Source organism: Enterobacter nematophilus (assembly GCF_026344075.1).
GTDB lineage: Bacteria > Pseudomonadota > Gammaproteobacteria > Enterobacterales > Enterobacteriaceae > Enterobacter > Enterobacter nematophilus.
Window position 1 is genome coordinate 1 of the sequence record NZ_JAPKNE010000010.1, and the last position, 112609, is coordinate 112609.

The following is a 112609-nucleotide window of genomic DNA, read 5'->3' on the forward strand; positions in this document are numbered from 1 at the left end:
CTTATACCTTTTTACGCACAGACTTATCCACAATCTCATCGGGATCCCGGTGCGATCCTGCGAACTGAAACGGAAGATCATCTATACTAGCGGCAAATATTCTTCTCCGCAGAGCCCCCTCATGAATACACAACGCCTGCGCCGCGACTGGCATCTCCCTGGAGCCGGGTTAATGTTGCTGGCAATCCTCTTCGCAGGATTTACCCTGCATACGCACTGGAACACCTTTATCCAGTGGTGTCTTGCTACGCAAATTACCCTGCACCGTTATCTGGTGATGTATCTGCTGCAGCTTAATAACCACCAGTACAGCGGCGGATTATGGCTCTTAACAGGCGCTTTCCTCTATGGCGTCCTTCACGCCATCGGGCCGGGTCATGGGAAATTCATAATGACGACCTATCTGACCACCAATAAGGAGAGCGAGCTGGCCGCCCGTGTGGTCCCCTTCATTGGCAGCCTGATGCAGGGCGTCAGCGCCATTCTGTTCGTCTTTATACTGGCGGTGGGGTTTAACCTCGCCTCTGGGGATATCAGTACCAGCCGCTGGTACGTTGAGAAGATAAGCGCCGTGCTGATTGGCGCGTTTGGTGCTTTCATCATTTACCAGGCGCTGAAGAGCCTGCGTTCGCAGCGAATGTCGATCTCAGCTATTAAGCCGCTTCATCAGCATGATGAACGCTGCGGCTGTGGTCATCACGGCGTGGGCGCAGATCTGACACAAGGAGACTGGAAAACGCGTCTGGGCGTCATTCTGGCAATTGGCGCACGCCCGTGCAGCGGTGCGATCATGATTCTGATGTTTTCGAACGCGCTGGGCATTGTCACCTGGGGAATGGCGGCCGTTATGACCATGTCTTTAGGAACGGCACTCTCTATTATGGGGCTATCACTGGCGGTTCGTTATGCCCGTGAACGCACGGTGGCATGGTTCGGGGGAAATAGCTCGTTCAGGTGGCTGGTGCCGGCCGTTAAAATTGCCGGAGGGATCGTCCTGATCCTGTTCGCGACCGTCCTGTTCCTGACGGTCATCCCCATTAGCGCCAACGGCGACTACATCGCCGCCGGATGCTAATAAAAGAAAACCCGCCGTTGGCGGGTTTTTTATTACTCGTTAATCCGTGGATGTTGATCAACAAGACGGGAGCGTTTCTTCTGCAGCTCTTCAATCTCTGCGTCGATATCCTCAATCTTCTGCTCAACGTTATCGTAGTGCTCGCGCAGGATCTCTTTCGCTTCCTGAATATCGGATGCCGCAGGCGTCGCCCCTTTCAGAGGACGGTTCGCCGTCTCCTTCATGGTCAGGCCGGTCGCCAGACCGACTACCGCGATAACCATCAGATAGTAGGCTGGCATCATCAGGTTCTGCGTGCTTTCCACCAGAGAGGCGGCAAGCGTAGGCGTCAGGCCGGCAATCAGAACGGAGATATTGAACGCCGCCGCCAGCGCACTATAACGAATGTGCGTCGGGAACATCGCAGGTAATGTAGACGCCATCACCCCGATAAAGCAGTTCAGGATCACCGCCAGCATCAGCAGACCCGCGAAAATCAGACCCAGCACGTTACTGTTGATCAGAATAAAGGCCGGGATCGCCAGCGCAAACAGCGCCACGCTCCCAAGGATGATAAACGGTCGACGGCCAAAGCGGTCGCTAAGCAGCCCCATCATTGGCTGCACAAACAGCATACCCACCATGATGGCGATAATAATCAGCACGCCGTGATCTTCCGAGTAGTGCAGGTTATGCGACAGATAGCTCGGCATGTAGGTCAGCAGCATGTAATAAGTGACGTTAGTGGAAATCACCAGACCAATACAGGTCAGCAGGCTGCGCCAGTGCTTCGTCGCGATCTCTTTAAAGGAGACTTTTGGACCATCCTGCAGCCCTTCGCGGTCGCCCTGCTCCAGTTTCTCAACGTGCTGCTGGAACGCAGGCGTCTCTTCCAGCGCGTGACGCAGGTAAAGACCGATGATACCCAGCGGAAGCGCGATAAAGAACGGGATACGCCAGCCCCAGTCGAGGAAGTTCTCCTCACCGACCACGGTTGAAATCAGGACCACGACGCCTGCGCCCATCACAAACCCGGCAATCGAACCGAAGTCCAGCCAGCTGCCCATGAAGCCGCGCTTACGGTCAGGGGAATACTCCGCGACGAAGATCGACGCCCCGGTATACTCACCCCCGACGGAGAAGCCCTGCGCCATCTTACAGAGCAACAGCAGAATAGGTGCCCAGATGCCGATCGTGGCATAGGACGGGATTAGGCCGATACAGAACGTACTGATCGACATAATGACAATGGTGATAGCGAGTATTTTCTGGCGACCGTATTTGTCACCGAGCATACCGAAGAACAGACCACCCAGCGGGCGAATGAGGAAGGGAACGGAGAACGTACCCAGTGCGGCAATCATCTGCAGGCTGGGGTCAGCCCCGGGGAAGAACACTTTACCTAACGCGTAGGCGACAAAGCCATAGACACCAAAATCGAACCATTCCATCGCATTACCAAGCGAGGCTGCGGTAATGGCTTTACGCAGTTTTGCGTCATCAATAATGGTGACGTCGCGCAGCGTGATGGGTTTAACTTTTTTCCTTCTCAGCATAGCTATCCTCGTTGACTCGGCCCTGTCTGTTTCACAGTCCTGTTTACGTGCTGTGAACCATGGGATCCGCTCCATGCGAATCGCCTTATTCAAGCGTAGCAGGTTTACTTACATTGACGTTTTCCGTCGATACAACCGAACCTGTTGACGCCTGTCTGGGCAGTTAATGACCTTTTTACCCTACCAGCGTTTATATTTGTGATCAACTTCACATATATATTTATGCTGCGTAAAGTGAAGACAGTATTTGTCAACTTCCGCAAATAAGACCTTCCTCAAGCCGTCCCCGGATGAAGATTTCAGTCAAAAGCTTTTTCTTTTTAATCACGGAATAAAAAGCCATTTTTTTACAAGGGATTTACATAAATCTAAGCCTGCCAGAACGCGTCGTAAAGTTTACATTCAATATGTGATGCAGATAACTAAAACACCGTTTTATTTTCATTGAATCATTATTCCAGTGATCGCATGATAATTCCCGAAACACAGCGCCGAGTGCTTTCTGACAAGAGAAAACGAGAGCGCTTGCTGAAAATGAGTTGCGGGGTTATCAAATACAAACCATCAAAAAACCCTTCATCAAATTGAATTTATTGATTTTTTATTTACACCTGCCGCTCGCCACGAGTGGTAAAAATTGTGAGGGTTGTATATGAAGATTAAAGCCACGATAGAACGCATACCGGGTGGTATGATGCTGGTGCCGCTGGTACTCGGTGCCATTCTGAATACATTAGCGCCTGATACCGGGGCTTATTTTGGTGGTTTCACAAAGGGGATGATTACGGGTACCGTTCCCATCCTGGCGGTCTGGTTCTTTTGTATCGGCGCATCGATAAATTTACGCGCTACGGGTACCGTATTACGCAAATCCGGAACGCTGGTGATAACCAAAATAGCGGTTGCCTGGGTTGTCGCAATGATATGCGCGATGTTCATTCCGGAAAATGGAATTCAGACCGGTTTCTTCGCCGGGCTATCCGTCCTGGCGATTGTCTCGGCGATGGATATGACCAACGGCGGGCTGTATGCCAGCCTGATGAACCAGTACGGAACGAAAGAGGAGTCAGGCGCATTTGTTTTGATGTCTCTGGAGTCCGGCCCGCTCATGACGATGCTGATCCTGGGCTCCGCTGGCCTTGCCTCTTTTGAACCGCATCACTTTGTCGGGGCGATCCTGCCGTTCCTGATCGGTTTTGCCCTGGGGAATCTGGATCACGATCTGCGTGATTTCTTCAGCAAAGCCACGCCGGTGCTGATCCCGTTCTTTGGCTTTGCGCTGGGCAACACCATCAACCTGAACGTGATCCTTGATACGGGACTGCTGGGGATTGTGCTGGGTGTCGCGGTTATCATCATCACCGGTATTCCGCTGATTATTGCCGACCGCGTGATCGGCGGAGGAAACGGCACGGCGGGCGTCGCCGCCTCTTCAGCCGCAGGCGCTGCCGTCGCAAACCCGGTCATTATCGCCCAGATCAACCCGGCCTTCGAACCGGTGGCCGCTTCCGCGACGGCACTGGTTGCCGCCAGCGTGATTGTCACCGCGATTCTGGTGCCCATCATCACGGCGCTGTACGCAAAACGCTACGGAAATGCACCCAAGCAGGAATTAGAACGGGAAGCGGTAGAACTTCATCATTAACACACCGCACCAGTCTATCCCCTCTCCCCTATGGGGAGAGGGTCAGGGTGAGGGGTATTCAACCAAAAATCTCTTCCACCATCGCATCCACCAGCCGTTTTGCCGAACACAGCCTCGGCATACCCAGCGCGACGGTCTGCCAGTTTTGCGTCACTGACCAGCTCACCGGGTGTAGATCCGCCTGACACCAGTCGCCCAGCCAGCCCAGCATGTCTTTATGATCGATTAAACCCGCCGAAGCGGGTGTGGTCAGCCATTGATGATAAAAATGGCGCGTCGTGGGGGACGCATTGATGCCCTGCGCCAGGTAGTTGGCGGCCATGCTGCGTAAATTATCCTTGAGCATTGCCGACACATCGTTGTTCGCCAGACGACATGCATCGCCGAATGCTCCCCAGCGCAGCTCTTCCAGAACAATGAAGCAGCGACCGGCCAACGACCAGCCATCATAGTGACCGGCTCGCCAGCGGGTGAAAATTTGTTCACTGTGCTCGCCTGCCTGTACCGTCAGCCCACGCTGGGTCAGCGCCTTTTCTTTATAGGCGGCACGTTGGGTAAAATGAGAAGAGAGCTCCGCATACTGTTCAAGCAGGCCGGGAGATGGCTGAGCGCGCAGGTGAGCCGGCTGGCGCAGTGCAATCAGCTTATCGGCCATCAGCGTCAGCGCGAGATGGCCCGGATCCAGCATGCCTGCAAGCTTTTCCGCCAGCCCCAGGCGCAGGGCCGCGTTCTCATTAAGCATTCCCGCCATCGCCCAGGGCCGCAGCCGGGTATGCGTCATGATCTCCTGAGTCAAACGTTCACGAAACTGCAGCTGCTGCGGCCCCAGACGGGGATGGCGCGCCGCATCCACGCCCTGCACAAGATCGACCATAAACTTGGGATGAATACACTCCAGCGTCCGCCCGGGACCGTCCAGTAGCTGTGTTGTCATGGTTGCTCTGCTGCGAATAGAGTTTGAATGTCATCGCGTAACAGTCGGGTATCTTCCTGAATCCACGTCGCAGTCGTAATGCTTTGCTTCAACAGCTGGCTGAGCGCTCGGGTTGAATGCTCATTTTGTTGACGCACTGCGAGGCTATCACGCAAGCTTTCCTGTAACCCGGTCAGGCATAACGAAAATTCTGCAAAGAACGTCGCCATTCCGGCCGTAACAGAGACATCGACCTGCGCGGACAAAGCTTTACGTATTTGTTCACAAAACTGATCAATATGTTGCTTAAATTTGTCATGCAGCTGCGCAATGTCGATTACATAGCGCGTGCGCGTGACCACATAATCATCCCAGCCCCAGCCCGGATTATTGAGCCAACGCGAAACGGTTTCACGCATACTGCTCCCGGAGGAAGGCTGACCTGCCGGCCGGTTATCCTGCGCAATGGCATCGTTAAACAGTGCCCGCGTATTGAAGTTAAGCTGGTTAGCCTGAAAAGCCGGGAAGCTGATCCGCGCCCGGAAGCCGGCATGGCTCAGGTGCTCTTTAATACGCGTTTCAATAGGGCGCATAGCTTCATTCAGCGAGCGCGCCAGCGTAGATTCCAGCTGATCGAAGCGTAACGCCAGCTCCCGGGCGATTTTTGCCTGCGCATCCAGCATGATAAGTTCACAGGAGGAGCGAATTTTACTCAGGACGATCTGCGCCTGACCTTCATCATCCAGAACCAGCGGTTCCCGCTCTTGCGGTTCATCACTGCGGCGATTCAGCCGCTCAATGCCTGCCAGATCAAGAATATTTTGAGTGCTGAACACCTGGCCCACTGCCTGATGAAGCGCCGTTTTTTCGGCCTCCATAAAGTCCGCGGTCGCGTTCAGCGCCTGCTCAACTTCATGTTTCACCTCATCGCTCACCGCGCTCTGGCGCGTCTGCAGCAGCGCCATATCTTCTTCAAGACGCGCGATGTTCAGCTTCAGCGCCTCAAAGGCCACCGTCAGCCCCTGATAGCGGAAGTCGAGATACTCCCGGGCATTTTGCGCGTAGTTGAGCAGCTTATGCGAGGCCGAGCGCAGCGCGAATAGCGAGGCATTGGCATAGGCGGCGTAAATCAGCTTGCGTATCGGCTGTTCAAACAGCGAATCCTCCCAGAGCAAATCGGCTGCGTGACGGATATGGTCTATATCGTCCAGGTCCGCCGTACGCCAGCGGCGTCCGAGGGCGGCTTCGGCAAAATCCTGCACCCAGGGTTGCTCCTGATGATCCGGCAGGCGTCCGCGGACATTCATCTCGTAGCGGGCGCGGTTTGCCAGATACGCCCACATAGAGGAAACAGGGTAGATCTGGCCAGGCGAAATATTGCCTTTCATTAAGGTACCGGAGATCATCGCCCTGACCTGCTCTTCATCGTCGCTATTGCGATCCTTCTGGTCGAATTTATTCACCAGCGCATACAGAGGCACTGATTTCCCCGCAACCGAAATAGCCTGGCGGACCTCTTCATCAGAAATAGATTTAAGCTGGGTATAATCCATCACCGCCAGCACCGCCGACGCGCGGGCTAATTGTTCGCTAAGCATTTTTTGCAGATGCGGTTGTCCGGCCTCATTGGGGCCGGGGGTATCGAGCAGCGTCAGCTGGCCGAGGTGGGCATCGAGACCCGCAAGATGCACGAACTCCACTTCAATCACCGGAATATGTTCGATGGCCGCGTATTCCGAGAACGGAAACGCCACGCCCAGCGCCTGGGAGAGCCTCACAAGGTCATTGAGACTTTTCAGGCAATGAAATATTGGCTGCGCACCCAGATAATGCTTTTCAAAGGCCTCGCCTTTCTCAATGCGTTCAAGCAGCGTATTCATGTCCTTATCAATTTCCAGATGCAGAGCCAGCTTGCCGCGATCGTAATCGCCAAGCTTTTTCTGCAGCAGGTGAATCAAATCATCAATAGGAGAGACGTGCGAGAAGTGGAGCACCGGCTCTTTCTGGCCTGGCGTATGACGGATAAGCGTAGGAAGCGCCGTCATTGGGCGGTTGCGGTTCGGCAAGACTTCGGTACCCACAATGGCATTAATGGTGGTCGATTTCCCCGCTTTCATCGTGCCAACGATAGCCAGAACCATTTCCAGACGTGTTATTTTGCGTAATTCATTATTCAGCGTTGCCTGCTGTGCTTCGACGCCTCGCGCACTAAAATGCAAAGGCAGAACGTTGTTCTTTTCACCCGTAATAGCGGCCGTCGTGTTCTCCAGCATCGCTGTCGGCATTGATTTCAGGGTATCAAGATTTTGCAGGGCGAGCTGTAACAAACGTTCAGCTTCCTGACTTAATTCAAAAATGGTCTGTGTGTGCATGATAAAAGCCTTTCCTTAACGCAAATTTATTACTTTTATTAAGCCACTTGTATTAATTATGATGTTCAGGCTTATATGATCACGTGTGGAAAACATGTTCACCGAAATATAACTGATTGAAGATAATCAGAAATAAATGGCTATCCCTGCATGGCGTGTAAAGCTCTCCTCAAGGCCTGAAAGCCAAAAGATAAAAAGCCTGGCCCATTTTAAGAAGCTTCAGGATATATCATCATTATTTACCCACCTAAAAAGAGAGGGATAGGCCGCCGCCATAAGAAATGTATGGCAGTAAAGATCGAAGATAAATAACAATGTGTTGCTTCACCTTATCCGAAATGAAGGTGCGTAGCAATTTGCCGCAATAAAATATTCGATATATTTAGCGACTTCTCTTTCCACCGTGTTAATGACGTTAGCATCGCTTAGTTGACTGACAGTAAGTGTCACTCACAACACATTTTCTGCGTTTTTTAAATTCACAATAGCACCGACAAAAGTGTGGATTTGCGTTATACTTGCCGCCTTTTTCGGCACCCTGCCGTCATTTAGCTGGCACTTTCCAGCGCGTTAACACTTTTTGAGGATACCGATATGCAACTCCCACACTGCCCAAAATGCAATTCTGAATACACCTACGAAGATAATGGCATGTTCATCTGCCCGGAATGTGCACACGAATGGAATGATGCCGAGCCGGCGCAGGACGCTGATGCGCTGGTCGTCAAAGATGCGAACGGTAATCTGCTGGCGGATGGCGACAGCGTCACCGTGGTGAAAGATCTGAAGGTGAAAGGCAGCTCTTCTATGCTGAAGATCGGCACCAAAGTGAAGAATATCCGTCTGGTGGAAGGCGATCATAATATCGACTGCAAAATTGACGGCTTCGGTCCGATGAAGCTGAAATCCGAGTTCGTGAAAAAGAACTGATTTACCCGCCCGGTGGCGCTTCGCTTACCGGGCGTTCGGGAACTACACTTAACGGGCTTTTCTTACGTGAGGTAAAGATTATGCCGTTAAGTCCCTACATCTCTTTCGCCGGCAACTGTGCAGAGGCTACGGCCTTCTATCAGCAGGCCGTTGGCGCAGAACTCCTCTATAAAATCACCTTCGGCGAAATGCCAAAAAGCGATAACAGCGAAGAAGGCTGTCCGTCCGGCATGCAGTTTCCGGATTCGGCTATCGCTCACTCCAACGTTCGCATTGCGGGCAGCGATATCATGATGAGCGACGGGCTGCCGCCGGGCAGCAGCGCGCAGTACGCGGGCTTCACGCTGGTGCTCGACACGCAGGATGTGTCGGAAGGCAAACGCTGGTTCGACAACCTTGCCGACGGCGGCAATATCGAAATGGCCTGGCAGGAAACCTTCTGGGCGCACGGCTTCGGTAAGGTCACCGACAAATACGGCGTGCCGTGGATGATAAACGTCGTTAAGCAGCAGCACTAGTTTTCGGGCGGTGGGCGGTCTGCCTCCGCCTGTCATCAAACTCCCCTTAACTCTTCAAACTCCCGCAACCTGCACTTAACCCAAATGTCATATTGATGCGCCAGCATGAGGCCACATTTATCGTGAGGCCCAGCACATGCAAACCGTCATCCGCGTCGAGAAACTGAGCAAGACCTTCAATCACAACAAGGCGCTGCATGCCGTTGATCTGACCGTCCAGCAGGGCGAAATGGTGGCGCTTCTCGGGCCGTCTGGCTCGGGGAAATCCACCCTTTTACGTCACTTAAGCGGCCTCATTACCTGCGATAAAACGCCGGAAAGCCACGTCGAGCTGCTGGGCAACACCGTGCAGCGCGCGGGGCGTCTGGCGAGCGATATCCGAAAAAGCCGCGCCCGGACGGGCTACATCTTCCAGCAGTTCAACCTGGTGAACCGCCTGACGGTGCTGGAGAACGTGCTGATTGGCGCGCTTGGCAGCACCCCGTTCTGGCGCACCTGCCTGCGCTGGTTCTCCCCATCCCAGAAGCAGGAAGCCTTGCAGGCGCTAACCCGCGTCGGCATGGCGCACTTCGCCCACCAGCGCGTCTCCACCCTGTCCGGTGGACAACAGCAGCGCGTCGCCATCGCCCGCGCGCTGATGCAGAAAGCGCAAATCATTCTGGCCGACGAGCCCATCGCCTCACTGGACCCGGAATCGGCGCGCATCGTGATGGAAACCCTGCGCGACATCAACCAGAACGACGGCATTACCGTGGTGGTCACGCTGCATCAGGTGGATTACGCCCTGCGCTACTGCGAGCGCATCGTCGCCCTGCGTCAGGGGCATGTGTTCTTTGATGGCGCAAGCCACCAGTTTGATAACGAACGTTTTGATCATCTCTACCGCAGCGTAAACCGCGTCGAAGAACGCGCGCAGGCTGCATAACGTCCCCATAACGAGGAATGGAAATGAACTACAAAGCCGTTGCCGCGCTGGCCTTTACCAGCATGTTCAGCATCAGCACCCTGTTAAGCCCGGCGTATGCGGAAGAGCAGGAAAAAGCGCTGAATTTCGGCATTATTTCGACGGAATCACAGCAAAACCTGAAGCCGCAGTGGGAACCGTTCCTGAAAGATATGGAAACCAAACTGGGGATCAAAGTGAACGCCTTCTTCGCCCCGGACTACGCGGGCATCATTCAGGGGATGCGCTTCAACAAAGTGGACATCGCCTGGTACGGTAACCTTTCCGCTATGGAAGCGGTGGACCGCGCCAACGGCCAGGTCTTTGCCCAGACCGTTGCGGCAGATGGCTCCCCGGGCTACTGGAGCGTGCTGATCGTCAACAAAGACAGCCCGATCAACACCCTCAACGACATGATCGCCAAACGCAAAGAGCTGACCTTTGGTAACGGCGATCCAAACTCCACCTCCGGCTTCCTCGTCCCTGGCTACTACGTCTTCGCGAAAAACAACATCTCCGCCAGCGACTTCAAGCGCACGGTGAACGCCGGGCACGAAACCAATGCGCTGGCCGTGGCGAACAAGCAGGTGGACGTTGCCACCAACAACACCGAAAACCTCGACAAGCTGAAGACCTCCGCGCCGGACAAGCTGAAAGAGCTGAAGGTCATCTGGAAATCGCCGCTGATCCCCGGCGACCCAATCGTCTGGCGCAAAAACCTCTCCGAAAGCACCAAGGACAAGGTCTACGACTTCTTTATGAACTACGGCAAAACGCCGGAAGAGAAAGCGGTTCTGGAACGTCTGGGCTGGGCACCGTTCCGCGCGTCCAGCGACCTGCAGCTGGTCCCGATTCGCCAGCTGGCGCTGTTCAAGCAGATGCAGGCCGTGAAGGACAACAAAGGGCTCAAGGAAGAGGAGAAGACCAGCAAAGTGTCTGAAATCCAGGCGCAGCTGGAAGACCTCGACCGCCTGACCGCCGCGCTCGGCGCGATGACCAGCGTGAATAAAGCGGTGCAGTAACACTTTTCTCCCTCTCCCTGTGGGAGAGGGTCGGGGTGAGGGCATCAGCGCGCACATTTCCCCCTCACCCTAACCCTCTCCCTCAAGGGAGAGGGGACTAAACCCAAAGGAGTCAACATGCAAACCATCACACTCCCGCCGCCAAAGCGCAGCTGGTTCTCGCTCATAAGCTGGGCCATCCTGCTCGCGGTGCTGGTTATCTCCTGGAAAGGCGCAGAGATGGATCCGCTGCTGCTCTTTAAAGATTCCGGCAACATGGCCACCTTCGCCGCCGACTTCTTCCCGCCGGATTTCAGCCAGTGGTCGGATTATCTCAGCGAGATGGCCATTACCCTGCAAATCGCCGTCTGGGGCACCGCCCTTGCCGTCGTTCTCTCCATTCCGTTTGGCCTGATGAGCGCCGAAAACATCGTGCCGTGGTGGGTTTACCAGCCGATGCGTCGCCTGATGGACGCCTGCCGCGCCATCAACGAAATGGTGTTCGCCATGCTGTTCGTGGTGGCCGTCGGCCTGGGTCCGTTCGCGGGTGTGATGGCGCTGTTCATCCACACCACCGGCGTGCTCTCCAAGCTGCTCTCGGAGGCGGTCGAAGCCATCGAGCCCGGCCCGGTGGAAGGCATCCGCGCAACGGGCGCCAACAAAATCGAAGAGATCCTCTACGGCGTACTGCCGCAGGTGATGCCGCTGCTCATCTCCTACTCCCTGTACCGCTTTGAGTCCAACGTCCGCTCCGCCACCGTGGTCGGCATGGTGGGCGCAGGCGGGATTGGCGTCACCCTGTGGGAAGCGATTCGCGGTTTCCAGTTCCAGCAAACCTGCGCCCTGATGGTGCTCATCATCGTCACCGTCAGCCTGCTGGATTTCCTCTCTCAACGTTTGCGTAAGCACTTCATCTGAGAAGCGAGGCTTTGATTTGTATGCACTTATCCAGACATCCGACCAGTTACCCCACCCGCTGGCAAGAGATTGCGGCGAAGCTCGAAGTGGAGCTGCGCACGCACTACCGCTGCGGTGACTACCTGCCCGCCGAGCAGCAGCTTGCCGACCGCTACGAGGTGAACCGCCATACGCTACGCCGCGCCATTGACCAGTTGGTCGAGCGCGGCTGGGTCCAGCGCCGTCAGGGCGTCGGCGTGCTGGTGCTGATGCGCCCGTTCGACTACCCGCTTAACGCCCAGGCGCGCTTTAGCCAGAACCTGCTGGATCAGGGCAGCCACCCGACCAGCGAAAAGCTGCTCTCGGTCCTGCGCCCGGCCTCCAGCCACGTGGCGGACGCGCTGGGGATTCAGGAGGGCGATAACGTCATTCACCTGCGCACGTTACGCCGGGTCAACGGCGTTGCGGTGTGCCAGATTGACCACTACTTCGCGGACCTGGCCCTCTGGCCAGTGCTGCAAAACTTTGCCAGCGGTTCCCTGCACGACTTTCTTCAGGACGCCACGGGCATCGCCCTCAAGCGCACCCAGACGCGCATCAGCGCCCGCCGCGCGCAGGCGAAAGAGAGCAAAGTGCTCGAAATTCCCAACATGGCCCCGCTGCTCTGCGTGCGTACCCTTAACCACCGTGACGGTGAGATCAACGCGACGGAATACTCCGTCAGCCTGACCCGCGCCGACATGATTGAATTCACCATGGAGCACTGAATGCACGTCGACACCTCCACCCGACAGCGCTGGATGCGCGTGCTGGCCCACAGCCAGCCTGCCGCCCTGCGTGAGCGCATGAACGCACTGGGCCTGACGCCTGACTACGACACTATCCGCGCACCGGAAATCGGTCTGGTACAAATTCAGGCCCGGATGGGCGGCACCGGCGAGCGCTTTTTCGCGGGCGACGCCACCCTCACCCGCGCGGCTATCCGCCTGAACAGCGGCACGCTGGGCTACAGCTACGTGCTGGGTCGCGATAAAGCGCACGCCGAGCGCTGCGCGGTAATCGACGCCCTTTTGCAGGAACCACCGCATTTCCAGACGTTAATGGAAACCCTTATTGCCCCGCTGGAAGCCGACCGCGCCGCACGCATTGCCGCACGTCAGGCCGAAGTGAACACCAGCCGGGTCGACTTCTTTACGCTCGTTCGCGGAGATAACGCATGACGCTTCAACCTGCTTTTACCCTGGCCGTCCAGGATGCCCAACAAAGTTTTCGTCGCCTGCTGAAGGCCATGAGCGAGCCGGGCGTGATTGTCTCCCTGCACCAGCTCTCGCAGGGCTGGCTGCCGCTGAACCTCGCCTCCACCAGCGTGCTGCTGACGCTGGCCGACAACGACACCCCGGTATGGCTGTCAGGCGCCCTGTCGAACGATATTGCCAGCCAGAACCTGCGTTTCCACACCAGCGCTCCGCTGGTCGAACAGCCGCAGCAGGCGGTGTTTGCCGTGGCCGACGAACAGATTAGCCACGAGCAGCTTAACGCCCTGAGCGAAGGCACTGCCGTCGCCCCGGAGACCAGCGCCACGCTAATTTTGCAGGTCTCCAGCCTGAGCGGCGGCCGCATGCTGCGCCTGACGGGCGCAGGCATCGCCGACGAGCGCATGGTCGCGCCGCAGCTGCCGGAGTGCATCATTCACGAGCTGACCGAACGCCCGCACCCGTTCCCGCTGGGCATTGACCTGATCCTGACCTGCGGCGAGCGCCTGCTGGCGATCCCGCGAACCACCCACGTGGAGGTGTGCTGATGTACGTTGCCGTCAAAGGGGGCGAAAAGGCCATCGCCGCCGCCCATGCCTTGCAGGAGCACAGACGCCGGGGCGATGAACAGCTTCCCGAGCTGAGCGTCGCCCAGATTGAGCAGCAGCTTAACCTCGCGGTTGACCGCGTGATGACCGAGGGCGGCGTTGCCGACCGCGAGCTTGCAGCGCTGGCGCTGAAGCAGGCCAGCGGCGACAACGTGGAAGCCATCTTTCTGCTGCGCGCCTGGCGCACTACCGTTCCCCGTCTGGCGGTCAGCGAGCCGGTGAACACGGCGGAGATGCGCCTGGAGCGCCGCATTTCTGCCGTTTATAAAGATATTCCCGGCGGCCAGCTGCTTGGCCCTACCTACGATTACACCCATCGCCTGCTGGACTTCACCCTGCTGGCGAACGGCGAAGCCCCAGCGCTCGGCACTTCAGACGCCGAACAAGAACCGTCTCCGCACGTCTTTAGCCTGCTGGCAAACCAGGGGCTGGCGAAGGCGGAAGAGGACACGGGAGCCACGCCGGACGACGTCACCCGCACGCCGCCGGTTTACCCGTGCTCGCGCTCGTCCCGCCTGCAGCAGCTGATGCGCGGCGACGAAGGCTATCTGCTGGCGCTGGCCTACTCCACCCAGCGCGGCTACGGGCGCAACCACCCGTTCGCGGCAGAGATCCGCAGCGGCTATATCGACGTTGAAATCGTGCCGGAAGAGCTGGGTTTTGCGGTGAACGTCGGCGAACTGCTGATGACCGAGTGCGAAATGGTCAACGGCTTCGTCGCGCCGGAGAATGAAGACCCGCATTTTACCCGCGGCTACGGGCTGGTGTTTGGCCTCGGCGAGCGCAAGGCGATGGCGATGGCGCTGGTTGACCGCGCACTGCAGGCGCCGGAGTACGGCGAGCACATTGCCGGCCCGGCGCAGGACGAAGAGTTCGTGCTGGCCCACGCGGATAACGTCGAGGCCGCAGGCTTTGTCTCGCACCTCAAGCTGCCGCACTACGTCGATTTCCAGGCCGAACTGGAACTGCTGAAACGCCTGCAACGGGAGCGCGCCAATGGCTAACTTAAGCGGCTACAACTTTGCCTATCTGGACGAGCAAACCAAACGCATGATCCGCCGCGCTATCTTAAAAGCGGTGGCTATTCCGGGCTATCAGGTGCCGTTCGGCGGGCGCGAAATGCCGATGCCCTACGGCTGGGGCACGGGCGGCATCCAGCTGACCGCCAGCGTGATCGGCGAAGCGGACGTGCTGAAGGTCATCGACCAGGGCGCGGACGACACCACCAACGCCGTGTCGATCCGCAACTTCTTTAAGCGCGTAACGGGCGTCAATACCACCGAAAAAACGGAAGACGCGACGCTGATCCAGACCCGCCACCGCATCCCGGAAACCCCGCTGACGGAAGATCAGATTCTGATTTTCCAGGTGCCGATCCCGGAGCCGCTGCGCTTTATCGAGCCGCGCGAAACCGAGACCCGCACCATGCACGCGCTGGAAGAGTACGGGATCATGCAGGTCAAACTGTATGAAGATATCGCCCGCTTCGGCCATATCGCCACCACCTACGCCTATCCGGTGAAGGTCAACGGGCGCTACGTGATGGACCCGTCGCCAATCCCTAAATTCGACAACCCGAAGATGGACATGATGCCTGCCCTGCAGCTCTTTGGTGCCGGACGTGAAAAACGCATCTACGCCGTGCCACCCTACACCCGCGTCGAAAGCCTGGATTTCGACGATCACCCGTTTACGGTGCAGGAGTGGGACGAGCCGTGCGCCATCTGCGGCTCCAGACACAGCTATCTGGATGAAGTGGTGCTGGACGACACGGGCAAACGGATGTTTGTCTGCTCCGACACCGATTACTGCCGCCAACAGAGCGAGGCGAACGAACAATGAAACCGCTGCTTTCGGTTAATAACCTGACCCATCTTTATGCACCGGGAAAAGGCTTCAGCGACGTGTCGTTCGAGCTGTGGCCGGGCGAAGTGCTGGGAATTGTCGGCGAGTCCGGCTCCGGCAAAACTACCCTGCTGAAGTCCATCTCCGCGCGCCTGACGCCGCAACACGGCGAGATCCTGTATCAGGGACGCTCCCTCTACGGCATAAGCGAGGCCGAGCGTCGCCGCCTGCTGCGCACCGAGTGGGGCGTGGTGCATCAGCATCCAATGGACGGCCTGCGCCGCCAGGTGTCGGCGGGAGGCAATATCGGCGAACGGCTGATGGCCACCGGCGCGCGGCACTACGGCAACATTCGCGCCACGGCGCAGCACTGGCTGGAGGAGGTGGAAATCCCCGCCTCGCGCATCGACGACCTGCCGACCACCTTTTCCGGCGGCATGCAGCAGCGTCTGCAGATTGCCCGCAACCTGGTCACCCATCCGAAGCTGGTCTTTATGGATGAACCCACCGGCGGGCTGGACGTCTCCGTGCAGGCCCGCCTGCTCGACCTGCTGCGCGGCCTGGTGGTAGAGCTGAACCTCGCCGTGGTAATTGTCACCCACGATTTAGGCGTCGCGCGCCTGCTGGCGGACCGCCTGCTGGTGATGAAGCAGGGTCAGGTGGTGGAAAGTGGGTTAACCGACCGCGTGCTCGACGACCCGCATCATCCGTACACCCAACTGCTGGTGTCCTCGGTATTACAGAATTAAGAGGCCAACATGATCCGCGTAGAAAACGTCAGTAAGACCTTTGTGCTCCATCAGCAAAACGGCGTGCGCCTGCCGGTGCTGCAAAACGCCTCGTTAGAGGTGAATCAGGGCGAATGCGTGGTGCTGCACGGCCACTCCGGCAGCGGTAAATCGACCCTGCTGCGCTCCCTGTACGCCAACTATTTACCGGACGAAGGGCACATCCGCATCCGCCACAATGATGAATGGGTCGATCTGGTTCAGGCCCCGGCGCGCAAGGTGCTGGAAGTGCGCCGCTCGACGATCGGCTGGGTCAGCCAGTTCCTGCGGGTGATCCCGCGGATCTCCGCCCTGGACGTGGTGATGCAGCCCCTGCTGGATCTCGGCGTGCCGCGCGAAACCTGCGCCGCCAGGGCCGCCAGCCTGCTGACGCGCCTCAACGTGCCGGAGCGCCTGTGGCACCTCGCCCCGTCGACCTTTTCCGGCGGCGAGCAGCAGCGCGTGAACATCGCGCGCGGGTTTATCGTCGACTATCCGATTTTACTGCTGGATGAACCCACCGCCTCGCTCGACGCTAAAAACAGCGCAGCGGTGATAGCGCTGATCGAACAGGCCAAAGCACGGGGCGCGGCGATCGTCGGGATCTTCCACGACGACGCCGTACGCAGCCGCGTGGCGGACAGGCTGCACCCGATGGGGGCAAACGCATGATTATCAATAACGTCAGGCTGGTGCTGGAAAATGAGGTCGTGAAGGGTTCGGTTGAAATCCAGGACGGCATCATCCGCGCCTTTGCCGAAACCCAAAGCCGTTCCCCTGAAGCAATGGACGGCGACGGCGGCTGGCTGCTGCCGGGGTTAATTGAGCTGCATACCGATAATCTGGACAAATTCTTCACCCCGCGACCGAAGGTGGACTGGCCCGCCCATTCGGCGATGAGCAGCCACGACGCGCTGATGGTCGCCAGCGGCATTACTACGGTGCTGGACGCGGTAGCGATCGGCGACGTGCGCGACGGAGGCGATCGCCTGGAGAATCTGGAGAAGATGATCAACGCCGTGGAGGAGACGCAAAAGCGCGGCCTCAACCGCGCCGAACACCGTCTGCACCTGCGCTGCGAGCTGCCGCACCACACCACGCTGCCGCTGTTTGAAAAGCTGGTCGGGCGCGAGCCGGTCTCGCTGGTCTCCCTGATGGACCACTCGCCGGGGCAGCGCCAGTTCGCCAACATTGAAAAGTATCGTGAATACTATCAGGGCAAATACTCGCTCAACGACGCGGAGATGGCGCGCTACGAAGAAGAGCAGCTGGCCCTGGCGGCCCAGTGGTCGCAGCCCAACCGCCTTAAGATTGCCGCAATGTGCCGGGACAGGAATATCGCGCTGGCCAGCCATGACGACGCCACCCACGATCACGTGCGCGAATCCCACCAGCTTGGCAGCGTAATAGCCGAATTTCCCACCACGTTTGAAGCGGCGGAAGCGTCACGCAAACACGGCATGAACGTGCTGATGGGCGCGCCGAACATCGTGCGCGGCGGATCGCACTCCGGCAACGTGGCGGCAAGCAGACTCGCTTCCCTCGGCCTGCTGGATATCCTCTCGTCTGACTACTACCCCGCCAGCCTGCTGGATGCGGCGTTCCGGGTAGCGGACGACGAGGACAACCGCTTTACGCTGCCGCAGGCGATTCGACTGGTGACCAAAAACCCGGCCAGCGCGCTCAATCTTCACGACCGCGGTGAGATTGCCGAAGGGAAACGGGCAGATCTGGTGCTCGCCCACCACAAGGGCGAGCACGTTCATATCGACCACGTCTGGCGTCAGGGAAAAAGGGTGTTCTGATGGGAAGACTCATCTGGTTAATGGGACCGTCCGGCTCCGGTAAGGACAGCCTGCTCTCGGCGTTACGGCAGCGGGAACATTCACAGCTGCTGGTGGCGCACCGCTACATTACCCGCGCGGCGAACGCCGGAAGTGAAAACCATATCGCCCTGAGCGAGCAGGAATTTTTTACCCGCGCCGGGCAAAACCTGCTGGCGCTGAGCTGGCACGCCAACGGCTTTTATTATGGCGTGGGCATTGAGATTGACCTCTGGCTGCACGCGGGCTTCGACGTGCTCGTCAACGGCTCGCGCGCGCATCTGCCGCAGGCAAAAGCCCGGTACGAAGCGGCGCTGCTGCCGGTCTGCCTGCAGGTTTCTCAGGACGTTCTGCGCAGCCGACTACAAAGCCGGGGGCGGGAAAATGCGCGTGAGATAGACCAGCGCCTCGAGCGCGCGGCGCGCTACACGCCGTCGGGCTGCCACGTCCTCAATAACGACGGAAGTTTGCTACAGTCAGTCGAGACCTTTTTATCGCTGATACGCCAGAAGGAGAAACAGCATGCCTGACTGCCCGCTTCGCCCCGCCACCGCCGACGATGCGCCGATCGTTTACGCTCTGATCTGCGAGCTTAAGCAGTGTGAATTTGACCATCAGGCGTTTCACGCCGGCTATCTTGCCAATCTGCAGGATCACAACATGCGCTACCAGCTTGCCGAGCTGGACGGACAGGTCGTCGGCATGATCGGCCTGCACATGCAGTTTCACCTGCATCACGCCCGCTGGATCGGCGAGATCCAGGAGCTGGTGGTGATGCCGCAGGCGCGCGGGCTAAAGGTGGGCAGCCAGCTACTGGCCTGGGCGGAAGAGGTAGCACGAGAGGCGGGCGCGGAGTTGACCGAGCTCTCCACCAGCGTGAAGCGCACGGACGCGCACCGTTTTTACGTTCGTGAGGGATATACGCAGAGCCATTTTCGATTCACCAAACCGCTGTAGAGGTGCACGATGAGTCTGACCATCACGTTAACGGGAACCGGAAGCGCACAGCTCGTGCCGGTCTTTGGCTGCGACTGCGCGGCCTGCCGCCGGGCGCGCCTGCAGGACAACTATCGCCGTCGCCCCTGCAGCGCGGTGGTCAAATTCAACGACGCGGTCACCCTTCTGGATGCGGGCATTCCGCACCTGATGGACGACTGGCCGGCGGGCAGCTTCCAGCAGTTTTTGCTCACGCACTACCATATGGATCACGTCCAGGGGCTCTTCCCCCTGCGCTGGGGCGTGGGCGCAACGATTCCGGTGTACGGTCCGCCGGACGACGCAGGGTGTGACGACCTGTTTAAACATCCGGGAATTTTGGATTTCAGCCACACGGTCGAGCCGTTCGTGATGTTTGAACTGCAGGGGCTGCGGGTCACGCCGCTGCCGCTCAACCACTCGAAGCTCACGTTTGGCTATCTGCTGGAATCCGCCCACAGCCGCGTGGCGTGGCTCTCTGATACCGCCGGGCTGCCGGATAAAACGGTGACGTTTCTGCTCAACAATCAGCCACAGGCGATAATCATCGACTGCAGCCATGAACCGCGCGACGAGACCCCGCGCAACCATTGTGATTTAAATACCGTGGTTGCGCTGAACGAGGTGATTGGCTGCCCGCATGTGATCCTGACCCACATCAGCCATCAGTTTGACGTGTGGATGATGGATAACCCGCTGCCGGACGGCATTGAGGCAGGGTATGACGGGATGGTGCTGGTGCTGGATTAGGTTTTCTCCCTCTCCCGTGGGAGAGGGTTGGGGTGAAGGCAACAGGCCGCACTTAGCCTCGATCGTAATCATCCTCTAACCGGCGCTCATCCTCTTCTAACCGACGCCTGTCGTCATCCAGCTGGCGCTGACGCTCGTCTAAGCGGCGGCGTCTGTCTTCAAGCTGCCGACGACGGTCGTCGTACTGTCGGCTGTCGATTTGACGGCTGCGGTCGTAACGATCGTCGTCATCATCATTACGGCTGCTGCTTGGGTTATAGGCATCGTTGATCGCCTGCTGAATGTTGCCAATGGCGTCATCAATCACATCGGCATGCGCCAGTTGGCTGGTTAAAGTCAGCAGACCAAATAACAGGACGGTAGAGTAACGTTTCATAAGGCCAGACTCGCAGGGGAACTGGCCTTACGGTAATGAATGGCTGGGAACCGGGGTAGCGGAGGAATCTCAAATTCTGTTGCGAGCGGACTCTTCCATTAGCTGATTCGCTCGGCGTTTATTTTCTGCAACCAGAACGATGCCATAACATTTTTGATCCGGTGAATGGCTCCAGATACGATCTTCAGGAATACAGCCTCCATCATAAATAACTTTGCTACCGTCATACGGCCAAAATGCCCCCTGCTCGGTATCAAGTACAAATACCGCAATTTGGTCTGATTCGCGGGCTATTTTCTGCCAAAGCATCTTGCCGCCTTCATATTGCTCAAAATCGCTGACAAGCGTCACGCCACATTGTAATACCAGGGCTTCATACAGGCGGGTTGCCAGTCCCTTATCACGCTCGGCAGGATCAACGCATATCCCTTCTACCTGAATAACGTTGGCATCTTCCCAGCAGCGCTCTACGGCAATAATGTCTTCACCCAAATGCGTTTTACGTTGCAAATCCAGGGCAGCAACTACCCGATGTCTGGGCACACCATCAAAAGTTTCGACATCTGCTTCAATAATCGCAGCCCTTGGCGTCAGGCTATCAAAAATGACATGTAACACCCGCCCGGAGAGTTCAAATTCATCAACGAGCTTAAATGACCTTGCAACCGTCCTGGGGCTGTATGTTGTAGGCATCACGATCATATGTGAGTCCCCTCTTGTGAGTACCGGCATAGTTCCCTTTATATCCCAATCTGCTAAATTTTGCGCAGATTAGCATCACCCGGTTCACGCAGGCTCTTGATGAATTCCTAAATATTACCGCTTATCAACAGACCTTCCGCAGCGCCTGCGCCAGCTGCTGGCGGGTAAACGGCTTACGCAACAACTGAACGTCCGGCAGCTGCGGGTTATGCGCCGGGCGCAAATCCTGCCCGCTAATCAGCAGCACCGGAAGCTGCGGATAATGACTGCGCACATGGTTAATCACCTCAGCCCCGCTCAGGCTTCCGGGCAACATCAGGTCGCTGATAAACATGCCAATATCCGGCGACGCCGCCAGCATGCTCAGGGCCTGTTCGCCGCTGTCCGCTTCGAGCGTCAGGTAGCCAAGCTGATGCAGCTGTTCGCACAGGGTCTGACGAACGTCCGCCTCATCTTCCAGCACCAGTACGAGCCGCTCGTTATCCACGGACGTTGTGGCAGCCAGCGCTACATCCTCCGAAACGGCGGGCAGCGTCGAGCGCGGGAGGTGCAGCCGCACGGTCGTTCCCTGTCCCGGCGCGCTTTCGATCTCTACCCGCCCCCCGGACTGACGCACAAAACCGTACACCATCGACAGGCCCAGCCCGCTGCCGCTTCCGGTCTGCTTGGTGGTGAAAAACGGTTCAAAAACCCGGGACTTCACCTCCTGCGACATCCCGCTGCCGCGGTCGATGACCTCCAGCGCCACCATATCTTGCCTGCGTCCGTCGCTGCGGGTCACGCGCTGGTTCCAGGTGCGAATTTTGATCGCCCCGCTCTGGCCTTCCATCGCATCCCGGGCGTTCATCACCAGGTTGATAATGGCATTTTCCAGCTGGCTGACGTCAATCCACGCGGGCCACGCCGGGGTTTGCGCTTTAATCTCCAGGGTAAGCGTGGCGGGCAGCGAGTGGCGCATCAGTTCACGGAGGTTTTCCAGCAGGGGCAGCATCTCTACCGCATGCGGCGTCAGGGACTGTTTGCGGGAAAACGCCAGCAGTCGCTGGGTCAGCAGCGCGCCGCGTTCGGCCGCCTTCAGCGCACGGGTAATGCGCGGCGCGTCGTTTGATTCTGGGTCGGTAAGCTCGAGGCTGCCGATAATCACCGCCAGCAGGTTGTTAAAATCATGCGCCAGTCCGCCGGTCAGCTGTCCGACGGCCTTCATCTTCTGGCTGTGCAGCAGCGCCTCTTCCAGCCCCTGACGCTCGATGCGGTCGATCTCCATCTGCGTGGTTTTCTCTTTCAGCAGACGCGTGGTGTGTTCAAGCGAGGCGGTGTTGCGGGCAAAAACGTTAAACGCGCGCGCCAGCTCGCCCAGCTCGTCGCGCCGCTGAAGGGCGGGCACCGACACATCCTGTTCACCGTGGGCAAGTCGCGACATCGCCCGGGAGATGGCCGTCAGGTTGGAGCCCAGATTGCGGTATATATACCAGCAGGCGCAGCCGGTGATAACCAGCGCCAGCACGGCGAAGATGCTGATAAACACGCTGATGGATTGCAGCTCGTGATGGCTCTGGGCCGTGCGAAGCCGGGAGGCCTGCGCCACCTGCTCAACGTACTGATTAATATCGCTATTAAGGATCGCCACCAGCGCCTTGATGTGGAACATATACCAGCTGATGGACAGATCGCTCTCCTCCAGCTGCTTCGACAGCGGGGCAAGCTTGCGCAGCTCGGCGTTAAAATCGGGCAGAACGCCCTCCACGACCGGCTGTATGGCGCTCCGTGGCAGCGCGGCGGTCACAGCGTCCAGCTGCTGAATGGTCGCGCGCGGCGAAGGCGTATCAATGGCGGCCACGATCAGCCGATCCATCTCCATCAGCTGCCGCGCGTCAGGCACGTTGCTGCCGAAGCGGCGGTTGATGTCCTGCAGATGGCGTAAATAGCTCTGGCTTTGATAGAGCGAGCTCAGCAGCGCGTTACGCTCAAGATGCCGCTTTTGCCCGCGCTCCAGCATCTCCGTTACGCTTTGCTGTAATTCATTGCTTCTGCGAATAATCCGCGCCACCAGCGCCGGCTCCTGCTGCGCCAGCGGGGCATCGGCAAGCTGTTCCAGCGAGCGGCGCAGCGCCGTTTGCATCTGCTTCAGCCGCTCGGCCTCGCCTTTGTACTCCAGTGCCCCCACCACCTGCGAAAGCCGCACCGCCGCCGTTGCGACGTTGGCCGTGTCGCGCGCGAGGTTCATGCTGCCGGTCATGTCGTCCAGCGTTTGCTGCTGCACCTGCTCCTGAATCTGGCTGGCGTGACGAAAGCCGAGCACCGCCACGCCGCTCACCATCAGCGTAACGGCGACCACCAGCAGATTGAAAATCAGCAGGCGGCCGCGGGCACTGGCGAAGAACGGGGGGCGTGAAGACATGTTGACTCCGTAACTGTGATCCACATTCGCTATTCATAACTATGACAAATATGAACAGCTTCTGACATTTTGCATTTACGCACCTGTGATGAAGTGCAGATATCGACGTTCACAGGAGATCCGCCATGAGCAGAACCCCGGTTTTAGAGATGCGCCACATTGCCAAAACCTTTGGCAATTTCCACGCGCTCAAGGGCGTGGATTTGACGGTCTTCCCCGGTGAGATCCACGCGCTGATGGGGGAAAACGGCGCGGGAAAAAGCACGCTGATGAAGATCCTCGCGGGGGCCTATACCGCCACCGGCGGAGAGATCCTGATCGACGGCCAGCCGTTTCACATTAAAGGTCCGAAGGACGCGCTGGCCGCAGGCATCACACTGATTTACCAGGAGATGCAGCTCGCCCCCAATCTGACCGTGGCCGAAAATATCTTCCTCGGCAGCGAGCTGTCGCGCGGGGGGCTGGTGCAGCGCAAGGAGATGGCCGCCCAGGCGCAGGCGGTGATAGACCGTCTCGGCGCGCAGTTCAGCGCCACCGACCTGGTGATGAAGCTGACCATCGCCGAGCAGCAGCAGGTGGAAATCGCCCGCGCGCTGCACCGCAACAGCCGCATTCTGGTGATGGACGAACCTACCGCCGCCCTCTCCTCCCGCGAAACCCACCGCCTGTTCGAACTGATTTTGCGCCTGCGCGATGAGGGCATGGCGATTATCTATATCAGCCACCGCATGGCGGAAGTGTATGAACTCTCAGACCGCGTCAGCGTTCTGCGCGACGGGCAGTACGTCGGCAGCCTGACGCGCGACAAGCTCAACGCCTCCGAGCTGGTAAAAATGATGGTGGGCCGCCCGCTCAGCGATCTGTTCAACAAAGAGCGTGATATCCCTCTCGGCAGCCCGCGTCTCAACGTACACCACCTCACGGACGGTAAAAAAGTGCAGCCGTGCAGCCTGCAGGTGCGCTCCGGCGAAATCGTCGGGCTGGCGGGGCTGGTCGGGGCCGGACGCTCCGAGCTGGCGCAGCTGATCTTCGGCGTGCGCAAGGCCACGGGCGGCATGATTGAGGTGGACGGCGAGCCGGTGGTGATCCACTCCCCGCGCGCGGCCATTGAAAACGGCATCGGTTTTCTTACCGAGAACCGCAAGGAGCAGGGGCTGTTTCTGGAGCTGGCGGCGCAGGAGAACATCACCATGGCGACGCTGGAGCGCGACGCCACCTTTGGCATGCTTAACCGCAAAAAAGCCCAGTCCATTTCCGACGACGCTATCGCCCTGCTAAACATCCGCGTGCCGCATTCTCAGGTGCGCGCGGGCGGGCTCTCCGGCGGCAACCAGCAAAAGCTGCTGATCTCCCGCTGGGTGGCGATTGGCCCGCGCATTCTGATTCTCGACGAACCCACGCGCGGGGTGGACGTCGGCGCCAAAAGCGAGATCTACCGCATCATGAACCAGATGGCGCGCAAGGGCGTGGCGATTCTGATGATCTCCAGCGAGCTGCCGGAAGTGGTGGGGATGAGCGACCGGGTGTACGTGATGCGGGAAGGCAGCATTGCGGGTGAACTGCACGGGCGCGACATCTCTCAGGAAAACATTATGACGCTGGCAACCGGCGTAAACGACACACATCATCAGGCGGTGCAATCATGACAACTCCAACCCATCCGCAGCAGGTGGCGAAATCCGCCTCCGCCAAAAAAATGCTGATGAGCGATCTGATGCAAACGGTCGGCATTTTGCCGATTTTAATCCTGATTGTGGCGGTGTTTGGCTTTATCGCCCCGAACTTCTTTACCGAAAGTAACCTGCTCAACATTACCCGTCAGGCGTCGATCAACATCGTGCTGGCGGCCGGGATGACCTTCATCATCCTGACCGGCGGGATTGACCTCTCCGTGGGCTCGATTCTGGGCACCACGGCGGTGGCGGCGATGGTGGTCTCGCTTATCCCTGAATTCGCGATGCTCTCCATTCCGGCGGCGCTGATGCTCGGCATGGTGCTGGGGCTGTTCAACGGCGCGCTGGTGGCCTTCGCCGGGCTGCCGCCGTTTATCGTCACGCTCGGCACCTATACGGCGCTGCGCGGCGCGGCCTACCTGCTGGCGGACGGCACCACGGTCATTAACTCCAACATCAGCTTCGAGTGGATCGGCAATAACTATCTCGGCCCGATTCCGTGGCTGGTGGTCATTGCCCTGGCGGTCATTGCGGTGTGCTGGTTTATCCTGCGCCGCACCACGCTCGGCGTTCATATCTACGCGGTCGGCGGCAACATGCAGGCGGCGCGCTTAACCGGCATCAAGGTCTGGCTGGTGCTGCTGTTTGTCTACGGCATGAGCGGCCTGCTCTCCGGCCTCGGCGGGGTGATGAGCGCCTCGCGCCTCTACAGCGCCAACGGCAACCTCGGCACGGGTTACGAGCTGGATGCGATTGCGGCGGTGATCCTCGGCGGCACCAGCTTCGTCGGCGGGATCGGCACGATCACCGGCACGCTGGTGGGGGCGCTGATCATCGCCACCCTCAACAACGGCATGACGCTGATGGGCGTCTCCTACTTCTGGCAGCTGGTGATCAAAGGGGCGGTGATCATCATAGCGGTGCTGATCGACAAATACCGTACCCGACACCATCAAAGTGCATAACAACAATACCCTACAAGCGAGGAAGACAAGATGCGTTTGAAACCCTTAGTGACCGCGCTCTGTGCTGGCGCGCTGCTGGCCGCAACGCCGTTTGCGCAGGCAAAAGATCTGAAATCCATCGGCGTGACGGTGGGCGACCTGGCTAACCCGTTCTTCGTGCAGATCACCAAAGGTGCCGAGCTGGAAGCGCGCAAGCTGGCGGGCGATAACGTCAAGGTGACGCTGGTCTCCAGCGGTTACGATCTGGGCCAGCAGGTATCGCAGATCGATAACTTCATCGCCGCGAAGGTGGACATGATCATCCTCAACGCCGCGGACTCCAAAGGGATCGGCCCGGCGGTGAAGCGCGCTAAAGAGGCGGGGATCGTGGTCGTGGCGGTGGACGTGGCGGCGGAAGGGGCCGATGCGACCATTACCTCCGATAACACCCAGGCGGGGGAAATGGCCTGTAAGTACATTACCGACCGCCTGAAAGGCAAAGGCAACGTGGTGATCATCAACGGACCGCCGGTCTCTGCGGTGCAGAACCGCGTGGAAGGCTGCCAGACGGAATTCAAAAAACATCCGGACATCAAGGTGCTCTCGGACAACCAGAACGCCAAGGGCAGTCGTGAAGGCGGGCTGGAAGTGATGACCTCTCTGCTGGCGGCTAATCCGAAGATCGACGGCGTATTCGCAATTAACGATCCGACGGCGATCGGCGCCGATCTGGCGGCGAAACAGGCCCAGCGCAACGAGTTCTTTATCGTCGGCGTGGACGGTTCCCCGGACGGTGAAGAGGCGCTGAAGCGCGAAAACTCCCTGTTTGTGGCGACCCCGGCGCAGGATCCGCAGGTGATGGCGGCGAAGGCGGTGGAGATCGGCTATGACATTTTGCAGGGCAAACCTGCGCCAAAAGAGCCTGTGCTGATCCCGGTGACGATGATCGATAAAAAGAACGTCGGCACATATAAGGGGTGGACGGTTAAATAGCCCCCCCTCACCCCGGCCCTCTCCCCAAAGGGGAGAGGGTGTTCACGTTCCCTCTCCCCTTTGGGGAGAGGGTTAGGGTGAGGGGTACGTTTTGCACATAATGCCAGGAGTCCCCATGAAACGCTCCGACATCAATGAAATTCTCGGCCACACGCGGCAGTTTTTTTCCATGCACGACGTTCATCTCCCGCCGTTTGCCAGCTTTCCGCCAACCAAATGGCAGCAGCTCGATCGGGCTGCGTGGCAGGAAGTATTTGACCTCAAGCTCGGCTGGGACGTGACGGCGTTCGGCGGCAACAGCTTTGCCACCCAGGGCCTGACGCTGTTTACCCTGCGCAACGGCTCGCCGAACGGCGCACCGTATGAGAAATGCTACGCCGAAAAAATCATGCACGTTCGCGACGGCCAGGTGACGCCGATGCATTTTCACTGGCGCAAGCGGGAAGACATCATCAACCGGGGCGGCGGGAATCTGATTATTGAGTTGTGGAATGCCGGGATGCATGAAGAGACTGAAAACACGGACGTGACCGTCACGATTGACGGCTGTCGGCAAACCCACGCGCCCGGCAGCCAGCTGCGCCTCACGCCAGGGGAAAGCATCTGTCTGACGCCCGGCCTGTACCACAGCTTCTGGGGCGAACGCGGCTTTGGCGACGTGCTGGTGGGCGAAGTGTCGTCGGTGAATGACGACGAGCACGACAACCACTTTTTACAGCCCATTGCCCGCTATAACAACATTGAAGAAGACGAACCGGCGGTGCTGGTGCTGTGCAACGAGTACAACCTGTTTCAGAGATAAGGAGTGAATGATGCCACTGATTTCTCTTGCCGACGGTCTTGAGCACGCCAGGAAACATCGCTACGCGCTGGGCGCGTTTAACGTGCTCGACTCCCATTTTCTGCGCGCGCTGTTTGCCGCCGCAAAGCAGGAACGCTCGCCGTTTATCATCAACATCGCCGAAGTGCACTTTAAGTATGTGTCCCTGGATTCGCTTGTCGAAGCGGTTAAGTTCGAAGCCGCCCGTCACGATATTCCCGTGGTGCTGAATCTCGACCACGGCCTGCATTTCGAGGCGGTGGTGCGCGCTCTGCGCCTGGGGTTTAGCTCGGTGATGTTCGACGGCTCGACGCTGAGCTACGAGGATAACGTTCGCCAGACCCGGGAAGTAGTAAAGATGTGCCACGCGGTGGGCGTCTCGGTAGAGGCGGAGCTGGGCGCGGTAGGCGGTGATGAAGGCGGCGCGCTGTACGGGCATGCGGACGAAGCGTTCTTTACCGACCCGCAGCTGGCGCGGGAGTTTGTCGATAAGACCGGCATCGACGCGCTGGCCGTCGCCATCGGTAACGCGCACGGGAAATACAAAGGCGAACCGAAGCTCGATTTCCCGCGCCTGGACGCCATTCGTCAGCAGACGGGGCTGCCGCTGGTGCTGCACGGCGGATCCGGGATTAGCGATGCCGATTTCCGCCGCGCCATCGAGCTCGGCATTCATAAAATCAACTTCTACACCGGCATGTCGCAGGCCGCGCTCGCTGCCGTCGAGCTGCGCATGGCGAACCGCCAGCCGCTCTATGACGAGTTTGCCGAACTGCTGCTGGGGATAGAAGAGGCGATAACCGATACGGTCGCCGAACAGATGCGCATCTTCGGCAGCGCGGGGCAGGCATAATGGAACGCAAAGGCATCATCGCCGCAGGCAACATGCTGGTGGATCACGTCCACCAGATCGTGCAGTGGCCGGAGCGCGGCTGGCTGGCGGAAATCACCCACAGCGAACGCTCCACCGGCGGCGCGCCGTTGAACGTGCTGCTGACGCTGGCGAAAATGCACGCTGGCCTGCCGCTGCAGGCGGTGGGGCTGATTGGGGAAGACGGCGACGGGGATTACATTCTGGCGATGCTCGACCAGTATCACGTTAACCGCCAGCGGGTGCAGCGCACCACCTTCGCCCCGACCTCCATGTCGCAGGTGATGACCGATCCCAGCGGACAGCGCACCTTTTTCCACTCGCCGGGCGCCAACCGCCTGCTGGATCTTCCCGCCTTCGATCGTCTCGACGGATCGATGAAGATCTTCCATCTCGGCTACCTGCTGCTGCTCGACAGCCTGGACATGCCGGATGAGGAATTTGGCACCCGCAGCGCGCGGCTGCTGGCGCAGATGCGCGAGCAAGGGTATGAAACGTCGCTCGATCTGGTGTCCCGCAAGGGCGACCCGCGCTATCAGCCGCTGGTCTTCCCCGCCCTGCGCCATCTTGATTATCTGGTGATTAACGAGCTGGAAGCCGGGGAGTTTAGCGGGCTTGAGATGCGCAACGACAGTGACGCGCTGAACATGGCCCATATCGCCGACGCCGCCGCGCAGCTGCTGGCGGCAGGCGTTCGCCAGCGGGTGGTGATTCACTGCCCCGAAGGGGCATGGGGTGAAGCCCCGGGAGAAGCAGGCAAATGGGTTCCGTCGTGGAGGCTGGAGCAGAACGAGATTATCGGCAGCGTCGGCGCGGGCGACGCCTTTTGCGCGGGCTTTTTATACGGCTGCCATGAATCGCTGTCGCTAACGGAGAGCATTTATCTGGCGCACGCCTGCGCGCGGGCCAGCCTGCTGGCGGCCAATGCGATTGACGGCGCGAAAACGCTGGCCGAACTGCAGCTGTTTATTAAAGAGAATACTTAGGCCGCTTTCTCGCTATGGGACACATCGGCTGCAAAAACGTAGCCCAGCCCGCGTATGGTTTTGATAAGCGCAGGCTGATGCGGGTTAGCTTCAATTTTCCGGCGCAGGCGCATGATCAACACGTCAATCGTGCGGTCGAACACTTCGGTACTTTCGCTGTGGGTGAGCTCAAGGAGCTGCTCGCGGCTCAGTACCCGACGGGCACTCTGCGTGAGCGCCAGCAGCAGGCCATATTCACCCTGAGTCAGTGGCACGACGTTACGCTGCGGATCAATCAGTTCACAGCGGGTGGTATCCAGCGTCCAGTCGTTAAAGGTTATCCCCGCCGCGCGCGGCATCGGCGTTTCTGCCGCCAGCGCCCCGGTACGTCGCAGCACGGCTTTTACGCGGGCCACCACCACGCGAGGATTAAACGGTTTGCCAATATAATCGTCGGCCCCCATCTCCAGCCCCACCACCACGTCTGATTCACTGCCCAGCCCGGTTAACATGATCACCGGCAGCGCCGGGCGCTGCTTTTGCAGCTGCAGCAAAACCTGTAATCCGTTGATATCCGGCAGCATCATATCCAGCAGCACAAGCGCGATAGCCGGCTCCTGCTGGACCTGCCGCAGCGCATCCTGACCGTTATGGCAGACAAGCACGCTGAAGACGTGCTCGCTCAGCACGTCCTGCAGCAGTTCGCAGACTGCCATATCGTCATCAACCACCAGTATCGCCGGTTTCATCATATGCTTCCGTCAGGGGATTATGTTAAGTCTGAACCATTCTGCCGTCGGCTCCAGTGAAATGGTTTTTTCCATGACGGAAATTCAACCCATGTCACATCCGCTGCCCATTCGACACGTCAATTTTGACGATTGTCGGCCTTTCGTCAGGGGTTTCGCCAGAAAATCGCCCATCAAGCCCTGAAGTAACCACATTAAAAACATGGCATAGAAGCTGCATTAGTCGGTGCGAAAGATTTGATTAACTGGAGCAGACTGATGAAAAAAGTCGTCACGGTTTGCCCTTATTGTGCCTCAGGTTGCAAGATCCACCTGGTGGTCGATAACGGCAAAATCGTCCGGGCGGAGGCCGCGCAGGGGAAAACCAACCAGGGCACGCTGTGCCTGAAAGGGTACTACGGCTGGGATTTTATTAACGATACCCAAATCCTCACCCCGCGCCTGAAAACCCCTATGATCCGCCGCGAGCGCGGCGGCAAGCTGGAAGCCGTCTCCTGGAACGAGGCGCTGGACTACGTCGCCACGCGCCTCGGCGCCATTAAGGCCAAGTATGGCCCGGATGCCATTCAGACCACCGGCTCCTCACGCGGGACCGGGAATGAAACCAACTATGTGATGCAAAAATTCGCGCGCGCCGTTATTGGAACCAATAACGTCGACTGCTGCGCTCGCGTCTGACACGGCCCATCGGTTGCAGGTCTGCACCAGTCGGTCGGTAACGGCGCAATGAGTAATGCCATCAACGAGATAGATAACACCGATCTGGTGTTCATCTTTGGCTATAACCCGGCGGATTCTCACCCTATCGTCGCGAATCACGTTATTCGCGCTAAACAGAACGGGGCGAAAATCATCGTCTGCGATCCGCGCAAAATCGAAACCGCGCGCATTGCGGATATGCACATCGCGCTGAAAAACGGCTCGAACATCGCGCTGTTGAATGCGATGGGGCACGTCATTATTGAGGAGAACCTGTACGACCAGGCGTTTGTCGCGAGCCGTACGGAAGGCTTTGAAGAATATCGGAAAATCGTCGAAGGCTATACGCCGGAGTCGGTAGAAGCGATCACCGGCGTGAGCGCGCAGGAGATCCGCCAGGCGGCGCGGATGTATGCCGGGGCGAAAACCGCCGCCATCCTGTGGGGCATGGGCGTGACCCAGTTCTACCAGGGCGTGGAAACCGTGCGTTCCCTGACCAGCCTCGCGATGCTTACGGGGAATCTGGGCAAGGCGCACGTCGGCGTTAACCCGGTTCGCGGCCAGAATAACGTCCAGGGTGCCTGCGATATGGGCGCGCTGCCGGATACCTATCCGGGCTACCAGTACGTGAAGTTCCCGGAAAACCGCGAGAAGTTCGCGAAGGCCTGGGGCGTGGAGAGCCTGCCGGCACACACCGGCTATCGCATCAGCGAGCTACCGCACCGCGCGGCGCACGGTGAAGTACGTGCGGCCTACATCATGGGTGAAGATCCGCTCCAGACCGACGCCGAGCTGTCTGCGGTGCGCAAAGGCTTTGAGGATCTGGAGCTGGTAATTGTCCAGGATATCTTCATGACCAAAACCGCGGCGGCGGCGGATGTGATTCTCCCGTCGACCTCCTGGGGCGAGCATGAGGGCGTCTACACGGCGGCGGACCGCGGCTTCCAGCGCTTCTTTAAGGCGGTTGAACCGAAGTGGGATCTGAAAACGGACTGGCAGATCATCAGCGAAATCGCCACCCGCATGGGCTACCCGATGCACTACAACAATACCCAGGAGATCTGGGACGAGCTGCGTCACCTGTGTCCGGACTTCTACGGAGCCACCTATGAAAAAATGGGTGAGCTGGGTTACATCCAGTGGCCGTGCCGGGACGAGTCGGAGGCAGATCGGGGCACGTCGTACCTCTTCGCAGAGAAGTTCGACACCCCGAACGGGCTGGCGCAGTTCTTCACCTGCGACTGGGTCGCGCCGATCGACAAGCTCACCGACGAGTATCCGATGGTGCTCTCTACCGTGCGTGAAGTGGGCCACTACTCCTGCCGTTCAATGACCGGCAACTGTGCCGCGCTGGCGGCGCTGGCGGACGAACCGGGCTACGCGCAGATCAACACCGCCGACGCGGAGCGCCTCGGCATTGAGGATGAAGCGCTGGTGTGGGTGAATTCTCGCAAGGGCCGCATCATTACCCGCGCGCAGGTCAGCGACCGTCCAAACAAAGGGGCGGTCTATATGACCTACCAGTGGTGGATTGGTGCCTGTAACGAGCTGGTGACGGAGAACCTAAGCCCGATAACCAAAACGCCGGAGTATAAATACTGCGCCGTCAACGTGGAGCCGATTGCGGATCAGCACGCGGCGGAACAGTATGTGATCGACGAATATAACAAGCTGAAAGCACGGCTGCGTGAAAGCGCAATGGGTTGAAGCCGTTAATTGATCGTTGAATAAAGGGAGTGATTTATTCACTCCCTTTTTATTTCCGCTTAAAACATTAAAAATATCAATTATTATTCTGGAAAGCGGCTCGCAAAAATAATGTAATTCGCGCAGAACAGAATTACATCTTTGCACTTTAATTCAGAGAGATAAGATGTGCGGCGGGTGCTTAAGACTTTCTGTCTTGAGCATTGTTGAGGGACAGAAAGTGGAAAGCCCCGGGAAATTTTCATTCACCCGAGGCTACCCCTCAACTACCAACAGGTTGAGAGTAGCCTCTTATTCTTTTTTTGACAAGGAGTAAAAGGCATGACTCCATTAAAAGCTGCGTTAGGCATCGTCTTTATTATCTGCCTGACGATAGTGATTTTTACCTTTATTACTCGCGGTAGACTCTGCGAGTTTTCAATAAAGAGTGAACATCAGGAGGTGGCGGCGAAATTAGCCTGCTTGGCAGGCTAACCTCTACGGGCGGAATCACGGTTCCGCCCGGCTTGTAGGATGCTGAGGTCTTAATGCACCCATTTTTTTCTTTTGCTACCGCGATTATACTGCGCGGCGTGTACCCAGATGATAAGAATCCATGAAAGCCATTTTTCTGTTGTTGTTGTTTTTTACGTCGTTCGCCCGCGCGGATGAGATAGGCAGCCAGTATCAGAAGCAGGCGGAAGCCGGCGATGCCCGCGCCCAGTATTATCTCGCCGATACGTACTTCAGCTCCGGTGACAGAAAGCAGGCCGCGCTGTGGGCCGAGAAAGCCGCGAAAGGCGGTGATGTCGACGCCATGGGATTACTCTCGCAGATCCTTTTTACGCAGGGGGATTACGCGCAGGCTAAAGCGCTGGCGCAGCAGGCCACCATCGCCGGCAGCAAGCGCGGCACGATTATGCTGGCGCGCATTCTGGTGAATACGCAGGCGGGTAAAACCGACTATCCTCAGGCCATCAAGCTCCTGCAAACGGCGACCGAAGATATCGACAACGACTCGGCGGTCGATGCGCAGCTGCTGCTGGGGCTGATTTATGCCAACGGCGTAGAAGTGGCGCAGGATGACGTACAGGCGGCATCTTGGTTTAAGCGCAGCTCGTCTCTGTCACGTACTGGCTATGCGGAATACTGGGCAGGAATGCTGTTCCAGCAGGGTGAGAAAGGCTTTATCACGCCCAATAAACAGAAAGCGCTGTACTGGTTGAACCTGAGCTGTACGGAAGGGTTTGATACGGGGTGTGAAGAGTTTGATGCGTTGAGCGGGGAGTAAAATCCCCTCACCCTAACCCTCTCCCCAAAGGGGAGAGGGAAGAATCGTTACATCACTGGTCAGCCGTTTTATCAAAACGACCCAGCACCTCGCGTTCATACGCCAGCGCTTTTTTACGGTCGAATTTATGTTCCCACTTGGCGATAACCAGCACCGCCAGCGCGTTACCCACCACGTTCAGCGCCGTACGCGCCATGTCGAGGATACGGTCCACACCGGCAATAAATGCCAGACCTTCCAGCGGAATACCGACGCTGCCAAGCGTCGCCAGCAGCACCACGAAGGAGACGCCCGGCACGCCTGCGATACCTTTAGACGTCACCATGAGGGTCAGCACCAGCACGATCTCCTGCCACAGCGAAAGGTCAATGCCGTACAGCTGCGCGATAAAGATAGCGGCGATACTCTGGTACAGCGTTGAACCGTCCAGGTTAAAAGAGTAGCCGGTCGGCACCACGAAGCTGGTGATAGACGCTGGGGCACCGTAGGCCTCCATCTTCTCAATAATGCGCGGCAGCACGCTCTCGGAGCTTGCCGTCGAGTACGCCAGAATCAGCTCATCCTTGAGGATACGGATCAGGATCCAGATGCTCAGCCCGCACAGGCGCGCCACAATGCCCAGCACCACCAGCGCGAAGAACAGGATCGCGAAGTGCACCAGAATCACCAGCTTCGCCAGCGGCCACAGGGAGGCAAAACCGAAGTTCGCCACGGTCACTGCGATAAGCGCGAACACCCCGACCGGCGCGTAGCGCATCACCATATGGGTCACTTTGAACATGGTTTCGGAGATAGAGCGGAACACGGTGACCAGCGGCTCGCGGTGCGTCGCCGGCAGGGAGGAAAGCCCCAGACCAAACAGCACCGAGAAGAAGATGATCGGCAGCATCTCGCCTTTCGCCATGGAAGCTATGATGTTGGTCGGCACCAGCGACAGGATAGTTCCCATCAGACCGTGAGAATGGCTCTGCACGTCAGCGGTGGTGCTTTGGTATTTCGAAATATCCACCGTTGCCAGCTGCGACATATCGATCCCGGAGCCCGGCTGGAACACGTTTGCCAGCGTAATGCCGAGGATAATCGCAACCGTGGTGATCACTTCGAAATAGAGAATGGTTTTCGCACCGATGCGGCCTAACTGCTTTGCATCGCCGACGCCCGCGATACCGACCACCAGCGTCGAGATCACAATCGGCACCACAATCATCTTAATCAGATGAATAAAAATATCGCCTGCCGGAGAGAGCAGGTTCGCAATCAGCCATTCGCGGCTGTCGCTATGATAATGAAGATAACTGCCCAGCAAGATGCCCAGCACAAGGGCCAGCAGGATCTGCCAGGCCAGGCTGACTTTCAAATTTTTCATAGAAACTGACTTCCTCAATGAAATCTCCGTACCAGCAAAACTGCATGAATATGGAGACATACTGAAAGGGTATGAATTGTGTTGCGTTGGTTTATGGGATTTTTTAACGCGGCGTATGAGTATCATTTGCACGACCTGTTGCGCAAGCCTTAAAGAACGACGCATTTCACTCCCAAAAGCGGTTATGACGCGAGTTTGTCATAATTCTGATAAATAACCTTTTGTTATAAAAACGCTTTTTTATAAAGAATTGTGAATAATCGATGGCGTGAATTATTTCCCTTCAAAGTTTCATTCGCTCAATTTTCAGCCTGTTCAAACAATGCGTGATCTGTCGCCCAAATAATAAACAAAGCTTGTAAAGCCCCTACTATTAACGTTTTTGCGACATATTATTAACATCTTACAAGGAGAAAAAAAGCCATGAGCCAAATACACAAACACGACATTCCCGCAAACATTGCGGACCGTTGCCTGATCAGCCCGGAGCAGTACCACGAGAAATATCAGCAATCTGTTACTAACCCGGACGCCTTCTGGGGCGAGCAGGGTCACATCCTTGACTGGATCAAACCTTACCAGAAGGTGAAGAACACCTCCTTTGCGCCGGGCAACGTCTCCATTAAATGGTATGAAGACGGCACGCTGAACCTGGCGGCGAACTGCCTGGACCGCCATCTCGCCGAGCGCGGCAACGAAACGGCCATTATCTGGGAAGGCGACGATGCCTCTCAGAGCAAACACATCTCTTATAAAGAACTGCACCGCGACGTCTGCCGCTTCGCCAACGTCCTGCTGGAAAAAGGCATTAAAAAAGGCGATGTGGTCGCTATCTATATGCCGATGGTGCCGGAAGCCGCGGTGGCTATGCTCGCCTGCGCGCGCATCGGCGCGATCCACTCCGTTATCTTCGGCGGCTTCTCGCCGGAAGCGGTTGCCGGGCGCATCGTTGACTCTAACTCGAAGCTGGTGATCACTGCCGACGAGGGCGTGCGCGCCGGACGCGGTATCCCACTGAAGAAAAACGTCGACGAAGCGCTGAAAAACCCCAACGTCAAAACGGTCAGCAACGTCATTGTCCTTAAGCGTACCGGCGGCAAGATCGACTGGAACGAGGGGCGCGACCTGTGGTGGAGCGACCTGATTGAAAACGCGAGCGACCAGCATCAGCCTGAAGAGATGAACGCGGAAGATCCACTGTTTATTCTTTACACCTCCGGCTCAACCGGTAAACCGAAAGGCGTTCTGCACACCACCGGCGGCTATCTGGTCTATGCGGCCACCACCTTCAAATACGTTTTCGACTACCATCCGGGCGACATCTACTGGTGTACCGCCGACGTGGGCTGGGTGACCGGCCACAGCTACCTGCTGTACGGCCCGCTGGCCTGCGGCGCAACGACGCTGATGTTTGAGGGCGTACCGAACTGGCCGACCCCGGCGCGCATGTGTCAGGTGGTCGATAAGCACCAGGTCAACATTCTCTACACCGCGCCAACGGCGATCCGCGCGCTAATGGCGGAAGGTGATAAGGCCATCGAGGGCACCGACCGCTCTTCACTGCGCATCCTCGGTTCCGTGGGCGAACCCATTAACCCGGAAGCCTGGGAGTGGTACTGGAAGAAGATTGGCAACGAGAAGTGCCCGGTGATGGACACCTGGTGGCAGACCGAAACCGGCGGCTTCATGATCACCCCGATGCCGGGCGCAACGCAGCTGAAGGCCGGCTCGGCAACCCGTCCGTTCTTCGGCGTGCAGCCTGCGCTGGTGGATAACGAAGGCAATCCGCAGGAAGGCGCCACCGAGGGCAACCTGGTGATCGTCGATTCCTGGCCGGGCCAGGCGCGCACCCTGTTCGGTGATCACGATCGCTTCGAGCAGACCTACTTCTCGACCTTTAAAAACATGTACTTCAGCGGCGACGGCGCGCGCCGTGACGAAGACGGCTATTACTGGATCACCGGACGCGTGGACGACGTGCTGAACGTTTCCGGTCACCGTCTGGGCACGGCGGAGATTGAGTCTGCGCTGGTATCGCATCCGAAGATTGCCGAAGCGGCGGTTGTGGGCATTCCTCACAACATCAAAGGCCAGGCGATTTACGCCTACGTCACCCTGAACCACGGCGAAGAACCCTCGCCGGAGCTGTATACCGAAGTGCGCAACTGGGTCCGTAAAGAGATCGGCCCGCTTGCCACGCCGGACGTGCTGCACTGGACCGACTCGCTGCCGAAAACCCGTTCCGGCAAGATTATGCGCCGTATCCTGCGCAAAATCGCGGCGGGGGACACCAGCAACCTTGGTGATACCTCGACGCTTGCGGATCCTGGCGTGGTGGACAAACTGCTCGAAGAGAAGCAGGCCATCGCAATGCCTTCCTAATTTTTCTCCCTCTCCCCGTGGGAGAGGGCCGGGGTGAGGGCATCAGACCGCACCTTCCTCCCCTCACCCTAACCCTCTCCCCATAGGGGAGAGGGGATAAAACAAACCAACCTTACCTCTGGAGATTTCTGTGATGAATCATGATATTTGTCAGCAGATAGAGAATAGTGCGCACTACAGGGAGCTCGTCGATAAACGGCAACGGTTTGCCTTCTTACTTTCTATCATCATGCTGATTATCTACGTCGGCTTTATTCTGCTGATCGCCTTTGCGCCGCACTGGCTGGGCACCCCGCTGCATGCGGGTACCAGCGTCACGCGCGGCATTCCGATTGGCATTGGCGTGATTGTGATTTCATTCTTGCTGACCGGCGTATACGTCTGGCGCGCCAACGGTGAATTCGATCGTCTCAATAAAGCGGTACTGCAAGAGGTAAAAGCATCATGAAGCGAGTTCTGACGGCGATTGCCGCCACACTTCCCTTTGCTGCAAGCGCGGCGGATGCCCTTACCGGCGAAGTCCAGCGCCAGCCAACCAACTGGCAGGCGATTGTGATGTTCCTGATTTTCGTGGTGCTGACGCTTTACATCACCTACTGGGCGTCGAAACGCGTGCGCTCCCGTAACGATTACTACACCGCGGGCGGCAACATTACCGGCTTCCAGAACGGGCTGGCGATTGCGGGTGATTTTATGTCTGCCGCCTCGTTCCTCGGGATCTCCGCGCTGGTCTACACCTCCGGCTACGACGGGCTAATCTACTCCCTCGGCTTCCTCGTCGGCTGGCCGATCATTCTGTTCCTGATTGCCGAGCGCCTGCGTAACCTCGGTCGCTATACCTTTGCCGACGTGGCCTCATACCGCCTGAAACAGGGCCCTATCCGCATGCTCTCCGCCTGTGGCTCGCTGGTGGTGGTGGCTCTTTACCTGATTGCCCAGATGGTGGGGGCAGGCAAGCTGATCGAACTGCTGTTCGGCCTGAACTACCACGTCGCGGTGGTGCTGGTGGGCGTGCTGATGGTGATGTACGTCCTGTTCGGCGGCATGCTGGCGACCACCTGGGTGCAAATCATCAAAGCGGTGCTGCTGCTGTTCGGCGCCAGCTTTATGGCCTTTATGGTGATGAAGCACGTCGGCTTTAGCTTCAATAATCTGTTTACCGAAGCGATGGCTGTCCACCCGAAAGGGGAAGCGATCATGAGCCCTGGCGGGCTGGTGAAAGACCCGATTTCCGCGCTCTCTCTCGGTCTCGGCCTGATGTTCGGTACCGCTGGCCTGCCGCATATTCTGATGCGCTTCTTTACGGTGAGCGATGCGCGTGAAGCGCGCAAGAGCGTCTTCTACGCCACCGGCTTTATGGGTTACTTCTACATCCTGACCTTTATCATCGGCTTCGGCGCAATCATGCTGGTGGGGGCGAATCCGGCGTTTAAAGACGCGGCGGGCGCGCTGATCGGCGGTAACAACATGGCGGCGGTGCACCTGGCCGACGCGGTGGGCGGCAACCTGTTCCTCGGCTTTATCTCCGCCGTGGCCTTCGCCACCATCCTTGCGGTGGTGGCAGGGCTGACGCTGGCGGGCGCGTCTGCGGTATCGCACGATCTCTACGCCAACGTCTTCCGCAAAGGCGCAAGCGAGCGCGATGAGCTGAAGGTCTCCAAAATCACCGTGCTGGTGCTGGGCGTTGTGGCCATTCTGTTAGGCATTCTGTTCGAGAAGCAGAACATCGCCTTTATGGTGGGGCTGGCCTTCTCGATTGCGGCAAGCTGTAACTTCCCTATCATCCTGCTGTCCATGTACTGGTCAAAACTGACCACCCGTGGGGCGATGATTGGCGGCTGGCTGGGCCTGCTGACGGCGGTGATCCTGATGATCCTCGGCCCGACCATCTGGGTGCAGATCCTCGGTCACGAAAGCGCTATCTTCCCGTACGAGTACCCGGCGCTGTTCTCTATTGCCGTGGCGTTTATCGGTATCTGGGTCTTCTCGGCCACCGACAACTCGCCGGAGGGTAACCTGGAGCGTGAGAAATTCCGCGCCCAGTTTATCCGTTCACAGACCGGCCTGGGCGTCGAGCAGGGCCGCGCGCACTAAGCCTTTCTCCCCGGTCAATCTGGCCGGGGAGCTTAAAACATCACCCACGCCACCAGCGGCGCAATCAGTACCATCGTTACGCCCGAGAGCATCATCACCAGGCTTGCAACGACCCCTTCCTGCTGACCCAGCTCATACGAACGCGCGGTCCCCGCGCCGTGCGACGCCGCGCCAAACCCTGCCCCTTTCGCCATCCCTTCCCGAATAGAGAGCCGCAGGAACAGCACATCCCCCACCGCCATGCCAAAGACGCCCGTGACCACCACAAACAGCGCCACCAGATCCGGCTGTCCGCCGAGCGGTTTCGCCGCCGCCAGCGCAAACGGCGTGGTCACCGAACGTACGGCCAGGCTGCGCTGGATTTCATCAGGCAGCGTAAACAGCCGCGCCAGCCAGACCGAGCTGCACACCGCCACCACCGTGGCGGTGGCGACGCCCGCGCTGAGCGACATCCAGTGGCGTTTAATGATTTTCAGGTTGTCATACACCGGCACCGCAAAAGCGATGGTCGCCGGGCCGAGCAGCCACAGCAGCCAGTGGGACTCACCAATGTAGTTCTGCCAGGAGATATGGCCGAAGACCAGCATCAGCACCAGCAGGATGGGCGTGAAGACCAGCGGCATCAGCGGCAGTGCGCGGAAGCGGCGGTACAGGCGTTTGTTGGCAAAGTAGATGACGACCGTCGCAATCAGGCACAGCACGCTTATCTGAAAGTTAGTCATGCTTCTGCCTGCTGATTTCAAACCGATACACTTTATCCACCACCCAGGCGGTGGCACCCAGCACCATCAGCGTGCTCAGGGCGATAACCGCGAAGATGCGCCAGCCGTCGACCATCAGCAGCTGCGCATAGTTCACCACGGCGACCACGGCCGGAACGAAGAACAGCAGCATCTCCGCCAGCAGCCAGCGCGCGCCGGCCCGCACCCAGCTAAGGGGTAACGCACGTGAGAGGATCAGCGTCAGCATCAGTACCATCCCCACCAGGTTGGCGGGTAAAGGCAGGTGCAGCCAGTCGACAAGGTATTCCGCAAAAACAAACAGTCCCGCGTAGAGCAGTACCTGAACCGGTACCAGGAGTCGTTGCACAACGGCAGGCGTAACACGGCTTAACGCCACGGCCATGGGGGTTTTCCTCAGAAATGAGACGAGGCGCCAGTATAGTGAGCGTACGTCATCGACTGAAATGAATTAAAATCATCGAAGGTATAGTTTCGAGGAATAATCATGGACATAAGAACGCTGCGCTATTTTGTCGAGGTGGTTCGCCAGCAAAGTTTCACCCGCGCAGCGGAGAAGTTGTTCGTTACCCAGCCGACCATCAGCAAGATGCTGAAAAACCTCGAAGATGAGCTGAACTGTACCCTGCTGATCCGCGACGGACGCAAGCTGCTGCTGACGGATACCGGACGCGTGGTGTTCGAGCGCGGGCTGGCGATCCTGGCGGAGTTCCGCCAGCTTGAGGCCGAGCTTGCGGACATCAACCATCTGACTAAAGGGCTGTTACGCCTGGGCATTCCGCCGATGGTCGGCATGATGATGGCCGGGCCGATTAGCCTGTTCCGCCAGCGCTACCCCGGCGTTGAGCTTAAAATTTCTGAATTTGGCGGCCTGACCGTGCAGCAGGCGGTGATCAACGGCGAGCTGGACGTGGCGATGACCGCCCTTCCCGTGGAGGAGGAGAGCGGACTGGCGACGCTGCCGCTCTTTAGCCACCCTCTGTGCGTGCTGGTGCCCCGCTCCGGCGACTGGCTGAAGATAGATTCGGTGAAGCCCGAGCTTCTCGGCGAGCATCCCCTGCTGATCTACAACGAAGACTTCGCCTTAAGCCGCCAGCTGATGACCCTGTTTAACCACCATAACGTGAAGCCGCGCATTGCGGTGCGCAGCGGTCAGTGGGATTTCCTGGCGGCGATGGTGCAGGCGGGCGTGGGGATTGCCATTCTACCGCAGCCGATTTGCGAGCGGCTGGATAAAAACACGCTGCGCTGGATCCCGCTGGAGAGCGATCTGCACTGGCAGTTGGGGATGATATGGCGTGAAGGAGTGTATTTATCACAGAGCGCGCAGGCGTGGCTGCAATGCTGTGAGGGGTTTTGGGTGCCCTGACCCTCACCCCAACCCCTCTCCCCATAGGGGCGAGGGGCTCGATCGGTTCCCTCTCCCCTGTGGGGAGAGGGCTAGGGTGAGGGGAAAAAACAACGCTACTGATTCTCTATCAACAACGCTTCCAGCAGGTCCAGATCGTGCAGCAGCTTTTGCAGCGTCTCGTTGCTGATCTGACGCGTGGCGCGCAGGTGGTACAGCTCGGCGCGCTCTGAGCGCAGCGCCGCCAGGCGGAAGCGGCGCTCCAGGTTTTCTTCCTGCAGCGAGCTTTCCACGTCGTTACGCCCGTCAGCGCGGCGGCGCAGGTTGCCTATCACGCGGGAACTGACTTCCTTCAGCAGCTGGTTATCAATGTTCTCTTCGGCATCGGCGGCCAGGCGCTCCTCCATCTTCTCGATGGCCACAATCGCCACTTCCGCCGTGGCCGCGCGGGCAATCCGCTCCTCTTTGTGCTGTTGGGTCGAGTCACCGGCATCAATGTGCTGGAGTAAAATCGGCAGCATAATCACGCCGACAAACAGCGAGAAGAGGATCACGCCCGCCGCCAGGAACACCAGCTCGTAGCGCGCCGGGAAGACGTCGCCCGTCGGCAGCAGCAGCGGAATAGAGAGCACACCGGCGAGGGTAATTGCCCCGCGCACGCCCGCGAAGGAGGCAATCAGCAGCTCGCGCGTGGTCCAGGAGCCGAACTCCATCGGCTTTTTGGTCAGGAAGCGCATGCTGAATTTTTTCATCGTCCACAGCCAGCCGAAACGCACCAGCATCAATGCCATGTAGATCAGCACGATATCGGTAAACAGCATCCAGACTTCAACGTTTGGATCCGCCTCCGCCGCGATCAGCGAGGACTCCATAATGCCCGGCAGCTGCAGGCCCAGCAGCAGGAATACCATGCCGTTGAACACGAATTCCAGCATCGCCCAGGTGCTGTTGGCGCGCAGGCGCATCGCCAGCGGCGCGCGGCGCATTACGCCGGAACGGGTGATGGTCATCCCCGCCGCTACCGCCGCCAGAATGCCCGAAACGCCGATATGTTCAGCGATCAGGTAAGAGGCAAACGGCAGCAGGAACAGCAGGACGATCTGCGTTGCCGGTTCATCGCCGCCCCAGCGGCTGAGGAAGCGCAGCGAGCGGCCGTACAGCCAGCTCACCACGAAGCCCGCGAGGATACCGCCAATCGCCACCTTGAAGAATTCCAGGGTCGCGCCACCCACGGTAAAGATCATCGTTCCCATGGCAACCGCCACGGCAAACTTCAGGGCAACCAGGCCGGAAGCGTCGTTCATCAGCGCCTCGCCCTGCAAAATGCCCATAATTTTCTTCGGAATGCGCCCTTCGCCCACAATGCCGGAAAGCGCCACGGCGTCGGTAGGCGACAGCACGGCGGCCAGCGCAAAGGCGGGGATGAGCGGGATACCCGGTACGGTCCAGTAGATCAGGAAACCAATCCCGACCACGGTCACGACGACCAGCGCCAGCGCCAGGCCGAGGATCTCTCGACCGTGTTCCAGAAACTCGCGCGTGGGGGTTTTCCAGCCATCGGCAAACAGCAGCGGCGGGATAAACAGCACGAGGAACAGTTCCGGGTCGAACTCCACGTGCAGACCGAACGTCGGCCACGCCAGCAGCGCACCGATAGCTATTTGCATTAAAGGCAGGGGGACCTGGAAGGGCAGTACGCGTGTGACCACCCCGGATAACGAGACCACAAGGGTCATGATGAGTATTGTGAAGAAGATTTCCATGCGTTCCCTGTTTGCTGTGTTACTTATGTACTACGGAAGGCGTCGTGCCTTTTATTCTATCTTCTCCAGAGTAACGCAAAAGGCAACGGGATGAGTCCTGAAAATAAAAACGGGCGGCCTGAGCCACCCGTTTTCGCATCAATGGATAACTCAGATTGCCCAGCCGCCCGCGTAGAACGCCACCAGCGCAACGGCGATCACCACGGTACCGATGTTCAGCTTGCGCCACTCACCGGAGACCAGACGACCAATCACCAGCGAGGCGAAGCCGATCATGATGCCGGTCACGATGTTACAGGTCAGAACAATAAACACTGCGGTAATCAGGCCGGACATCGCATCCACGAAGTCCGCAAAGTCGATTTTCGCCACGTTGCTCAGCATCAGCAGGCCGACGTACATCAGCGCTGGCGCGGTCGCGTAAGCCGGGACCAGGTAAGAGAGCGGAGAGAGGAACAGGATCAGCAGGAACAGCACGCCGACGGTGATTGCCGTCAGGCCCGTTTTACCGCCTGCCGCCGTACCCGCTGCGGATTCGATATACACCGCCGCAGGCGCCGCACCCACCAGGCCAGAGAAGACGCTGCTCAGGGAGTCGGTGGTCAGCGCTTTGCCGCCGTCAATAATCTGGCCGTCTTTATCCAGCAGGTTGGCCTGACCGGCCACCGCGCGGATGGTCCCGGTGGCGTCAAACACCGCGGTCATCACCAGCGCCAGCACGCTAGGCAGGATCACCGGGTTCAGCGCGCCGACAATATCCAGGCTGCCGATCAGGGAGTTGCCTTTGTCATCGCTCAGGGACGGCATGGCGAAAATACCGGAGAAGTGGACGGTCGGATCGAAAATCAGGCCGACGATAGACACGCCGATAATGGTCAGCAGGATGCCGCCCGGCACTTTCAGTTTTTCCAGGCCGATAATCACCGCCAGACCCACCAGCGACATGATCACCGGGAAGCTCGCGAAGTGACCGAGCGCTACCGGCAGGCCGTCCAGCGGGTTCTTAATCACCAGGCCAACGCCGTTGGCGGCGATCAGCAGCAGGAACAGGCCGATACCGATACCGGTGCCGTGCGCCACGCCCTGCGGCAGGTTGCGCAAAATCCAGCTACGGATGCCGGTGGCAGAAATAACGGTAAACAGCACGCCCATCAGGAACACGGCGCCGAGGGCAACCGGTACGCTGATCTGCTGGCCCAGCACCAGGCTGAACGCAGTAAAGGCGGTCAACGAGATGGCGCAACCAATCGCCAGCGGCAGGTTCGCCCACAGGCCCATTACGATGGAGCCCACACCAGCCACCAGGCAGGTGGCGACGAAGACTGCCGCAGGCGGGAAGCCCGCCTTGCCAAGCATGCCCGGCACCACGATGACGGAGTAAACCATCGCCAGAAACGTGGTCAGACCGGCAACGACTTCCTGGCGCACGGTGCTGCCACGAGCCGAAATTTTAAACATGGCGTCTAATGAACCGCCGGTACGCGCAGATGGCGTAGACATAGAAACATCCCCTGAGAGTTTTTATAGAACGTTCATAAGCGTGGTGGAGACACCGCTGCCAGCTAAACGTCAAATCCGTGTGTTGCGTATGCGACGAAAGGGCGTCACAAAAAAGCAAACGTTTAGCTCCGCGCTTATAAAACGGGTGGTCAAATTAAGGCAAACGATTATCCAGCCTTATACCCGCCCTTTTCAACTGAACTTTGTCGTTTATCGCTAAAATTCACTTATGACGATGAAGAAATAAACAGAGGATGCGCAAACGTTATCGTCTATGCGCAATTTGTTTACATTTCACTCCTCGCCCGGGATCGTTAATGGGCCACCCTGTTGCAGGGTTCTTTGCCAGCCGGGGCTGCTTTCCACTTTTTGCTTCCATGCCTGAATATGCGGCAGATTAGCAATGCCGCCGCGCGCCAGCAGGGCAAAGAGGGGGAAGCTCATCTGAATGTCGGCCATGCTTAACGCCTCTCCGGCAAACCAGCTGTTTTTAGCGAGATGTGAGTCAATAAAGCGCGCGTGGGTCTCCAGCTGGGGGTTGAGATACGCTTTCTGTACCCCCTGCCCCAGCGCCTTGCCCAGCGTTCGGATGCCAAACGGCACGGGCGGCTTGCCGAGACTACTGAAGACCAGCTTCATTAGCAGCAGCGGCATCAGCGAGCCTTCTGCGTAATGCAGCCAGAAGCGATATTGCACCTTATGCGCGGGGTCTAAAGGCTTTAGCCGCGATTCGGCATCATAGGTTTCCTGCAGATACTCCAGAATGGCGCCTGACTCCGCAAGGATCAGCCCGTTATCTTCAATGACCGGCGATTTGCCCAACGGATGTACCTTTTTGAGGGACTCGGGTGCCAGCATGTTCTTTTCGCGCTGGTAGTGAACGATCTCATAAGGCAGGGCGAGTTCTTCCAGCGCCCAGATGACGCGGTGCGAGCGCGACTGGTTAAGATGATGTACCGTGAGCATGATTTTCTCCTGTTATTCATACTTTTTAACTATAGAAAATCGAACAACACCGCGAAAAAATTTCGTCTAAAAAACGGCTGGCGCGGCTGGCGAAAAAACGGGTCTTGCATAAAATTAAAGTGTCAGCACAATCCGGAACCTCCCCAACCAGCTCGACACGAGGGGTGCTGATGTCGGGGGAAACCCTCCCGTGAACCAGCGGGATAGAGAGAAAGACAAAGACCGGGAAAAACTAAAGCGCCCTTTGTGGCGCTTTAGTTCTTTATTGTGCTTTTTCCGGGTGGCGGCTGCGCAATCTCAATCCTCCTCCAGCAGCCGCGCCCCCGTTCCCTGCTCGCCCAGCCTGTCGCCGGGGTTACGCAACGGGCAGTCGCTGCGGGAAAGGCAGCCGCAGCCGATACAGCCGTCCAGCTCGTCACGCAGCGCCACCAGCGTGTGGATACGCCTGTCCAACTCTTCACGCCACTGGGACGAAAGCTCTTTCCACTCTTTCGGGCTCAGCGTATGCCCTTCCGGCAACACGCCGAATGCCTCACCGATCGTCGCCAGGGGAATGCCGATGCGTTGCGCAATTTTGATAATCGCCACGTAGCGGAGCACGTCGCGGGTATAGCGGCGCTGGTTTCCGCCGTTACGGATGCTTTTAATTAACCCTTTGCTTTCATAGAAGTGGAGCGCCGATACCGCAACGCCGCTTCGCTTTGCCACTTCGCCGGGAGTTAAAAGCGCTTTAATGCGCGGCAATCTCTTTTCCATAAAACCTCTTTACCTCAAGTTAACTTGAGGAATTATACTCCCCCGCAGAGAAAACGACGAATCAACCGAGAAAGTTGTATCTACAGAGGGGCAACCTTATGTCGCATCAGCAAATTATTCAGACACTTATTGAATGGATTGACGATCATATCGACCAACCGCTGAACATTGATGTGGTCGCAAAAAAATCGGGCTATTCGAAATGGTATTTACAGAGAATGTTCCGCACGGTCATGCACCAGACGCTGGGAGAGTACATTCGTCAGCGCAGGCTGCTATTGGCGGCGCAGGCGTTACGCTCAACGCAGCGGCCGATTTTTGATATCGCGATGGATCTTGGCTATGTGTCGCAACAAACCTTTTCCCGCGTGTTTCGCCGCGAGTTTGACCGTACGCCAAGCGATTACCGCCACCAGTTGAATTAATGCGTATCAGTGCAAAGGTTGCTGCTGCCAGGTCATAAATTCCTGGGGCGGCATCGCTTTCGCGAAGTGCCATCCCTGACAGAACTGCACGCCGCGCTTCAACAGCCAGCTCACCTGCTCAGCCGTTTCCACCCCTTCCGCAATGGTTTTAAGCCGCAGGCTTTGCGCCATCTCGATAATATGCTCGGCGATCAGGTGGCTGGTACTGTTGGTGGTTAAGGTGTCGATAAACGATTTATCGATTTTCAGAATATCCACGTTCAGCGAGTAGAGGTTGTGCAGGTTGGAGTAACCGGTCCCGAAATCATCGATCGCCACTTCATAGCCCGCCTGACGGAAGGCCTGAATCACCGGCGTGGTTTTTGGCACATCGATAAAGCCGCGTTCCGTCACTTCAATTTTAATTTGCTGGGCGCGTACGGCGTAGTGCCGGGCCTTGTCAGAAATCATGGCGATCAGCCGCGAGGAGTGGAAGTCCGTGGCCGACAGGTTAATCGAAATATAAAGATGCGGATGCGCCGCCAGGAAATGGCCCAGATCGCTGAACACCTCCTCAACGACATAATCCGTGATCCGCTCGCTCATTCCCTCTTTTTCCGCCAGCGGAATAAACTCAGCCGGGCTCATTACCTGCCCGTTGAAACCAGGCCAGCGCAACAGCGCCTCTGCCCCCACGCACTGGTTATTCTTGATATCGATAATCGGCTGATAGTGCAGGCAAAGCTGACGTTTGTTCAGCGCCCGGTGCAGTAAGCGCCCCGGCGAATTAAGCTCACGATGGGTGCGGGACCACACCAGCAAAATAATAATGCTGCAGATCATTCCCAGCGGTAGCGTCAACGTCGCCTGGTGATAGAGCGTTTCATAAAAACGTTTATCTGACGTCGACACGATAGCGGCAATAGGCCGTTTTGGCGATTTTACAACGGTATAGAAACGGTTATCTTTTTGAAATACCGATTCCTTATCCCGAATCATCGAATTTAATAAAGTCGCATTGGCGTTCTGGCTGACGGAAAAGAAGGCATTAGTTACCGTGTCGTATACCCCCCATGCGAGGGAATGATCGGTAGACATTACTTCACTGTAAGAAAGCGGATTGACCACCACGACATAATTTCCGCGCTGCATATACGTCATTTTATAGCCAGTATAAAATGGCGTATCGCGAAAATAATAGATAGCAACGTCAGGTTTACGCGTGTAATTAGCGACCGGAATGACGTAGGGTTGATCCGGTGTAAAAATGGTCGAACAATGAAAATTCTGACCTTCAGCATAAATTAAATCGGCAACAAACAGGCGGCCACGAACAACGTTCAACATATATTGACGATGTTCCGGCGTACAACGTTCACCCTGATATTTTTCTGCCTCGCCCCTGGCCAGTTCAACCTGTTGAATTACCAGTTCTGTTTTGTCTAAAGCCAGTTCAGCAAATGTACGTAGTTGAGCGCTCGTTTCCGACTCGGCTCGTAGCTGGGCAAACCATAGAGCAAGCATCACCGGCAGCATAACTACCATGATGATCCCTACCACCCTGAGCATTTTGCGCCGCGCGCTACGATTCATTTCCCGCCCTATATCCCTGCATGTTGTACGCCTGTAGTAATGAAGGCCGGATGCTTTGTTAAACAGGTGATTACGTTGCATGAATCATGCGAAGTTAGCAACTGACTTTTAGTATTAAAAATCTTAAATTTCGTTATGACGATAATATTTTCCCGTAAGCTAAACTGTAAGTATTCGTTCCGTTTCAATTAAGGAAAATAATTATCCATCGCGCACGGGAGGTTTGAAGAGAACACAACAGAGGATCGCTGATTAAGCAAAACTTCTGGCGGCATGAAAAAAGTACAACATCAACGTGACGTTTTATCCTATTTCTGCGGGTATATTTTGTTCGTTGTTTTATAAATAATCAGACATCACCACAATATTATCAGAAAATAATGCGTCCCCTAAAAACGGCACGGCTGGCCGTCTCTTTCTCGCGGATACTCTTCACCGCTTGCCCGGCGAGCATTATCCCGGCACGTTTTGGACCCGCATCCCCCTGTGTGAAAGCAGTCCCGTACCGCACCCTCTTTTTTACGGGTAATAAAATCCCCTTTTTTGGCTACGCAGACACTGGCGAATAAATCAACAAATGTGATATAGTTCACACATATTGTGTAACGAGAAACACTGTTTCATTCAGTTCGTCTGTTTTGTAGAGGATGGGTTTTATGGCAACCATTACTACCAGCATGGTTCTCCTGCGCTGGCCCTTGTTGAGCGCGGTTTTGATGTTTTTAGCCAGCACGCTGAACATTCAGTTTCGTAAATCCGACTACGCGGGTCTTGCCGTCATCAGTACCCTGTTAGGGCTTGGCGCGGCCTGCTGGTTCGCAACGGGCCTGCTGGGCATCACCCTGCTGGATATGGCAGCGGTCTGGGAAAATATAAAAGTGGTGATGGTTGAGGCGATGAGCCACACGCCACCAGACTGGCCGATGGTGATTACCTGATCCCTTCAGCAATAAAAAAACCCAGACGATGTCTGGGTTTTTTGTTTTAGCATCCGTTGATCAGAACGGGATATCGTCGTCGAAGTCCATTGGCGGTTCGTTAGACGGGGCAGGAGCAGACTGCTGCTGCGGACGAGACTGCGCGCCGCCGCTGAACTGGTTGCCGCCCTGAGGCTGCTGAGGCTGACCCCAACCACCCTGCTGCTGGTTCTGACCGCCACCTGCCGGTGCGCCACCGCCCTGACGGCCACCCAGCATCTGCATGGTGCCGCCCACGTTCACCACCACTTCCGTAGTGTACTTCTCAGCGCCGGACTGATCGGTCCATTTGCGGGTGCGCAGCTGGCCTTCGATATAGACCTGAGAACCTTTACGCAGATACTCACCGGCCACTTCCGCCAGTTTGCCAAACAGCACAACGCGGTGCCATTCGGTCTGCTCTTTCATTTCACCGGTCGCTTTATCACGCCAGGATTCGGAAGTAGCCAGCGTAATGTTGGCAACTGCGCCACCACTCGGCATGTAGCGTACTTCCGGGTCCTGGCCCAGATTACCGACGAGAATCACCTTGTTTACGCCTCTGCTGGCCATGTTCGTGTCTCCTGAATACGTTTCTTAATAGTGTAAACGCGCGAGTGTACCATTTCCACGCGGCAATTTGCATAGTTGCGTAGTCGGTTCAGAAATCTCTCGCGAACTCGACATTGTTACACAGCGAATCAGAAAATGCATTCCAATACTGTATATTCAAACAGGTTAAATTGTGTCATAATTAGCCGTTTCTGACAGCCGTTTGTCCTTCAAACAAACCAGGCAATCCGTGTTCCAACCGGGAAAGGTGAATGGATAAGATCGAAGTTCGGGGCGCCCGCACCCACAATCTCAAGAATATCAACCTCATAATCCCTCGCGACAAACTCATCGTCGTGACCGGGCTTTCGGGGTCTGGCAAATCCTCACTGGCCTTCGACACTTTGTATGCCGAAGGACAGCGTCGTTACGTCGAATCACTCTCTGCGTACGCGCGTCAGTTCCTGTCGCTGATGGAAAAACCGGATGTCGATCATATTGAAGGGTTATCGCCTGCTATCTCTATTGAGCAGAAGTCGACCTCGCATAACCCGCGTTCAACGGTCGGTACCATTACTGAAATTCACGACTACCTGCGCCTGCTGTATGCGCGCGTGGGTGAGCCGCGCTGCCCGGACCATGACGTCCCCCTGGCGGCGCAGACCGTGAGCCAGATGGTGGATAACGTGCTATCGCAGCCGGAAGGCAAACGCCTGATGCTGCTGGCGCCGATCATCAAAGAGCGTAAAGGCGAACACACCAAAACGCTGGAGAACCTGGCAAGCCAGGGCTATATCCGCGCCCGTATCGACGGTGAAGTGTGTGACCTGTCGGATCCGCCAAAGCTGGAGCTGCAGAAGAAGCACACCATTGAAGTGGTAATTGACCGTTTTAAGGTACGTGACGATCTCGCCACGCGTCTGGCGGAATCCTTTGAGACGGCGCTGGAACTCTCCGGCGGCACGGCCGTGGTCTCCGACATGGACGACCCGAAAGCGGAAGAGCTGCTCTTCTCAGCCAACTTCGCCTGCCCGATTTGCGGCTACAGCATGCGCGAGCTGGAGCCGCGCCTGTTCTCGTTCAACAACCCGGCGGGCGCGTGCCCGACCTGTGACGGTCTGGGTGTGCAGCAGTATTTCGATCCGGACCGCGTGATCCAGAACCCGGAACTGTCGCTCGCGGGCGGGGCCATTCGCGGCTGGGACAAGCGTAACTTCTACTACTTCCAGATGCTGAAGTCGCTGGCGGAGCACTACAAGTTCGACGTTGAAGCCCCGTGGGCCAGCCTGAGCCCGAACGTGCACAAAGTGATCCTGTTCGGTTCCGGCAAAGAGAACATCGAGTTCAAATATATGAACGACCGTGGCGACACCTCTGTGCGTCGCCACCCGTTCGAAGGGGTGCTGCACAATATGGAGCGCCGCTACAAAGAGACCGAATCCAGCGCGGTGCGCGAAGAGCTGGCGAAGTTCATCAGCAACCGCTCCTGCGCCACCTGCGAGGGCACGCGTCTGCGTCGCGAAGCGCGCCACGTGTTTGTGGAAAACACGGCGCTGCCGACTATCTCAGACATGAGCATCGGCCACGCGATGGACTTCTTCAACAACCTTAAGCTCTCCGGCCAGCGTGCAAAAATCGCCGAAAAAGTGCTGAAAGAGATCGGCGATCGCCTGAAGTTCCTGGTGAACGTTGGCCTGAACTACCTGACGCTTTCCCGCTCGGCAGAAACGCTCTCCGGCGGTGAAGCCCAGCGCATCCGTCTGGCGAGCCAGATTGGCGCGGGCTTAGTCGGCGTGATGTACGTGCTGGATGAACCGTCCATCGGTCTGCACCAGCGCGACAATGAACGCCTGCTCGGCACGCTTGTCCACCTGCGTAATCTCGGCAACACGGTGATTGTGGTGGAGCATGACGAAGACGCCATTCGCGCCGCAGACCACGTGATCGACATCGGGCCGGGCGCGGGCGTACACGGCGGTCAGGTGGTCGCGGAAGGGACGCTGAAGGACATCATGGCGGTGCCCGAGTCGCTGACCGGCCAGTACATGAGCGGCAAGCGCAAAATTGAAGTGCCGAAACAGCGCGTCGCGGCGAACCCGGAAAAAGTGCTGAAGCTCACCGGGGCGCGCGGCAACAACCTGAAGGACGTGACCCTGACGCTGCCGGTTGGCCTGTTTACCTGCATCACCGGCGTGTCCGGTTCCGGTAAATCGACGCTGATCAACGATACGCTGTTCCCGATTGCGCAGACGGCGCTGAACGGCGCGACGCTTGCCGAGCCTGCACCGTATCGCGACATTCAGGGGCTGGAACATTTCGACAAGGTTATCGACATCGACCAGAGCCCGATTGGCCGTACGCCGCGTTCCAACCCGGCGACCTATACCGGCGTCTTCACGCCCGTACGTGAACTCTTCGCCGGCGTACCGGAAGCGCGTTCGCGCGGGTATACGCCAGGACGTTTCAGCTTTAACGTGCGCGGCGGCCGCTGTGAGGCATGTCAGGGCGACGGCGTGATCAAAGTTGAGATGCACTTCCTGCCGGATATCTACGTGCCGTGCGACCAGTGCAAAGGCAAGCGCTATAACCGCGAAACGCTGGAGATTAAGTACAAAGGCAAGACCATCCACGAAGTGCTGGACATGACCATCGAAGAGGCGCGCGAGTTCTTTGACGCCGTCCCTGCGCTGGCGCGTAAGCTGCAGACGCTGATGGACGTAGGCCTGACCTACATTCGTCTGGGGCAGTCAGCGACAACGCTGTCCGGCGGTGAAGCCCAGCGCGTGAAGCTGGCGCGTGAGCTCTCCAAACGCGGAACCGGCCAGACGCTCTACATTCTGGATGAGCCAACCACCGGCCTGCACTTTGCGGATATCCAGCAGCTGCTGGAGGTTCTGCATCAGCTGCGCGATCAGGGCAACACGATTGTGGTCATCGAACATAACCTGGACGTGATTAAAACCGCGGACTGGATTGTCGATCTTGGCCCGGAAGGCGGCAGCGGCGGCGGTGAAATTCTCGTCTCCGGTACGCCAGAGACCGTTGCAGAGTGCGAAGCCTCGCACACCGCGCGCTTCCTTAAACCGTTGCTGTAATCTCAGACGGAGAGCTGCTGTCGGGTCGCTTCCGGCAGCAGCTCAACCGCCTGCTTGTAGGACGCATCCACCAGATAATAAATTTGCGAGCCGGGCAGCGAGCCGTCCAGATAAACGGTGCTCCAGTGCGCCTTATTAAGGTGCTGGCTTGGCCTCACATCATCATGCTGCTGACGTAACAGATCCGCCAGTTCCGGGCTGGTTTTCAGCGACGCCGCCGGACGTCCCTCCACCTCTTTCACCATCGCAAACAGCACGTCTCCCACTTTAATCTGCGTGGCTTTCCAGTCGCTATGAACGCTCTGCTCAGCGCCAGGTTTACTCATGCAGTACTGAAGTAGCTCCGAAATTGTCATCTTTATTCCCCTTGTAGCGTTGCGATAATTTTACGCGAACCACCGTGAATGCGATGTTCTCCCAGCCAGATCCCCTGCCACGTTCCCAGCAGTAGCCGCCCGTTGTGTACCGGCAGCATCAGCGATACGCCCAGCAGAGAAGATTTGATATGCGAAGGCATGTCATCTGCGCCCTCATAATCGTGCTCGTAGGGGGCGTTGTCCGGAACCGTTTTCAGGAAATGGTGTTCCATATCAGACCGGACGGTGGGATCGCAATTTTCATTAAGCGTGAGAGAGGCTGACGTGTGCTGAAGCAGCAGATGCAGCAAACCCGTTCTGACGCGCGACAGGTCGCGGATTTGCCCGGTGACTTCCTCCGTCACCAGGTGAAAGCCGCGGGGTTTAGCGCTTAAGGTCAGGGTCTGTTGATACCACATGTGCTGCTCCGTTCTGAAAGATGAATCTTTCTAAGTGTGCAGCAAGAAGGCAAAAGGTAAAACCCGCAGCGGCGGATTTGTTCAAAAAAGAATCATACCCGCCGCTCATGAACTAATACTCGGAGTTAACGATCACCTCTTCGCCAAACTTGCCTGCCATCGGCAGCGGTCGATAGGTCGAGTTAGAGGCACGCAGCACCCGGATCGCTCTGGCCCCCACATCCTGCGCCGCGGTAATGTCGTTATCCGAATCACCGTAGAACACTTTGATGTTTTTCTGCTCCAGCCACTGGGTTTTGGTGTTTTGTCCCTCTTTATCACCCGCAAAAATGACCGGGTTCATGCTGGCCGTCGGGATCTGAAAATCGTCCTGCAGGGTTTTGGAAACAGTCTCCGTTTTGGTCTGGCTACGGCCGGTGACAAAGTAAATGCTGTCGCCGCGCTTAACGTGCATAGCAATAAGCGCGCGGGCGACCTCTTTCGGGATGCTGTACTCGTCCCAGCCGTTATTCATTTTTTCCCAGAAATCCGGGTTCTTCAGATACGCTTCGCTGTCCGGGGAATACGTTTTCTTACCGCGCCAGAAGCCAGGGCTTGAGAAAAGCACGGTATCGTCAATGTCGAAGCCCACGGCCATTGGCGGACGGCCCATCAGGCTGTTTTCGATTTGGGCGACCGAAACCCAGTGAATGGGTGCCTGTTCGGCAAGCATGGCGGCGGTGGTGCCGGTGTAGAGCGGCGTCGGAGCAGAAGCTCGCGCCACAACGGCACTATTAAGCGAGAACAATAAGCAGGCGGCGCTGAGCGCCAGTGTGATCTTGCGCATATTTTCCCCTGAATATTCAGTTTGTTATCGTTTTATTTTGAGTGAATGGTCAAAAAACTATCCGACCATAACCCCAGCGGGAGGTGAAGGAAAGGAGTTTTTACTTATAAAGATGAATAAAAAGAAGACGATCACAAAGTACCGGGGGTCGTGTTTACGGGGCCTGAGGCCCTCACCCCGGCCCTCTCCTACAGGGAGAGGGAGGGTAAGTAAGCACTTACATTACTGCAGCAAACGCCTGCGCCACGCGGTGAACGTTGCTAGCATTCAGGCCCGCCACGCACATGCGGCCGCTGGCGATCAGGTAGACGCCGAACTCTTCGCGCAGACGATCGACCTGTGCCGCGCTCAGTCCGGTATAGCTGAACATCCCGCGCTGCTTGAGCAGATAGTCGAAGTTGTGTCCCGGCACGGCTTCTTTCAGCACGTTAACCAGCTCCTGACGCATGGACAGGATGCGCTTACGCATCGCTTCCACTTCGGCAAGCCAGGACGCCTTCAGCTGTTCATCACCGAGTACCGTCGCCACCACCTGCGCACCAAAGTTTGGCGGGCTGGAGTAAATGCGGCGAACCGTCGCCTTAAGCTGGCCCAGCACGCGACCTGCCGCTTCTGAGTCCTCACACACCACGGACAGACCGCCAACGCGTTCGCCGTACAGAGAGAAGATTTTTGAGAAGGAGTTGCTGACCAGCGCTGGCAGCCCGGCGCTGGCAACGGCGCGAATGGCATAAGCATCTTCTTCCATGCCTGCGCCAAAGCCCTGATAGGCGATGTCGAGGAACGGGATCAAATTACGTGCCTTCAGCACCTCGATCACCGCATCCCACTGGGCATTGGTGAGGTCCGCACCCGTTGGGTTATGGCAGCACGGATGCAGCAATACGATACTGCGCTCCGGCAGCGTGTTCAGTTTTTCCAGCAGCGCTTCAACGCGCACGCCGTTAGTTTCGCTGTCGAACCACGGATAGGTCTCGACCTTGAAGCCTGCCCCCTCGAAGATCGCAACGTGGTTTTCCCACGTCGGGTCGCTGACCCACACGCCGGAATCCGGGAAATACTTTTTCAGGAAGTCAGCACCGACTTTCAGCGCCCCTGAGCCGCCCAGCGTCTGGATGGTCGCCACGCGTTTCTGCGCGAGTACCGCGTGATTGGCCCCAAACAGCAGAGGCGCGATGGTATTGCGGTAGGTGTTAAGCCCTTCCATCGGCAGATAAAGAGACGCGCCGTGTGGAACAGCGTTAAGGCGCGCTTCGGCTTCGGCAACGGCTTTTAATTGCGGGATGATGCCATCCTCGTTGTAATACAGGCCAATGCTGAGGTTCACTTTGTCGCTGCGAGGATCTTCTTTGAAACGCTCCATTAAGGAGAGAATAGGGTCGCCGGCATAGGCGTCAACTTTCTGAAACACGCGATGGTTCTCCGGAATTCGATGAGGCAGGAATTTCAACAATAAACCGGAATATCACGCAACACCACCCCTTAAGATTATCCTGCGATCGGCATAGGTTTTTTGCACCTGCTCGCCATGACATTTACCCAATATTTTCGCCCTCCGGGTTTCCGTAATGTGACTCCTGCGCAACCGCGCATTCACTGATTCAAGGAGTTCACATCATGGATTCACAATTTATTGGTTCAGTCATTAACGCCCTGCCGCTGGAGCATATGATCGGCGGTCCGCTGCAGGCGATGATCAAAGCACAGGTTCAGGCGAGCAAGGCCTATACCGACTTCCTGCTTTCCGTCTGTATTAAAGACGGCAAAGCCGTCGCGATCGAGTTCGACTACGACGAAACGGTGGTAGACGAACAGGGGGTCAATAAAGGCAGCGTGACCCGCAAGATGAGTATTCCGCTTCTTGCGGCGGTCACCCACCCTATCATCTGTATCGAAGACGGCACCATCGACTTTGAGCTGGAAGTGAGCCAAAGCGAGGCCAGTTCCAGCAGTACCGAAGCGGAAGCCTCCGTGGAGGCCTCGGTCGGCTGGGGCGTCTTTAAAGCGAAAATGACCGGCAAGGTTTCTCATAAATCTGAGCAGACCCGCTCAACGGATACACGCGCGAAATACTCCATTCATACGCAGATTAAACGCCAGGAGCCACCCGAAGCTCTGCAGCGCGTCATTGATTATCTGACCAACGCCAAAACGAAACCTGTCGCCGCGCAGTAACGTTCACGCCGCGACAGAAGTGCGATTCCGTAACGCAGGGGCTACCTGGGGTGGCCCTTTTTCAGGAGCGAATTATGTCTTTTAAAACATGGCTGCGCGGCGGCAAGGATGAAGAGCCGGAAAACAAGGCGGAAGGGGCATCACCGCCGGTGCAGGACAACACGCCTCCATCGCCCCCGACGGATATGCCCGGCGTACCGATCTCGCTTGAAGATATCACGCGCGGGATGCAGTACGCGGCCACGGCGGCAAACGAACTAATTGCTCAGCAGTATATGAAAGCGCTGGATCCCTTTTTCGAACCCGCTGAAGACGGGTCATTGATTCCGCGCACCGTACAGCTGGCACTGGATGAAAAGCACTACTTTGACCTGCCCTTAGTGGCGCTTTCGACACCGCGCGGGCTGATGCTGGAAAAGATGAAGGTCAACCTGACCATCCGCACGGAGGGCGTGCAGGCACCTTCCCGCCAGTCCGGTGAAAACGAATTTGGCCGCTTTCACGTCACCCTTTCGCCTTCAAGCGATAACAAAGGCGGGCGTGACAGCCGCCACGTGGATGTGGAGATGCAATTTACCGCGCTTGCGCCACCGGAAAGCGTCATGCGTTTGATTGATGAGTACACCAACAAAGTGGTTCCCCGCCCGAAAGCAGAGGAGACGACGTAATGCAAAAACAACCGGAACGTACAGGTGAAAAAGGGATCCAGCTTATTTGTCAGTTTGAAGGGCTGAAGCTGGAGCGCTATCGCGATGCCGTCGGTTTGTGGACCATCGGCTATGGCCATTTAATCCTCAAAGAGGAGATGGAGAAGCTCACCAAAATCACTACCGGTGAAGCGAAAGATCTGCTTCGCAAAGATCTGAAACGCACGGAAGGTGGCGTGAAAAAGCTGCTGAACCAGTCTGCAACGCAGGCGCAATTCGACGCGCTGGTCTCATTCGCCTTTAACCTCGGCGTTGGCAATTTAAAGAAATCAACGCTGCTCAAAAAATTCAACGCGGGCGATATACAGGGCGCCGCGCTTCAGTTCAAAAGCTGGAATAAGGCAGGCGGTAAAGTACTGGCCGGTCTGACGCGTCGCCGTGACGCCGAAATGAAATTATTTCTTAGTTAAATCTGGAGGTTAACATGACGTTATCTGTGACATTTAAAAAAGCCGTTTTCTTTGCATCATTGCTGGCCGTTATGCAGGCCAATGCAGCGTTACCCACCTGCGAAAACGAGATTAGGGACGTTAACACCTTCCTGATCCAGCAGGGTGTCGCCCGAATAAACGATGTTGATGACCTGGCAAAAACGTTGCGCAGCCTGACGCAAACCGGGCGCCTGCCGGCCCGATATATCACCAGCGACGAAGCGAAACGCCTGGGTTGGTCAGGTAATGAAACCGAATCACTTTGGGGTGTTAAACCCACCAATAACAAATGGATCGGTGGGGATAACTATATCAGCCCGAAACTCCCCTCATCGCAATCCTGGTTTAGCGCCGATATAGATGTCTTTAAAGGCTACCGGGGTGTCAAACGCCTGGTCTATACCCTTTCCGGGCCACAGCGCTATATCACCACCGATAAATACCAACACCTGGTAGAAGTTAGCTCCTGCCAATAATCCTTACGTTAACACCGGAGATGCATGATGGAACTAAAAACTGAATGCCTTCCTGCAGGCGTGCTCGGCTATAAGGCCAGCAAATTTAAAGCAAAAGAGTGGGATCCGACGAAATATCGTAAAGAGACAAAAAATGATGAGGAGTGGTCCGGGTTTTATGTTGGCAGTACGGAAACCCTGACGCTCGGTTATATGCCGGATTGCGCCGACAAGCAGGGGAATGGGATGGCCTATCTCAATATTGTCGACATTAATACACCTGCACGAATTATTGTCTGTAGCGATGAGCGATTTAAATCCCCAACGCAAGACAAACCTGCATTATTGAAAGAGCTTAAAGAAGCGTTACGCAGAATGGGTATTCCTGTTGCGGATAGCGATTTATTAATACCCACGCTGGCCCGCCATCGTTTCTACTTCAAATGTTACAACAATGAAGATAGCAACGATATGGAAATCATCATACCGAATGAACTGGTTGATAACGTCACGCTACAAAGCTATAAGCAGCAAAACTTCATAAATGGGATCGGCCAGTCATTGATTAATTATGTCAAATAGGCTTCACGTCCTGGCTTGTACTGACCACAAGACCCTCCCTTGAGGGTCTTGTTATCAATGAGGAGATTAACATGAATGCTTCTATTCCTCCGGCGTTAATTAGCGCTTCACTCCTGGCACTAGCAGGATTATTCGGTGGCGTAAGCATCTCTTTTTTTTGGCAACCACAGCGCCTGCATCAGCACAGCAAGTTTATTGCGGGCATAATATTTGGTGGAATAAGTATGGGAGCCGCCGTAGCGTTAGGTGGCCTTGCCGCAAGATGGTTAAAGATTGATTTAAACCAGCCGGATATTACCCTGGGATTAGGTTATATTTTAGGAGCAATGAGCAATGGCCTTATTGTCTGGCTGGCTAATTTTTTCCGCCGCCACGAGCAGCAAGATATTTTTGATGTTGCCTCTGTTATCAAAAAAAGGGTGCGCAACGAGACACTCCCCGATTCATCCCTGATCAATACGGATAAAGAGGATTAACATGAACAGCGTAACGGACTGGTGGATGTTATTCATCACAATCATGCTGGACCTCTTCATATCTTTTGTGATCCTCTTTTGCGCATACAGTAAAAGAATTAAAAAACAACCCATCCTCTACAAGATAGGATTTGCTGCGATTGCCTTCGGGTTATTTGCTCAGAGTGGATTAAATATTGAAAGCTTGCTGACGGGCCATGATAACTTAAGCGCAAGCATCCCTTTTTGGTTTCTTCAGGATGCTGGAACCTTAATGATCATCATTCGTTTCTTTTTAGCAAGATAGACACCACACAATAAAATGCGTGACAAACGCCATCGTTGTCACGCATTTTTAAATAAAAGGATTTCAGCACATAATGTATTAAAGAAGGTGACTCATTTATCAATATATTTAAAATACAATCTTGCTGCCTGTGTGCGGTTATTCACCTGAAGACGATGGAATATTGATTCCAGATGGACCTTGACGGTACCTGCGCTAATGTTCAATTCTCTACCGATTTGCTTGTTTGTTCCTCCATTTGCCAGTAAGCTTAATACCTCTCTTTGGCGCTGACTGAGCATAAGAACCGGAGAACTAACTGTCGTTGTGCCGCCGTGCATAATAACCTGTTCAGGAATACAGATAACACCTGATAACACCATGTTGATCACCTGCATTATTTTCTCGGCTGAGAGTGATTTTGTTACGACGCCCTTTATATTATGATGCTGATAAAGATTAAAATTTCGCTCGCACGCTTTACGGAACATGATTACTACCGGAACCGTCGGCCATTCAAGCTCAAGTTCATCAATAAACCCAGAATAGTCCATATCGCCATCAAGCAGCACAATCGAGACAGGCGTTGACTTGAGCACTTCTTTTGCATCTTCGTAGCTGTTGGTAGCAGAAAAAGTACATTCTGGCATGACTCTCTTCAGTTCATTTTTCATACCATGAATGTAGATCGGTAATTCATCGATCATCAATATATTCATCTCAATTAAACCTCATATGAGTACTATTCTTTTAGGTTATGAATAACAACATATTCAGAAAATGAGTATGAGCGTTAAATGAGATCTTATAAAACATCTTTTGCCATAGGGCAAACATCATATACAGCATGACTAAAATCAAGTTGAAGCAGGAGTACAATTCACAAATCATGCCCTGCATCATTTTCTACGAAAAATAGCATTTCCCACAGGGCATATATTCATTCGCAGCGCGGCTATTTATTATTTCTGTGCTGTAAATACAATTAACGAAGGAGAAAGATATGCCGTGGTTAAATCAATATGGTTTTAATTACAAAAATATGGTTTTTCAGAATTCGTGCTTCCCGAATTGCCTGCAGATGGTTCTGGCTAATTTTGGGACCTATTCGCGCAACGATAATCTCGAAAACCAGTGGGATGCTCTTCAGGTTGCCCGCCATCTTCCCGGCCTCGCTACCCAGGCGCCGAATGAAGATGACGTTAATCACAACCTGGCACGTACCGATCTGAAGGGTGCAGGCTGCCGGATCATTACGCCTTCAATGCTGGGAGATTACGTTAATCGTCAGGCGCTGGAGCAGGAGACTCAGCGCTATCTGGATGACTATAGCGCCATGATTATCGGCGTCGGGCATGCGACTGTGATTTACCGAACAAGCACGGGGTTTGTGCACGTGATCCCGTCTCCGGATATCAACCAGGTGCACGTTGAGCATTATGCAAACCTGGACATTGATGTGGTCGAGCATCAGGGGCAACACGCGGTGCGGGTGATTAACAGAGCGAACGGGCAACCTATTATTGCCGGAACCTTTGTGATGCTGCTTCGCCCATAAAACAGTACGGGTGGCACCCCAGGCGCCACCCCTCTTTGCAGGATCAGTCAAGGTACTTCATCGCAACCCGCGACGTCAGACGCGTGATAAGTTCGTAAGCACTTACTTTCGTTATTTCAGCAATGCGTTCAACGGGCAGACCTTCACCCCACATCACCACATCGTCGCCCGCTTTATCCTGGGCTTCAGGCCCCAGATCAACGCAAATCATGTCCATCGCCACGCGGCCGACAATTTTCACTTCACGACCGTTAACCAGCACCGGCGTACCCGTTGGCGCCGCGCGCGGATAGCCGTCGCCGTAGCCCATCGCCACCACGCCGAGCCGCGTGTCGCGCTCGCTGGTCCAGGTACCGCCATAACCCACCGGCTCTCCCGCTTTGTGCTCACGCACGGCAATCAGCTTTGAAACCAGCGACATAACCGGCTTAAAGCCTAAGTCCGGCCCCCAGGGTTTGTTCTCCAGAGGGGAAACGCCATAAAGGATGATGCCTGGACGCGCCCAGTCGAAGTGCGACTGCGGCCACAGCAGGATCCCGCCGGAGGCCGCAATCGAGCGCATCCCCGGCTTGCCTTCGCAGAAGGTGTTGAAGATATCGAGCTGCTGTTCGGTTGCTCCGCACTCGGGCTCATCGGCACGGGCAAAATGGCTGACGATGTTCACCGGCTGGCGCACGTTTGTGCACTGGCTCAGACGCTGATAAAACGCTTCCGCGTTTTCCGGACGCACGCCCAGCCTGTGCATGCCCGTGTCGAGCTTCATCCAGACGGTCACCGGCTCACTCAGCTCGGCGGATTCCAGCGCGGCCAGCTGCTCTTCGTTGTGCACCGCCGTGTGCAGACGCTGGTCGGCAATGGTCGGCAGATCGCTGGCTTCAAAAAAGCCTTCGAGGAGCAGAATCGGTTGAGTAATGCCGCCTGCGCGCAGGCGGAGAGCTTCTTCGAGACGGGCGACGCCAAAGGCGTCGGCATCGGGGAGCGTTCGCGCGGTCTCAAGAAGACCGTGTCCGTAAGCGTTCGCTTTCACGACTGCAACGAGCCTGCTGGCGGGCGCCAGTTCACGCAGACGTTGCAGGTTGTGTCGCAGAGCGCGGCGGTTAATTACAACAGTTGCCGCTTGCATTTGAATTCCTTAGAAATTACTCATCATCATATTGAGGACCGGCATAGTTGTCGAAACGCGACCACTGTCCGTTAAAGGTCAGACGCACCGTACCGATTGGGCCGTTACGTTGCTTACCAATAATAATTTCGGCGATCCCCTTCAGGTCGCTGTTCTCGTGATAAACCTCATCACGGTAGATAAACATGATTAAGTCGGCATCCTGCTCGATGGAGCCGGACTCACGCAGGTCGGAGTTGACCGGGCGCTTGTCGGCGCGTTGTTCCAGAGAGCGGTTCAGCTGCGACAGCGCCACCACCGGCACGTGCAGCTCTTTAGCTAACGCCTTGAGCGAGCGGGAAATCTCTGCAATTTCCAGCGTACGGTTGTCGGAGAGCGACGGGACGCGCATCAGCTGAAGGTAGTCGATCATGATAAGGCCGATGCCGCCGTGCTCGCGGGCGATACGGCGAGCGCGGGAACGGACCTCCGTCGGCGTCAGGCCGGAGGAGTCATCAATGTAGATGTTCCGTTTTTCCAGCAGAATGCCCATGGTGCCGGAGATGCGCGCCCAGTCCTCATCGTCGAGCTGGCCGGTACGAATGCGGGTCTGATCCACGCGCGACAGCGACGCCAGAGAACGCATCATGATCTGCTCGGAGGGCATCTCAAGGCTGAAAATCAGCACGGGCTTATCCTGCAGCATCGCCGCATTTTCGACGAGGTTCATCGCAAACGTCGTTTTACCCATCGACGGACGCGCCGCGACGATGATCAAATCCGAGGGCTGTAAACCGGCGGTTTTCTTGTTCAAATCGTCATAGCCGGTGTTCACCCCGGTTACACCGTCGTGCGGCTGCTGGAACAGCTGCTCAATACGCGCCACGGTGGCGTCGAGCACGTCGGCGATGTTTTTCGGCCCTTCGTCTTTGTTCGCACGGCTTTCGGCGATTTTAAAGACGCGGGACTCGGCAAGGTCGAGCAGGTCTTCGCTGGTGCGGCCCTGCGGGTCGAATCCGGCCTCGGCAATCTCATTCGCTACCGAGATCATCTCTCGAACGACGGCACGTTCGCGCACGATATCGGCATAAGCGCTGATGTTCGCCGCGCTTGGCGTGTTTTTTGACAGTTCTGCCAGGTAGGCAAAGCCACCGACGCTGTCCAGCTGACCCTGACGCTCCAGCGATTCCGCGAGCGTGATCAGGTCAATCGGGCTGCCGGACTCCTGCAGGCGCGCCATTTCGGTAAAGATATGGCGGTGCGGACGGGTGTAGAAATCTTCAGACACCACGCGCTCGGCGACGTCGTCCCAGCGTTCGTTATCCAGCATTAAACCGCCCAACACCGACTGTTCCGCTTCAATCGAGTGCGGCGGGACTTTTAACCCTGCGACCTGGAAATCACGCTCGCGAGGTTCAGTCTGTTTGTTGAAGGGTTTGTTTCCTGCCATAGTGAATGGAGTTACCGAGATAAAGAGTGGGTCGAAAGATTACCATATTTTTCTTACGGAGGGAGCATGGCAACGCGCATTGAGTTCCAGAAACACGGCGGTCCTGAAGTGCTGAAAGCGGTGGAGTTTACCCCCGCTGCGCCTGGCGAGAACGAAATTCAGGTTGAAAACAAAGCTATCGGCATTAACTACATTGATACCTATATTCGCGGCGGTCTCTATCCGCCTCCGTCAATGCCGAGCGGCCTGGGCACCGAAGCGGCCGGCATTGTCAGCAAAGTGGGCAGTGCGGTTAAGCACATCAAAGAAGGCGATCGTGTGGTGTATGCACAGTCTGCCCTGGGCGCTTACAGTTCCGTCCACAACGTCCCGGCGGACAAAGCCGCCCTGCTGCCGAACGCCATCTCCTTTGAGCAGGCGGCCGCCTCATTCCTGAAAGGGCTGACGGTCTATTACCTGCTGCGCAAAACCTACGAAATTAAGCCCGATGAGCAGTTCCTGTTCCACGCTGCCGCCGGTGGCGTGGGGCTGATTGCCTGCCAGTGGGCGAAAGCCTTAGGCGCGAAGCTCATCGGCACCACAGGCAGTGCGCAAAAAGCGCAGCGGGCGCTGGACGCGGGCGCGTGGCAGGTGATCAACTACCGGGAAGAGAGCATCGTCGAGCGGCTAAAAGAGATCACTGGCGGCAAAAAAGTACGCGTAGTGTATGACTCGGTGGGGAAAGATACCTGGGAGGCCTCGCTGGACTGCCTGCAGCGTCGCGGGCTGATGGTGAGCTTCGGTAACGCCTCAGGCGCTGTAACCGGCGTTAATCTGGGCATTCTGAACCAGAAAGGATCTCTGTACGTGACGCGCCCTTCTTTGCAGGGTTACATCACCAACCGGGAAGAACTGGAGGAAGCCAGCAACGAGCTGTTCTCGCTGATCGCCAGCGGCGTGATTAAGGTGGATGTGGCGGATGCGCAAAAATACCCGCTAACCGATGCGCAGCGTGCGCATGAGGTGCTGGAAAGCCGGGCGACGCAGGGTTCAAGTTTGCTAATTCCCTGAGCCCTAAAAAGAAATTGGGCTTCCCGTGGGAAGCCCTTTCTTTTTTTAGTTCGGCTGTATGTAGGGTACAGCTCGATGAATTCTGTAGCGGCAGCCATAGTGACAGATTCGATAAGTAAATCCTATTCTGTTCTAAGCCATGCTGCCGGAAAAGTTACAAGTATGTGACGAACCCCTCAATACCTTAGTAACGGAAGCGGTTATTGCGCTGATAAGTCGGCAGTTTTGGCGCTTTAATCGCCCGTATTACCCACACCACGGCGATAGCCAACAGCAGCCACGGCAGCAGTTTGATCGTCAGGGCAAACAATCCGCCAATGAACATTACCACCGTGGCTACAACGAGCGCGGCCAGAATGCCGAGCAGCGACACGCCCGTGACCATCAGCATGACAAAAAAGCCAATCACAAAAAGTAGTTCAAGCATGGTGCTCTCCCACAAGTTCCCGAATGATGCTGCAATCATTACAAGAATCATGCCAAAGCTAACGTATTGTTCTTAAAGCAAAACGCCCCGCGAGAATTCGCAGGGCGTGGTGAATTTGACGATCTTTTAGCGAAAATTATCGCTTGTCTGCCACCAGCCGCAGCGCATGTTCCAGCACTTCAATATCGGCACCGGCTTTATGCGCGTTCTCGCTGAGGTAGCGACGCCACTGGCGCGCTCCCGGAATCCCCTGGAACAGGCCAAGCATATGGCGGGTGATGTGGCCAAGATACGTGCCGCTGCTCAGCTCGCGCTCAATGTAGGGGTACATGGCGCGCACGACGGCGACCGGATCGGCGTCTGCGCCTGCAGCGCCAAAGATGTCGCGGTCGACCGTCGCCAGAATGCCCGGGTTCTGATACGCCTCGCGGCCGACCATCACGCCATCCATATGCTCAAGGTGCGCCTTCGCCTCCTCCAGCGACTTGATACCACCGTTGATCGACATCGTCAGGTGCGGGAAATCACGCTTCAGTTGATACACGCGCGGGTAGTCCAGCGGCGGGATCTCACGGTTCTCTTTCGGGCTCAGGCCTGAAAGCCAGGCTTTGCGGGCGTGGATGATAAACATCTCGCACTCGCCTTTCCCTGAAACCGTGTTGATGAAATCGCACAGGAATTCGTAGCTGTCCTGGTCGTCAATGCCGATACGGGTTTTGACCGTCACCGGAATGGAAACCACGTCGCGCATCGCTTTGATGCAGTCCGCCACCAGCTGTGCGTTGCCCATCAGGCAGGCGCCGAACATGCCGTTTTGCACGCGGTCGGAAGGGCAGCCGACGTTGAGGTTGATCTCGTCGTAGCCGCGTTCTTCCGCCAGCTTTGCACACTGCGCCAGCGCGGCCGGATCGCTCCCCCCCAGCTGCAGCGCGACCGGATGCTCTTCTTCGCTGTATGCCAGATAGTCGCCCTTCCCGTGAATAATTGCGCCCGTGGTCACCATCTCGGTGTACAGCAGCGTATGGCGGGAGAGCTGGCGCAGGAAATAGCGGCAGTGTCTGTCCGTCCAGTCGAGCATCGGCGCAATGGAGAAACGGTGTGCAGGAAAAGCGGTCTGGTGTTCTGACGACATGGCGAAGTTTTAAGCATCTGGTGGAAAAGGGGCGCTACTATAGCACAAAGAAAAGCCGGAGGCGCAGCGCCTCCGGTGCACTTTAGAACGTCATGCTCAGCTGAGCCCCTGCGCCCCAGGTTTCGTCCTCACCATACAGGCCCATCAGGTCAACATGCACGGTATTAAACGGCGCGAAACCGACACCGCCGGTAAAGACGTTGCTGTCGTTCCCTTTCATGTCCGCGCGATAACCGGCGCGCACCGCCAGCCAGCTCAGCGGAGTCACTTCAGCACCGACCCCAACATACTGCGACGTATCTTCGCTCTTGAAGCCTTTGGTTTCGGTCAGATCGCCATCGGCGGTCAGCGTCACCAGATCGTTGTGCCAGGCGGCGCCCGCGGTCACCAGCGGACGGATCTGGTAGGTGTCTTTATAGCTCACCACTTCCCCCGTACGCCCGTTGCGGATGCGGATATCTTTGGTGTCGATATCGCGCGACATCAGGTTTTGCCCGCTCACGCCGACCGTCCAGTTTTCGCCAAAATCAGCGGCAATACCGGCATCGACGTTAAAGCCGGTATCGTCTGTACGGTAGCGGCTGTCGTTCCACTTATTACTGTCGTAATCGTAGATCGAGGTGGTGTAGTTATAGATCCAGGATTTTTGCAGTTTTGGCGTAACGCCCACGGAAACCGGAACGCCGCCCAGGTCAAACTGACGCGCAACGGCAATACCGTAGTCGGAGACAATCGCCGCCCGACCGGACGCCGTTGAATTGAGGTTTTTAGTGATCTGGTCCGTGCCGTTCAGCGCCGCATCCAGGGCAACGCCGGCAGCCACCAGATTGCTTCTTTGAATACCGCGCAGATAATCAATATCCTGCTGGTCGATAGACGAACTCACCCGACCATGGGCATAGCCTTTCGCCATAAAAGCCACGGAAAGCACATCGTTAGGGATACTCACGGCAAGCCCTGCCCCTGCCGTCGCGCGTGCGGTTTTACCCTTGAGATAGTCCAGCTCATCGGCCAGATCTTTGGCCGCGCCCTGGAACTGGTTAATCGAGCCTAGCGGATTGGTGATGACCTCAACTGGCGTAAGGTTATCAACCACATCCTTATAGTGATTGATTTTGTCGTTGATGGTATCAATCTCGTCCTGAAGATTGTCCTCATCCGTCACCTGTACGCCAACGGACGGCAAAATGACCGTCACATCATCGTCCGGTTTTGCCTTTGCCAGCAGCGCGGGGTTGATTAACGCCCCGCTACCATAGCTGCCCGAAGCAACGCCGGTCCCCCCCATCGCGTCGCTACGTGATTCTGTCCAGGTATTGGCTGCTCCCGCCTGATTTGCCATAAACAAGGAGACAGCTATGCTAACCACCGAAAATTTAAAATGTTTTTTCACAGTATGCCCGTCTTATAGTCTGTTATGAAATAACCCCTGTCTGTTATCCCCCAAACAGGCGCGAACTATTGCTGTGAATAAAGATAAAAAGACCCGCTAATTCACTCCCTAAGTAAAACTTCCTTACGGCCTGTTGTAATTTGTGACGGCCCTCAATATTTATAGAAGAGGAAATTATTTTTTCACAGGTTTTCCATCATGTGGCCCGAAAAATTGAGGGGGATGATCCACCCAGCGGTCCTCTCGCGTGGCGGCATAGACCGGATTAAGCGGATAGTAGATGCGGTTTTGCTTCTTGTTGGCCTCACCCACCACCAGTAACCGCACCTCTTCTTCGGTGTTGTTGATAAAGGTGTGGCACACCCCCGTTCCGGCGGGAAAGCCCACGCTGTCGCCGGGTTCAAGCTTCCACAAATAGCCATTAATCCAGGCTTCAGGATAGCCCTCAAGCACGTAGATAAACTCTTCTTCGTCACTTTCCGCATGGGGATAAGACGTTCGACGCCCCGGCGGTAAACGCTCATGATGAATGCCTATGCGCCTGAGGCCCAGCCTGCGCGCCAGCGGTGCACCGATGGAAAAAAGCTCATTACTGTCGGGGTAGGTGGCGTCATCTGGCCCTTCTACGTCGCGCCAGTGCTTGATACAGTCTGGTTTCTTCATGGTTACATTCCCGGTTTGCGATGCGTCAGGTATAGCACAGCCTGGCGGATATCGGTGTTTTTGCCAGAACATGATAAAGTGAGGGTTTTACGTCCCAGAACATCCGAGGTGCTAAATGGATAAGTCCACAAAAGAGCTGTTAGCGCAGGCCGAAAAGCTGTGCGCGCAACGCAATGTGCGCCTGACCCCGCAGCGCCTTGAAGTCTTACGCCTGATGAGCCTGCAACAGGGCGCCATCAGCGCCTACGATCTGCTCGACCTGCTCCGCGAAAGCGAGCCGCAGGCTAAACCGCCGACGGTGTATCGCGCGCTGGATTTCCTGCTGGAACAAGGGTTTGTGCATAAGGTTGAATCCACAAACAGCTATGTCCTGTGCCATCTTTTCGATCAGCCAACGCACACATCGGCCATGTTTATCTGCGATCGTTGCGGCGTGGTAAAAGAAGAGGGTGCGGAAGGCGTGGAAGACATCATGCATTCGCTGGCGGCAAAAATGGGTTTTGCCCTGCGCCATAACGTGATTGAAGCACACGGGTTGTGTTCAGCATGCGTTGAGGTGGAAGCCTGCCGGCATCAGGATGCGTGTCAGCACGACCACTCTATTCTGGTAAAGAAAAAGCCGCGTTAAGGGCAAAAGAAAAGGCGGCTTAGAGCCGCCTGTGTGGGTTATTCAGCGTTACCAGCGGTAGTCGTTACGGGTTTCCCAGTCTTTGACTTCGTTTTCCGCCTGATCTTTCTCGTAGCCGTAACGTTCCTGAATTTTACCGACAAGCTGATCGCGTTTGCCTTCAATGACGGTCATATCGTCATCAGTCAGCTTACCCCACTGTTCTTTCGCTTTACCTTTGAACTGCTTCCAGTTGCCGCCGATTTCGTCTTTATTCATCATCGTGTCCTCTTAGTTAAGCGTCGGGTCGTAACGTCCGTTACGTTCTTTTCTGCTGGACGTGATAATAATTGTAGCTAAGGATTCGGCGGTTAATTTCATATTCGGAATCTTTAACCGTCACGATATATCGTGACGGGAGGGAAGCCAGGTATTATTTTGCCAGTGCCGATGCCAGATAAAGGCAAGCGACAGGCCGCGCAGGGAGAGGAATACCGCAAGCGCCAGCCACAAACCGTGATTACCCAGCCAGGGAAGCGTCAGCAGCGTCAAACCAAACCCCGCCGCCGCGACCGCCATACTGTTACGCATCTCCGCCCCGCGCGTTGCACCGATAAACATGCCGTCCAGCAGATAGCACCAGACGCCCACCACCGGCAAGATCACCTGCCAGACGATGTAGTGGTCCGCCAGTTCGCGTAAAGCCGGTAACGAAGTGAGTAATGCAATAATGTCACGGCCAAAACAGGCGTAAATCAGTGCAAACGCCAGCGCCACCAGTCCCGCTTGTCGACAGGCTGCTCGCCAGACATCCCGAAGCTGCCCACCTTCCCGCGCACCGTACGCCTGCCCGGAATGCGCCTCAACGGCATAGGCGAAGCCGTCCAGCGCGTAGGCGGTAAAGGTCAGTAATGTCATCAGGACCGCATTCACCGCGACGATCTCGGGCCCAAGACGGGCACCAAAAACCGTCAGCGCGCCGAAACAGAGCTGCAGCAGCAGCGAGCGCAGCATGATGTCACGGTTGAGCGCCAGCAGCCTGCGGATATTGCCGCGCCATGCGTTTTTGAGCAGCGCAAGGGAGATCCCGCGCATCGCCAGCACGCGCCAGACCATCCACAAGCCAATGAAAAATGTTCCGTATTCGGCAATCGCCGTCGCCAGCGCCGCCCCGCGCACGTCCATATGCAGTCCCATCACCAGCCAGAGATCGAGCACAATGTTGAGAAGGTTTCCCACGACCAGCAAAATCACTGGCGCACGGGCGTACTGCACGCCCAGTAGCCACCCCAGCAGAACCAGGTTTGCCAGCGAAGCGGGCGCGCTGAGCCAGCGGATTTCCAGGAAGCGACGCGCCTGCTCCAGTACCGCCTCACTACCGCCAACAACATGGAGCGCAAGGTCAATCAGGGGCGTGCGCAGTAAAACAATCAACATCCCCGCGCCTAGCGCCAGGATCAGCGGCTGCACCAGCGCACGCGCCAGACGTAACGGGTCTTTCGCACCATACGCCTGTGCCGTGAGCCCGGTAGTGCTCATACGTAAAAACAGCAGCAGCATAAACAGGAAGCTGGTTGCCGTCGCGCCAATCGCCACGCCGCCAAGATAAACAGGGGAATCGAGATGACCAATAACGGCCGTATCGACCAGACCCAGCAAGGGCACGGTGATATTGGAGAAAATCATCGGCAGGGCAAGACGCCACAATGCCTTATCAGATGCCGTCAGCAGTGACATGAGAAATACCGGGAATGGAAAATGAAGCAGGCTACAGCGGAAGCGTAGCCTGTCAGGAAGAGATTACAGCCATTCGCCGTTGCGAATCACGCCAACCGCCAGACCTTCAATAGAGAAGCTCTGTTCGCGGAGGTCGACCACAATCGGGGTGAACTCGTTGTTTTCAGGCAACAGCTGAACGGTGTTACCCTGTTTTTTCAGGCGTTTAACGGTCACTTCGTCATCAATGCGCGCAACCACCACCTGGCCGTTTCGCACATCCTGCGTTTTGTGAACGGCCAGCAGGTCGCCATCAAGAATGCCGATGTCTTTCATCGACATCCCGCTAACGCGCAGCAGGAAATCAGCGCTCGGCTTGAACATACCAGGATCGACCTGGTAGTGACCTTCTATATGCTGTTGTGCCAGCAGCGGTTCACCTGCGGCAACGCGGCCAATCAGCGGAATGCCCGTCTCTTCTTCCACCAGCAGGCGGATACCACGCGACGCGCCTGACACAATCTCAATTACACCCTTACGCGCCAGCGCTTTCAGGTGTTCCTCGGCAGCATTCGGAGAACGGAAGCCCAGACGCTGCGCGATTTCCGCACGCGTGGGTGGCATACCCGTCTGGCCGATATGATCCCGAATGAGATCAAACACCTCTTGCTGCCTGGTCGTTAATGCTTTCATTCCGCCCCCTGGGTGTATATACAGTTATGCTGTGAGTATATACAGTCAAAGGCGATTTTGGAACCAAAAACTGCACAAAAAACCAGGGACTTAATTATTCCTCGAGGCTCATCGGAAATGTGACCAAAGCAGCGTGACCCAGGTAATGGCTGCTGTGATAATCGCCAGCAGCACAGCGGCAGAGCCCATATCTTTCGCGCGGCCAGAGAGCTCGTGGAAATCAGAGCCGATCCGGTCGACCACAGCCTCAATAGCGCTATTGAGAATTTCCACTATCATCACCAGAAGTACGGAACCGATGAGAAGCACGCGGGTAATGGCATCTACATCAAGGAAACAGGCGATGATAACCGCGACGATAGCGGCGACACCTTCCTGGCGAAAAGCAGCTTCATTAACCCAGGCGGCACGGAAACCTTTCCACGAATAGCCGGCAGCTTTGATGATACGCGTTAACCCAGTGGTATTATTGGCCATTAAAAGAACCTTTTTTAAAAAAGAGCGTCAGTAACAGGGGCTGAAGCGCGTTTCGCTGCCGCCTGAAGTATGACGGGTAACAACAGAAATTTTGCGCGCTTTCTGTTATCCTTGCGCCGCAATTGCATTATTAACCAGAGGCTTTACATCGTTTATGTCCGGCTGGCCACGAATTTACTACAAATTACTTAATTTACCATTAAGCATACTGGTAAAAAGCAAGTCTATCCCAGCAGAACCCGCGCTGGAACTGGGGCTCGATACGTCGCGCCCTATTATGTACGTTTTGCCTTATAACTCGAAGGCGGACCTGCTAACGCTTCGCGCCCAGTGTCTGGCGCATGATTTACCCGACCCTCTTGAACCGCTGGAAGTTGACGGCACTTTGCTGCCGCGCTACGTGTTCATCCACGGTGGGCCGCGCGTGTTCACCTATTACACGCCGAAAGAAGAGTCCATCAAGCTGTTCCACGACTATCTCGACCTGCACCGCAGCAATCCTGACCTGGATGTACAGATGGTGCCGGTATCGGTGATGTTTGGTCGCCGTCCGGGCCGCGAAAAAGGCGAAGAGAACCCGCCGCTGCGCATGCTTAACGGCATCCAGAAGTTCTTCGCGGTCTCCTGGCTGGGACGCGACAGCTTTGTGCGCTTCTCCCCTTCCGTCTCCCTTCGCCGAATGGCGGACGAGCACGGCACGGACAAGATCATCGCGCAAAAACTGGCGCGCGTGGCGCGTATGCACTTCGCCCGTCAGCGCCTGGCGGCCGTAGGACCGCGTCTCCCTGCGCGTCAGGACCTGTTCAACAAGCTGCTGGCCTCTAAAGCGATTGCTCGCGCCGTTGAAGACGAAGCGCGCAGCAAGAAAATTTCCCATGAGAAAGCCCAGCAGAACGCCATTGCGCTGATGGAAGAGATCGCAGCGAACTTCTCTTACGAGATGATTCGTCTTTCCGATCGTATTCTCGGCTTTACCTGGAACCGCCTGTATCAGGGCATCAACGTGCATAACGCCGAACGTGTGCGGCAGCTGGCGCACGACGGCCATGAGATTGTCTATGTCCCCTGCCACCGCAGCCACATGGACTACCTGCTTCTCTCCTATGTGCTCTATCATCAGGGGCTGGTACCGCCGCACATTGCCGCCGGTATTAACCTGAACTTCTGGCCAGCAGGCCCGATCTTCCGCCGCCTGGGTGCGTTCTTTATTCGTCGTACCTTTAAGGGCAACAAGCTCTACTCCACCGTGTTCCGCGAGTATCTCGGCGAGCTGTTCAGCCGCGGCTATTCCGTAGAGTACTTCGTGGAGGGTGGTCGTTCCCGTACCGGTCGTTTGCTCGATCCGAAGACCGGCACGCTGTCGATGACCATTCAGGCGATGCTGCGCGGAGGAACCCGTCCGATTACGCTGGTGCCAATTTACATTGGCTATGAGCACGTGATGGAAGTGGGCACGTACGCCAAAGAGCTGCGTGGTGCGACCAAAGAGAAAGAGAGCCTGCCGCAGATGCTGCGTGGCCTGAGCAAGTTACGCAACCTGGGTCAGGGCTACGTAAACTTTGGCGAGCCGATGCCGCTGATGACGTATCTGAACCATCATGTTCCGGATTGGCGCGAGTCCATCGACCCTATCGAAGCGGTTCGTCCGGCCTGGCTGACGCCAACGGTGAACGGCATCGCGTCCGAGCTGATGGTGCGCATTAACAACGCCGGTGCGGCCAATGCCATGAACCTGTGCTGTACGGCGCTGCTGGCTTCCCGTCAGCGTTCCCTGACCCGTGAACAGCTCACGGAGCAGTTGGACTGCTACCTGGACATGATGCGTAACGTGCCGTACTCGGTTGATTCGACAGCCCCTTCTGCTACCGCCAGCGAGCTTATCGATCACGCGCTGCAGATGAACAAGTTCGAAGTCGAGAAAGACACGATCGGCGACATCATCATTCTGCCGCGCGAGCAGGCGGTGCTGATGACGTACTACCGCAACAACATCGCTCATATGCTGATGCTGCCGTCGCTCATGGCGGCCATTATCACCCAGCATCGCCGGATTTCACGTCAGGAGCTGTTGCGCCACGTTGAGACGCTCTACCCGATGCTGAAAGCGGAGCTGTTCCTGCGCTGGAGCAAGGAAGAGCTGGCCGTTGAGCTGGATAAACTGACGGAAGAGCTGCGCCGTCAGGGGCTGATCACCGTTGCGGACGACGAGCTGCACATCAATCCGTCACGCTCCCGCACCCTGCAACTGCTGGCGGCCGGCGCGCGCGAAACGCTGCAGCGCTACGCCATTACGTTCTGGCTGCTGAGCGCGAACCCGTCGATCAACCGCGGCACGCTGGAGAAAGAGAGCCGAACGCTGGCGCAGCGCCTGTCCGTTCTGCACGGCATTAACGCCCCAGAATTCTTCGACAAGGCGGTCTTCAGCTCTCTGGTGCTGACGCTGCGTGACGAAGGCTTCATCAGCGATACGGGCGATGCTGAGCCGGAAGAGACGCTGAAGGTTTATCAGATGCTGGCTGAACTGATTACGTCTGATGTGCGCCTGACGATTGAGAGCGCGACGCAGGGCGAGTGATGTAAAAAAGCCGGGTAGTGGTTCACCTTGCCCGGCCTGACGTTCTGCATAATAAAAAGGCCCGGTAAGCGCTAACGCTACCGGGCCTTATTTTTGAGCCTTGTTAAATCACCGCATTTAGCTCAGCAGCGTAAAGGCAATCATCCCGACAATGGCCCCGGTGGTGCCGAGGATGGTTTCCATCAGCGTCCAGGTTTTCAGGGTTTGCGCTTCGGTCGCGCCGGTAAACTTACCGAACAGCCAGAAGCCGGCGTCGTTAACGTGCGAGACGACAATCGAACCGCCCGCGATGCAGATAGACAGCGCGGCCATCTGCGCACCGGAGTAGTTGAGCTGTTCAATTACCGGCATCACCAGACCTACGGCGGTTAAGCACGCCACGGTTGCAGAACCCTGAATGATACGCACCGCCGCAGCCAGCACGAAGCAGGTTACCGCAATCGGCAGGCCCATCCCGGTCAGCGCTTCACCCAGAGCCGGGCCCACGCCGGAATCTACCAGCACCTGCTTGAACACGCCGCCGGCACCGATCACCAGCAGGATAATCCCCGCAGGCTGCAGCGCCGCACCGCAGATCTCCATCACGCGGTCTTTCGGCATTCCCTGGCGCATCGCCAGGCCGTAAATCGCTACCAGACACGCCACCAGAATCGCCGTGAACGGGTGACCAATGAACTCAAACCATTCGTACGCGGTAGAGCCGACCGGCACAAAGCGCGCGGCGATGGTTTTCAGGCCCACCAGCACCAGCGGGAGCAGGATCAAAGAAAGGCTAAAGCCGAAGGACGGCATTTTACCTTCGCCCAGGTGCGGCTCGGTGATGTCGTCCGGAATGTGCAGCTCAACGTAACGGCTGATGAAATTGCCCCACAGCGGACCGGCGATAATCATCCCGGGGATAGCGGCGCACAGGCCAATCAGGATCATCCAGCCAAAGTCGGCGTGCATCTGGGAGGCCAGCAGCATCGGCGCTGGCCCGGGCAGCAGAAACGCCGCAGCCGCCGCCACGCCCGCAAACAGCGGAATAACCAGCTTCACGAGGTTAGTGCCGGTATGGCGCGCCATGGAGAAGGCGACGCTGATGAGCAGCACCACCGCCACTTCGAAGAACAGCGGCAGCGCGCAAATCAGACCGGCCAGGCCAATCGCGTAGTGCGCACGGCTGTGACCGAAGGATTTGAGCATCTTGACGGCAATCTGGTCGACCGCGCCCGTCTCATGCAGGATCTTGCCAAACATCGCGCCCAGCGCGACCACAATCGCCAGGAAGCCCAGCGTGCCTCCCATCCCTTTTTCCATCGTCGCGGCGATCTTGTCGAGCGGCATACCGGAAAAGAGACCTGCACCAATAGAAACCACCATCAAAGCAACGAAAGCGTGCATACGCGCCTTCATCACTAAAAACAGCAGCAGCAATACTGAACCCACTGCTGTCAAAACTAGCGTTAATGTACTCAAAACTTACTGCCTTTTGTTAATGACCTCGATGGTGCTGGCTACAACACCCTCCAGTGACTGATCGATATCAACCACTAAGACGTCTTTTTCATCTTCACCCGGCTCCTGAAGCGCTTCGAACTGCGTCACCAGCATCTGGGTTTTAAAGAAGTGGCCTTTACGCGCCTTCAGACGGCTTTCAATGACCTCGAAATCGCCCTTCAGATAGATGAAGGAGAGGTTCGGATTGCCGTCGCGCAGCAGGTCGCGGTAGGTTTTTTTCAGCGCGGAGCAGACGATCAGGGAAACTTTATTGGTGCGCTGCATCGCGAACGCGGCGTCATTCAGCGCCTGCAACCACGGTTTGCGGTCGTCATCGTTCAGCGGCTCGCCGGAGGCCATTTTCATAATGTTGCTGCGCGGATGGAGGAAGTCACCATCAAGAAACGCAGCCTGAAGTTGATGCGCCACTTCGCTCGCCACGGCAGATTTACCGCTACCGGACACGCCCATCAGGACGTAAACGTGGTGATCGTGATTAGTCGTGCTCAAAGGGTGTCCCTCAGTCAATTGTTACGGGTAACAGTTATCGGTAACATTGTCCTGCTGGGGCAAAAGAGAAGCAATATCCAAACGTGCGCGAAGTGAATAAGTGTGAGCTACTTCAAATTTGTCAGTTCAAATAGATCCACCCGGTGACAAGGTGAAACCTAAATCTAACATTTTAGGGGTAACCGTCTCTCCACGAATGCGCGCCAGCAGGCGTTCTGCGCCAATGCGGCCCATGCGTTCACGCGGTGTCAGAACGCTCGCCAGACGCGGCTCCATCACCTGACCAATATCGTGGCCGTGGAAGCCAGCAATCGCCATATCCTCAGGGATCTTCAGCCCCAGACGCTGGCATTCGAACGCTGCACCGACCGCAAGGTCATCGTTGGTACAGAAAATACCGTCCAGTTGCGGATACTCGCGTCGTGCCTGGCGCATCAGCTCAATACCCGAAGTGTAAGATGAGGACTGCTCCACCATCACGCTGTACGGGGTTAAGTTCGCGTCGAGCATCGCCTGCTCGTATCCCTTCTGTTTGATGATAGTACGTTCATCAAGACGCGCACCCAGATAGGCAATATGACGATGCCCACGGGCGATAATGGCCGCCGTCATCTGACGAGCCGCTTCAAAGTTATCGAACCCAACGGCGATGTCGAGGCATGGCGACTGGCTGTCCATGAGCTCCACCACCGGAATACCGGCGACTTCAATCATTTTGAGCGTGCGGGCAGTGTGGGTACGTTCGGTTAAAATCAGGCCGTCAATGTTCCAGGAAAGCATTGATTCAAGACGTTCCTCTTCCAGTTCCGGCTTGTACCCATAGTGCGCGAGCATGGTCTGGTAGCCAAAAGCATCGGTGACGCTTTCAATGCCGCGCAGAACTTCAGCGAAAACCTGGTTGGTCAGGGAAGGAAGCAGGACGCCCACCGCACGGCTGGTCGCATTGGAGAGAATATCGGGTGCGCGGTTGGGAATATAACCCAGTTCATCAAGGGCGGCAGCAATCTTGCCACGCAACGCCACGGAAACCTGTTCCGGGTTACGTAAAAAACGGCTGACCGTCATTTTGGTCACACCGACGCGATCGGCGACATCCTGAAGTACGGGGCGTTTCTTTTTCATCGTCCTGAGAAATCTTGAAGTGAGAGATTTGCTCAGTTTATCACGGACAAAGCTCAACCTTCCCCGTTTAAAGGGAAGGTTGAGAAATTATTTAGACCGGAGGCAGGTCAAACAGCAGGATTTCGCTTTCGCTGTCGGCATGCACAGAGAGCGCCTGCTCATCCCAGACGGCCAGACCATCGGCGGTGGTGGCTTTGGTGCCGTTAATAGACACTTCACCTTTCACCACCTGGATCCAGACGCGGCGATTGGCGGCAATCTGGTGCACGGACTGTTCGTCTTTCGCCAGCGCCCAGCGGTACAGCTCCATATCCTGATGCACTTTCAGAGAACCTTCACGCGCGTCCGGGGACAGCACCAGCTGTTTGCCCTGTTTCGCGTCGAAGCGGCGCTGCTCGTAGCGTGGCGTGATGCCGGTCTCTTCTGGAATGATCCAGATTTGATACAGGTGCAGTTTTTCCGTTTTGCTCGGGTTGTACTCGGAGTGACGCACCCCGGTACCCGCGCTCATAATCTGGAACTCGCCCGCCGGAACCTGCTCTTTGTTGCCCATGCTGTCCTGGTGCTCAACCGCCCCTTCCAGCACATAGGTCAGGATTTCCATGTCTTTGTGCGGGTGAGTACCGAAGCCCTGGCCTGCATCAATCACGTCGTCGTTAATCACGCGCAGTGCGGAGAAGCCCATGAAGTTCGGGTCGTAGTAGTCGGCAAACGAGAATGAATGCCATGAGTCCAGCCAGCCATGATTTGCGTGACCACGTTCGTTTGCTTTGCGTAAGTAGATCATTGTTTTCACCCTCAGTTCGTTTCGATGGAGTAAGTGTGGACTCAAACGGTCGGGGATCATAGAGGGTGAAAATTGACTCCTCTGTTCAAAAATTATGAACAAGCGCAGAGGAGCCGTTTTTGCTTATTTCGCGAGGGTTACCGTGGCAGGAGAAGCCTGCTCGAAGGCCCGCTCAAGGATTTCGAGATTGGTCAGAACGTCAGATTCCTTGACGTAATTCGGCGCGCCGCTGGTGAGGGTTTCATACAGCGCATCGTAGACGCGGCCATAGTCGCCGGTTTCCGATTTCAGCTCTTCTTTGACCGTTACGCCGTCATCGTTCACATACTCCAGCACGCCCACGGAATCGTCCGCCGCAAAGCCCGGTTCGCCCGGCATGATGTTGGCCTTCAGGCTGGTCTCCTGCTGGTCAATGCCGTACTTAATGAACGAGCCTTTGGTGCCGTGAACGATAAATTTCGGGTAGTCGATTTTTACCAGATGGCTGGTTTTGACGATGGCTTTAAGGTCGCCGTAGAACAGCTGCGCTTCAAAGGTATCGTCCGGGTTGGCTTTATTGCGCAGGCTGCGGATGTCATACGCCACGTGGTCCGGGCGGCCAAACAGGGAGATGATCTGGTCCATGGTATGTACGCCCAGGCCGTAGAACGAGCCGTCCTGCGGCAGACCGGGCTGGGTTTCCGCCACCGGGCGGTAGTAATCGAAGTGGCTTTCAATTTCCACGATGTCGCCCAGCCTGCCGCTCTCAATCGCTTTTTTCGCCGTCAGGAAGCAGCTGTCGAAGCGACGGTTCTGATACGGGGTGACGGTCAACCCTTTGCTTTTCGCCAGCGCGAACAATTCCTTCGCTTCGGCAATGGTCGGAGTGAACGGCTTTTCGACCAGCACGTTTTTACCCGCTTCGAGCGCGCGCTTCGCGTAGTCGAAGTGGCTGTCGGCGTGGGTGCAGACGACCACCAGCTTTACCTGCGGGTCATTCAATACTTCATTAAGATCGCTGGTGAAGTGAATGTGGGAATACTGCGGAGACTGCTCTTCCGGCTTCGCGCTGCGGCGGTAGATGTGGGCGACGTGCCAGGTGTCTTTACGGTGGAGGACATATGGAAGGTGGTAACGCGTGGTGCTTTTGCCAAATCCAATAAATGCGCAATGTAGTGTCATGGCTCAGTCCTTTTTAAGGTTACTGAGTCTAACCATAACAAAAAAAAAGCCAGCGAGAAGCTGGCTAAAGTAATACTGGAAGCAATGTGAGCAATGTCGTGCTTTCAGGTTCCCGTAGGGGTCTTCCTGAATGCAAAGCAATAATAATCATTCTCATTCGCACTTGTCCAATACTTTTTGCAAAAAATAGCGGTTGACTCAAATTTTAAAGTCATTGATGTTGGAGGGGACTTTTAACCGACTGAGGAACAAGGAATGAGTGAGATAGTGATACGCCACGCTGAACCGAGAGATTACGACGCCATTCGTCAGATCCACGCCCAGCCGGAGGTGTACCACAACACGCTACAGGTTCCTCATCCCTCAGAGCAGATGTGGCATGACCGGCTAACCGACCAGCCCGGCATCAAGCAGCTGGTCGCCTGCATCGACGATACCGTCGCCGGGCATTTGTGCATTGCCGTCGCACAACGCCCGCGCCGCAGCCACGTTGCCGATTTCGGTATTTGTGTGGGTGCGCAGTGGCAAAATCGGGGCGTTGCCAGCGCGCTGATGCGAACCATGATTGATATGTGCGACAACTGGCTGCGCGTCGACCGCATCGAGTTAACGGTGTTTGTGGATAACGAACCGGCTATCGCGGTGTACAAAAAGCATGGGTTTGAGATTGAAGGCACCGGCAAGCGCTACGGCCTGCGCAACGGCGAGTATGTGGATGCGTATTATATGGCGAGAATGAAGTGACATAGACCCCTCACCCTAACCCTCTCCCCAAAGGGGAGAGGGAACGATTACACCCTCTCCCCTTTGGGGAGAGGGCCGGGGTGAGGGGGATGTTCAATATCCCGCCGTTAAATCATCCACCGAACGCGGGTCCGACGCCCCAAACAGCGCGCCGTCCGGCCCGACCATAATGCTCTGGGTGCTGCCCATCGCCTCTTTCACCGCCACCTTCTGCCCGCGCTGCTCCAGCAGCTTGATGGTGTCCGGGCTAAAGCCCTTCTCCACGCGCAGCTCGTCCGGCAGCCACTGGTGGTGGAAACGCGGGGCGTTGGTGGCTTCGGCGACGTTCATCCCAAAGTCGATGCTGTTGACCACCATCTGCAGCACGGTGGTGATAATACGGCTCCCACCCGGGCTACCGGTCACCAGCCAGGTTTTCCCGTCTTTCACCACGATGGTGGGCGACATGGACGACAGTGGACGCTTCTTCGGCCCTACCGCATTCGCATCGCCGCCGACCAGCCCGTAGACGTTCGGCACGCCCGGCTTGGCGGAGAAGTCGTCCATCTCGTTGTTCAGCAGAATGCCGCTGTTGCCCGCCACAATCCCGGTACCGAAGGTGGTGTTGAGCGTGTAGGTTACCGCCACCGCATTGCCGTCTTTATCCACCACCGAGAAGTGCGTCGTCTGGTTGCTTTCATACGGCGCCAGCTTGCCGGGGCGGATCTCGCTCGACGGCTTAGCCTTGTTGATGTCGATCTGATCGGCAATGGATTTGGCATACGCCTTGTTGGTCAGCGCCTGCCACGGCACCTTCACGAAGTCCGGATCGCCAAGATATTCCGAGCGGTCAGCATAGGCGCGTTTTTCCGCTTCCGCCATCACCTGCATGGCATCCGCGCTGCCGAAGCCGAACTTGTGCATATCGAAGTTTTCAAGAATGTTGAGGATCTGCACGATGTGAATGCCCCCAGAGGACGGCGGCGGCATGGAGAAGACCTCGTAGCCGCGGTAGGTGCCGCTAATCGGCTCGCGCTCCACCGCCTTGTATTCCGCCAGATCCGCTTTGGTGATAAGCCCGCCGTTCTTTTGCATCTCTTGCGCAATCTGGTCGGCAATCGCTCCTTTGTAGAACGCATCCGGACCGTGCTCCGCAATCAGCTCCAGGCTTTTGGCGAGGTTCTTCTGCACCAGCCTATCGCCCTTCTTCAGCGGCTCGCCGTCTTTCCAGAAGATGGCCTTGCTGTTTTCATGGTTCGGAATCACTTCGCTGCCGTAGGTTTTGAGGTCGTCCGCCAGGGCGTCATTCACCACAAAACCTTCCCGCGCCAGCTTGATGGCAGGCTGCACCACCTTGTTCAGCGGCATCGTGCCGTATTTTTCCAGCGCCAGCGAGAAGCCCGCAACGGTGCCCGGCGTGCCGGACGCAAGATGCGAGGTGAGAGATTTTTTGCTGTCCGGGTTGCCCTGGTCGTCGAGGAACATATCGCGGGACGCCTGCGAAGGCGCCATTTCACGGAAGTCGATGGCGGTAGTTTTCCCGTCTTTGGTGCGCAGCATCATAAAGCCGCCGCCGCCCAGGTTCCCCGCCTGCGGGTGCGTCACCGCCAGCGCATAGCCGACAGCGACCGCCGCATCCACCGCGTTACCGCCCTGTTTGAGAATATCGACGCCCACGCGGGTTGCCAGCGCATCCACCGATGCCACCATGCCATGGGTTGCCCGCACGGGATGAAAAACATCTTCCTCCACGCCGTAAGAGACCGGAGGCGCCGCCGGCGGGTTGGCCGCCACGCTAAATGTACCGCCTGCCATCAGCGCGGCGATGGCGACCCAGCGCAAGAAGGTTGGTTTCATCATTATTGTTCTCCAGGTGAAGGGATCCATATTCCCCGCTTAAGCCTGGTTCACAACTCCTAAAAAATCATCGTCATGGTGAAATCAGGGTAAACTTAAGAGAGGCCTCAAGAGGAGGAAATGACAATGAAACGCTTGATGATTCTTACGGCGCTGATCCCGTTTGCCGCGCTCGCACAGCCACTCAACACCATGAACAACCCGAACCAGCAGGGTTACGTTATCCCGAGCCAGCAGCGTATGCAGACGGAGATGATGAGCCAGCAGCAACAGCAAAAAGGGATGCTGAATCAGCAGCTGAGAACGCAGACCCAGATGCAGCAGCAAAGCCTGCAAAACCAGATGAACGCCAACATCCAGCGCGTGCAGCAGGGGCAGGTGCGCGAGCAGCCGCTGCCGAATAAAAACGGCGGGATGTTAGGTGGCATGACGTCTACAGGCAGCGGACAGCAGCACATGCTGCCGCCGCAGTCGAATGGCAGTATGCTTAATCCGCAGAATTAAAGTCCGGGCCGATCAGGTCGATTGCATCGGTACAGATACTGTCCACGCCCCAGCGCAGCAGTTCGGCTGCACGCTGGGGTTTGTTAACGGTGTAAACCAGAATATGCATACCCGCGTCTTTCAGCATTTTCACCCGCGCCGCATCCAGCAGCTTGTGGTTCAGATGGATCGAGACGCAGCCCAGGCGCGTCGTTAGCTCGCGCCAGTCCTCGCGCCATTCGTCCAGCAACAGCCCGCGCGGTAGCTCAGGCACGGCCGCCTGTGCGGCCTCCAGCGCGTCGATGTCAAAGGACGACAGCAGCGGCGCGGTCATCCCTTCCCACAGCTCGCGCGCGGCAAGGGCAATCACTTTGCCCGTCAGCGGCCCGGTGCCGGTGGTCGGTTTGATTTCGATGTTGGCCATCATGCCGTGCTGGCGACAGCGATCCGCCACTTCCGCCAGCAGGGGCAGCGGTTCGCCTTTGAATTCGCCGCTGTACCAGCTTCCAGCGTCCACCTTCAGCAGATCGCGCCACGGCAGTTCACCCGCCACGCCCCAGCCGTTGCTGGTGCGTTCGAGGTTGTCGTCATGCAGCAGGAAAATTTCGCCGTCCTTTGACAGCTTGGCATCGAACTCGATCATCGTGTGGCCGTAGCGCGCGCCGACATCAATCGCCGCCAGGGTGTTTTCCGGGGCCAGCTTACCGCTGCCCCGGTGGGCGACGACGTGGGGATAAGGCCAGTTGCTCATACTCGTTGTCCTGTTTCACCGTCAAAAAGGTGCAGATGGTTTTCCGGCAGGTGCAGCCACAGCGTGCTGCCCGCTTTCGGGCGTTCCTGATGCGCCAGGCGCACCACCATTTTTTGCTCGCCCCAGCGCCCGTGCGCCAGGTTATCTGCACCCAACATCTCCAGCGTGTCCATCACCAGCGGCACGCCGCCGTCCGCCTGAGAGGTTAAACCAATATGCTCGGGGCGGATACCGAGCGTCATCTTACGCCCGGCGTAGCCACGATAGTACCAGTTGATCGGCAGCGCCATCCCGCTTTCCAGCTCAAAATGCGTGCCCGCGCTGCTGATGCGCCCCTCCAGCAGGTTCATCGCCGGGCTGCCGATAAAGCTCGCCACAAAGCGGGTGGCCGGTTTCTCGTACACCTCCACCGGAGTGCCAATCTGCTCCGCAACGCCTTTGTTCATCACCATTACGCGCTGGGCGAGGGTCATGGCTTCAACCTGATCGTGGGTCACGTACAGGGAGGTGGTTTTCAGACGACGGTGCAGCTGCTGCAGCTCAAGACGCATCTGGACGCGCAGCTTGGCGTCGAGGTTAGAGAGCGGCTCGTCGAACAGGAATACCGCCGGATCGCGCACGATGGCGCGCCCCATTGCCACGCGCTGGCGCTGGCCGCCGGAGAGCTCGCGCGGGCGGCGCTTCAGCAGGCCGTCGAGTTCCAGAATGCGCGCCGCCTCTTTCACCCGCTCGTCGATATGGCCTTTGCCCATGCCGCGAATTTTCAGCCCCCAGGCCATGTTCTCCTCCACGCTCATGTGCGGATAGAGCGCATAGTTCTGGAACACCATCGCGATGCCTCTGTCTTTCGGCTCCATTTCGGTGACGCGCTGACGGTCAATCCAGATATCCCCGGACGTCACGCGCTCCAGCCCCGCCACCATGCGCAGCAGGGTGGATTTTCCGCAGCCGGACGGGCCGACCATGACGATGAATTCCCCGTCCGCCACGTCGAGCGTCAGCGGCTGAATCACCTGGGTTTTGCCGTCCCAGCTTTTGGTTACTGCCTGTAATTTTAAACCTGCCATCTTATTTCTCACTGTCCACTAAACCACGCACAAACGCGCGCTGCATGGCTAAAACGATAACGACCGGGGGGATAAGGGTGAGCAGCATCGCCGCCATTACCTGGTTCCAGAGGGTGGTGCCTTCGCCGGTGGCGATCATGCCCTTAATGCCCGCTACGGCGGTGCCGAGGTTGACGTCCTGAATAATCAGCAGCGGCCACAGGTACTGGTTCCAGCCGTAGATAAAGGTGATCACAAACAGTGCCGCAAGGTTGGTTTTCGACAGCGGCAGCACGATGTCGCGGAAGAAGCGCATCGGGGAGGCACCGTCGATGCGCGCGGCTTCAATCAGCTCGTCCGGCAGGGTCATAAAGAACTGGCGGAACAGGAAGGTGGCGGTCGCCGAGGCCATCAGCGGCAGGGTTAAGCCCGCGTAGCTGTCGAGCATCTTCAGGTTGGCGATCACTTCCACCGTCGGGAAGATACGCACTTCCACCGGCAGCATCAGGGTGATGAAGATCATCCAGAAGAACAGGTTACGCAGCGGAAAGCGGAACCAGACGATGGCGAAGGCCGACAGCATCGACACCGTAATTTTGCCAACGGTGATGCCGAACGCCATGATGAAGCTGTTGAGCATCATCAGCCAGAACGGCGCGCTGTTGGCGCCCACGCCCTGGGTCCAGATGGTTTTCATGTTCTCGAAGAGATGCCCGCCTGGGATCAGCGTCATCGGCGTGTCGAACACCGCTTTGGTGTCCAGCGTGGCGGCGACAAACGCCACGTACAGCGGGAACAGGATGACGATAATCCCTAAAATCAGCATGGTATGGCTGAAAATCGTCAGCCCGCGACGGTTCTCAATCATTGGTAGCGCACCTTACTTTCAACATAGCGGAACTGCACCACCGTGAGGATGATGACGAGGAACATCAGCACGACGGACTGGGCGGCAGAAGCGGAGAGATCCAGCCCCGCAAAGCCTTCGCGGTAGATTTTGTAAATCAGCGTGGTGGTCGCCTGCACCGGGCCGCCTGCGGTAGCCGCATCGATCACCGGGAAGGTATCGAAGAAGGCGTACACGAGGTTTACCACCAGCAGGAAGAAGCTCACCGGGGCAATCAGCGGCAGCGACAGCCTGAAAAAGCGACGAACTGACCCTGCGCCGTCAATCGCCGCGGCCTCCACCAGCGAGCGCGGAATGGACTGCAGCGCGGCAAAGAAGAACAGGAAGTTGTAGCTGATCTGCTTCCACACCGAGGCGAACACCACCAGGAACATCGCCTGACCGCTGTTCTGGGCGTGGTTCCACTCAACGCCAAACTCTGCCAGGAAGTGGGTAATCAGCCCGCGCCCCGGGTTAAACAGGAAGATCCACAGCACGGCGGCGACGGCTGGCGCCACGGCGTAAGGCAGCAGCATCAGGGTCTGGTACAGACGGCTGCCGCGCACCACGTAATCTACCAGCGCGGCGAAGAACAGCGACGCGACCAGCCCGCTGACGGTCACCAGCGCGCTGAACTCCATCGTCGTCCAGAAGGAGTCCAGGTAGTAGCTGTCGTGGAACAGCGCGGTGAAGTTGTCCAGCCCGACAAACTGGCTGGAGAGACCGAACGGATCGACGCTTTGTACCGAGTACCACAGCGCTTCGCCCGCAGGCCAGATAAAGAAGATAACGGTGATGACCAGCTGCGGCGCGACCAGCAGATACGGCAGCCAGCGGGAACGGAACACCGGACGGGATGAGGACATAGGTTTGCTCTGTAGGTATACCCCCCTCACCCCGGCCCTCTCCCCAAAGGGGCGAGGGTGTAATCGTCCCCTCTCCCCTTTGGGGAGAGGGTTAGGGTGAGGGGATTAGTTTGAATTACGACTTCGTCGACTGCTCAAAGCGGCGCAGCAGCTGATTCCCGCGCTCTACCGCAGAGTCCAGCGCCTGCTGAGGCGTTTTCTTCCCGGTCCAGACGCTTTCCAGCTCTTCATCCACGATGGTGCGGATCTGCGGCATGTTGCCCAGACGCAGGCCTTTGGTGAACGGCAGCGGCGGCTTGTTCAGCATCTGACGCGTCGCGATATCTGCCCCTGGGTTCTTGCTGTAGAAGCCCTGCTCGCGGGTCAGGTCATACGCGGCTTTGGTGATCGGCAGGTAGCCGGTTTTCTGATGCCATTCGGCGGCATTTTCAGGCTTGGCCAGGAAGTCGAGAAACTCGGCGACGCCTTTGTAGGTGCCCTTGTCTTTGCCCTGCATCACCCACAGGCTCGCCCCGCCGATGATGGCGTTCTGCGGCGCGCCCTTCACGTCGGCGTCGTATGGCATCATGCCCACGCCGTAGTTGAATTTGGCGTAGTGACGGATGTCCGCCAGCGAGCCGGACGAGGCGGTCGTAATGGCGCAGTCGCCGTTGTAGAACTTCTCGGTGGATTCGTCCTTACGCCCGAAGTAGCTGAAGTCGCCCTTCTTGTTCAGAGCTTCCAGCAGCGCAATGTGCTTCACCTGCTCCGGCTTGTTGAACTCCAGTACCGCGTCGGTGCCGTCGAAGCCGTTGTTTTTGGTCGCAACCGGCAGGCCGTGCCAGGCGCTGAAGTTTTCAATCTGGATCCAGCCCTGCCAGCCGCTGGCGTAGCCGCACTTCATGCCTGCCGCTTTCAGCTTTGCGGTGTATTCGGCCAGGTCCTGCCAGGTTTTTGGCGGCTGCTCCGGATCTAAGCCGGCTTTTTTGAAGGCGTCTTTGTTGTAGTACAGCACCGGCGTGGAGCTGTTAAACGGCTGGGACAGCAGGTGGCCAGTTTTGGAATCGGTGTAGTAACCCGCGACGGTCGGCACGAATTGCGACTCGTCGAAGTTGATGCCCGCCTCTTTGAACACTTCATACACCGGCTTGATGGCTTTGGAGGCCATCATGGTGGCGGTGCCCACTTCATAAACCTGTAACAGCGCCGGCGCGTTGCCAGTACGGAAGGCGGCGATGCCCGCACTCAGGCTCTGCTCGTAGTTACCTTTGTACACCGGCACAATTTTGTAATCCGGGTGGGTGTCGTTGAAACGCTGCGCCAGGGAGTCAACCTCTTTACCCAACTCCCCTTCCATGGAATGCCAGAACGGAATGGTGGTCACAGCCATTGCGTTCGTCGCAAAAGCCAGACCCAGTCCCAGACCCAAAGCTGTGTGTCGTAACGATGTCATTGTCATCTCTCTTATTGTGCCGGATGCGCGATATCACGCGTTTTATGCTCGCGAGGTAACATGACATGCTCGAATGACAGAAAAATAACTGTTTGCTTACAGATAAGTGACAGCCAGGCGTCAGGGGGATGATGGTTGTGTGAAGGGGGTTTTGGTTGGGTGCGGTTGGGTGCCCTCACCCCAGCCCTCTGCCACAGGGAGAGGGAGCAAACACTAAAAAAGGCAACTTTCGTTGCCTTTTTGTTTTTACCTATCCGCCCAAATACGCGCTCCGCACCGCTTCGTTCGCCAGCAGCGCATCGCCGGTATCCTCCAGCACCACGCGGCCGTTCTCCAGCACGTAACCGCGGTCAGCGAGCTTCAGCGCCTGGTTGGCGTTCTGTTCGACGAGGAAGATAGTCATCCCCTCTTTACGCAGCTGCTCGATGGTGTCGAAGATCTGCTGGATGATGATCGGCGCCAGGCCGAGCGACGGTTCATCCAGCAGCAGCAGGCGCGGCTGGCTCATCAGCGCGCGGCCAATCGCCAACATCTGCTGCTCACCGCCGGACATGGTGCCGGCGCGCTGGATGCGGCGCTCCCACAGGCGCGGGAAGAGTTCGTATACCCATTTTATGCGGGTCTGGTATTCATCCCGGTGAGCAAAGAAGCCGCCCATCGCCAGGTTCTCTTCCACCGTCATGCGGGAGAAGACGCGGCGCCCTTCCGGGACAATCGCCACCGCCTCGCGCATGATTTTTGCGGTCTGCCAGTCGGTAATGTCTTTATCATCAAACACAATCCGCCCGCTGGTGGCGCGCGGGTCGCCGCACAGGGTGCCGAGCAGCGTGGTTTTGCCCGCGCCGTTGGCACCAATCAGGGTGACGATTTCACCCTGGTTGATGTGCAGGCTGACGTCGTGCAGCGCCTGGATCTTGCCGTAGTGCGCGTTGACCTTGTCGAACGTTAACATCGCTTTTTCCATCTTATGCCTCACCAAGGTATGCGCGGATCACGTCCGGGTTATTGCGGATCTCTTCCGGCGTACCGTTCGCCAGCGGCGTACCCTGGTTTACCACGTAGATACGGTCCGAAATACCCATCACCAGCTTCATGTCGTGTTCAATCAGCAGGATAGTGGTGTCGTGACTATCGCGCAGCTCGGCAATCAGCTCGTCCAGCTCTTTGGTCTCTTTCGGGTTGAGGCCCGCCGCCGGTTCGTCGAGCATCAGGATTTCCGGCTGGGTCACCATGCAGCGCACAATCTCCAGGCGACGCTGGTCGCCGTAGGCCAGGTTGCTCGCCTGACGGTTGGCGTGCTGCAGCAGGCCGATGCGGTCGAGCCAGGTGGCGGCGCGGTCGAGCGCCTCCTCCTGCGTGCGGCGGAAGGCCGGGGTTTTCAGCAAGCCGGAGAACAGGCCGGTTTTCAGCTGCTGATGCTGAGCCACCAGCAGGTTCTCAATCACCGTCATCTCGCGGAACAGACGCACGTGCTGGAAGGTACGCACCACGCCCATGCGGGCAATCTGCTGGCCCGGCAGCCCCTCAAGATGCTGGTCGCGCAGCATGATGGTGCCGCCGGTCGGCTTGTAGAAGCCGGTCAGGCAGTTAAAGACCGTGGTTTTCCCCGCCCCGTTCGGGCCAATCAGGGAGACAATCTCTTTCTTGTGCAGATCCAGATTCACGTTGTTGACCGCCAGCAGGCCGCCAAAACGCATCATCAGACCGTTAACCGATAATAATGGCTGACTCATGCCTGCTCTCCTTTCGCTTCCGCACTCTTAAGCTTCAGCTGTGGACGCGTCATCGGCAGCAGACCCTGCGGACGCCAGATCATCATCAGCACCATCAAACCACCCAGCATCAGCATGCTGTATTCGTTAAAGTCGCGCATCAGCTCGCGCGAAACCACCAGCAGGATAGCCGCCAGGATAACGGCGAACTGCGATCCCATCCCGCCCAGCACCACAATCGCCAGCACAAAGGCGGATTCGGCAAAGGTGAACGATTCCGGGCTGACGAAGCCCTGACGCGCGGCAAACAGCGTTCCGGCGAAACCGGCAAACGCGGCGCTGATGGTGAACGCGGTCAGCTTGATGCGGGTCGGGTTCAGGCCCAGCGAGCGGCAGGCGATTTCATCTTCACGCAGCGCTTCCCACGCCCGACCCAGCGGCATGCGCAGCAGGCGGTTGATCACGAACAGGGTAATCACCACCAGCAGCAGTGCCACCAGGTAGAGCCAGATCACGCGGTCAGATGGGTCATATTTGATGCCGAAGAAGTTGCTGAAGGTATCCCAGCCGCCTTCGCGGGCGGTACGGCTGAACTCCAGGCCGAAGAAGGTCGGCTTCGGGATCTGGCTGATGCCGTTCGGGCCGCCGGTCACTTCGGTGTTGTTGAGCAGCAGGATACGGACGATTTCGCCGAAGCCCAGGGTCACAATCGCCAGGTAGTCACCGCGCAGGCGCAGCACCGGGAAGCCGAGCAGGAAGCCCGCGGCGGCAGAGACCAGCCCCGCCAGCGGCAGGCAGGTCCAGAAGCCGAGGCCATAGTAGTGGTTTAGCAGCGCGAAGGTGTAGGCGCCGATGGCGTAGAAGCCGCCGTAGCCCAGCACCAGCAGACCAGACAGCCCTACTACCACGTTCAGACCCAGGCCGAGGATCACGTAAATCATGGTCAGGGTGGCGATATCCACCGTGCCGCGCGACACCATAAACGGCCACGCCACGGCGGCCACCAGCAGCGCCACGAGGAACAGCTTCTGCTTAACGGTAGAACCGTCGATCGCCGGCAGGACGAATTTCGGTCCGGAGACATTTTTCAGCGTCTTCTGGAACAGCGGACGCAGCAGCTGGAACAGGAACACCACGGCGGTGCCGATAAAGACCCACTGCCAGCGAATATCAGCTGCAGTATCGACAACGAGCTTGGTGCCATTCAGCTCAAGCTGGACGCCCATAAAGACGCTGGCCAGCACGAAGAACATGGCGGCAGAGAGCAGCGCCATTGCAAAATGCATCGGTTTCATACTTTCTCTACCTCCGGACGGCCCAGAATACCGGTAGGCATAACCAGCAGAACCAGAATCAGCAGGGCAAACGACACCACGTCTTTATATTCCGTACTCAGGTACGCCGAGGAGAGCGCTTCCGCCACGCCCAGGATCAGGCCGCCGATCATCGCGCCCGGAATGCTGCCGATGCCGCCCAGTACCGCCGCGGTGAAGGCTTTCATCCCGGCCATAAAGCCGATGTACGGGTTGATTACGCCGTAGAACTGGCCGAGCAGCACACCTGCGACGGCAGCCATCGCCGCGCCAATCACGAAGGTCAGAGCGATCACGCGGTCGGTGTTGATGCCGAGCAGGCTCGCCATCTTCAGGTCTTCCGCGCACGCGCGGCAGGCGCGTCCCATGCGGGAGTAGCGAATGAACAGCGTCAGGGCGAGCATGGCGACAAAGGTCACGACCCAGATCACCAGCTGCATAGTGGTAATAGAGGCAGAGAAGTTTTCGCTGGCGCCCACAATCCACTGGCCGTTAAACAGGCTTGGCAGCGCCACGTCGCGCGAACCTTCGGTCAGGCTGACGTAGTTTTGCAGGAAGATGGACATCCCGATGGCGGAGATCAGGGCAATCAGGCGCTTGGAGCTGCGCACTGGCCGGTAGGCCACGCGCTCAATGCTCCAGCCGTAGGCGCTGGCAATCACAATCGCGCCGACAAACCCGGCGGCGACCAGCAGCCAGCTGCTGTCGATGCCCATCATCATCAGCGCGGCGATAATCATAAAGGAGACGTAGCTACCGATCATGTACACCTCGCCGTGGGCGAAGTTGATCATGCCGATAATGCCGTAAACCATCGTGTAGCCGATGGCGATCAGCGCGTAGGTGCTTCCCAGCGTGACGCCGTTAAACATCTGCTGCAGGAAATAGAGAAACTGCTCGGACATATGCAAACCTTTTTATACCCGCCCGGTGAGCCGGGCGGTGGGATAATTATTTGGCGACCGAGGACGAACCGTCGGCGTGCCACTTAAAGACACCAAACTCAAATCCCTTCAGATCGCCTTTCTCATCCCAGTTCAGCGGCCCAATCACGGTGTTCGCCCCGTGCGCTTTTAAATCTTTCACCAGATCCAGCGGCTCTTTGCTGCCGGTACGCTCCAGCGCGGTTGCCAGAGACTGCACGGCCGCGTAGGTGATCCAGACGTATGGACCGCTCGGATCCTTCTTCTGCGCCTTGAGCGCATCCACGATAGCCTTGTTGGCCGGATCCTGGTCATAGCGTTTTGGCATCGTCACCAGCATCCCTTCGGCAGAATCCCCCGCGATGTTTGACAGGGAGGCGTTGCCCACGCCCTCTGGCCCCATAAACTGGGTTTTCAGACCGGTGGCGCGCGCCTGGCGCAGCATTTGACCCATTTCCGGGTAGTAGCCGCCGTAGTAGACGAAGTCGATGTTCTCTTTTTGCAGACGGGCGATCAGCGCGGAGAAGTCTTTCTCGCCGGCGGTAATGCCGTCGAAGAAGACGATGTTCGCGCCGCCTTTTTTCAGGCCGTCCTGCACGGAACGCGCCAGGCCCTCGCCGTACTGCTGTTTGTCATGAATGATGGCAATACGCTTTGGCTTAACGGTGTCGAGGATGTATTTCGCTGCGGTTGGCCCCTGCGAGGAGTCCAAACCGGCGGTACGCATGATGTGCTGATAGCCGCGCTGGGTCAGCTCCGGGTTGGTGGCACCCGGAGTGATCATCAAAATACCTTCGTCTTCGTAGATATCGGACGCGGGCTGGGTGGAGGATGAGCACAGGTGGCCGATGACGTACTGGATGCCGTCGTTGACGATTTTGTTGGCGACCGCAACGGCCTGTTTCGGATCGCAGGCGTCGTCATACTCCACGCCCACCAGCTTGTCGCCCTTGATGCCGCCTTTGGCGTTGATGTCTTTGATGGCCTGACGCGCGCCGTTAAACTCCATGTCACCCCACTGGGCAACAGGGCCGGACATCGCACCGACTACCGCCACTTTAATCTCTTCCGCCATGGCCGCATGCGAGATCGCCAGTGCAACCATTCCCGCGATAAATGTCTTCGCGTTCCTTTTCATCTCAGAATCCCCATTCGTGATGTCGTGTTTATATTTTGTTTTATTATGGTTAAAAAGCATTCTGTACTTTTAATGAACAACGCTATTTTTACCAGTGCCTTTAATGGTTTAGCGCAGTTTTTTGTCAAAAACCAGACTAAAATCTCTATTTTTCAGGCTATTAAGGAAAGATAATATTCTGAAATCAGGCAGAGATAAACAAATAAAAGTGCAGTTTGCAGCATAAAATAACGGTACAAAGCGCCGAATAAATCGCTGCCATTCAGGTTAAAATTCTGCTTATTTTTCGATTCATGTGTTTTCAAACTGCCCATTGCATTGCTAAAAAACTAATCACCTGGTTAATGAGAATAAAAAGAGGAAGCCGCTGAGTGAATAAATTGAGTACACTGCCTCTACTCAATTTGATTTGGACAAGCTGCTAATGAAACTGACTATCGTGCGTCTGGTGACCTTTAGCGACCAGGATCATATCGACCTGGGCAAGATCTGGCCGGAATATTCCCCTTCGTCGCTGCATGTTGACGAGAACCACCGCATTTATGCCGCGCGCTTCAACGAGCGCCTGCTGGCCGCGGTTCGCGTGACCCTGAGCGGCACGGAGGGAGCGCTGGACTCGCTGCGCGTGCGTGACGTGACCCGTCGTCGCGGTGTGGGACAGTATTTAATTGAAGAAGTGATCCGCGAAAACCCGAACGTGAACTCATGGTGGATGGCCGACGTGGGCGTGGAAGACCGCGGCGTGATGGCGGCATTTATGCAGGCGTTAGGGTTTACGGCGCAGGAGAGCGGGTGGGAGAAGCGTTTGGGGTGATTTGTGCGGGGTGATGTGTGCGGTGCGGCCTGATGCCCTCACCCCGGCCCTCTCCCACGGGGAGAGGGTGCAAACACTAAAATGGCAACCTTACGGTTACCATTTGCTTTTATTTTGCGTCAGTAGCAGTACCGTTAGCATGCCAGTCAAACACGCCGAATTCGAAGCCCTTCAGGTCGCCCTTCGCGTCCCAGGACAGCGGCCCCATGACGGTTTCGACCGTGTTCGCTTTCAGCCAGGTGGCAATCTCAGCCGGATCGGCTGACTGGTTCAGACCCGCCTGCAGAGACTGCAGCGCAGCGTAGGTGGTCCAGACGAACGCGCCGCTTGGATCCTGTTTCTTCGCCTTGATGGCATCTACGATAGGTTTGTTCGCAGGGACCTGGTCGTAGTTCTTCGGCTTGGTCACCAGCAGACCTTCAGCAGATTCACCCGCGATGTTAGACAGGGAAACGTTCGCCACGCCTTCCGGTCCCATGAACTGGGTTTTCAGACCCGCCGCACGCGCCTGACGCAGGATCTGGCCCATTTCCGGGTGGTAGCCGCCGTAGTAAACGAAATCGATATTCTCTTTCTTCAGACGCGCCACCAGCGTGGAGAAGTCTTTCTCACCGGCGGTGATCCCGTCAAAGAAGACCACGTTGGCATTGCCTTTCTTCAGACCGTCCTGCACCGCACGGGCCAGACCTTCGCCATATTGCTGTTTGTCGTGAACAATCGCGATACGCTGCGGCTTCACTTTATCCAGAATGTACTTAGCCGCCGTTGGGCCCTGATCGGAGTCCAGACCGGTGGTGCGCAGGGTCAGCTTATAGCCGCGCGCGGTCAGCTCTGGTGCAGTTGCGGCCGGGGTGATCATCAGAATGCCTTCGTCTTCGTAGATGTCAGACGCTGGCTGAGTGGAAGAGGAGCACAGGTGACCGATAACGTATTTGATCCCGTCGTTGACCACTTTGTTCGCCACCGCGACCGCTTGCTTCGGGTCACAGGCATCATCGTATTTTACGATCTGCAGTTTTTCGCCCTTGATGCCGCCCTTGGCATTAATGTCTGCAACCGCCTGTTCAGCGCCCGTAAATTCCTGGTCGCCGTACTGTGCTACCGGACCGGACATTGCGCCCACCACGGCCACTTTAATATCTGCCTGCGCCATGGTGCTGAATGCCAACGCGATACATCCTGCCAGTAACGCTTTACCCTTCATGTTCATCCTGAGATTCCCCATTATTATGGTTATTACGATTGTTGTGATGTTGTTGTGCAGCGCTTTATTTCAGTTATTGGTGTGCTGTTCGCGCTTTTTCAGCATACTCTGCTAAAACATACCCCATTTTTATGATTTTGGAATAGCTAATTTGAAATGAAAATATGATAAGCCCGACAGGATTTAACGCCGGGCTGGCGGCTTTAACGTGTCAGCGACGCGAAGATAATGTCCAGCGCTTTACGGAACTGCGCTTCGGGGATGGTAAGCGGATAAAGGAAGCGGATCACGTTGCCGTAAACGCCGCAGCTCAGGAGCAGCAGCCCTTCGTTCAACGCGCGTTCCTGCACCTGCCGGGTGAATTCCGGCGACGGTTGTCCGGATTGCGGATCGTTAAACTCTACCGCCACCATCGAGCCCTGGGCACGGATGTCGGCGATGAACGGGCAGTGTTCCTTCGCTTTGTTGAGCACTTCTACCAGATGATGGCCGAGATGCGCCGAGCGCGTGCAGAGATCTTCCTCGTCAATCACGTCCAGCACCGCGTGGGCCGCGGCAATCGCCAGCGGGTTACCCGCGTAGGTACCGCCCAGTCCGCCAGGCGCGGGCGCGTCCATCACCTCGGCGCGGCCCGATACCGCTGAGAGCGGCATCCCGCCCGCGAGGCTTTTCGCCATGGTGATCAGGTCCGGCTTCACGCAGTGGTGCTCCATCGAGAACAGCTTGCCGGTGCGGGCGAAGCCGCTTTGCACCTCGTCGGCAATCAGCAAGATACCGTGGGTATCGCACAGGGCGCGCAGAGCCTGCATAAAATCAGCGGGCGCGATGTTGAAACCGCCCTCCCCCTGAACCGGTTCGAGAATAATGGCCGCCACCTGGTCTGGGGCGATATCCGCTTTAAAGATGCGTTCCAGGCTTTTTAATGCTTCCGCCGTGCTGACGCCGTGCAGTTCGTTCGGATACTGCGCGTGATACACAGAGCCGGGGAACGGGCCGAAGCCCAGCTTGTACGGCGCGACCTTACCGGTCAGCGCCATGGTCATAAAGGTACGCCCGTGGAACGCGCCGCCAAAGGCGATCAGGCCTGGGCGTCTGGTGTACGCGCGGGCAATTTTGACCGCGTTTTCGACCGCTTCAGCGCCCGTGGAGAAGAAGGCGGTTTTGGCAGGGCCGTCAATCGGCACGCGCTGGTTGATGCGCTCGGCAAGCGCGACATAGCCTTCGTACGGCACAATCTGGTAGGCCGTGTGGGTAAACGCGTGGAGCTGTTTTTCGATAGCGGAGATGACTTTGGGATGGCGATGGCCGGTATTCAGCACCGCGATCCCGGCGGCGAAGTCGATGTACTCATTCCCTTCCACGTCCCACACCGTGGCGTTTTCGGCTTTGTCGGCATAGAAGTTACACATCACGCCGATGCCGCGCGGCGTCGCCTGTAAACGCCGGTCGTTCAGTTCGGTATTTTTCACCCTGTCCCCCTGAGAAAGTCGCCTGCTTAGCGCATCAGTAAGTGTTTGCCAGGGAGAGGGAATTCGCCAGAGCGGGCGCTAAAAAAACAAAACCCCCGGACTCGCATCCAGGGGTTCTCGGTGTACTTCGCGGTAATTACGCTTCGATAGCGGCGCGAAGTTTTTTCATGGCGTTCTTCTCAAGCTGACGGACACGTTCCGCAGAAACGCCGTAGCGGTCGGCCAGCTCCTGCAGCGTGGACTTGTTGTCTTCATCCAGCCAGCGGGCGCGGATAATGTCCTGGCTACGTTCGTCGAGACCTTCCATCGCATGGGTCAGCTTGTTCGCGGCCTGATCTTCCCAGTTGTCCTCTTCAATGCCGTCGGCAAAGTTAGAGGTTTTATCCTGCAGATACAGAACCGGGGCCATCGGCTGGCTGTCAGATGCGTCGTCGTCGGAGGACATATCAAAGGTCATGTCCTGCGCGGCCATACGGGATTCCATCTCACGGACGTCTTTACTGGATACACCCAGCTCGCGCGCCACCATTTCCACTTCATCCTGATTGAACCAGCCCAGACGCTGCTTGGTTTTACGCAGGTTGAAGAACAGCTTACGTTGCGCTTTTGTCGTGGCGACCTTCACGATACGCCAGTTGCGCAGCACGTATTCATGAATTTCTGCTTTGATCCAGTGCACGGCGAAGGAGACCAGTCGCACGCCCACTTCCGGGTTAAAGCGACGTACAGCCTTCATCAGGCCGATGTTACCTTCCTGAATCAAGTCCGCCTGCGGCAGGCCATAGCCCGCATAGTTACGAGCAATGTGAACAACAAAGCGCAGGTGAGACAGGATCAGCTTTTTCGCTGCTTCCAGATCGCCCTGGTAATGCAGCTTTTCAGCAAGCTCCTTTTCTTCCTCGGCCGTTAACATCGGCCAGGTGTTCGCAGCCCGGATGTAAGATTCCAGGTTACCAACAGGGGCTAAAGCTAAAGTTTGCATTTCTTTGGTCATTCATTCCTCTCAATGTTTCTTCTGGTCCAGGCTGTCCCCGTCAGGCAACAACCATGCCAAAGCGTTTGAGCAACGAGATTAGCATTCACTCTTTTATCAGACAGTGATTTTATCCACAAGTTCCAGGTGCAACGGTGAATAAATTACGCACAAAATGTGACATGGAGATGATAACAGGGGAAGAGACAACAGGGACGCTTTCCCTGCAGAGCGAACATCTCGGTGCAGGGAAAGATTATATCACGCTTTTATTAGTCGGGAGTAAAGTGGCGTAAATGTTGAACCGTTGCCAGCCATGCGGCAATCCAGCCGATCATGGAGCACACCAGCAGCAACAGCAGGCACTCATCGAAGCCTAACCCACTGATATCAAACTTAGTTCCGAAAACCTGCGCCACTTCAGTGACGGCAGACGAAAGCCGCATCACCAAAATTTCTGACAATATCAGTGAAAGAAATGCGCCGGAGAAACCGAGCAGTGCGCCACCGTAAAGGAACGGGCGCAGGATGAAACCATCCGTTGCGCCAATCAGTTTCTGAACGTTGATGGTATCGCGGCGCGCGAAGATGCTCAGACGCACGCTGTTACCGATGACGAGGAACACCGCCGCCACCATCAGCACGCCGATCATCGCCGACACGCGTCCCACCAGCCCGGTCAGCGCCGCAAGACGGGCGAACCAGCTGTCGTCCATGCGCACTTCATCGATCCCGTTGATGCGGGTGATGCGGTCGCGCAGGGTATTCAGCGAATCGGTTCCCTGGAAATCAAGCTTCGGGATCACCACCGCCACGGCGGGCAGCGGGTTCTCTTCGAGCATATCCAGCGCGCCGCCAAAGCCTGACCAGTTACGGAATTCGCCCAGCGCTTCTTCACGGGAGAGATAATTGACCTTTTCCACGCCCTGCTCGGCCTGGATTTGCCCGACCACCTGCGCCGCCGCGTTATCGTCGAGCGCTTTATCCAGATAAACGGTGATCTGCGGTGACGGATAATACTGCGACGCCGCCTGGTTGACGTTCTTATAGACCATGTAGCAGACGCTTGGCAGCGTCAGGGAGATGGCGATCACCATCACCGTCAGGAACGTCGCCAGCGGCTTGCTTTTCAGGTCCTGCAGCGCGCCGTGGAAGGCGTAGCGCACCTGCTCGTTAAACACGTTGGTCTTGCGGGAAGCCGGCTTCGGCGCCGCTTTCTGGCGCTTAGGCGCATTACGATTGCCGTCACCGCCGCCCTGCGGCTTACGGAAACGGTCAAACCGGTTCCCGAACTGCCGAATCTGGTTCATTGCATCACGCTTGTTCACCGTGGCCTCCGTGCAAATGCCCGTCGCTCAGGGTCAGCATGCGGTACGAACGTCGGGAAATCAGCCCCATATCGTGCGTCGCCATCAGTACCGTTACCCCTACGCGGTTGAATTCCTCAAACAGACGCAAAATCCCTTCGGACAGGGCATCGTCCAGGTTACCGGTCGGTTCATCCGCCAGCAGTACGGCAGGCTTGTTCACCACCGCGCGGGCGATGCCCACGCGCTGCTGTTCACCGCCGGAGAGCTGGATCGGGAAGTTTTTCGCTTTGTCCAGCAGCCCGACCTTGTCCAGCGCCGCAGAGACGCGACGGCGGATATCGTCATAGCTGGCGCCGGCAATAATCAGCGGGATCGCCACGTTATCGAAAACGGTGCGATCCATCAGCAGGTGGTGGTCCTGGAAAATCATGCCGATCTGACGACGCAGAAACGGCACTTCACGGTTTTTCAGACGGCTAATTTCGTGGCCGCTGAACCAGATTTTCCCGGCGCTTGGCCGTTCGATCCCACAGATAAGCTTGAGCAGGGTACTTTTCCCCGCGCCGGAATGGCCGGTCAGGAATGCCATCTCGCCTGGCTGCAGGTGGAACGTCACCCCCTGCAGCGCTTGTCTCCCACCGAGATAGGCCTTGCTGACGTGTTCAAAGCGAATCATTGTTAGTCCTCTCGGGCAAATAATGCCTCAATAAAGTCGTCCGCCTTAAACGGACGCAAATCCTCAATACGCTCGCCCACACCGATGTAGCGGATAGGAATGCCGAACTGGTCGGCCACGGAGAAGATCACTCCGCCTTTCGCGGTGCCGTCCAGCTTGGTCAGCGTGATCCCCGTCAGCCCTACCGCTTCATGGAACAGCTTCGCCTGGCTAATGGCGTTCTGCCCGGTGCTGGCGTCGATAGTCAGCATAATTTCATGCGGTGCATCTTCATCCAGCTTCTTCATGACGCGAACGATTTTCTTCAACTCTTCCATCAGGTGCGATTTGTTCTGCAAACGCCCTGCGGTATCGGCAATCAGCACGTCCACGTTGCGCGACTTCGCCGCCTGGATGGCGTCGAAAATCACGGATGCGGAATCCGCGCCGGTGTGCTGGGCAATCACCGGAATGTTGTTGCGCTGGCCCCAAACCTGCAGCTGCTCAACCGCTGCCGCACGGAAGGTATCGCCCGCCGCCAGCATCACCGATTTGCCCTGCTGCTCAAACTGGCGCGCCAGCTTGCCGATGGTGGTGGTTTTACCCACGCCGTTGACGCCAACCATCAGAATAACAAATGGCGTTTTGCCTTCAATATTAAGCGGTTCGTCAACTTTTGCGAGAATTTCGCCCATCTCGTCTTTCAGCAGGCCGTACAGCGCCTCGGCGTCGCGCAGCTGCTTGCGGCTCGCCCCTTCGGTCAGGTTGGCGATGATCTTACGGGTGGTCTCCACGCCGACGTCCGCAATCAGCAGCTGTTCTTCCAGTTCTTCAAAGAGATCGTCGTCGATCTTCTTGCCGCGGAACAGACTGATAAATCCGGAACCTAAGTTTTCTTTGGTTTTGAGCAGGCTGCGCTTCAGGCGCGCGAAGAAACCTTCTTTGGTCGGTTTTTCCTGCTCCTGCACGATCTCTTCTTCGGCCTGCTCTTCTACCGGCACGACGATTACCGCTTCTTCAGCCGCTTCCGCCGCCAGCGCCTGGGCTTCCAGCTCTTCGTCGGTCAGCTCTGGCTCAAGTGCCGCTTCTTCTTCCACCGCCTCAACGATTTCAACGGTTTCCGCTTCGGCCTGCCACTCTTCGGCAGACACCTCTTCGGCGTTGACCTCTTCCGGCAGCGGCAGCTCTTCGTGTTCGATTACAGCCTGCGGCGCCTCGGTAACGGCTTCGATGACGACAGGTTCTGGCTTCTCGCTCTCCTGAACCTGCTCAGTGACCTCAACCACCTCTTCAGCAAAGGATTCGATCTCTTCTTTGCTGTGGGCAGGCTCTTCCGCTTCGACAACCGCAGCGGTTTCTACTGGCGTTTCAGGCTGTGACTGCTCTTCTGCAACCTGTTGTTCTTCGGTTTTCTGTTCTGTTTCTTGCTCTTTTTCACCGAAACCCAACCAGGAAAAGAAGCCACGTTTTTTTTGTTTTGCCATCTGCGACTACACTCCTCGCGGCGCTATATACAGGGAAGCTAAAAAAATGATGAAATAGTCTAACACTTTACTTAATTGACATCACCGCCCGCAATCGCAGGGCTATGGTTAACAGAGCTTTCCAGAGATGAAGAAACCCACCCGCGCCCCGGCCGGTCAAATTCGCATTATCGGCGGCCAGTGGCGAGGCCGGAAATTACCGGTGCCGGACAGCCCCGGTTTACGCCCCACCACCGACCGCGTTCGCGAGACGCTGTTTAACTGGCTTGCCCCGTCAATGGTAGACGCCCACTGCCTGGACTGCTTCGCCGGAAGCGGTGCCTTAGGGCTGGAGGCGCTGTCGCGCTATGCTGCCAGCGCCACGCTGCTGGAGATGGAGCGCGGCGTCGCACAGACGCTGCAGCAAAATCTGGCGACGCTGAAGGCGACGAATGCGAAAGTGGTAAATACCAATACGCTGAGCTTCCTCGCGCAGCAGGGCACGCCGCATAACGTGGTCTTTGTCGACCCGCCGTTCCGCAAGGGGCTGCTGGAAGAGACGTTATCCCTGCTGGAGCACAATGGCTGGCTGGCGGATGACGCGCTAATTTATGTAGAAAGCGAAGTGGAAAACGGCCTGCCACCCGTTCCCGTTCACTGGGATCTGCACCGCGAAAAGGTTGCAGGCCAGGTGGCTTATCGTCTTTATCACCGTCAGGCACAAGGAGGATCCGATGCCGGTACTGATTAACCTGGGACGCTTGCTGATGCTGGGCGTCTGGGCATTTTTGATTTTGAATCTGGTGCACCCGTTCCCGCGCCCGTTGAATATTTTCGTTAACGTGGCGCTGATTTTCACCTCGTTCATGCACGCTCTGCAGATGGTGATGCTGAAAAACGGCCTGCCGAAAGATGGCCCGCCGATGACCGGCTGGCAGCAGCTGCGGGTGTTTATTTTCGGCGTGTTTGAACTGCTGGTGTGGATGAAGAAGTTTAAGGCGCAGGTGAAGAAGTAAGGTGCGGCCTGATGCCCTCACCCTAACCCTCTCCCACGGGGAGAGGGAACCGTTCGTGCATTATTCCGTCCTGAACCCTTCAAACCGCGACCCTTTATAACTCAGGGTTCCTTTCTCCCCTACCGTCAGCTGGTGGTACTGCTGCGCCTCCAGGCGGAAGGTCATCTCCAGGCCGCCCGTTTCTGGCTTAAAGCTCGCTTCATAGCGCATACCGGATCCCGCAGGCGTCACCTGCTGCTGGCGCGAGCGGCGATCGTTAAGCGGCTTCTCGCGCTTGTTCGTTACGACCACGCGCTTTTGCACCAGCGGCGCGGCGTCGTTGTCCGCCTTTTCGCGGCGCTGCTGCACGAAGCGAAACGAGGCGGCAATGACGATAATCGCCACCACGATAATGAAAAACAGCGGCATCTTGCTCATTGAAACATCCCATCAGATTATGCGGAATTCAGGATACCTCGCCTGCCCCGGCATTGCCAAACGCCCGCCCGCGTCACTACACTGGATCAGAAACTGATTATTCAGCCTCAACAGTTACAGGGAGTTAATATGCTTTGGTCATTTATCGCTGTCTGTTTTTCCGCATGGCTTTATGTCGATGCGTCCTATCGCGGTCCAGCCTGGCAGCGCTGGTTGTTTAAACCCGTCACGCTGCTGTTGCTTCTGCTGCTCGCCTGGCAGGCCCCGATGTTTAACGCCATCAGCTATCTGGTGCTCGCCGGGCTGTGTGCCTCCCTGATTGGTGATGCCTTAACCCTGCTGCCGCGTCAGCGCCTGCTGTATGCCGTGGGGGCATTCTTCCTTTCCCATCTGCTGTATACCATCTACTTTGCCAGCCAGATGACGCTCTCCTTCTTCTGGCCGCTGCCGCTGGTGCTGCTGGTGATTGGCGCGCTGCTGATTGCGGTGATCTGGTCGCGTCTGGAAGAGATGCGTCTGCCGGTAGGCACGTTTATCGCCATGACGCTGGTGATGGTGTGGCTGGCCGGGGAGCTGTGGTTCTTCCGTCCAACATCTCAGGCGATGTCCGCGTTCTTCGGGGCGGCGCTGCTATTAATCGGCAATATTGTTTGGCTGGGCAGCCACTATCGCCGCCGCTTCCGCGCCGATAACGCGATTGCGTCCGCCTGCTACTTTGCCGGGCACTTCCTGATCGTGCGTTCATTGTATATCTAAATAACGCTTGACTCTGGAGTCGACTCCAGAGTGTATGCTGCGGTTAATGAGAAAATTATCATTACCGGAGACTGCCATGTCGACTCCAGAAACACCGAAAAAAGTCCCACAATTCTCGGCACTTAAGCTCAGCCCGGTTCCGCCGAAAGACGACTGCTGCTGCGAGGGCGCGTGCGAAACGCAGATCGAAGCGCTGCCTGAAAACGGCAATCACTACAGCTGGGTCGTCAACGGCATGGACTGCGCGGCCTGCGCCCGCAAAGTGGAAAACGCGGTGAAGCAGGTGCCGGGCGTAAACCACGTTCAGGTGCTGTTCGCTACCGAAAAGCTGCTGGTCAGCGCCGATAACGACGTCAGCAAACAGGTTGAAGCCGCCGTCAGCAAGGCGGGCTATGCCCTGCGCAGCGAAGCAGTCCCTGCTGAAAAAACGTCTCCGCTAAAAGAAAACCTGCCCCTTATCACGCTCATCATCATGATGGCCCTGAGCTGGGGGCTGGAGCAGATTAACCACCCGTTCGGCAATCTGGCGTTTATAGCCACCACGCTGGTCGGGCTGTTCCCGATTGCCCGCCAGGCGCTGCGCCTGATAAGAAGCGGCAGCTGGTTCGCCATTGAAACGCTGATGAGCGTGGCGGCCATTGGCGCGCTGTTTATTGGCGCGACGGCGGAAGCGGCGATGGTGCTGCTGCTGTTCCTGATTGGCGAACGGCTTGAGGGCTGGGCGGCGAGCCGGGCACGCAAAGGGGTGAGCGCGCTGATGGCGCTGAAGCCTGAAACCGCCACGCGGGTTAATGAAGGCAAACGTGAAACGGTCGCCATCAACACGCTGCGACCGGGCGACGTGATTGAAGTTGCCGCGGGCGGGCGTCTGCCTGCCGATGGGGCTCTCGTTACCGCCACCGCGAGTTTTGACGAAAGCGCCCTGACCGGGGAATCCATTCCGGTGGAGCGTGCGGCAGGCGAAAAAGTCCCTGCCGGTGCCACCAGCGTTGACCGCCTGGTGCAGCTCAAAGTCCTGTCCGAGCCGGGCGACAGCGCCATCGACCGCATCCTGAAGCTGATCGAAGAAGCCGAAGAGCGCCGCGCGCCGGTCGAACGCTTTATCGATCGCTTCAGCCGGATTTACACCCCCGCCATCATGCTGGTTGCCCTGCTGGTTACCGTGATTCCACCGCTGTTTTTCGGCGCGCCGTGGGAGGGCTGGATTTATAAAGGGCTGACCCTGCTGCTGATCGGCTGCCCGTGCGCGCTGGTGATCTCCACGCCCGCGGCGATTACCTCGGGGCTGGCGGCGGCGGCACGTCGCGGGGCGCTGATTAAGGGCGGCGCGGCGCTGGAACAGCTGAGCCAGGTTCAGCACATCGCCTTCGATAAAACCGGCACGCTGACGGTTGGCAAGCCGCAGGTCACCGGCGTCTATCCGCATGACATCAGTGAAGACGAACTGCTGATAATGGCCGCCGCCGTTGAGCAGGGTTCAACTCACCCGCTGGCGCAGGCGATAGTGCGTGAAGCGCAGGGGCGCGGGCTGGCTATCCCTTCGGCGACCGCCCAGCGGGCGCTGGTCGGGTCTGGGATTGAGGCCGTCGTCGACGGCAAAAAGGTGCTGATTGTCGCGGCGGGCACGTCCTCCCATCCACAGGTTGAGGCGTTAGAGCAGGCCGGGCAGACGGTCGTTGCCGTGATGCAGGACGGCGTGGCGAAGGGCATGCTGGCACTGCGCGACACCCTGCGCGATGACGCCAAAGACGCGGTAGCGGCGCTGCATCAGCTGGGCGTACAGGGCGTGATCCTCACCGGCGATAACCCGCGCGCGGCGGCCGCGATTGCCGGCGAGCTTGGGCTGGAGTTTAAGGCTGGATTGTTGCCAGCGGATAAGGTCAGCGCGGTAACCGAACTGAACAGCCGCGCGCCGCTGGCGATGGTCGGTGACGGGATTAACGATGCCCCGGCGATGAAGGCCGCAACCATCGGCATTGCGATGGGCAGCGGCACCGACGTAGCGCTGGAGACGGCGGATGCGGCGCTGACGCACAACCGCCTGACCGGGCTGGCGCAGATGATAGATCTTGCGCGGGCGACGCGCGCCAATATTCGCCAGAACATCGGCATTGCGCTGGGTCTGAAGGGGATATTTCTCGTCACCACGCTGCTCGGTTTGACCGGGCTGTGGCTGGCGGTGCTGGCGGATACCGGGGCGACGGTGCTGGTCACGGCGAACGCGCTGCGATTATTGCGCCGTCGGTAAAAACGCCGGGCAGGTTGGGTCGGGGTGCGGCCTGATGCCCTCACCCCAACCCTCTCCCACGGGGAGGGGGAGAAGGGCGGTGTCACTGCATCCCTAACACCCCCGGCAGCCATAATGAGATCGCCGGAATATACGTAATCATTCCCAGGATCAGAAGCAACATGCCGTAAAACGGCAGCATCGCCCGCACGACGTGCTCGATCTTCTGCTTGCTCACCGCGCTCGCCACGAACAGCACCGACCCGACCGGCGGGGTGATCAGCCCGATCCCCAGGTTAACCATCATGATCATCCCGAAATGCACCGGGTCGATCCCCAGCGAGTTGGTCACCGGCAGCAGAACCGGGGTCAGGATCAGGATGATCGGCGCCATGTCCATCAGCGTGCCGATCAGCAGCAGCATGATGTTGAGGTACATCAGGATCACGTACTTGTTATCGGAGAGCGACGTGAAGAACTCGGTGATGCGCATCGGCAGCTGCATGTAGGTCATCACCGCGCCAAACGCCGCGGCAAAGCCAATCAAAATCATCACGATGGTGACCGTTTTGACCGTGCGGCACATCAGCTTCGGCAGTTCATTCCACTTGTAGTCGCGGTAGATAAACATGGTGACGAAGAACGCCCACAGGCAGGCCACGGCGGCGGATTCGGTGGCGGTAAATATCCCGGACAGGATCCCGCCGAGGATAATCACCACCGTCATCAGTCCCCACAGCGCGTCGAGCATGATTTTCAGCGCCTGCCTTAACGGAATTCGCTCCCCTTTTGGATAGCCGCGCTTGCGGGCGAAGCACAGGCAGAGCGCCATCAACCCCATACCCAACAGCAGGCCCGGCAGCACGCCCGCGATAAACAGCGTGGCGATGGAGACCGTGCCCCCCGCCGCCAGGGAGTAAATCACCGAGTTATGGCTGGGCGGGATCAGAATCGCCTGCACCGACCCGCTGGCCGTGACCGCCGCCGCGTATTCGCGCGGATAGCCCTTCTTCTCCATCTCCGGGATCATCACGCTGCCGATGGACGCCGTATCCGCCACCGACGAGCCGGAAATCGCGCCGAAGAAGGTTGAGGCGACGATGTTCACCAGCGACAGCCCGCCGCGAATGAAGCCGACAAACACGTAGGCGAAATTCACCAGCCGCCGGGCAATGCCCCCTTCCGCCATGATCGCCCCGGCGAGAATGAAGAACGGGATCGCCAGCAGGGTAAATTTGTTCACCCCGCTGGTTATCTGGATCATCAGCGCTTCCAGCGGCAGGTCAATCCACAATGCCCCCGCCACGGCGCTCAGGCCGACGGCAAAGGCCACCGGCATCCCCAGCGCCAGCAAAATGGCGAGGGTGAATAACAAAACAAAAGCATCCATCGTTCACCCCTTAACTGTGATTGCCGATCAGCACGACCGGACGGTTTTCCTGCGAGCCAAACAGCAGGCGTTCAAGCACAAACAGGATCAAAATCGCCGACCCGATCGGCAGCGGCAGGTAGCTTTCGCCGGAGGTCAGGATCGGGAACTCCGCCACCGGCTGCTCCCACAGCTCGACGCACAGCCAGTAGCTGTACCAGCACATCAGGCCGGAGATCAGCAGCATCAGCAGATCCACCACCCGCGCGCACAGCCGTTGCAGCGACGCGGGCAGACGGTCGGTGAGCATATTGACCGCAATGTGCGACCCGGCGCGGTAGCTCACCGCCGCGCCGATGAAGGTGAACGTCACCATGCAGATAATAGCGATCGGCTCCGGCCAGGATTCGCCGCGATTGAGCACGTAGCGTGAGAAGATGCCGATGGGGATGACAATCGTCATCACCAGCAGCGAAATGCCCGCCACCGCCATGGCGAGCAGGTACAGACGGTCCATCCACTTCAGGTAGAGTTCGGACATACGTGCTCCGGCTTACTGGACGTCAGCGATGGCTTTCATCAGATCCTGATGCTTGTCGCCATACTGGGCGCGCACCGGCTCTGTGGCCTTGATGAATACCGTCTTATCAATATCGTGGAACTGCACGCCGCCCGCCTTCATTTTCGCCAGCGCCTGGTCGTTATACGCATTCCACAGCTTGCGCTGTTCGAACTGCGCTTCACGGGCCAGGGTCAGGATTTTTTGCTGTTCATCAGCGCTCAGTTTGTCCCATTTCACTTTTGAATAGAGCAGCATTTCCGGGGTGATAAAGTGACCGCTGAGGGTGTAGTTTTTAGCAACCGGCATGTAGTTGTGGGCGATAAAGGTGGGCGGGTTGTTCTCCGCGCCGTCAATCACGCCGGTCTGCATGCCGCTGTAAACCTCGCTAACGCCCATCGCCACCGAGTTCGCCCCCATGTCCTTCAGCGTGGCGAGCGCCACCGGGCTGCCCTGCACGCGGATTTTCTTCCCTTTCAGATCTTCCGGCTTCACGATCGGCTCTTTGGTGATGAGGTTACGGGTGCCGGAATCCATCCAGCCGAGGAAGACCAGGCGGGATTTCGGGTTCGCGGTCAGCTTGTCGCCGATCTGCTTGCCGATATCCCCGTCGATCACCTTGTGCATGTGGTCCTCATCGCGGAAAACGTACGGCAGCGTGAAGACTTCGATATCCGGCAGGATGGCGGCAACCGGCGCCATGGAGACGCGGATCATGTCAATCGCCCCCATCTGCGCCTGTTCAATCATCTGTTTTTCATCCCCCAGCACGCCGCCCGGGAAGACCTTAATCTCCAGCTTGCCGTCGGTTTGCTGTTTGAGTTTTTCACCCATGTGCTGAACCGCGACCACGTTCGGGTAGCCTTCAGGATGCACATCGGCAGCTTTGATAGTTTGGGCAGAAACGGTGCAGGCAAAAGCAGACAGGCACAGCGCGGCCAGTAACGGCTTGAGGGTCGTTTTCATTGAGTCAGCTCCAGGGTAGTGATGTCAGCGTTAAAACAGTGTTTTATTTTTTTACGCTTAGAAAATAGACTAGCCCGGGAGAAGCGTAGGTGAAGCGCCTCACAAAAGCGCGAATTTATGAAACGATGGTTTAAATTTGTGAGGGCGGTAGTGCCGGGTAACGATGCGGTCATACCCGGCGGGGCATGACCGCGCGTTAATCAGGAAAAATAGCTCATGACCAGCCCTAAAAACAGCACCAGACCGACATAGTTATTGTTCATAAACGCTTTAAAGCAGGCTTCGCGTTCGCGTTTTGCAATCAGCTTCTGCTGGTAGGCAAACAGCAGCCCGGCCACCAGTATCGACCAGTAAAATTCCCAGTTAAGCCCGTTCAGGCGCGCAATCGCGACCATCAGCGCCAGTACCGCAACCTGCAGAATGCCAATGATAAGTTTGTCCTGGCGTCCAAAGAGAATGGCGGTCGATTTAATGCCAATTTTCAGGTCGTCGTCGCGGTCAACCATCGCATACTGCGTGTCATACGCCACGGCCCAGAGGATGTTCGCCAGGAACATCAGCCAGCAGCTAAGCGGTAAGGACTCACTAACTGCTGCAAACGCCATCGGAATCGACCAGCCAAAAGCCGCCCCCAGCACCACCTGAGGCAGATGGGTATAGCGCTTCATAAAGGGGTAAACCCAGGCCAGAGCGAGCGCCGCGACGGACAGCAGAATCGTCATGGTGTTCAGGGTTAACACCAGCAGGAAAGAGAGCAGCACCAGAACGATGAACAGCACGCGGGCTTCTTTTCCGGTCACCTGGCCGCTGGGTAGCGGACGGTTGGCAGTACGCTTTACGTGGCCGTCAAATTTACGATCGGCATAGTCATTCACCACGCAGCCCGCCGCGCGCATCAGCCAGACGCCGGCAACAAACACGCCCAGGATCCACAGCGGCGGCACGCCAGGCGTAGCCACCCACAGCGCCCATAAGGTCGGCCACAGCAGCAGCAACGCGCCAATGGGTTTATCGGTACGCATTAAGCGGTGATACGCCAGCAGCTTATTCTGCGTCAGGCTCCACTCCATTTTTTCTTCCTCTTAGTACAACGGTGATGCCGGTAAAAATAGCTCCGTCAGGATTAACGGCTTACCGCTCAGGCGAAGGCGGGAACGGCGCCCCCAAAGTTCGGCATCACGCCCAATCTCAATGAAATCCCTGGTCAACTCAGACGAGGTGAAAAGATAGCGTCCCAGCGGCGTTTTCCCCAGCCGCTGCAGCGCCAGCTCGGGCCCGGACAGGGTGGACTCGGGTACCACCGTGCGCCCGGCAAGCCAGGGTTCGCCATCGGCACAGAGCAAAATTTCGCGCAGCCAGTAGCGTTCCTCTTGCGGCAACAGCGGCAGCTCGCTGGCGATCTCATCGCCGGAGACAAACCCTTCCTGTATCAGGGTCACCGTGACCGTTTTACCCTGTTGTTCAAAACGTTTCGTCATGGAATCTTCCAGCAGCAACCAGTCCAGCTGCTGCGGATCAAGCGCAGGTATTTGGTCGAAATAGCGCAGCGCACGCAGTTGCGTTAGCGCGGGGTGTGACATGCCAGACTCTCCGATACATAACGTAATGGCATTGTATCGCAGAAACGGGCAATGAGGGGGGGCCAAACGTTATTTAACGATCACTATCGCAACATGGGCGCAACAGCCTGGCGAATACGAAAAAAAGTGCGCCCACTCAGGCGCACTAAACTACTAACAAATCAGCACTGTGGGGAACGGTTACCCCTTGCCTTTTACACTGCTGATAAAGGTGGAACGGGCAGTGGTTGAACCTAAACGTTCAGCTTCATCAAGCAGTTTCAGCGCTTTATCGACATCGCCGCGCTTCACCGCCTGCTTAATGGCGTTGTTGAAGTATTCTTCGGTGTCGTTCAGCACGGGCTCGGCTTTCTTCGCCGGGGCTGGCGCTGCGGCGGCGACCGGTGCGGCTGCCGTGGCAGCAGGCGCGGCGTAAGCAGGTGCAGCCGTATTGCCCACGGTAACAGGGCCGTTACCGGAGGAGCCAAACAGCGGGCCGACCAGCACGCTGGAACCGCTGTTCGTCTTCACCTTCAGCTTTAACGTTCCGTCGGTGACGTGACGGGCGATCGGGTCCGGAATATCCGGAACCGCGTTGCCGGTGCCTTTTGCGTAGGCCTTAGCCGGATCGAGCAACGTGGTGGTCTTCTGGAGATCCTGCTCGGTGGTAAAGACCAGCACGTAGAGTTTTTGCTGGCCCAGCGCAGGCGTCAGGCGCATGACGCCTTCCAGACGATCGGCGCTCATCACGCCGGGTTCCTGATAGGTAAAGTATTCACTTGGGAAAAAGGCTGACGGCGTCATGTTCTGATCGAGAATCAGCACGTTAGGCGCAAATACGCTCGTCTGCTTGTTGACTTCACTGGTCAGGGTAATGGCCAATTCACCGATATTGGCGGGTACGCTATACGCAGCGACCGGGCCGGTAATACCCGGTACATTAAGCGACTGGCCGCCCGTTGAGAGCTGGGTGGTCTGGGTTTTAGACTGATCGACAGGCGTCCAGACAAGCTGTTGCAGTGCCGCTGTTGGAATAGCTGGCGCAGATGTTGTGTTTTGCGGAACGAAGTTGACGTTAGCGAGCGTTACGACAGGCGCGCTTGCCAGCAGCCCTGCGGACAAACAAAGGGCAAGGAGAGTTTTGTTCATTTTCATTGTTATCACCTCAAAATGCACAGGTTCAGCGGTAGCCAGGCAATAGCGCGCCGTCCCAAGGATTGAGGGGCATGCGCCCCTCAGTTTGGTCATTACGTCAGGTTAAGACGGGATTACCACCAGATTTCCATCTGGGCGCCGAAGGACCACTCGTCGTTGTCGCCGCGGCTGAAGCTTTTCGCAGTGGTATCGCTATAGGCCATGCCTGGGGTGTAACCCGCAACGGAGTTTTTACCGGTTGGCGCATAGCCCCACTTCTCATCCCACTTCGCATAGGTTGCGAATACGCGGATTGCCGGACGTGACCAGATGCTGTCGCCTGCCTGCCACTGCTGGGCCAGGGTAATTTTATACTGGTCGTTGGTTTCGCCGGTTTCCTGGGATTTGACGTTGTCATAACCCACTTCCAGCAGGGTGCTCATGATTGGCGTCCATTTGTACATAGGACGAACGCCCACGGTCCACCATTTGGTACCGTTGTTGTTATCCCAGTTGATATCCTGGTACATACCGACATACATCAGGTCCCAGCTATCGCCCAGAGAGATAGCACCGTGGTCAAGTACGCGCCACAGGTGACCGTTGTTGTTGATGCCGTAGTTGATATCGTCGGAGGTACCGATGTTCGAACCCTGCGACAGACCTTTGCCCTGAGAGGTCATAGAGTCAGTTGCATATTGCAGAACGAACTTGTTGTAGCCTTTCAGCATGCTCTGCGTGTGTTCAGCGGTGAACATCCAGCCATCTTTGGATGCACCATCGATCAGATGATAATCATCACGTGGGTTTGCACGACCGTAGTCAACGCCAAGCTCCAGCGTACCGCCTGGGTTGATCTCCATCTGCGCTAAACGGACGTCAAAGACATCGTTCGCTGTGCGGGTGGTGTAATCATAGATACTGTTGCTGGCGAAGGATGAAGAACCGCCTGCTTCAGAAGAACGGGTTGCAGCCAGAGAGAGCTTACCGAAACCGACGTCAATGTTTTCCAGACCCGCACCAGGACCTGAAATATCCCAGTAGTAGAAGTCGATCATGTGGACGTCATGACGCTGATAGAAGCGCTTACCGGCCCAGATGGTGGAACCTGGCAGCCATTCGATCAGGTTTTTACCCTGCACGTTAGCTTCACGGAATGCCGGGTCAGTGGCTTCCCAGTCGTTCTGCTGCGCCACGGAGTACGCTACGTTGGTGTCGAAGTAGAAGCTCTTGTCGCCTTCTTTCCACACTTCCTGGCCCAGCTTCAGTTCCGCATAGGTTTCACATTCGTTACCAAGACGGTATTTACTTTGGGCACCGGTTGCCTGGAAGCACTGTTGTTCGCCGCCACTACCCGTCCAGCCGATACCGGAACGAGCATAACCATGGAAATCCACGGCCAGTGCCTGAGCAGACATTACGCCCGCTGCGACGGCAACTGCCAGAGGAAGTTTGCGCAGAG

113 protein-coding genes and 1 pseudogene (1 of these 114 cut by a window edge) are annotated in these 112609 nt (G+C 57.2%); 52 read left to right on the forward strand and 62 right to left on the reverse strand.

Translation table 11 applies throughout. The features are described 5' to 3' along the window. Positions 1-121: 121 nt before the first annotated feature. Entirely contained in the window at positions 122-1075 is a 954-nt protein-coding gene (locus OSH03_RS19355; RefSeq protein WP_266179854.1) for a nickel/cobalt transporter, read from the forward strand. Between the two features lie 32 nt (positions 1076-1107). Here OSH03_RS19355 and proP read toward each other — a convergent pair whose 3' ends face one another. Further along, a complete protein-coding gene (proP, locus tag OSH03_RS19360; RefSeq protein ID WP_061099509.1) occupies positions 1108-2610 on the reverse strand; it encodes a glycine betaine/L-proline transporter ProP in 1503 nt (500 codons plus the stop codon). A 652-nt stretch (positions 2611-3262) separates the two neighbouring features. Between proP and kdgT the strand changes: the two genes are divergently transcribed. Next, a complete protein-coding gene (kdgT, locus tag OSH03_RS19365) occupies positions 3263-4255 on the forward strand; it encodes a 2-keto-3-deoxygluconate transporter (RefSeq protein ID WP_061099511.1) in 993 nt (330 codons plus the stop codon). A 58-nt stretch (positions 4256-4313) separates the two neighbouring features. On the opposite strand, the gene OSH03_RS19370 is transcribed toward kdgT, so the two are convergent. Beyond that, on the reverse strand, positions 4314-5189 hold the full coding sequence (locus tag OSH03_RS19370; protein WP_061099512.1) for a diguanylate cyclase regulator RdcB family protein: 876 nt from the start codon (positions 5187-5189) through the stop codon (positions 4314-4316). Then, positions 5186-7540, reverse strand: coding sequence for a clamp-binding protein CrfC (crfC, locus tag OSH03_RS19375; protein WP_266179855.1), 2355 nt, complete (start codon positions 7538-7540; stop codon positions 5186-5188). The genes OSH03_RS19370 and crfC overlap by 4 nt, the downstream gene beginning before the upstream one ends. Positions 7541-8134: 594 nt before the next feature. On the opposite strand from crfC, the gene OSH03_RS19380 reads away from it, so the two are divergent. The 16 genes from OSH03_RS19380 to phnP all read left to right on the forward strand — a co-directional run bounded on the left by OSH03_RS19380 (position 8135) and on the right by phnP (position 19850). Continuing rightward, positions 8135-8470, forward strand: coding sequence for a zinc ribbon domain-containing protein YjdM (locus OSH03_RS19380; protein ID WP_028015217.1), 336 nt, complete (start codon positions 8135-8137; stop codon positions 8468-8470). 80 nt (positions 8471-8550) lie between these two features. Beyond that, positions 8551-8988, forward strand: coding sequence for a VOC family metalloprotein YjdN (gene yjdN / locus OSH03_RS19385; RefSeq protein ID WP_116343881.1), 438 nt, complete (start codon positions 8551-8553; stop codon positions 8986-8988). A 136-nt stretch (positions 8989-9124) separates the two neighbouring features. Continuing rightward, a complete protein-coding gene (phnC, locus tag OSH03_RS19390) occupies positions 9125-9913 on the forward strand; it encodes a phosphonate ABC transporter ATP-binding protein (protein WP_061099515.1) in 789 nt (262 codons plus the stop codon). Between the two features lie 23 nt (positions 9914-9936). Then, positions 9937-10953, forward strand: coding sequence for a phosphonate ABC transporter substrate-binding protein (phnD, locus tag OSH03_RS19395; protein WP_266179856.1), 1017 nt, complete (start codon positions 9937-9939; stop codon positions 10951-10953). A gap of 117 nt (positions 10954-11070) precedes the next feature. Beyond that, positions 11071-11850, forward strand: a complete 780-nt coding sequence (gene phnE / locus OSH03_RS19400; RefSeq protein ID WP_266179857.1) for a phosphonate ABC transporter, permease protein PhnE — start codon at positions 11071-11073, stop codon at positions 11848-11850. Between the two features lie 20 nt (positions 11851-11870). Continuing rightward, positions 11871-12596: a phosphonate metabolism transcriptional regulator PhnF gene (gene phnF, locus OSH03_RS19405; RefSeq protein WP_061099518.1), complete on the forward strand. Its 726-nt coding sequence runs from the start codon at positions 11871-11873 to the stop codon at positions 12594-12596. After that, positions 12597-13049 (forward strand): phosphonate C-P lyase system protein PhnG, encoded by a 453-nt coding sequence (gene phnG / locus OSH03_RS19410; protein WP_061099519.1) that lies wholly within the window; start codon positions 12597-12599, stop codon positions 13047-13049. Then, positions 13046-13630: a phosphonate C-P lyase system protein PhnH gene (phnH, locus tag OSH03_RS19415; protein ID WP_151412720.1), complete on the forward strand. Its 585-nt coding sequence runs from the start codon at positions 13046-13048 to the stop codon at positions 13628-13630. The genes phnG and phnH overlap by 4 nt, the downstream gene beginning before the upstream one ends. Beyond that, entirely contained in the window at positions 13630-14694 is a 1065-nt protein-coding gene (locus OSH03_RS19420; RefSeq protein ID WP_061099521.1) for a carbon-phosphorus lyase complex subunit, read from the forward strand. Before phnH ends, OSH03_RS19420 begins: the two co-directional genes overlap by 1 nt. Further along, a complete protein-coding gene (phnJ, locus tag OSH03_RS19425; protein WP_266179858.1) occupies positions 14687-15532 on the forward strand; it encodes an alpha-D-ribose 1-methylphosphonate 5-phosphate C-P-lyase PhnJ in 846 nt (281 codons plus the stop codon). The genes OSH03_RS19420 and phnJ overlap by 8 nt, the downstream gene beginning before the upstream one ends. Next, the gene (gene phnK, locus OSH03_RS19430) at positions 15529-16284 is read left to right on the forward strand and encodes a phosphonate C-P lyase system protein PhnK (RefSeq protein WP_048958899.1); all 756 of its coding nucleotides are present in this window, start codon (positions 15529-15531) and stop codon (positions 16282-16284) included. The genes phnJ and phnK overlap by 4 nt, the downstream gene beginning before the upstream one ends. A 9-nt stretch (positions 16285-16293) precedes the next feature. After that, positions 16294-16974, forward strand: coding sequence for a phosphonate C-P lyase system protein PhnL (gene phnL, locus OSH03_RS19435; protein ID WP_266179859.1), 681 nt, complete (start codon positions 16294-16296; stop codon positions 16972-16974). Beyond that, a complete protein-coding gene (gene phnM / locus OSH03_RS19440; protein WP_266179860.1) occupies positions 16971-18107 on the forward strand; it encodes an alpha-D-ribose 1-methylphosphonate 5-triphosphate diphosphatase in 1137 nt (378 codons plus the stop codon). Before phnL ends, phnM begins: the two co-directional genes overlap by 4 nt. Then, on the forward strand, positions 18104-18655 hold the full coding sequence (gene phnN, locus OSH03_RS19445; protein ID WP_151412718.1) for a ribose 1,5-bisphosphokinase: 552 nt from the start codon (positions 18104-18106) through the stop codon (positions 18653-18655). Before phnM ends, phnN begins: the two co-directional genes overlap by 4 nt. Then, positions 18648-19082 (forward strand): aminoalkylphosphonate N-acetyltransferase, encoded by a 435-nt coding sequence (gene phnO, locus OSH03_RS19450; RefSeq protein ID WP_061099526.1) that lies wholly within the window; start codon positions 18648-18650, stop codon positions 19080-19082. The genes phnN and phnO overlap by 8 nt, the downstream gene beginning before the upstream one ends. Positions 19083-19091: 9 nt before the next feature. Next, the gene (gene phnP, locus OSH03_RS19455; protein ID WP_266179861.1) at positions 19092-19850 is read left to right on the forward strand and encodes a phosphonate metabolism protein PhnP; all 759 of its coding nucleotides are present in this window, start codon (positions 19092-19094) and stop codon (positions 19848-19850) included. Positions 19851-19902: 52 nt separating this feature from the next. On the opposite strand, the gene yjdP is transcribed toward phnP, so the two are convergent. From yjdP to OSH03_RS19470, 3 genes are all read right to left on the reverse strand, one after another. Beyond that, a complete protein-coding gene (gene yjdP, locus OSH03_RS19460) occupies positions 19903-20226 on the reverse strand; it encodes a DDRRRQL repeat protein YjdP (protein WP_028015201.1) in 324 nt (107 codons plus the stop codon). Between the two features lie 69 nt (positions 20227-20295). Next, on the reverse strand, positions 20296-20928 hold the full coding sequence (locus OSH03_RS19465) for a GNAT family N-acetyltransferase (protein WP_151412716.1): 633 nt from the start codon (positions 20926-20928) through the stop codon (positions 20296-20298). Positions 20929-21052: 124 nt separating this feature from the next. Further along, positions 21053-23326 (reverse strand): ATP-binding protein, encoded by a 2274-nt coding sequence (locus OSH03_RS19470; RefSeq protein ID WP_266179862.1) that lies wholly within the window; start codon positions 23324-23326, stop codon positions 21053-21055. Between the two features lie 125 nt (positions 23327-23451). On the opposite strand from OSH03_RS19470, the gene OSH03_RS19475 reads away from it, so the two are divergent. From OSH03_RS19475 to OSH03_RS19500, 6 genes are all read left to right on the forward strand, one after another. Then, entirely contained in the window at positions 23452-24972 is a 1521-nt protein-coding gene (locus OSH03_RS19475; protein WP_028015199.1) for a sugar ABC transporter ATP-binding protein, read from the forward strand. Then, the gene (locus OSH03_RS19480; protein ID WP_023310077.1) at positions 24969-25964 is read left to right on the forward strand and encodes an ABC transporter permease subunit; all 996 of its coding nucleotides are present in this window, start codon (positions 24969-24971) and stop codon (positions 25962-25964) included. The genes OSH03_RS19475 and OSH03_RS19480 overlap by 4 nt, the downstream gene beginning before the upstream one ends. A gap of 30 nt (positions 25965-25994) precedes the next feature. Then, on the forward strand, positions 25995-26936 hold the full coding sequence (locus OSH03_RS19485; protein WP_028015197.1) for an ABC transporter substrate-binding protein: 942 nt from the start codon (positions 25995-25997) through the stop codon (positions 26934-26936). 115 nt (positions 26937-27051) lie between these two features. Then, on the forward strand, positions 27052-27738 hold the full coding sequence (locus OSH03_RS19490) for a D-lyxose/D-mannose isomerase (protein ID WP_151412715.1): 687 nt from the start codon (positions 27052-27054) through the stop codon (positions 27736-27738). Positions 27739-27748: 10 nt separating this feature from the next. Next, on the forward strand, positions 27749-28609 hold the full coding sequence (locus OSH03_RS19495) for a ketose 1,6-bisphosphate aldolase (RefSeq protein WP_266179905.1): 861 nt from the start codon (positions 27749-27751) through the stop codon (positions 28607-28609). Continuing rightward, complete coding sequence (locus tag OSH03_RS19500) at positions 28609-29613, forward strand: carbohydrate kinase family protein (RefSeq protein ID WP_266179863.1); 1005 nt, start codon at positions 28609-28611, stop codon at positions 29611-29613. The genes OSH03_RS19495 and OSH03_RS19500 overlap by 1 nt, the downstream gene beginning before the upstream one ends. Here OSH03_RS19500 and OSH03_RS19505 read toward each other — a convergent pair. Then, positions 29610-30341 (reverse strand): response regulator, encoded by a 732-nt coding sequence (locus OSH03_RS19505; RefSeq protein ID WP_061099531.1) that lies wholly within the window; start codon positions 30339-30341, stop codon positions 29610-29612. The two genes, OSH03_RS19500 and OSH03_RS19505, sit on opposite strands and share 4 nt — an antisense overlap. Before the next feature lie 258 nt (positions 30342-30599). Here OSH03_RS19505 and fdhF point away from each other — a divergent pair, with 258 nt between their 5' ends. The 3 genes from fdhF to OSH03_RS19520 all read left to right on the forward strand — a co-directional run bounded on the left by fdhF (position 30600) and on the right by OSH03_RS19520 (position 34017). Next, complete coding sequence (fdhF, locus tag OSH03_RS19510) at positions 30600-32747, forward strand: formate dehydrogenase subunit alpha (RefSeq protein ID WP_080442041.1); 2148 nt, start codon at positions 30600-30602, stop codon at positions 32745-32747. Positions 32748-33068: 321 nt separating this feature from the next. Beyond that, positions 33069-33221 (forward strand): Hok/Gef family protein, encoded by a 153-nt coding sequence (locus OSH03_RS19515; protein WP_151412713.1) that lies wholly within the window; start codon positions 33069-33071, stop codon positions 33219-33221. A gap of 121 nt (positions 33222-33342) precedes the next feature. Next, on the forward strand, positions 33343-34017 hold the full coding sequence (locus OSH03_RS19520) for a tetratricopeptide repeat protein (RefSeq protein WP_061099535.1): 675 nt from the start codon (positions 33343-33345) through the stop codon (positions 34015-34017). A gap of 52 nt (positions 34018-34069) precedes the next feature. Here OSH03_RS19520 and gltP read toward each other — a convergent pair whose 3' ends face one another. After that, on the reverse strand, positions 34070-35383 hold the full coding sequence (gltP, locus tag OSH03_RS19525; protein WP_028015187.1) for a glutamate/aspartate:proton symporter GltP: 1314 nt from the start codon (positions 35381-35383) through the stop codon (positions 34070-34072). Positions 35384-35806: 423 nt separating this feature from the next. Here gltP and acs point away from each other — a divergent pair, with 423 nt between their 5' ends. The 3 genes from acs (at position 35807) to actP (ending at position 39859) form a co-directional block, all read left to right on the forward strand. Beyond that, a complete protein-coding gene (gene acs, locus OSH03_RS19530) occupies positions 35807-37765 on the forward strand; it encodes an acetate--CoA ligase (RefSeq protein ID WP_266179865.1) in 1959 nt (652 codons plus the stop codon). Between the two features lie 133 nt (positions 37766-37898). Further along, positions 37899-38213, forward strand: a complete 315-nt coding sequence (locus OSH03_RS19535) for a DUF485 domain-containing protein (protein ID WP_266179906.1) — start codon at positions 37899-37901, stop codon at positions 38211-38213. Then, positions 38210-39859, forward strand: a complete 1650-nt coding sequence (actP, locus tag OSH03_RS19540; RefSeq protein WP_266179866.1) for a cation/acetate symporter ActP — start codon at positions 38210-38212, stop codon at positions 39857-39859. Before OSH03_RS19535 ends, actP begins: the two co-directional genes overlap by 4 nt. 32 nt (positions 39860-39891) lie before the next feature. On the opposite strand, the gene OSH03_RS19545 is transcribed toward actP, so the two are convergent. Both OSH03_RS19545 and OSH03_RS19550 read right to left on the reverse strand, forming a co-directional pair. Then, positions 39892-40581, reverse strand: coding sequence for an LrgB family protein (locus OSH03_RS19545; RefSeq protein ID WP_266179867.1), 690 nt, complete (start codon positions 40579-40581; stop codon positions 39892-39894). Beyond that, positions 40574-40984 (reverse strand): CidA/LrgA family protein, encoded by a 411-nt coding sequence (locus tag OSH03_RS19550; protein ID WP_266179868.1) that lies wholly within the window; start codon positions 40982-40984, stop codon positions 40574-40576. The genes OSH03_RS19545 and OSH03_RS19550 overlap by 8 nt, the downstream gene beginning before the upstream one ends. A gap of 102 nt (positions 40985-41086) precedes the next feature. Between OSH03_RS19550 and OSH03_RS19555 the strand changes: the two genes are divergently transcribed. Beyond that, a complete protein-coding gene (locus OSH03_RS19555; protein ID WP_151412710.1) occupies positions 41087-41968 on the forward strand; it encodes a LysR family transcriptional regulator in 882 nt (293 codons plus the stop codon). Positions 41969-42063: 95 nt separating this feature from the next. Here the strand turns inward: OSH03_RS19555 and OSH03_RS19560 are convergent, their stop codons facing one another. The 4 genes from OSH03_RS19560 to soxR all read right to left on the reverse strand — a co-directional run bounded on the left by OSH03_RS19560 (position 42064) and on the right by soxR (position 46932). Beyond that, a complete protein-coding gene (locus OSH03_RS19560; protein ID WP_061099543.1) occupies positions 42064-43710 on the reverse strand; it encodes a Na+/H+ antiporter in 1647 nt (548 codons plus the stop codon). 150 nt (positions 43711-43860) lie between these two features. Further along, positions 43861-45210 (reverse strand): guanine/hypoxanthine transporter GhxP, encoded by a 1350-nt coding sequence (ghxP, locus tag OSH03_RS19565; protein WP_061099544.1) that lies wholly within the window; start codon positions 45208-45210, stop codon positions 43861-43863. A 294-nt stretch (positions 45211-45504) separates the two neighbouring features. Next, positions 45505-46176 (reverse strand): glutathione S-transferase family protein, encoded by a 672-nt coding sequence (locus tag OSH03_RS19570; RefSeq protein WP_061099545.1) that lies wholly within the window; start codon positions 46174-46176, stop codon positions 45505-45507. Between the two features lie 297 nt (positions 46177-46473). Next, positions 46474-46932: a redox-sensitive transcriptional activator SoxR gene (gene soxR, locus OSH03_RS19575; protein ID WP_023331806.1), complete on the reverse strand. Its 459-nt coding sequence runs from the start codon at positions 46930-46932 to the stop codon at positions 46474-46476. A gap of 98 nt (positions 46933-47030) precedes the next feature. Between soxR and soxS the strand changes: the two genes are divergently transcribed. After that, the gene (soxS, locus tag OSH03_RS19580; RefSeq protein ID WP_008503387.1) at positions 47031-47357 is read left to right on the forward strand and encodes a superoxide response transcriptional regulator SoxS; all 327 of its coding nucleotides are present in this window, start codon (positions 47031-47033) and stop codon (positions 47355-47357) included. A 6-nt stretch (positions 47358-47363) separates the two neighbouring features. Here the strand turns inward: soxS and OSH03_RS19585 are convergent, their stop codons facing one another. After that, complete coding sequence (locus OSH03_RS19585; RefSeq protein WP_266179869.1) at positions 47364-48929, reverse strand: EAL domain-containing protein; 1566 nt, start codon at positions 48927-48929, stop codon at positions 47364-47366. A gap of 656 nt (positions 48930-49585) precedes the next feature. Here OSH03_RS19585 and OSH03_RS19590 point away from each other — a divergent pair. Next, entirely contained in the window at positions 49586-49867 is a 282-nt protein-coding gene (locus OSH03_RS19590; RefSeq protein WP_045261050.1) for a YjcB family protein, read from the forward strand. A gap of 60 nt (positions 49868-49927) precedes the next feature. Here the strand turns inward: OSH03_RS19590 and ssb1 are convergent, their stop codons facing one another. Further along, positions 49928-50458 (reverse strand): single-stranded DNA-binding protein SSB1, encoded by a 531-nt coding sequence (gene ssb1 / locus OSH03_RS19595; RefSeq protein WP_006177466.1) that lies wholly within the window; start codon positions 50456-50458, stop codon positions 49928-49930. Between the two features lie 251 nt (positions 50459-50709). On the opposite strand from ssb1, the gene uvrA reads away from it, so the two are divergent. Next, positions 50710-53532 carry an excinuclease ABC subunit UvrA gene (gene uvrA / locus OSH03_RS19600; protein WP_116343846.1) on the forward strand — a complete coding sequence of 941 codons (2823 nt, stop codon included), beginning with the start codon at positions 50710-50712 and terminating at the stop codon, positions 53530-53532. A 2-nt stretch (positions 53533-53534) separates the two neighbouring features. On the opposite strand, the gene OSH03_RS19605 is transcribed toward uvrA, so the two are convergent. The 4 genes from OSH03_RS19605 to tyrB form a co-directional block, all read right to left on the reverse strand. Further along, positions 53535-53888, reverse strand: coding sequence for an MmcQ/YjbR family DNA-binding protein (locus OSH03_RS19605; RefSeq protein WP_151412708.1), 354 nt, complete (start codon positions 53886-53888; stop codon positions 53535-53537). Positions 53889-53890: 2 nt separating this feature from the next. Beyond that, positions 53891-54307, reverse strand: a complete 417-nt coding sequence (locus OSH03_RS19610) for a secondary thiamine-phosphate synthase enzyme YjbQ (RefSeq protein WP_266179870.1) — start codon at positions 54305-54307, stop codon at positions 53891-53893. A gap of 112 nt (positions 54308-54419) precedes the next feature. Then, positions 54420-55133 (reverse strand): acid phosphatase AphA, encoded by a 714-nt coding sequence (gene aphA, locus OSH03_RS19615; RefSeq protein WP_266179871.1) that lies wholly within the window; start codon positions 55131-55133, stop codon positions 54420-54422. A 217-nt stretch (positions 55134-55350) separates the two neighbouring features. Beyond that, positions 55351-56544 (reverse strand): amino acid aminotransferase, encoded by a 1194-nt coding sequence (tyrB, locus tag OSH03_RS19620; RefSeq protein ID WP_248097744.1) that lies wholly within the window; start codon positions 56542-56544, stop codon positions 55351-55353. A gap of 206 nt (positions 56545-56750) precedes the next feature. On the opposite strand from tyrB, the gene OSH03_RS19625 reads away from it, so the two are divergent. The 7 genes from OSH03_RS19625 to OSH03_RS19655 all read left to right on the forward strand — a co-directional run bounded on the left by OSH03_RS19625 (position 56751) and on the right by OSH03_RS19655 (position 60245). Next, positions 56751-57308, forward strand: coding sequence for a DUF2589 domain-containing protein (locus tag OSH03_RS19625; RefSeq protein WP_023334176.1), 558 nt, complete (start codon positions 56751-56753; stop codon positions 57306-57308). Positions 57309-57382: 74 nt separating this feature from the next. Continuing rightward, entirely contained in the window at positions 57383-57976 is a 594-nt protein-coding gene (locus tag OSH03_RS19630; protein ID WP_248097745.1) for a DUF2589 domain-containing protein, read from the forward strand. After that, positions 57976-58425 (forward strand): lysozyme, encoded by a 450-nt coding sequence (locus OSH03_RS19635; RefSeq protein ID WP_248097747.1) that lies wholly within the window; start codon positions 57976-57978, stop codon positions 58423-58425. The genes OSH03_RS19630 and OSH03_RS19635 overlap by 1 nt, the downstream gene beginning before the upstream one ends. Before the next feature lie 14 nt (positions 58426-58439). Then, on the forward strand, positions 58440-58922 hold the full coding sequence (locus tag OSH03_RS19640; RefSeq protein ID WP_266179874.1) for a ribonuclease domain-containing protein: 483 nt from the start codon (positions 58440-58442) through the stop codon (positions 58920-58922). A gap of 24 nt (positions 58923-58946) precedes the next feature. After that, a complete protein-coding gene (locus tag OSH03_RS19645; RefSeq protein WP_248097751.1) occupies positions 58947-59483 on the forward strand; it encodes a hypothetical protein in 537 nt (178 codons plus the stop codon). A 71-nt stretch (positions 59484-59554) separates the two neighbouring features. After that, positions 59555-59959 (forward strand): hypothetical protein, encoded by a 405-nt coding sequence (locus tag OSH03_RS19650; RefSeq protein WP_248097753.1) that lies wholly within the window; start codon positions 59555-59557, stop codon positions 59957-59959. A 1-nt stretch (position 59960) separates the two neighbouring features. After that, entirely contained in the window at positions 59961-60245 is a 285-nt protein-coding gene (locus OSH03_RS19655) for a hypothetical protein (RefSeq protein WP_248097755.1), read from the forward strand. Between the two features lie 92 nt (positions 60246-60337). Here the strand turns inward: OSH03_RS19655 and OSH03_RS19660 are convergent, their stop codons facing one another. Then, positions 60338-60931 (reverse strand): helix-turn-helix transcriptional regulator, encoded by a 594-nt coding sequence (locus OSH03_RS19660; protein ID WP_248097757.1) that lies wholly within the window; start codon positions 60929-60931, stop codon positions 60338-60340. Positions 60932-61305: 374 nt separating this feature from the next. Here OSH03_RS19660 and OSH03_RS19665 point away from each other — a divergent pair, with 374 nt between their 5' ends. Further along, on the forward strand, positions 61306-61782 hold the full coding sequence (locus OSH03_RS19665; protein WP_266179876.1) for a hypothetical protein: 477 nt from the start codon (positions 61306-61308) through the stop codon (positions 61780-61782). A 43-nt stretch (positions 61783-61825) separates the two neighbouring features. Here OSH03_RS19665 and alr read toward each other — a convergent pair whose 3' ends face one another. Both alr and dnaB read right to left on the reverse strand, forming a co-directional pair. Beyond that, positions 61826-62905: an alanine racemase gene (gene alr, locus OSH03_RS19670; protein WP_266179877.1), complete on the reverse strand. Its 1080-nt coding sequence runs from the start codon at positions 62903-62905 to the stop codon at positions 61826-61828. A gap of 16 nt (positions 62906-62921) precedes the next feature. Continuing rightward, complete coding sequence (dnaB, locus tag OSH03_RS19675; protein WP_008503375.1) at positions 62922-64334, reverse strand: replicative DNA helicase; 1413 nt, start codon at positions 64332-64334, stop codon at positions 62922-62924. Positions 64335-64400: 66 nt separating this feature from the next. Here dnaB and OSH03_RS19680 point away from each other — a divergent pair, with 66 nt between their 5' ends. Then, the gene (locus tag OSH03_RS19680; protein ID WP_061099554.1) at positions 64401-65384 is read left to right on the forward strand and encodes a quinone oxidoreductase; all 984 of its coding nucleotides are present in this window, start codon (positions 64401-64403) and stop codon (positions 65382-65384) included. 184 nt (positions 65385-65568) lie between these two features. Here the strand turns inward: OSH03_RS19680 and pspG are convergent, their stop codons facing one another. The 4 genes from pspG to OSH03_RS19700 form a co-directional block, all read right to left on the reverse strand. After that, complete coding sequence (gene pspG, locus OSH03_RS19685) at positions 65569-65811, reverse strand: envelope stress response protein PspG (protein ID WP_028015168.1); 243 nt, start codon at positions 65809-65811, stop codon at positions 65569-65571. Positions 65812-65947: 136 nt separating this feature from the next. Continuing rightward, positions 65948-66943, reverse strand: a complete 996-nt coding sequence (gene dusA, locus OSH03_RS19690; protein WP_266179878.1) for a tRNA dihydrouridine(20/20a) synthase DusA — start codon at positions 66941-66943, stop codon at positions 65948-65950. A gap of 82 nt (positions 66944-67025) precedes the next feature. Then, positions 67026-68285 carry a conjugal transfer protein TraF gene (locus OSH03_RS19695; protein ID WP_277614689.1) on the reverse strand — a complete coding sequence of 420 codons (1260 nt, stop codon included), beginning with the start codon at positions 68283-68285 and terminating at the stop codon, positions 67026-67028. A gap of 225 nt (positions 68286-68510) precedes the next feature. Continuing rightward, entirely contained in the window at positions 68511-68999 is a 489-nt protein-coding gene (locus OSH03_RS19700) for a cupin domain-containing protein (protein WP_266179879.1), read from the reverse strand. 115 nt (positions 69000-69114) lie between these two features. Here OSH03_RS19700 and zur point away from each other — a divergent pair, with 115 nt between their 5' ends. Further along, on the forward strand, positions 69115-69627 hold the full coding sequence (gene zur / locus OSH03_RS19705; RefSeq protein ID WP_047345602.1) for a zinc uptake transcriptional repressor Zur: 513 nt from the start codon (positions 69115-69117) through the stop codon (positions 69625-69627). 48 nt (positions 69628-69675) lie between these two features. Here the strand turns inward: zur and OSH03_RS19710 are convergent, their stop codons facing one another. From OSH03_RS19710 to OSH03_RS19725, 5 genes and pseudogenes are all read right to left on the reverse strand, one after another. Further along, a complete protein-coding gene (locus tag OSH03_RS19710) occupies positions 69676-69885 on the reverse strand; it encodes a CsbD family protein (RefSeq protein WP_003860314.1) in 210 nt (69 codons plus the stop codon). A gap of 49 nt (positions 69886-69934) precedes the next feature. Further along, a pseudogene (locus OSH03_RS22120) lies at positions 69935-70009 on the reverse strand (hypothetical protein); the annotation flags it as partial. Then, positions 70006-71343, reverse strand: coding sequence for an MATE family efflux transporter DinF (dinF, locus tag OSH03_RS19715; RefSeq protein WP_061099558.1), 1338 nt, complete (start codon positions 71341-71343; stop codon positions 70006-70008). The pseudogene OSH03_RS22120 and the gene dinF, both read right to left, overlap by 4 nt. A gap of 63 nt (positions 71344-71406) precedes the next feature. Next, positions 71407-72015: a transcriptional repressor LexA gene (lexA, locus tag OSH03_RS19720; protein ID WP_028015162.1), complete on the reverse strand. Its 609-nt coding sequence runs from the start codon at positions 72013-72015 to the stop codon at positions 71407-71409. 108 nt (positions 72016-72123) lie between these two features. Further along, positions 72124-72492 (reverse strand): diacylglycerol kinase, encoded by a 369-nt coding sequence (locus OSH03_RS19725; RefSeq protein WP_014830281.1) that lies wholly within the window; start codon positions 72490-72492, stop codon positions 72124-72126. A 154-nt stretch (positions 72493-72646) separates the two neighbouring features. Between OSH03_RS19725 and plsB the strand changes: the two genes are divergently transcribed. Further along, positions 72647-75067, forward strand: a complete 2421-nt coding sequence (gene plsB, locus OSH03_RS19730; RefSeq protein WP_266179880.1) for a glycerol-3-phosphate 1-O-acyltransferase PlsB — start codon at positions 72647-72649, stop codon at positions 75065-75067. Positions 75068-75184: 117 nt separating this feature from the next. Here plsB and gntU read toward each other — a convergent pair whose 3' ends face one another. The 5 genes from gntU to OSH03_RS19755 form a co-directional block, all read right to left on the reverse strand. After that, a complete protein-coding gene (gene gntU / locus OSH03_RS19735; protein ID WP_014833577.1) occupies positions 75185-76525 on the reverse strand; it encodes a gluconate transporter in 1341 nt (446 codons plus the stop codon). A gap of 3 nt (positions 76526-76528) precedes the next feature. Beyond that, a complete protein-coding gene (gene gntK, locus OSH03_RS19740) occupies positions 76529-77056 on the reverse strand; it encodes a gluconokinase (RefSeq protein ID WP_008503362.1) in 528 nt (175 codons plus the stop codon). Between the two features lie 126 nt (positions 77057-77182). Further along, positions 77183-78178, reverse strand: coding sequence for a gluconate operon transcriptional repressor GntR (gntR, locus tag OSH03_RS19745; RefSeq protein ID WP_014882133.1), 996 nt, complete (start codon positions 78176-78178; stop codon positions 77183-77185). Positions 78179-78269: 91 nt separating this feature from the next. After that, complete coding sequence (locus OSH03_RS19750; protein WP_003861565.1) at positions 78270-78965, reverse strand: pirin family protein; 696 nt, start codon at positions 78963-78965, stop codon at positions 78270-78272. 123 nt (positions 78966-79088) lie between these two features. Beyond that, the gene (locus OSH03_RS19755; RefSeq protein ID WP_266179881.1) at positions 79089-80126 is read right to left on the reverse strand and encodes an oxidoreductase; all 1038 of its coding nucleotides are present in this window, start codon (positions 80124-80126) and stop codon (positions 79089-79091) included. Between the two features lie 255 nt (positions 80127-80381). On the opposite strand from OSH03_RS19755, the gene yhhY reads away from it, so the two are divergent. Continuing rightward, positions 80382-80870, forward strand: a complete 489-nt coding sequence (gene yhhY / locus OSH03_RS19760; protein ID WP_253540360.1) for an N-acetyltransferase — start codon at positions 80382-80384, stop codon at positions 80868-80870. Between the two features lie 93 nt (positions 80871-80963). On the opposite strand, the gene ggt is transcribed toward yhhY, so the two are convergent. Continuing rightward, positions 80964-82709, reverse strand: coding sequence for a gamma-glutamyltransferase (gene ggt / locus OSH03_RS19765; RefSeq protein WP_266179882.1), 1746 nt, complete (start codon positions 82707-82709; stop codon positions 80964-80966). 123 nt (positions 82710-82832) lie between these two features. Here ggt and OSH03_RS19770 point away from each other — a divergent pair, with 123 nt between their 5' ends. After that, positions 82833-83210 carry a DUF2756 family protein gene (locus tag OSH03_RS19770; protein WP_266179883.1) on the forward strand — a complete coding sequence of 126 codons (378 nt, stop codon included), beginning with the start codon at positions 82833-82835 and terminating at the stop codon, positions 83208-83210. Here the strand turns inward: OSH03_RS19770 and ugpQ are convergent. From ugpQ to livK, 10 genes are all read right to left on the reverse strand, one after another. Further along, positions 83194-83940 (reverse strand): glycerophosphodiester phosphodiesterase, encoded by a 747-nt coding sequence (ugpQ, locus tag OSH03_RS19775; RefSeq protein ID WP_266179884.1) that lies wholly within the window; start codon positions 83938-83940, stop codon positions 83194-83196. The two genes, OSH03_RS19770 and ugpQ, sit on opposite strands and share 17 nt — an antisense overlap. Beyond that, the gene (locus OSH03_RS19780) at positions 83937-85007 is read right to left on the reverse strand and encodes a sn-glycerol-3-phosphate import ATP-binding protein UgpC (protein ID WP_047362620.1); all 1071 of its coding nucleotides are present in this window, start codon (positions 85005-85007) and stop codon (positions 83937-83939) included. The genes ugpQ and OSH03_RS19780 overlap by 4 nt, the downstream gene beginning before the upstream one ends. Before the next feature lies 1 nt (position 85008). After that, positions 85009-85854: a sn-glycerol-3-phosphate ABC transporter permease UgpE gene (ugpE, locus tag OSH03_RS19785; RefSeq protein WP_028015153.1), complete on the reverse strand. Its 846-nt coding sequence runs from the start codon at positions 85852-85854 to the stop codon at positions 85009-85011. Next, the gene (gene ugpA, locus OSH03_RS19790) at positions 85851-86738 is read right to left on the reverse strand and encodes a sn-glycerol-3-phosphate ABC transporter permease UgpA (RefSeq protein WP_266179885.1); all 888 of its coding nucleotides are present in this window, start codon (positions 86736-86738) and stop codon (positions 85851-85853) included. The genes ugpE and ugpA overlap by 4 nt, the downstream gene beginning before the upstream one ends. Before the next feature lie 115 nt (positions 86739-86853). Continuing rightward, positions 86854-88170, reverse strand: a complete 1317-nt coding sequence (ugpB, locus tag OSH03_RS19795; RefSeq protein WP_266179886.1) for a sn-glycerol-3-phosphate ABC transporter substrate-binding protein UgpB — start codon at positions 88168-88170, stop codon at positions 86854-86856. A 250-nt stretch (positions 88171-88420) separates the two neighbouring features. Next, positions 88421-89134, reverse strand: coding sequence for a high-affinity branched-chain amino acid ABC transporter ATP-binding protein LivF (gene livF / locus OSH03_RS19800; RefSeq protein ID WP_061099567.1), 714 nt, complete (start codon positions 89132-89134; stop codon positions 88421-88423). Between the two features lies 1 nt (position 89135). Then, positions 89136-89903: a high-affinity branched-chain amino acid ABC transporter ATP-binding protein LivG gene (gene livG / locus OSH03_RS19805; RefSeq protein WP_061099568.1), complete on the reverse strand. Its 768-nt coding sequence runs from the start codon at positions 89901-89903 to the stop codon at positions 89136-89138. Further along, positions 89900-91177 carry a high-affinity branched-chain amino acid ABC transporter permease LivM gene (locus tag OSH03_RS19810; RefSeq protein ID WP_061099569.1) on the reverse strand — a complete coding sequence of 426 codons (1278 nt, stop codon included), beginning with the start codon at positions 91175-91177 and terminating at the stop codon, positions 89900-89902. Before OSH03_RS19810 ends, livG begins: the two co-directional genes overlap by 4 nt. Then, positions 91174-92100: a high-affinity branched-chain amino acid ABC transporter permease LivH gene (gene livH / locus OSH03_RS19815; RefSeq protein ID WP_028015147.1), complete on the reverse strand. Its 927-nt coding sequence runs from the start codon at positions 92098-92100 to the stop codon at positions 91174-91176. Before livH ends, OSH03_RS19810 begins: the two co-directional genes overlap by 4 nt. 46 nt (positions 92101-92146) lie before the next feature. Continuing rightward, entirely contained in the window at positions 92147-93256 is a 1110-nt protein-coding gene (gene livK, locus OSH03_RS19820; RefSeq protein WP_266179888.1) for a high-affinity branched-chain amino acid ABC transporter substrate-binding protein LivK, read from the reverse strand. A gap of 424 nt (positions 93257-93680) precedes the next feature. On the opposite strand from livK, the gene panM reads away from it, so the two are divergent. Continuing rightward, complete coding sequence (panM, locus tag OSH03_RS19825) at positions 93681-94070, forward strand: aspartate 1-decarboxylase autocleavage activator PanM (RefSeq protein WP_028015145.1); 390 nt, start codon at positions 93681-93683, stop codon at positions 94068-94070. Positions 94071-94179: 109 nt separating this feature from the next. Here the strand turns inward: panM and livJ are convergent, their stop codons facing one another. The 6 genes from livJ to ftsY all read right to left on the reverse strand — a co-directional run bounded on the left by livJ (position 94180) and on the right by ftsY (position 101165). After that, positions 94180-95280, reverse strand: a complete 1101-nt coding sequence (gene livJ / locus OSH03_RS19830) for a branched chain amino acid ABC transporter substrate-binding protein LivJ (protein WP_151412697.1) — start codon at positions 95278-95280, stop codon at positions 94180-94182. 197 nt (positions 95281-95477) lie between these two features. Then, positions 95478-96743 (reverse strand): 4-aminobutyrate--2-oxoglutarate transaminase, encoded by a 1266-nt coding sequence (locus OSH03_RS19835; protein ID WP_253540351.1) that lies wholly within the window; start codon positions 96741-96743, stop codon positions 95478-95480. A 136-nt stretch (positions 96744-96879) separates the two neighbouring features. Next, a complete protein-coding gene (rpoH, locus tag OSH03_RS19840) occupies positions 96880-97737 on the reverse strand; it encodes an RNA polymerase sigma factor RpoH (protein ID WP_028015143.1) in 858 nt (285 codons plus the stop codon). A gap of 251 nt (positions 97738-97988) precedes the next feature. After that, positions 97989-99044: a permease-like cell division protein FtsX gene (gene ftsX / locus OSH03_RS19845; RefSeq protein WP_028015142.1), complete on the reverse strand. Its 1056-nt coding sequence runs from the start codon at positions 99042-99044 to the stop codon at positions 97989-97991. Further along, on the reverse strand, positions 99031-99702 hold the full coding sequence (gene ftsE / locus OSH03_RS19850) for a cell division ATP-binding protein FtsE (protein ID WP_003861525.1): 672 nt from the start codon (positions 99700-99702) through the stop codon (positions 99031-99033). Before ftsE ends, ftsX begins: the two co-directional genes overlap by 14 nt. Positions 99703-99704: 2 nt before the next feature. Next, entirely contained in the window at positions 99705-101165 is a 1461-nt protein-coding gene (gene ftsY, locus OSH03_RS19855; RefSeq protein ID WP_266179891.1) for a signal recognition particle-docking protein FtsY, read from the reverse strand. 127 nt (positions 101166-101292) lie between these two features. On the opposite strand from ftsY, the gene rsmD reads away from it, so the two are divergent. Continuing rightward, positions 101293-101895 carry a 16S rRNA (guanine(966)-N(2))-methyltransferase gene (rsmD, locus tag OSH03_RS19860; protein WP_028015140.1) on the forward strand — a complete coding sequence of 201 codons (603 nt, stop codon included), beginning with the start codon at positions 101293-101295 and terminating at the stop codon, positions 101893-101895. After that, on the forward strand, positions 101879-102160 hold the full coding sequence (locus OSH03_RS19865; protein WP_014882110.1) for a DUF1145 family protein: 282 nt from the start codon (positions 101879-101881) through the stop codon (positions 102158-102160). Before rsmD ends, OSH03_RS19865 begins: the two co-directional genes overlap by 17 nt. A gap of 60 nt (positions 102161-102220) precedes the next feature. Here the strand turns inward: OSH03_RS19865 and OSH03_RS19870 are convergent, their stop codons facing one another. Further along, positions 102221-102577, reverse strand: coding sequence for a DUF2500 domain-containing protein (locus OSH03_RS19870; protein ID WP_266179892.1), 357 nt, complete (start codon positions 102575-102577; stop codon positions 102221-102223). Between the two features lie 129 nt (positions 102578-102706). On the opposite strand from OSH03_RS19870, the gene OSH03_RS19875 reads away from it, so the two are divergent. Both OSH03_RS19875 and zntA read left to right on the forward strand, forming a co-directional pair. Next, entirely contained in the window at positions 102707-103333 is a 627-nt protein-coding gene (locus OSH03_RS19875; RefSeq protein ID WP_266179893.1) for a lysoplasmalogenase, read from the forward strand. Positions 103334-103409: 76 nt separating this feature from the next. Then, positions 103410-105581: a Zn(II)/Cd(II)/Pb(II) translocating P-type ATPase ZntA gene (gene zntA / locus OSH03_RS19880; protein WP_266179894.1), complete on the forward strand. Its 2172-nt coding sequence runs from the start codon at positions 103410-103412 to the stop codon at positions 105579-105581. 82 nt (positions 105582-105663) lie between these two features. On the opposite strand, the gene OSH03_RS19885 is transcribed toward zntA, so the two are convergent. The 7 genes from OSH03_RS19885 to OSH03_RS19915 form a co-directional block, all read right to left on the reverse strand. Continuing rightward, positions 105664-106950 carry a TRAP transporter large permease gene (locus OSH03_RS19885; protein WP_061099577.1) on the reverse strand — a complete coding sequence of 429 codons (1287 nt, stop codon included), beginning with the start codon at positions 106948-106950 and terminating at the stop codon, positions 105664-105666. Between the two features lie 10 nt (positions 106951-106960). Then, on the reverse strand, positions 106961-107470 hold the full coding sequence (locus tag OSH03_RS19890) for a TRAP transporter small permease (RefSeq protein WP_061099578.1): 510 nt from the start codon (positions 107468-107470) through the stop codon (positions 106961-106963). 12 nt (positions 107471-107482) lie between these two features. Then, entirely contained in the window at positions 107483-108454 is a 972-nt protein-coding gene (locus tag OSH03_RS19895; RefSeq protein WP_041911564.1) for a TRAP transporter substrate-binding protein, read from the reverse strand. A gap of 200 nt (positions 108455-108654) precedes the next feature. Beyond that, positions 108655-109524, reverse strand: a complete 870-nt coding sequence (gene ubiA, locus OSH03_RS19900) for a 4-hydroxybenzoate octaprenyltransferase (protein ID WP_080329933.1) — start codon at positions 109522-109524, stop codon at positions 108655-108657. Positions 109525-109536: 12 nt separating this feature from the next. Beyond that, a complete protein-coding gene (gene ubiC, locus OSH03_RS19905; protein ID WP_014882105.1) occupies positions 109537-110034 on the reverse strand; it encodes a chorismate lyase in 498 nt (165 codons plus the stop codon). Positions 110035-110214: 180 nt separating this feature from the next. Beyond that, positions 110215-111168, reverse strand: a complete 954-nt coding sequence (gene malM / locus OSH03_RS19910; RefSeq protein ID WP_266179896.1) for a maltose operon protein MalM — start codon at positions 111166-111168, stop codon at positions 110215-110217. Positions 111169-111281: 113 nt separating this feature from the next. Continuing rightward, on the reverse strand, positions 111282-112609 hold the 3' portion of the coding sequence (locus OSH03_RS19915) for a maltoporin (RefSeq protein ID WP_139784212.1). 10 nt of this gene lie beyond the right edge of the window; the window shows 1328 of its 1338 coding nt (coding positions 11-1338); its start codon lies beyond the right edge, outside the window; it ends in the stop codon at positions 111282-111284.

Excerpts from the sequence above, each read along its gene's own strand:
- OSH03_RS19355 (WP_266179854.1), top strand. The coding sequence starts at position 122 with ATGAATACACAACGCCTGCGCCGCGACTGGCATCTCCCTGGAGCCGGG.
- proP (WP_061099509.1), bottom strand. The coding sequence starts at position 2,610 with ATGCTGAGAAGGAAAAAAGTTAAACCCATCACGCTGCGCGACGTCACC.
- kdgT (WP_061099511.1), top strand. The coding sequence starts at position 3,263 with ATGAAGATTAAAGCCACGATAGAACGCATACCGGGTGGTATGATGCTG.
- OSH03_RS19370 (WP_061099512.1), bottom strand. The coding sequence starts at position 5,189 with ATGACAACACAGCTACTGGACGGTCCCGGGCGGACGCTGGAGTGTATT.
- crfC (WP_266179855.1), bottom strand. The coding sequence starts at position 7,540 with ATGCACACACAGACCATTTTTGAATTAAGTCAGGAAGCTGAACGTTTG.
- OSH03_RS19380 (WP_028015217.1), top strand. The coding sequence starts at position 8,135 with ATGCAACTCCCACACTGCCCAAAATGCAATTCTGAATACACCTACGAA.
- yjdN (WP_116343881.1), top strand. The coding sequence starts at position 8,551 with ATGCCGTTAAGTCCCTACATCTCTTTCGCCGGCAACTGTGCAGAGGCT.
- phnC (WP_061099515.1), top strand. The coding sequence starts at position 9,125 with ATGCAAACCGTCATCCGCGTCGAGAAACTGAGCAAGACCTTCAATCAC.
- phnD (WP_266179856.1), top strand. The coding sequence starts at position 9,937 with ATGAACTACAAAGCCGTTGCCGCGCTGGCCTTTACCAGCATGTTCAGC.
- phnE (WP_266179857.1), top strand. The coding sequence starts at position 11,071 with ATGCAAACCATCACACTCCCGCCGCCAAAGCGCAGCTGGTTCTCGCTC.
- phnF (WP_061099518.1), top strand. The coding sequence starts at position 11,871 with ATGCACTTATCCAGACATCCGACCAGTTACCCCACCCGCTGGCAAGAG.
- phnG (WP_061099519.1), top strand. The coding sequence starts at position 12,597 with ATGCACGTCGACACCTCCACCCGACAGCGCTGGATGCGCGTGCTGGCC.
- phnH (WP_151412720.1), top strand. The coding sequence starts at position 13,046 with ATGACGCTTCAACCTGCTTTTACCCTGGCCGTCCAGGATGCCCAACAA.
- OSH03_RS19420 (WP_061099521.1), top strand. The coding sequence starts at position 13,630 with ATGTACGTTGCCGTCAAAGGGGGCGAAAAGGCCATCGCCGCCGCCCAT.
- phnJ (WP_266179858.1), top strand. The coding sequence starts at position 14,687 with ATGGCTAACTTAAGCGGCTACAACTTTGCCTATCTGGACGAGCAAACC.
- phnK (WP_048958899.1), top strand. The coding sequence starts at position 15,529 with ATGAAACCGCTGCTTTCGGTTAATAACCTGACCCATCTTTATGCACCG.
- phnL (WP_266179859.1), top strand. The coding sequence starts at position 16,294 with ATGATCCGCGTAGAAAACGTCAGTAAGACCTTTGTGCTCCATCAGCAA.
- phnM (WP_266179860.1), top strand. The coding sequence starts at position 16,971 with ATGATTATCAATAACGTCAGGCTGGTGCTGGAAAATGAGGTCGTGAAG.
- phnO (WP_061099526.1), top strand. The coding sequence starts at position 18,648 with ATGCCTGACTGCCCGCTTCGCCCCGCCACCGCCGACGATGCGCCGATC.
- phnP (WP_266179861.1), top strand. The coding sequence starts at position 19,092 with ATGAGTCTGACCATCACGTTAACGGGAACCGGAAGCGCACAGCTCGTG.
- yjdP (WP_028015201.1), bottom strand. The coding sequence starts at position 20,226 with ATGAAACGTTACTCTACCGTCCTGTTATTTGGTCTGCTGACTTTAACC.
- OSH03_RS19465 (WP_151412716.1), bottom strand. The coding sequence starts at position 20,928 with ATGATCGTGATGCCTACAACATACAGCCCCAGGACGGTTGCAAGGTCA.
- OSH03_RS19470 (WP_266179862.1), bottom strand. The coding sequence starts at position 23,326 with ATGTCTTCACGCCCCCCGTTCTTCGCCAGTGCCCGCGGCCGCCTGCTG.
- OSH03_RS19475 (WP_028015199.1), top strand. The coding sequence starts at position 23,452 with ATGAGCAGAACCCCGGTTTTAGAGATGCGCCACATTGCCAAAACCTTT.
- OSH03_RS19480 (WP_023310077.1), top strand. The coding sequence starts at position 24,969 with ATGACAACTCCAACCCATCCGCAGCAGGTGGCGAAATCCGCCTCCGCC.
- OSH03_RS19485 (WP_028015197.1), top strand. The coding sequence starts at position 25,995 with ATGCGTTTGAAACCCTTAGTGACCGCGCTCTGTGCTGGCGCGCTGCTG.
- OSH03_RS19490 (WP_151412715.1), top strand. The coding sequence starts at position 27,052 with ATGAAACGCTCCGACATCAATGAAATTCTCGGCCACACGCGGCAGTTT.
- OSH03_RS19495 (WP_266179905.1), top strand. The coding sequence starts at position 27,749 with ATGCCACTGATTTCTCTTGCCGACGGTCTTGAGCACGCCAGGAAACAT.
- OSH03_RS19500 (WP_266179863.1), top strand. The coding sequence starts at position 28,609 with ATGGAACGCAAAGGCATCATCGCCGCAGGCAACATGCTGGTGGATCAC.
- OSH03_RS19505 (WP_061099531.1), bottom strand. The coding sequence starts at position 30,341 with ATGAAACCGGCGATACTGGTGGTTGATGACGATATGGCAGTCTGCGAA.
- OSH03_RS19515 (WP_151412713.1), top strand. The coding sequence starts at position 33,069 with ATGACTCCATTAAAAGCTGCGTTAGGCATCGTCTTTATTATCTGCCTG.
- OSH03_RS19520 (WP_061099535.1), top strand. The coding sequence starts at position 33,343 with ATGAAAGCCATTTTTCTGTTGTTGTTGTTTTTTACGTCGTTCGCCCGC.
- gltP (WP_028015187.1), bottom strand. The coding sequence starts at position 35,383 with ATGAAAAATTTGAAAGTCAGCCTGGCCTGGCAGATCCTGCTGGCCCTT.
- acs (WP_266179865.1), top strand. The coding sequence starts at position 35,807 with ATGAGCCAAATACACAAACACGACATTCCCGCAAACATTGCGGACCGT.
- OSH03_RS19535 (WP_266179906.1), top strand. The coding sequence starts at position 37,899 with ATGAATCATGATATTTGTCAGCAGATAGAGAATAGTGCGCACTACAGG.
- actP (WP_266179866.1), top strand. The coding sequence starts at position 38,210 with ATGAAGCGAGTTCTGACGGCGATTGCCGCCACACTTCCCTTTGCTGCA.
- OSH03_RS19545 (WP_266179867.1), bottom strand. The coding sequence starts at position 40,581 with ATGACTAACTTTCAGATAAGCGTGCTGTGCCTGATTGCGACGGTCGTC.
- OSH03_RS19550 (WP_266179868.1), bottom strand. The coding sequence starts at position 40,984 with ATGGCCGTGGCGTTAAGCCGTGTTACGCCTGCCGTTGTGCAACGACTC.
- OSH03_RS19555 (WP_151412710.1), top strand. The coding sequence starts at position 41,087 with ATGGACATAAGAACGCTGCGCTATTTTGTCGAGGTGGTTCGCCAGCAA.
- OSH03_RS19560 (WP_061099543.1), bottom strand. The coding sequence starts at position 43,710 with ATGGAAATCTTCTTCACAATACTCATCATGACCCTTGTGGTCTCGTTA.
- ghxP (WP_061099544.1), bottom strand. The coding sequence starts at position 45,210 with ATGTCTACGCCATCTGCGCGTACCGGCGGTTCATTAGACGCCATGTTT.
- OSH03_RS19570 (WP_061099545.1), bottom strand. The coding sequence starts at position 46,176 with ATGCTCACGGTACATCATCTTAACCAGTCGCGCTCGCACCGCGTCATC.
- soxR (WP_023331806.1), bottom strand. The coding sequence starts at position 46,932 with ATGGAAAAGAGATTGCCGCGCATTAAAGCGCTTTTAACTCCCGGCGAA.
- soxS (WP_008503387.1), top strand. The coding sequence starts at position 47,031 with ATGTCGCATCAGCAAATTATTCAGACACTTATTGAATGGATTGACGAT.
- OSH03_RS19585 (WP_266179869.1), bottom strand. The coding sequence starts at position 48,929 with ATGAATCGTAGCGCGCGGCGCAAAATGCTCAGGGTGGTAGGGATCATC.
- OSH03_RS19590 (WP_045261050.1), top strand. The coding sequence starts at position 49,586 with ATGGCAACCATTACTACCAGCATGGTTCTCCTGCGCTGGCCCTTGTTG.
- ssb1 (WP_006177466.1), bottom strand. The coding sequence starts at position 50,458 with ATGGCCAGCAGAGGCGTAAACAAGGTGATTCTCGTCGGTAATCTGGGC.
- uvrA (WP_116343846.1), top strand. The coding sequence starts at position 50,710 with ATGGATAAGATCGAAGTTCGGGGCGCCCGCACCCACAATCTCAAGAAT.
- OSH03_RS19605 (WP_151412708.1), bottom strand. The coding sequence starts at position 53,888 with ATGACAATTTCGGAGCTACTTCAGTACTGCATGAGTAAACCTGGCGCT.
- OSH03_RS19610 (WP_266179870.1), bottom strand. The coding sequence starts at position 54,307 with ATGTGGTATCAACAGACCCTGACCTTAAGCGCTAAACCCCGCGGCTTT.
- aphA (WP_266179871.1), bottom strand. The coding sequence starts at position 55,133 with ATGCGCAAGATCACACTGGCGCTCAGCGCCGCCTGCTTATTGTTCTCG.
- OSH03_RS19625 (WP_023334176.1), top strand. The coding sequence starts at position 56,751 with ATGGATTCACAATTTATTGGTTCAGTCATTAACGCCCTGCCGCTGGAG.
- OSH03_RS19630 (WP_248097745.1), top strand. The coding sequence starts at position 57,383 with ATGTCTTTTAAAACATGGCTGCGCGGCGGCAAGGATGAAGAGCCGGAA.
- OSH03_RS19635 (WP_248097747.1), top strand. The coding sequence starts at position 57,976 with ATGCAAAAACAACCGGAACGTACAGGTGAAAAAGGGATCCAGCTTATT.
- OSH03_RS19640 (WP_266179874.1), top strand. The coding sequence starts at position 58,440 with ATGACGTTATCTGTGACATTTAAAAAAGCCGTTTTCTTTGCATCATTG.
- OSH03_RS19645 (WP_248097751.1), top strand. The coding sequence starts at position 58,947 with ATGATGGAACTAAAAACTGAATGCCTTCCTGCAGGCGTGCTCGGCTAT.
- OSH03_RS19650 (WP_248097753.1), top strand. The coding sequence starts at position 59,555 with ATGAATGCTTCTATTCCTCCGGCGTTAATTAGCGCTTCACTCCTGGCA.
- OSH03_RS19655 (WP_248097755.1), top strand. The coding sequence starts at position 59,961 with ATGAACAGCGTAACGGACTGGTGGATGTTATTCATCACAATCATGCTG.
- OSH03_RS19660 (WP_248097757.1), bottom strand. The coding sequence starts at position 60,931 with ATGATCGATGAATTACCGATCTACATTCATGGTATGAAAAATGAACTG.
- OSH03_RS19665 (WP_266179876.1), top strand. The coding sequence starts at position 61,306 with ATGGTTCTGGCTAATTTTGGGACCTATTCGCGCAACGATAATCTCGAA.
- alr (WP_266179877.1), bottom strand. The coding sequence starts at position 62,905 with ATGCAAGCGGCAACTGTTGTAATTAACCGCCGCGCTCTGCGACACAAC.
- dnaB (WP_008503375.1), bottom strand. The coding sequence starts at position 64,334 with ATGGCAGGAAACAAACCCTTCAACAAACAGACTGAACCTCGCGAGCGT.
- OSH03_RS19680 (WP_061099554.1), top strand. The coding sequence starts at position 64,401 with ATGGCAACGCGCATTGAGTTCCAGAAACACGGCGGTCCTGAAGTGCTG.
- pspG (WP_028015168.1), bottom strand. The coding sequence starts at position 65,811 with ATGCTTGAACTACTTTTTGTGATTGGCTTTTTTGTCATGCTGATGGTC.
- dusA (WP_266179878.1), bottom strand. The coding sequence starts at position 66,943 with ATGTCGTCAGAACACCAGACCGCTTTTCCTGCACACCGTTTCTCCATT.
- OSH03_RS19695 (WP_277614689.1), bottom strand. The coding sequence starts at position 68,285 with ATGGCAAATCAGGCGGGAGCAGCCAATACCTGGACAGAATCACGTAGC.
- OSH03_RS19700 (WP_266179879.1), bottom strand. The coding sequence starts at position 68,999 with ATGAAGAAACCAGACTGTATCAAGCACTGGCGCGACGTAGAAGGGCCA.
- zur (WP_047345602.1), top strand. The coding sequence starts at position 69,115 with ATGGATAAGTCCACAAAAGAGCTGTTAGCGCAGGCCGAAAAGCTGTGC.
- OSH03_RS19710 (WP_003860314.1), bottom strand. The coding sequence starts at position 69,885 with ATGAATAAAGACGAAATCGGCGGCAACTGGAAGCAGTTCAAAGGTAAA.
- dinF (WP_061099558.1), bottom strand. The coding sequence starts at position 71,343 with ATGTCACTGCTGACGGCATCTGATAAGGCATTGTGGCGTCTTGCCCTG.
- lexA (WP_028015162.1), bottom strand. The coding sequence starts at position 72,015 with ATGAAAGCATTAACGACCAGGCAGCAAGAGGTGTTTGATCTCATTCGG.
- OSH03_RS19725 (WP_014830281.1), bottom strand. The coding sequence starts at position 72,492 with ATGGCCAATAATACCACTGGGTTAACGCGTATCATCAAAGCTGCCGGC.
- plsB (WP_266179880.1), top strand. The coding sequence starts at position 72,647 with ATGTCCGGCTGGCCACGAATTTACTACAAATTACTTAATTTACCATTA.
- gntR (WP_014882133.1), bottom strand. The coding sequence starts at position 78,178 with ATGAAAAAGAAACGCCCCGTACTTCAGGATGTCGCCGATCGCGTCGGT.
- OSH03_RS19750 (WP_003861565.1), bottom strand. The coding sequence starts at position 78,965 with ATGATCTACTTACGCAAAGCAAACGAACGTGGTCACGCAAATCATGGC.
- OSH03_RS19755 (WP_266179881.1), bottom strand. The coding sequence starts at position 80,126 with ATGACACTACATTGCGCATTTATTGGATTTGGCAAAAGCACCACGCGT.
- yhhY (WP_253540360.1), top strand. The coding sequence starts at position 80,382 with ATGAGTGAGATAGTGATACGCCACGCTGAACCGAGAGATTACGACGCC.
- ggt (WP_266179882.1), bottom strand. The coding sequence starts at position 82,709 with ATGATGAAACCAACCTTCTTGCGCTGGGTCGCCATCGCCGCGCTGATG.
- OSH03_RS19770 (WP_266179883.1), top strand. The coding sequence starts at position 82,833 with ATGAAACGCTTGATGATTCTTACGGCGCTGATCCCGTTTGCCGCGCTC.
- ugpQ (WP_266179884.1), bottom strand. The coding sequence starts at position 83,940 with ATGAGCAACTGGCCTTATCCCCACGTCGTCGCCCACCGGGGCAGCGGT.
- OSH03_RS19780 (WP_047362620.1), bottom strand. The coding sequence starts at position 85,007 with ATGGCAGGTTTAAAATTACAGGCAGTAACCAAAAGCTGGGACGGCAAA.
- ugpE (WP_028015153.1), bottom strand. The coding sequence starts at position 85,854 with ATGATTGAGAACCGTCGCGGGCTGACGATTTTCAGCCATACCATGCTG.
- ugpA (WP_266179885.1), bottom strand. The coding sequence starts at position 86,738 with ATGTCCTCATCCCGTCCGGTGTTCCGTTCCCGCTGGCTGCCGTATCTG.
- ugpB (WP_266179886.1), bottom strand. The coding sequence starts at position 88,170 with ATGACATCGTTACGACACACAGCTTTGGGTCTGGGACTGGGTCTGGCT.
- livF (WP_061099567.1), bottom strand. The coding sequence starts at position 89,134 with ATGGAAAAAGCGATGTTAACGTTCGACAAGGTCAACGCGCACTACGGC.
- livG (WP_061099568.1), bottom strand. The coding sequence starts at position 89,903 with ATGAGTCAGCCATTATTATCGGTTAACGGTCTGATGATGCGTTTTGGC.
- OSH03_RS19810 (WP_061099569.1), bottom strand. The coding sequence starts at position 91,177 with ATGAAACCGATGCATTTTGCAATGGCGCTGCTCTCTGCCGCCATGTTC.
- livH (WP_028015147.1), bottom strand. The coding sequence starts at position 92,100 with ATGTCCGAGCAGTTTCTCTATTTCCTGCAGCAGATGTTTAACGGCGTC.
- livK (WP_266179888.1), bottom strand. The coding sequence starts at position 93,256 with ATGAAAAGGAACGCGAAGACATTTATCGCGGGAATGGTTGCACTGGCG.
- panM (WP_028015145.1), top strand. The coding sequence starts at position 93,681 with ATGAAACTGACTATCGTGCGTCTGGTGACCTTTAGCGACCAGGATCAT.
- livJ (WP_151412697.1), bottom strand. The coding sequence starts at position 95,280 with ATGAACATGAAGGGTAAAGCGTTACTGGCAGGATGTATCGCGTTGGCA.
- rpoH (WP_028015143.1), bottom strand. The coding sequence starts at position 97,737 with ATGACCAAAGAAATGCAAACTTTAGCTTTAGCCCCTGTTGGTAACCTG.
- ftsE (WP_003861525.1), bottom strand. The coding sequence starts at position 99,702 with ATGATTCGCTTTGAACACGTCAGCAAGGCCTATCTCGGTGGGAGACAA.
- ftsY (WP_266179891.1), bottom strand. The coding sequence starts at position 101,165 with ATGGCAAAACAAAAAAAACGTGGCTTCTTTTCCTGGTTGGGTTTCGGT.
- rsmD (WP_028015140.1), top strand. The coding sequence starts at position 101,293 with ATGAAGAAACCCACCCGCGCCCCGGCCGGTCAAATTCGCATTATCGGC.
- OSH03_RS19865 (WP_014882110.1), top strand. The coding sequence starts at position 101,879 with ATGCCGGTACTGATTAACCTGGGACGCTTGCTGATGCTGGGCGTCTGG.
- OSH03_RS19870 (WP_266179892.1), bottom strand. The coding sequence starts at position 102,577 with ATGAGCAAGATGCCGCTGTTTTTCATTATCGTGGTGGCGATTATCGTC.
- OSH03_RS19875 (WP_266179893.1), top strand. The coding sequence starts at position 102,707 with ATGCTTTGGTCATTTATCGCTGTCTGTTTTTCCGCATGGCTTTATGTC.
- zntA (WP_266179894.1), top strand. The coding sequence starts at position 103,410 with ATGTCGACTCCAGAAACACCGAAAAAAGTCCCACAATTCTCGGCACTT.
- OSH03_RS19885 (WP_061099577.1), bottom strand. The coding sequence starts at position 106,950 with ATGGATGCTTTTGTTTTGTTATTCACCCTCGCCATTTTGCTGGCGCTG.
- OSH03_RS19890 (WP_061099578.1), bottom strand. The coding sequence starts at position 107,470 with ATGTCCGAACTCTACCTGAAGTGGATGGACCGTCTGTACCTGCTCGCC.
- OSH03_RS19895 (WP_041911564.1), bottom strand. The coding sequence starts at position 108,454 with ATGAAAACGACCCTCAAGCCGTTACTGGCCGCGCTGTGCCTGTCTGCT.
- ubiA (WP_080329933.1), bottom strand. The coding sequence starts at position 109,524 with ATGGAGTGGAGCCTGACGCAGAATAAGCTGCTGGCGTATCACCGCTTA.
- ubiC (WP_014882105.1), bottom strand. The coding sequence starts at position 110,034 with ATGTCACACCCCGCGCTAACGCAACTGCGTGCGCTGCGCTATTTCGAC.
- malM (WP_266179896.1), bottom strand. The coding sequence starts at position 111,168 with ATGAAAATGAACAAAACTCTCCTTGCCCTTTGTTTGTCCGCAGGGCTG.